110 protein-coding genes, 1 riboswitch and 1 other annotated feature (1 of these 112 running past the window's edge) are annotated in these 115,343 nt (G+C 48.9%); of the genes, 12 read left to right on the top strand and 98 right to left on the bottom strand.

Annotated features, from left to right (window positions below):
• From thrB to A4E54_RS15305, 6 genes are all read right to left on the bottom strand, one after another.
• Positions 1–356: the start of a homoserine kinase gene (gene thrB, locus A4E54_RS15330; RefSeq protein WP_240082917.1), read on the bottom strand. 547 nt of this gene lie to the left of the window's left edge; 356 of the gene's 903 nt are visible here — the first part of the coding sequence; the start codon lies at positions 354–356; its stop codon lies off the left edge, out of view.
• Between the two features lie 8 nt (positions 357–364).
• Complete coding sequence (locus tag A4E54_RS15325) at positions 365–1,657, bottom strand: homoserine dehydrogenase (protein WP_240082918.1); 1,293 nt, start codon at positions 1,655–1,657, stop codon at positions 365–367.
• Between the two features lie 283 nt (positions 1,658–1,940).
• A complete protein-coding gene (locus tag A4E54_RS15320) occupies positions 1,941–2,111 on the bottom strand; it encodes a hypothetical protein (protein WP_286726619.1) in 171 nt (56 codons plus the stop codon).
• Positions 2,112–2,113: 2 nt separating this feature from the next.
• Positions 2,114–3,385, bottom strand: a complete 1,272-nt coding sequence (locus A4E54_RS15315) for a Ger(x)C family spore germination protein (protein WP_286726618.1) — start codon at positions 3,383–3,385, stop codon at positions 2,114–2,116.
• Positions 3,372–4,481: a GerAB/ArcD/ProY family transporter gene (locus A4E54_RS15310; RefSeq protein ID WP_286726617.1), complete on the bottom strand. Its 1,110-nt coding sequence runs from the start codon at positions 4,479–4,481 to the stop codon at positions 3,372–3,374. Before A4E54_RS15310 ends, A4E54_RS15315 begins: the two co-directional genes overlap by 14 nt.
• Positions 4,465–6,291 carry a spore germination protein gene (locus A4E54_RS15305; RefSeq protein ID WP_240082922.1) on the bottom strand — a complete coding sequence of 609 codons (1,827 nt, stop codon included), beginning with the start codon at positions 6,289–6,291 and terminating at the stop codon, positions 4,465–4,467. Before A4E54_RS15305 ends, A4E54_RS15310 begins: the two co-directional genes overlap by 17 nt.
• Positions 6,292–6,495: 204 nt before the next feature.
• Here A4E54_RS15305 and A4E54_RS15300 point away from each other — a divergent pair, with 204 nt between their 5' ends.
• Together A4E54_RS15300 and A4E54_RS15295 are read left to right on the top strand one after the other, a co-directional pair.
• Positions 6,496–6,708 (top strand): hypothetical protein, encoded by a 213-nt coding sequence (locus A4E54_RS15300; RefSeq protein WP_240082923.1) that lies wholly within the window; start codon positions 6,496–6,498, stop codon positions 6,706–6,708.
• A gap of 17 nt (positions 6,709–6,725) precedes the next feature.
• Positions 6,726–6,950: a ferritin family protein gene (locus tag A4E54_RS15295; protein WP_240082924.1), complete on the top strand. Its 225-nt coding sequence runs from the start codon at positions 6,726–6,728 to the stop codon at positions 6,948–6,950.
• 60 nt (positions 6,951–7,010) lie between these two features.
• Here A4E54_RS15295 and A4E54_RS15290 read toward each other — a convergent pair whose 3' ends face one another.
• A complete protein-coding gene (locus A4E54_RS15290; RefSeq protein ID WP_240082925.1) occupies positions 7,011–7,394 on the bottom strand; it encodes a hypothetical protein in 384 nt (127 codons plus the stop codon).
• A 177-nt stretch (positions 7,395–7,571) separates the two neighbouring features.
• Positions 7,572–8,021, bottom strand: coding sequence for a hypothetical protein (locus tag A4E54_RS15285; protein ID WP_240082926.1), 450 nt, complete (start codon positions 8,019–8,021; stop codon positions 7,572–7,574).
• A 115-nt stretch (positions 8,022–8,136) separates the two neighbouring features.
• On the opposite strand from A4E54_RS15285, the gene A4E54_RS15280 reads away from it, so the two are divergent.
• Entirely contained in the window at positions 8,137–9,195 is a 1,059-nt protein-coding gene (locus tag A4E54_RS15280; protein ID WP_286726697.1) for an NAD(P)/FAD-dependent oxidoreductase, read from the top strand.
• 26 nt (positions 9,196–9,221) lie between these two features.
• Here A4E54_RS15280 and spoIVA read toward each other — a convergent pair whose 3' ends face one another.
• Complete coding sequence (spoIVA, locus tag A4E54_RS15275) at positions 9,222–10,700, bottom strand: stage IV sporulation protein A (protein ID WP_240082928.1); 1,479 nt, start codon at positions 10,698–10,700, stop codon at positions 9,222–9,224.
• Between the two features lie 455 nt (positions 10,701–11,155).
• Between spoIVA and A4E54_RS15270 the strand changes: the two genes are divergently transcribed.
• Positions 11,156–12,547, top strand: coding sequence for an ArsB/NhaD family transporter (locus tag A4E54_RS15270; protein WP_240082929.1), 1,392 nt, complete (start codon positions 11,156–11,158; stop codon positions 12,545–12,547).
• Between the two features lie 77 nt (positions 12,548–12,624).
• Here A4E54_RS15270 and A4E54_RS15265 read toward each other — a convergent pair whose 3' ends face one another.
• The 37 genes from A4E54_RS15265 to A4E54_RS15085 all read right to left on the bottom strand — a co-directional run bounded on the left by A4E54_RS15265 (position 12,625) and on the right by A4E54_RS15085 (position 54,870).
• A complete protein-coding gene (locus tag A4E54_RS15265) occupies positions 12,625–13,680 on the bottom strand; it encodes an NAD(P)H-dependent glycerol-3-phosphate dehydrogenase (RefSeq protein WP_286726615.1) in 1,056 nt (351 codons plus the stop codon).
• Between the two features lie 47 nt (positions 13,681–13,727).
• Positions 13,728–14,315 carry a glycerol-3-phosphate 1-O-acyltransferase PlsY gene (plsY, locus tag A4E54_RS15260; protein WP_240082931.1) on the bottom strand — a complete coding sequence of 196 codons (588 nt, stop codon included), beginning with the start codon at positions 14,313–14,315 and terminating at the stop codon, positions 13,728–13,730.
• A 43-nt stretch (positions 14,316–14,358) separates the two neighbouring features.
• On the bottom strand, positions 14,359–15,684 hold the full coding sequence (gene der, locus A4E54_RS15255) for a ribosome biogenesis GTPase Der (RefSeq protein WP_286726614.1): 1,326 nt from the start codon (positions 15,682–15,684) through the stop codon (positions 14,359–14,361).
• A gap of 31 nt (positions 15,685–15,715) precedes the next feature.
• Entirely contained in the window at positions 15,716–17,032 is a 1,317-nt protein-coding gene (locus tag A4E54_RS15250) for a DUF512 domain-containing protein (RefSeq protein ID WP_240082933.1), read from the bottom strand.
• Positions 17,033–17,088: 56 nt separating this feature from the next.
• Positions 17,089–17,553, bottom strand: a complete 465-nt coding sequence (locus tag A4E54_RS15245) for a DUF3189 family protein (protein WP_240082934.1) — start codon at positions 17,551–17,553, stop codon at positions 17,089–17,091.
• Positions 17,522–18,013: a DUF3189 family protein gene (locus tag A4E54_RS15240; RefSeq protein ID WP_240082935.1), complete on the bottom strand. Its 492-nt coding sequence runs from the start codon at positions 18,011–18,013 to the stop codon at positions 17,522–17,524. The genes A4E54_RS15245 and A4E54_RS15240 overlap by 32 nt, the downstream gene beginning before the upstream one ends.
• A 13-nt stretch (positions 18,014–18,026) precedes the next feature.
• Positions 18,027–18,218 (bottom strand): capping complex subunit for YIEGIA, encoded by a 192-nt coding sequence (locus A4E54_RS15235; RefSeq protein ID WP_240082936.1) that lies wholly within the window; start codon positions 18,216–18,218, stop codon positions 18,027–18,029.
• Between the two features lies 1 nt (position 18,219).
• Positions 18,220–19,134 carry a YIEGIA family protein gene (locus A4E54_RS15230; RefSeq protein ID WP_376741792.1) on the bottom strand — a complete coding sequence of 305 codons (915 nt, stop codon included), beginning with the start codon at positions 19,132–19,134 and terminating at the stop codon, positions 18,220–18,222.
• A 187-nt stretch (positions 19,135–19,321) separates the two neighbouring features.
• Positions 19,322–20,605 carry a stage II sporulation protein P gene (spoIIP, locus tag A4E54_RS15225; RefSeq protein WP_240082937.1) on the bottom strand — a complete coding sequence of 428 codons (1,284 nt, stop codon included), beginning with the start codon at positions 20,603–20,605 and terminating at the stop codon, positions 19,322–19,324.
• Positions 20,589–21,392, bottom strand: coding sequence for a DUF1614 domain-containing protein (locus A4E54_RS15220; RefSeq protein WP_240082938.1), 804 nt, complete (start codon positions 21,390–21,392; stop codon positions 20,589–20,591). The genes spoIIP and A4E54_RS15220 overlap by 17 nt, the downstream gene beginning before the upstream one ends.
• 167 nt (positions 21,393–21,559) lie before the next feature.
• Positions 21,560–23,566, bottom strand: a complete 2,007-nt coding sequence (locus tag A4E54_RS15215) for a bifunctional 4-hydroxy-3-methylbut-2-enyl diphosphate reductase/30S ribosomal protein S1 (RefSeq protein WP_240082939.1) — start codon at positions 23,564–23,566, stop codon at positions 21,560–21,562.
• Between the two features lie 87 nt (positions 23,567–23,653).
• Positions 23,654–24,187, bottom strand: a complete 534-nt coding sequence (locus tag A4E54_RS15210) for a lysophospholipid acyltransferase family protein (RefSeq protein ID WP_240082940.1) — start codon at positions 24,185–24,187, stop codon at positions 23,654–23,656.
• A 47-nt stretch (positions 24,188–24,234) separates the two neighbouring features.
• Positions 24,235–24,909 (bottom strand): (d)CMP kinase, encoded by a 675-nt coding sequence (gene cmk / locus A4E54_RS15205; protein ID WP_240082941.1) that lies wholly within the window; start codon positions 24,907–24,909, stop codon positions 24,235–24,237.
• A 311-nt stretch (positions 24,910–25,220) separates the two neighbouring features.
• Positions 25,221–25,451, bottom strand: a complete 231-nt coding sequence (locus A4E54_RS15200) for a hypothetical protein (RefSeq protein WP_240082942.1) — start codon at positions 25,449–25,451, stop codon at positions 25,221–25,223.
• A 210-nt stretch (positions 25,452–25,661) separates the two neighbouring features.
• On the bottom strand, positions 25,662–26,948 hold the full coding sequence (gene aroA, locus A4E54_RS15195; RefSeq protein ID WP_240082943.1) for a 3-phosphoshikimate 1-carboxyvinyltransferase: 1,287 nt from the start codon (positions 26,946–26,948) through the stop codon (positions 25,662–25,664).
• A 54-nt stretch (positions 26,949–27,002) separates the two neighbouring features.
• Complete coding sequence (locus A4E54_RS15190; protein WP_240082944.1) at positions 27,003–28,106, bottom strand: prephenate dehydrogenase; 1,104 nt, start codon at positions 28,104–28,106, stop codon at positions 27,003–27,005.
• The gene (gene aroF, locus A4E54_RS15185; RefSeq protein ID WP_286726613.1) at positions 28,103–29,119 is read right to left on the bottom strand and encodes a 3-deoxy-7-phosphoheptulonate synthase; all 1,017 of its coding nucleotides are present in this window, start codon (positions 29,117–29,119) and stop codon (positions 28,103–28,105) included. The genes A4E54_RS15190 and aroF overlap by 4 nt, the downstream gene beginning before the upstream one ends.
• 397 nt (positions 29,120–29,516) lie before the next feature.
• On the bottom strand, positions 29,517–30,332 hold the full coding sequence (gene trpA, locus A4E54_RS15180; protein WP_240083356.1) for a tryptophan synthase subunit alpha: 816 nt from the start codon (positions 30,330–30,332) through the stop codon (positions 29,517–29,519).
• Positions 30,329–31,552 (bottom strand): tryptophan synthase subunit beta, encoded by a 1,224-nt coding sequence (gene trpB, locus A4E54_RS15175; protein ID WP_240083357.1) that lies wholly within the window; start codon positions 31,550–31,552, stop codon positions 30,329–30,331. Before trpB ends, trpA begins: the two co-directional genes overlap by 4 nt.
• Before the next feature lie 17 nt (positions 31,553–31,569).
• Positions 31,570–32,367 (bottom strand): indole-3-glycerol phosphate synthase TrpC, encoded by a 798-nt coding sequence (gene trpC, locus A4E54_RS15170; protein ID WP_286726612.1) that lies wholly within the window; start codon positions 32,365–32,367, stop codon positions 31,570–31,572.
• A gap of 95 nt (positions 32,368–32,462) precedes the next feature.
• The gene (gene pabA / locus A4E54_RS15165; RefSeq protein WP_240083359.1) at positions 32,463–33,032 is read right to left on the bottom strand and encodes an aminodeoxychorismate/anthranilate synthase component II; all 570 of its coding nucleotides are present in this window, start codon (positions 33,030–33,032) and stop codon (positions 32,463–32,465) included.
• A complete protein-coding gene (trpE, locus tag A4E54_RS15160) occupies positions 33,033–34,490 on the bottom strand; it encodes an anthranilate synthase component I (protein WP_240083360.1) in 1,458 nt (485 codons plus the stop codon).
• Positions 34,491–34,702: 212 nt separating this feature from the next.
• Positions 34,703–35,767 carry a DMT family transporter gene (locus A4E54_RS15155; RefSeq protein ID WP_286726611.1) on the bottom strand — a complete coding sequence of 355 codons (1,065 nt, stop codon included), beginning with the start codon at positions 35,765–35,767 and terminating at the stop codon, positions 34,703–34,705.
• Positions 35,768–35,770: 3 nt separating this feature from the next.
• Positions 35,771–36,196 (bottom strand): HutP family protein, encoded by a 426-nt coding sequence (locus tag A4E54_RS15150; protein ID WP_240083362.1) that lies wholly within the window; start codon positions 36,194–36,196, stop codon positions 35,771–35,773.
• A 49-nt stretch (positions 36,197–36,245) separates the two neighbouring features.
• Positions 36,246–36,710, bottom strand: a complete 465-nt coding sequence (locus tag A4E54_RS15145; protein WP_240083363.1) for a hypothetical protein — start codon at positions 36,708–36,710, stop codon at positions 36,246–36,248.
• Positions 36,711–36,835: 125 nt separating this feature from the next.
• Complete coding sequence (locus tag A4E54_RS15140) at positions 36,836–37,576, bottom strand: pseudouridine synthase (RefSeq protein WP_282442327.1); 741 nt, start codon at positions 37,574–37,576, stop codon at positions 36,836–36,838.
• A 129-nt stretch (positions 37,577–37,705) separates the two neighbouring features.
• Positions 37,706–39,136, bottom strand: coding sequence for a VanW family protein (locus A4E54_RS15135; RefSeq protein ID WP_286726610.1), 1,431 nt, complete (start codon positions 39,134–39,136; stop codon positions 37,706–37,708).
• A gap of 212 nt (positions 39,137–39,348) precedes the next feature.
• Positions 39,349–39,879 carry a spore maturation protein gene (locus A4E54_RS15130; protein WP_240083366.1) on the bottom strand — a complete coding sequence of 177 codons (531 nt, stop codon included), beginning with the start codon at positions 39,877–39,879 and terminating at the stop codon, positions 39,349–39,351.
• Between the two features lie 4 nt (positions 39,880–39,883).
• Complete coding sequence (locus tag A4E54_RS15125; RefSeq protein WP_240083367.1) at positions 39,884–40,477, bottom strand: nucleoside recognition domain-containing protein; 594 nt, start codon at positions 40,475–40,477, stop codon at positions 39,884–39,886.
• Positions 40,478–40,582: 105 nt separating this feature from the next.
• Positions 40,583–41,875, bottom strand: coding sequence for a phosphomethylpyrimidine synthase ThiC (thiC, locus tag A4E54_RS15120; protein ID WP_286726609.1), 1,293 nt, complete (start codon positions 41,873–41,875; stop codon positions 40,583–40,585).
• 4 nt (positions 41,876–41,879) lie between these two features.
• A complete protein-coding gene (gene thiE, locus A4E54_RS15115; protein WP_502687947.1) occupies positions 41,880–42,566 on the bottom strand; it encodes a thiamine phosphate synthase in 687 nt (228 codons plus the stop codon).
• Between the two features lie 7 nt (positions 42,567–42,573).
• The gene (gene thiH, locus A4E54_RS15110; protein ID WP_240083370.1) at positions 42,574–43,674 is read right to left on the bottom strand and encodes a 2-iminoacetate synthase ThiH; all 1,101 of its coding nucleotides are present in this window, start codon (positions 43,672–43,674) and stop codon (positions 42,574–42,576) included.
• A 16-nt stretch (positions 43,675–43,690) separates the two neighbouring features.
• On the bottom strand, positions 43,691–44,461 hold the full coding sequence (locus A4E54_RS15105; RefSeq protein WP_240083371.1) for a thiazole synthase: 771 nt from the start codon (positions 44,459–44,461) through the stop codon (positions 43,691–43,693).
• Between the two features lie 6 nt (positions 44,462–44,467).
• The gene (thiS, locus tag A4E54_RS15100) at positions 44,468–44,668 is read right to left on the bottom strand and encodes a sulfur carrier protein ThiS (protein ID WP_240083372.1); all 201 of its coding nucleotides are present in this window, start codon (positions 44,666–44,668) and stop codon (positions 44,468–44,470) included.
• Positions 44,669–44,747: 79 nt separating this feature from the next.
• Positions 44,748–44,846, bottom strand: a riboswitch (TPP riboswitch).
• Positions 44,847–44,913: 67 nt separating this feature from the next.
• On the bottom strand, positions 44,914–45,915 hold the full coding sequence (thiL, locus tag A4E54_RS15095) for a thiamine-phosphate kinase (RefSeq protein ID WP_240083373.1): 1,002 nt from the start codon (positions 45,913–45,915) through the stop codon (positions 44,914–44,916).
• Positions 45,916–45,925: 10 nt separating this feature from the next.
• The gene (locus A4E54_RS15090; protein ID WP_240083374.1) at positions 45,926–46,339 is read right to left on the bottom strand and encodes a hypothetical protein; all 414 of its coding nucleotides are present in this window, start codon (positions 46,337–46,339) and stop codon (positions 45,926–45,928) included.
• 176 nt (positions 46,340–46,515) lie between these two features.
• Positions 46,516–54,870 (bottom strand): glycoside hydrolase family 94 protein, encoded by an 8,355-nt coding sequence (locus tag A4E54_RS15085; protein WP_286726608.1) that lies wholly within the window; start codon positions 54,868–54,870, stop codon positions 46,516–46,518.
• Positions 54,871–55,233: 363 nt separating this feature from the next.
• Between A4E54_RS15085 and A4E54_RS15080 the strand changes: the two genes are divergently transcribed.
• Complete coding sequence (locus tag A4E54_RS15080) at positions 55,234–55,707, top strand: hypothetical protein (protein WP_240083376.1); 474 nt, start codon at positions 55,234–55,236, stop codon at positions 55,705–55,707.
• A gap of 112 nt (positions 55,708–55,819) precedes the next feature.
• Here the strand turns inward: A4E54_RS15080 and A4E54_RS15075 are convergent, their stop codons facing one another.
• Positions 55,820–57,406 carry a class I adenylate-forming enzyme family protein gene (locus A4E54_RS15075; protein ID WP_286726607.1) on the bottom strand — a complete coding sequence of 529 codons (1,587 nt, stop codon included), beginning with the start codon at positions 57,404–57,406 and terminating at the stop codon, positions 55,820–55,822.
• Between the two features lie 656 nt (positions 57,407–58,062).
• Between A4E54_RS15075 and A4E54_RS15070 the strand changes: the two genes are divergently transcribed.
• The 5 genes from A4E54_RS15070 to A4E54_RS15050 all read left to right on the top strand — a co-directional run bounded on the left by A4E54_RS15070 (position 58,063) and on the right by A4E54_RS15050 (position 63,750).
• Positions 58,063–60,330 carry a transglycosylase domain-containing protein gene (locus A4E54_RS15070; RefSeq protein WP_286726606.1) on the top strand — a complete coding sequence of 756 codons (2,268 nt, stop codon included), beginning with the start codon at positions 58,063–58,065 and terminating at the stop codon, positions 60,328–60,330.
• A 10-nt stretch (positions 60,331–60,340) separates the two neighbouring features.
• A complete protein-coding gene (locus A4E54_RS15065) occupies positions 60,341–60,781 on the top strand; it encodes a type II toxin-antitoxin system HicB family antitoxin (protein ID WP_240083424.1) in 441 nt (146 codons plus the stop codon).
• Between the two features lie 363 nt (positions 60,782–61,144).
• Positions 61,145–61,432, top strand: a complete 288-nt coding sequence (locus tag A4E54_RS15060) for a phasin family protein (protein ID WP_240083379.1) — start codon at positions 61,145–61,147, stop codon at positions 61,430–61,432.
• A gap of 126 nt (positions 61,433–61,558) precedes the next feature.
• Positions 61,559–63,226, top strand: a complete 1,668-nt coding sequence (locus A4E54_RS15055) for an ABC1 kinase family protein (protein ID WP_240083380.1) — start codon at positions 61,559–61,561, stop codon at positions 63,224–63,226.
• Between the two features lie 212 nt (positions 63,227–63,438).
• On the top strand, positions 63,439–63,750 hold the full coding sequence (locus A4E54_RS15050) for a carbohydrate-binding protein (protein WP_240083381.1): 312 nt from the start codon (positions 63,439–63,441) through the stop codon (positions 63,748–63,750).
• 47 nt (positions 63,751–63,797) lie between these two features.
• Here the strand turns inward: A4E54_RS15050 and A4E54_RS15045 are convergent, their stop codons facing one another.
• From A4E54_RS15045 to A4E54_RS14880, 34 genes are all read right to left on the bottom strand, one after another.
• Positions 63,798–66,152, bottom strand: a complete 2,355-nt coding sequence (locus tag A4E54_RS15045; RefSeq protein ID WP_240083382.1) for an endonuclease MutS2 — start codon at positions 66,150–66,152, stop codon at positions 63,798–63,800.
• 303 nt (positions 66,153–66,455) lie between these two features.
• Positions 66,456–68,987: a U32 family peptidase gene (locus A4E54_RS15040; protein WP_240083383.1), complete on the bottom strand. Its 2,532-nt coding sequence runs from the start codon at positions 68,985–68,987 to the stop codon at positions 66,456–66,458.
• A gap of 7 nt (positions 68,988–68,994) precedes the next feature.
• Positions 68,995–69,951 (bottom strand): Nif3-like dinuclear metal center hexameric protein, encoded by a 957-nt coding sequence (locus tag A4E54_RS15035; protein ID WP_286726695.1) that lies wholly within the window; start codon positions 69,949–69,951, stop codon positions 68,995–68,997.
• A gap of 164 nt (positions 69,952–70,115) precedes the next feature.
• The gene (locus A4E54_RS15030; protein ID WP_240083426.1) at positions 70,116–70,718 is read right to left on the bottom strand and encodes a DNA-3-methyladenine glycosylase; all 603 of its coding nucleotides are present in this window, start codon (positions 70,716–70,718) and stop codon (positions 70,116–70,118) included.
• A 62-nt stretch (positions 70,719–70,780) separates the two neighbouring features.
• Positions 70,781–72,499 carry a DNA polymerase/3'-5' exonuclease PolX gene (polX, locus tag A4E54_RS15025; RefSeq protein WP_286726604.1) on the bottom strand — a complete coding sequence of 573 codons (1,719 nt, stop codon included), beginning with the start codon at positions 72,497–72,499 and terminating at the stop codon, positions 70,781–70,783.
• A 64-nt stretch (positions 72,500–72,563) separates the two neighbouring features.
• Positions 72,564–72,824 (bottom strand): cell division protein ZapA, encoded by a 261-nt coding sequence (locus A4E54_RS15020; protein WP_240083385.1) that lies wholly within the window; start codon positions 72,822–72,824, stop codon positions 72,564–72,566.
• A gap of 110 nt (positions 72,825–72,934) precedes the next feature.
• Positions 72,935–75,355, bottom strand: a complete 2,421-nt coding sequence (pheT, locus tag A4E54_RS15015) for a phenylalanine--tRNA ligase subunit beta (RefSeq protein ID WP_286726603.1) — start codon at positions 75,353–75,355, stop codon at positions 72,935–72,937.
• Positions 75,356–75,412: 57 nt separating this feature from the next.
• On the bottom strand, positions 75,413–76,435 hold the full coding sequence (gene pheS / locus A4E54_RS15010) for a phenylalanine--tRNA ligase subunit alpha (RefSeq protein WP_286726602.1): 1,023 nt from the start codon (positions 76,433–76,435) through the stop codon (positions 75,413–75,415).
• Between the two features lie 342 nt (positions 76,436–76,777).
• The gene (locus A4E54_RS15005; RefSeq protein ID WP_282442325.1) at positions 76,778–76,870 is read right to left on the bottom strand and encodes a YqzL family protein; all 93 of its coding nucleotides are present in this window, start codon (positions 76,868–76,870) and stop codon (positions 76,778–76,780) included.
• A gap of 129 nt (positions 76,871–76,999) precedes the next feature.
• Positions 77,000–77,803, bottom strand: coding sequence for a TrmH family RNA methyltransferase (locus A4E54_RS15000; RefSeq protein WP_240083388.1), 804 nt, complete (start codon positions 77,801–77,803; stop codon positions 77,000–77,002).
• Between the two features lie 11 nt (positions 77,804–77,814).
• On the bottom strand, positions 77,815–78,462 hold the full coding sequence (locus A4E54_RS14995; RefSeq protein WP_240083389.1) for a potassium channel family protein: 648 nt from the start codon (positions 78,460–78,462) through the stop codon (positions 77,815–77,817).
• 141 nt (positions 78,463–78,603) lie between these two features.
• Entirely contained in the window at positions 78,604–78,957 is a 354-nt protein-coding gene (rplT, locus tag A4E54_RS14990; protein WP_240083390.1) for a 50S ribosomal protein L20, read from the bottom strand.
• Positions 78,958–78,998: 41 nt separating this feature from the next.
• Entirely contained in the window at positions 78,999–79,190 is a 192-nt protein-coding gene (gene rpmI, locus A4E54_RS14985; RefSeq protein ID WP_240083391.1) for a 50S ribosomal protein L35, read from the bottom strand.
• Positions 79,191–79,206: 16 nt separating this feature from the next.
• Positions 79,207–79,722: a translation initiation factor IF-3 gene (gene infC, locus A4E54_RS14980; protein WP_240083428.1), complete on the bottom strand. Its 516-nt coding sequence runs from the start codon at positions 79,720–79,722 to the stop codon at positions 79,207–79,209.
• 15 nt (positions 79,723–79,737) lie between these two features.
• Positions 79,738–79,860, bottom strand: a sequence feature (ribosomal protein L20 leader region).
• Between the two features lie 138 nt (positions 79,861–79,998).
• Positions 79,999–80,223 (bottom strand): helix-turn-helix domain-containing protein, encoded by a 225-nt coding sequence (locus A4E54_RS14975; RefSeq protein ID WP_240083429.1) that lies wholly within the window; start codon positions 80,221–80,223, stop codon positions 79,999–80,001.
• A gap of 74 nt (positions 80,224–80,297) precedes the next feature.
• Positions 80,298–80,912: an alpha-ribazole phosphatase gene (cobC, locus tag A4E54_RS14970; protein WP_240083392.1), complete on the bottom strand. Its 615-nt coding sequence runs from the start codon at positions 80,910–80,912 to the stop codon at positions 80,298–80,300.
• 30 nt (positions 80,913–80,942) lie between these two features.
• Positions 80,943–81,689: an adenosylcobinamide-GDP ribazoletransferase gene (cobS, locus tag A4E54_RS14965; protein WP_240083393.1), complete on the bottom strand. Its 747-nt coding sequence runs from the start codon at positions 81,687–81,689 to the stop codon at positions 80,943–80,945.
• A gap of 50 nt (positions 81,690–81,739) precedes the next feature.
• Positions 81,740–82,318, bottom strand: a complete 579-nt coding sequence (gene cobU / locus A4E54_RS14960; RefSeq protein WP_240083430.1) for a bifunctional adenosylcobinamide kinase/adenosylcobinamide-phosphate guanylyltransferase — start codon at positions 82,316–82,318, stop codon at positions 81,740–81,742.
• An 80-nt stretch (positions 82,319–82,398) separates the two neighbouring features.
• Positions 82,399–82,815 (bottom strand): DUF3842 family protein, encoded by a 417-nt coding sequence (locus A4E54_RS14955; RefSeq protein ID WP_240083394.1) that lies wholly within the window; start codon positions 82,813–82,815, stop codon positions 82,399–82,401.
• Positions 82,816–82,965: 150 nt separating this feature from the next.
• The gene (locus A4E54_RS14950) at positions 82,966–83,250 is read right to left on the bottom strand and encodes a translation initiation factor 2 (protein ID WP_240083395.1); all 285 of its coding nucleotides are present in this window, start codon (positions 83,248–83,250) and stop codon (positions 82,966–82,968) included.
• An 83-nt stretch (positions 83,251–83,333) separates the two neighbouring features.
• Entirely contained in the window at positions 83,334–84,167 is an 834-nt protein-coding gene (locus A4E54_RS14945; RefSeq protein ID WP_240083396.1) for a PHP domain-containing protein, read from the bottom strand.
• A gap of 120 nt (positions 84,168–84,287) precedes the next feature.
• A complete protein-coding gene (locus A4E54_RS14940) occupies positions 84,288–85,271 on the bottom strand; it encodes a dipeptidase (protein ID WP_240083397.1) in 984 nt (327 codons plus the stop codon).
• A gap of 80 nt (positions 85,272–85,351) precedes the next feature.
• A complete protein-coding gene (locus A4E54_RS14935) occupies positions 85,352–85,612 on the bottom strand; it encodes a stage V sporulation protein S (RefSeq protein WP_134217659.1) in 261 nt (86 codons plus the stop codon).
• A gap of 143 nt (positions 85,613–85,755) precedes the next feature.
• Positions 85,756–86,535, bottom strand: coding sequence for a TIGR00282 family metallophosphoesterase (locus tag A4E54_RS14930; RefSeq protein ID WP_240083398.1), 780 nt, complete (start codon positions 86,533–86,535; stop codon positions 85,756–85,758).
• Positions 86,536–86,551: 16 nt separating this feature from the next.
• A complete protein-coding gene (locus tag A4E54_RS14925) occupies positions 86,552–87,082 on the bottom strand; it encodes a hypothetical protein (RefSeq protein WP_353681849.1) in 531 nt (176 codons plus the stop codon).
• Positions 87,083–87,246: 164 nt separating this feature from the next.
• On the bottom strand, positions 87,247–88,773 hold the full coding sequence (gene rny / locus A4E54_RS14920; protein WP_240083431.1) for a ribonuclease Y: 1,527 nt from the start codon (positions 88,771–88,773) through the stop codon (positions 87,247–87,249).
• Positions 88,774–89,104: 331 nt separating this feature from the next.
• Complete coding sequence (locus tag A4E54_RS14915; RefSeq protein WP_240083400.1) at positions 89,105–89,563, bottom strand: regulatory protein RecX; 459 nt, start codon at positions 89,561–89,563, stop codon at positions 89,105–89,107.
• Positions 89,563–90,612 carry a recombinase RecA gene (gene recA / locus A4E54_RS14910; RefSeq protein WP_286726588.1) on the bottom strand — a complete coding sequence of 350 codons (1,050 nt, stop codon included), beginning with the start codon at positions 90,610–90,612 and terminating at the stop codon, positions 89,563–89,565. Before recA ends, A4E54_RS14915 begins: the two co-directional genes overlap by 1 nt.
• A gap of 122 nt (positions 90,613–90,734) precedes the next feature.
• The gene (locus A4E54_RS14905; protein ID WP_240083402.1) at positions 90,735–91,973 is read right to left on the bottom strand and encodes a competence/damage-inducible protein A; all 1,239 of its coding nucleotides are present in this window, start codon (positions 91,971–91,973) and stop codon (positions 90,735–90,737) included.
• 160 nt (positions 91,974–92,133) lie between these two features.
• A complete protein-coding gene (locus A4E54_RS14900) occupies positions 92,134–93,624 on the bottom strand; it encodes an AAA family ATPase (RefSeq protein ID WP_240083403.1) in 1,491 nt (496 codons plus the stop codon).
• A complete protein-coding gene (locus A4E54_RS14895) occupies positions 93,608–94,183 on the bottom strand; it encodes a hypothetical protein (RefSeq protein ID WP_240083404.1) in 576 nt (191 codons plus the stop codon). The genes A4E54_RS14900 and A4E54_RS14895 overlap by 17 nt, the downstream gene beginning before the upstream one ends.
• A gap of 106 nt (positions 94,184–94,289) precedes the next feature.
• A complete protein-coding gene (gene pgsA / locus A4E54_RS14890; protein WP_240083405.1) occupies positions 94,290–94,835 on the bottom strand; it encodes a CDP-diacylglycerol--glycerol-3-phosphate 3-phosphatidyltransferase in 546 nt (181 codons plus the stop codon).
• Positions 94,835–96,166 carry a 30S ribosomal protein S12 methylthiotransferase RimO gene (rimO, locus tag A4E54_RS14885; RefSeq protein WP_240083406.1) on the bottom strand — a complete coding sequence of 444 codons (1,332 nt, stop codon included), beginning with the start codon at positions 96,164–96,166 and terminating at the stop codon, positions 94,835–94,837. Before rimO ends, pgsA begins: the two co-directional genes overlap by 1 nt.
• Positions 96,167–96,410: 244 nt before the next feature.
• On the bottom strand, positions 96,411–97,043 hold the full coding sequence (locus tag A4E54_RS14880) for an accessory gene regulator ArgB-like protein (protein ID WP_286726585.1): 633 nt from the start codon (positions 97,041–97,043) through the stop codon (positions 96,411–96,413).
• A gap of 266 nt (positions 97,044–97,309) precedes the next feature.
• On the opposite strand from A4E54_RS14880, the gene A4E54_RS14875 reads away from it, so the two are divergent.
• Entirely contained in the window at positions 97,310–98,869 is a 1,560-nt protein-coding gene (locus A4E54_RS14875; RefSeq protein ID WP_240083408.1) for a YifB family Mg chelatase-like AAA ATPase, read from the top strand.
• Between the two features lie 103 nt (positions 98,870–98,972).
• Here the strand turns inward: A4E54_RS14875 and A4E54_RS14870 are convergent, their stop codons facing one another.
• From A4E54_RS14870 to rnhB, 4 genes are all read right to left on the bottom strand, one after another.
• A complete protein-coding gene (locus A4E54_RS14870; protein ID WP_286726583.1) occupies positions 98,973–101,099 on the bottom strand; it encodes a DNA topoisomerase III in 2,127 nt (708 codons plus the stop codon).
• 47 nt (positions 101,100–101,146) lie between these two features.
• Positions 101,147–102,328: a MalY/PatB family protein gene (locus A4E54_RS14865; RefSeq protein ID WP_286726582.1), complete on the bottom strand. Its 1,182-nt coding sequence runs from the start codon at positions 102,326–102,328 to the stop codon at positions 101,147–101,149.
• Between the two features lie 113 nt (positions 102,329–102,441).
• The gene (locus A4E54_RS14860) at positions 102,442–102,804 is read right to left on the bottom strand and encodes a YraN family protein (RefSeq protein WP_240083411.1); all 363 of its coding nucleotides are present in this window, start codon (positions 102,802–102,804) and stop codon (positions 102,442–102,444) included.
• A gap of 6 nt (positions 102,805–102,810) precedes the next feature.
• Positions 102,811–103,620 carry a ribonuclease HII gene (rnhB, locus tag A4E54_RS14855; protein WP_240083432.1) on the bottom strand — a complete coding sequence of 270 codons (810 nt, stop codon included), beginning with the start codon at positions 103,618–103,620 and terminating at the stop codon, positions 102,811–102,813.
• Positions 103,621–103,977: 357 nt separating this feature from the next.
• Between rnhB and A4E54_RS14850 the strand changes: the two genes are divergently transcribed.
• A complete protein-coding gene (locus A4E54_RS14850; protein WP_240083412.1) occupies positions 103,978–104,907 on the top strand; it encodes a hypothetical protein in 930 nt (309 codons plus the stop codon).
• 446 nt (positions 104,908–105,353) lie between these two features.
• Here A4E54_RS14850 and ylqF read toward each other — a convergent pair whose 3' ends face one another.
• From ylqF to A4E54_RS14785, 13 genes are all read right to left on the bottom strand, one after another.
• The gene (ylqF, locus tag A4E54_RS14845) at positions 105,354–106,205 is read right to left on the bottom strand and encodes a ribosome biogenesis GTPase YlqF (protein WP_240083433.1); all 852 of its coding nucleotides are present in this window, start codon (positions 106,203–106,205) and stop codon (positions 105,354–105,356) included.
• Position 106,206: 1 nt separating this feature from the next.
• A complete protein-coding gene (gene lepB, locus A4E54_RS14840; RefSeq protein ID WP_240083434.1) occupies positions 106,207–106,761 on the bottom strand; it encodes a signal peptidase I in 555 nt (184 codons plus the stop codon).
• A 99-nt stretch (positions 106,762–106,860) separates the two neighbouring features.
• Positions 106,861–107,211, bottom strand: a complete 351-nt coding sequence (gene rplS / locus A4E54_RS14835) for a 50S ribosomal protein L19 (protein WP_240083414.1) — start codon at positions 107,209–107,211, stop codon at positions 106,861–106,863.
• Positions 107,212–107,307: 96 nt separating this feature from the next.
• Positions 107,308–108,063 (bottom strand): tRNA (guanosine(37)-N1)-methyltransferase TrmD, encoded by a 756-nt coding sequence (gene trmD / locus A4E54_RS14830; protein WP_286726580.1) that lies wholly within the window; start codon positions 108,061–108,063, stop codon positions 107,308–107,310.
• A 63-nt stretch (positions 108,064–108,126) separates the two neighbouring features.
• On the bottom strand, positions 108,127–108,639 hold the full coding sequence (gene rimM, locus A4E54_RS14825) for a ribosome maturation factor RimM (protein WP_240083416.1): 513 nt from the start codon (positions 108,637–108,639) through the stop codon (positions 108,127–108,129).
• A gap of 27 nt (positions 108,640–108,666) precedes the next feature.
• Entirely contained in the window at positions 108,667–109,071 is a 405-nt protein-coding gene (locus tag A4E54_RS14820) for a YlqD family protein (RefSeq protein ID WP_286726579.1), read from the bottom strand.
• A 28-nt stretch (positions 109,072–109,099) separates the two neighbouring features.
• Complete coding sequence (locus tag A4E54_RS14815; RefSeq protein ID WP_240083418.1) at positions 109,100–109,327, bottom strand: KH domain-containing protein; 228 nt, start codon at positions 109,325–109,327, stop codon at positions 109,100–109,102.
• 19 nt (positions 109,328–109,346) lie between these two features.
• A complete protein-coding gene (gene rpsP, locus A4E54_RS14810; RefSeq protein ID WP_240083419.1) occupies positions 109,347–109,610 on the bottom strand; it encodes a 30S ribosomal protein S16 in 264 nt (87 codons plus the stop codon).
• A gap of 24 nt (positions 109,611–109,634) precedes the next feature.
• The gene (gene ffh, locus A4E54_RS14805; RefSeq protein ID WP_286726578.1) at positions 109,635–110,987 is read right to left on the bottom strand and encodes a signal recognition particle protein; all 1,353 of its coding nucleotides are present in this window, start codon (positions 110,985–110,987) and stop codon (positions 109,635–109,637) included.
• Positions 110,988–111,033: 46 nt separating this feature from the next.
• The gene (gene ylxM / locus A4E54_RS14800; protein WP_240083435.1) at positions 111,034–111,390 is read right to left on the bottom strand and encodes a YlxM family DNA-binding protein; all 357 of its coding nucleotides are present in this window, start codon (positions 111,388–111,390) and stop codon (positions 111,034–111,036) included.
• A 364-nt stretch (positions 111,391–111,754) separates the two neighbouring features.
• Positions 111,755–113,029: a TRAP transporter large permease gene (locus A4E54_RS14795; RefSeq protein WP_240083421.1), complete on the bottom strand. Its 1,275-nt coding sequence runs from the start codon at positions 113,027–113,029 to the stop codon at positions 111,755–111,757.
• An 8-nt stretch (positions 113,030–113,037) separates the two neighbouring features.
• Positions 113,038–113,520: a TRAP transporter small permease gene (locus A4E54_RS14790; protein ID WP_240083422.1), complete on the bottom strand. Its 483-nt coding sequence runs from the start codon at positions 113,518–113,520 to the stop codon at positions 113,038–113,040.
• A 101-nt stretch (positions 113,521–113,621) separates the two neighbouring features.
• Positions 113,622–114,680, bottom strand: coding sequence for a TRAP transporter substrate-binding protein (locus A4E54_RS14785; protein WP_240083423.1), 1,059 nt, complete (start codon positions 114,678–114,680; stop codon positions 113,622–113,624).
• Between the last annotated feature and the right edge of the window lie 663 nt (positions 114,681–115,343).

Raw genomic sequence — 115,343 nt, 5'->3', positions numbered from 1 at the left:
ATTATTTCTTTTAAGGAAAGCCTCCCCCCAACAAGTAAATTAGCAGCTATTACCCCGCCAATAATGGCGGCGGTACTGCTTCCCAAACCACGGGCGACTGGTATCTGGTTAATCAGTCGAATTTTCAAGCCCGTGGGTTCGAAACCCACTTGCTTGAAAACTTGCTGCGCGGCCCGAAAAACAAGGTTGTCCACGTCCCTGGAAATATCGGCCGCACCTTCGCCTGTCACTTCGATGGTCAAGCCATGAGGAACTTGGATAATCTCCACTATATTGTATAATTCCAAGGCCATCCCCAGGCAGTCAAAACCGGGGCCGAGGTTGGCGGTGGTAGCGGGCACCTGCACACGAATCATTTGAGGTATTAATCCCCCTCGGTGCGAATCACACTTGTTATATCATAGACAGCGGGCAGTTCTTTTATTGATTTCAATGCCTCCTGGAAATTTCCTTCCAGTACTTCATGCGTTACCAGGACAATTTCCGCTGAATGACCGGAAGTGTGCCTTTGGATGACAGAAGCCAGACTCACTTCATTATTTCCAAAGACTAAGGCAATCCCGGCCAACACTCCGGGCTTGTCGGCAACATGCAAACGCACGTAATATTTGGTCGCGGTTAATCCCATAGGTTTAACCGGCTTTTCCTCAAAACAAGTACAGCTGATTATGCCCGGCACATTTCGCAGCAAATTACGGGCCGCGCTCATCACATCAGCCGTCACGGCGCTGGCGGTAGGCATTTCACCAGCGCCCCGCCCGTAAAACATTACGTCTCCGACTGCGTCGCCCCGGATAAAAATCGCATTGTAAACGTCATTCACCGAAGCCAGCGGGTGGTGTTTCGGAAGCAAGGCCGGGTGCACGCGCACTTCAATGCCTTCATCAGTTTCTTTAGCGATCCCAAGCAGCTTGATTACATAATTCAGTTCGTTGGCGTAAGTTATATCTTCAGCGGTAATCCTGGTAATACCTTCAACAAATACTTGATTTAAAGGCACTCTGGTATTGAAAGCAATTGAGCTCAGGATTGACAGCTTGCGCGCCGCGTCGTAGCCTTCCACGTCGGCGGACGGGTCGGCTTCGGCATAACCGAGTGCCTGCGCCTCCCTGAGCACCTGTTCAAAGTCCATGCTTTCATTGGTCATCCTGGTCAACATGTAGTTTGTTGTCCCATTGATAATACCGATAACCTGCTGGATCCGGTTAGCCGCCAAACATTCTTTCAACGGCCTGATTATGGGTATGCCCCCGGCGACACTTCCTTCAAAAAGGACATCCGCATTACTTGCCTCCGCGGCTTCGAAAAGCTCTTTGCCATGTAAAGCGATCATGTCTTTATTCGCGGTAACCAGGCTTTTGCCCTTTTTTAGCGCCGTCATTGAATATTCCAGGGCCGGGTTAATCCCGCCCATGACCTCTACCACCAGGTCAATCTCAGGGTTTTCAACAATCTCACTGACGTTGGCAGTAAGCAGACCATCACTCAGATCGACGCCCCGGTTTTTCGCCGGGTCCCGCACCAATATTTTTTTTATCTCAACCTTTGCGCCTACTTTTTGCTCTATTCCCTTACTATTATCTTTCAGAATGCGGTACACGCCCCGGCCTACGGTGCCAAGGCCCATCATGCCAACACGAATAACTTTATCAGACACTCTCACTCCCTCTTTCCTTAGACTAATTAACTGTATTGTCACAAACTAATTCGCCTGAAATAGTCCGGTTACCTGCTCTTAGTTAAACATATTCCCAAATTTCATCTTTATATAAACGTATCAAGGGTTAAATTCCTTAATATGCGCGTTCACAACAGTTTATGAGAATTCACCCCTGGTGACATTATACCGTCTCTTTTTTCCAGGTGTCAAACAATGCTTCAGCAAATTTCAGGACTGGCGATGCAAGAAGTTATCGCCAATCCGCACCGCACCCTGCCGGCTAAAATTCCTGCCTGACAAACAGGGCGTACACGGCCAGGGCCAGGACAAAGGCGGCCAGCACCAAGACCCCGATCCCGCCGCGCTTGTATCCGTTCTTTAGCGCCCATCGGCCGTAGGTATATGTATAATAAGTAATTGCCAGAGGGAAAAGCAGCAATAGCCACTTCATGTTCACTCACCAGATTTTACTTGAGTGGTTTTCAACTGGAGGCCGGTCCGCCTGATCCTGGTGTGCACCGTGACGTTAACCTGCGCCTCCGGGTACTTCTGCAGCCAATCAAAATTACGCCATGACTGCACAGTCCAAAAATGGCCCTTCACTTGTTCACCGAAACCGAAAATATCTGATTTGAACTCTTCCTGTGTGCGTTCGATTAGTTTCTGACACCCTTCCCGGATATTTTCTGAAAAAGCTTCTTCCAGGATTGGCTTGTTGTCCGGGCTTTCGTAATTGATGCCGCTTAACATCGCCGCCAGGTCAGCCTCCAAATAAATATCCACGTCAACCGTCACGCTGCCGTCTTCATTAAAGCGGGTAGCGTATTTGGGACTGCGCGCCTGGTGAACACTCAGGCCAATCCCCGAAGGCTCGGCAACAAGCGGGTCAAGGATAATTAAGAAACCATTTTCGAATTGACCACGCAGCATCAGGTAATACCTGGTTTCCTCACCGTTCAAAGTTCCTACCATCTTGTCTCCCCGGAAAACAGCGGTACCGTCAAACTGGGCCTTATTTTCCCCGGTAATCGGCACTTCCCCGGCAACATACCTGCCCAGAGTCTGTTCCCCCCCTTTGACCACACCCGGTTTGGCTGTCTCCAGTCCGCCCTCATGGATAGCCGCCAGCGGCAGGCTGGGTTCTATCGACCAACTCTTGTAATCCTGATAAAACTCTTTAAACATGCTGTTTTGGTATAGCCCGTGGGCTGCCGACAAACTCCCGATCAGTTCGTATTGTTTAGTAGGGCTCAACTCCAGGGGCGGCTGGTTTTTTTCCAGGAAATCTTTCGCTTTGCCGCGGCAGACGAAAACATAAGAGGTGGCCCGCAGTTCATGGTACCGGCTTAAGGTGCTGAACCAGCTTCCCAGACCTTCTCTAGCCATATCCTCTGAAAAAATGTACGCCTTGGTATGAAGCAACGATAAATGCCTGCTGGTTGACGTGCCTAACTGCTCGATCCCGGCAAGCGGGCCGTAGGTCTCCACGCTTTGCACGACAACGTTTTTCCCTTCCCCTTTAGCGCTCCCTCCCCCGCCCATTCCGGCAATAGCTTTGGGGTTGGCTATGCTGACGGTCACTACCATGTTGTCCTTCTCTCCTTTATCGAAGCCCATGGCCAGGACGTAAAACGTCTCGTCGGTCTCCCTGCTGCCAAAACAGCCGGTTAGGAAGAGCAAAGTGAGCGCTGCCAGAAAGAAAAAAAATATCTTAGCTGCCCGCACGCGCACCCCTCCCTTTAAACCAAAGCACCGCGAGAATAAGCAAGGGCAAAAGGTAGTCGGGTAAAAGCATGGCCGACCTTATATAAACCGCGTCCACCTCAATGACGCTGGGCATGTCCAGCGGCAGGAGACTCAAGATAAACATGGCCAGGCCAAGAGGCCAAATCAAGGGACGGTATTCGGGCAGTTTCAGCGACCTGGCCAGGGAAACCGCCGCGGCGTAAAGGAGCAGGGCGATCTTTATAGCCCCGACAATGCCCCAGATCAGGATAAAGATGGCTTCCGGCCGCTGAAAAAAACGGCCGAGATAAATAGTCCTGGCCAGTCTTAAAAAAGGAAGCGTAAATTCTTCGCTGACCGGCCAGCTATAGGTTAAAACAAGGGTTGTTAAAGATAAAAAGAGAATTCCAAAACCCATCAGCATGGCCCGGTATCCGATCCCGGCGAAAATTTTGGCTCCTCCCATAGCCTGGACAATCACTCCCGCTATGATTATCTCAGCTATTCCGGCAGTACTGTAGGTGCCCATTAGAAATACTTCTTTGGGCCCCTTACCGAAAAACGGCAACATATTGTGGAAATTCCAAAAAGGTATTAAAGAAAAAATTAGAATGGACAATCCACCCAGCACATACAGGTAAGTCAGCCGGGCTGTCCGCGCCAGCGCTTCCACGCCGAGATACGCCCCTAATAAACCCATTGCCAAAAACGCAGCATCTATTAGACTGATTGGCGCATAGCGCAAGGTGGTGGTCAGCATCGCCTCACTGAACTCCCTGATAAAAACAGCGCCTGTTACCACTAATATCTGGAACGTGACAAGAATGTTCACGGCCATTCCAATAAACGGACCGAAGGCCTGCTCGGTAATTTCGATAATCGTGCTGCCGGGGCTTTTTTTCAGGACCAGTGACATGAAATAAATCCCGGCTAGGGCAACGGCCAGACCGCCGAGCGGCATCATCCAAACGGCCGGACCGCCGGTATCGACGAGCAACCTGGGATACGACAAGAATATCCTTGCCATACTGGATATTCCCAGAAGAACAACCGCCTCACCCAGGCCAAATCTGCCTTCTTTAATTATCTTTACCACCGTCCTTTTGCTCGAGCCACCCTCTTGAAACGTCAGGCTGCCGGGCAATTTCCAGCGGGTTCAGGTAGTCCGGCCGCTTTTCGTGAAAGAACACCGGCAGCCGGGTCACCACGTCCGCGCCGGTGACCGTCCTGGGCCCGATTGGAGCAAGGTACGGCACACCGAAAGACTTCAGGTTGGCGGTTAAGATGATTTGAGCGAACAGGCCGATAGAGATCCCGAAAAAACCCAGCATCGCTCCCACGGCAATGTAAAAGAAGCGGTAGATCCGCAGAGAAAAAGCCAGGGAGTAATAAGGAATGGCAAAGGAGGACAGTCCGGTCACGGCTACCAGGATCACCAGGATCGGGCTGACAATATTGGCTTGGACGGCGGCCTGGCCTAAAATCAGCGCGCCGACTATGCCGATGGTCGTGCCCATAACGCCGGGTATGCGCAACCCCGCCTCCCGGATCAGTTCAAACGATATTTCCATTAACAGCACCTCGACCAGCGATGGAAACGGTACTCTTTCGCGGTTCCCGGCGATGGCGAGGAGCAGTTCCGTGGGGATCATTTCCTGGTGGAACAGCACAACAGACAGATATAACCCCGGCAGCAAGAAAGACAAGTAAAAGGCCAGGGCGCGCAGGTAGCGGATAAAGGTGCCGAATTGCCAGCGGGTGTATAGCTCCTCACCGGTATGCAGCATCTCGTACATGGTGGTGGGCACGATCAGGGCGAAGGGGCTGCCGTCGACGATAATGCCCACCCTTCCTTCAATAATGCTTGCGGCCACGCGGTCCGGCCGTTCCGTGGCCATCACCGTCGGGTTTAAATTATAAGGGTTGTCCTCGATTAATTCTTCGAGCGTCCCGCTGTCTATAATTAAATCCGTCTTAACGCTGTCAATCCGCCTTTTCACCTCCGCTACCAGGGCGGGGTTGGCCAAGTCGCGCAAATACATAACCGCCACGTTAACTTGGTTACGGGTGCCGACTTTTATAAACTCCGTGGTCAGGTTTTCATTTTTAATTAACTTCCTGATTAAGGCTGTGTTTGTACGCAAAGTTTCCCCGAAAGCTTCCTGCGGCCCGCGGACAACTTGCTCAATCGTTGGCCTATCTATTCCCCGGTGCTCCCAACCCTTGGTTTCGACTAGCAGCGCATCAGCGCATCCTTCTAAGAATAAGGCCGTATCGCCGTAGTTCACCGCGTCTAGAATATCACGAAACCGGGACTGCAGAGTAATCTGGTTGCCCGGCAGCAATCTTTCTTTCACGAATAAAGCCAGTTTGCCTTTCTCCGGCGGGGCGGTCCGGGCGGCAAAAAGCATTAAAGCTTGAAACAGCAAATCCTGGACAGACTTATCCACGAGACCGTCGATGAAAATGACAAAACCATTGATAACCGGTTCTGTTCCGATGACTATATCTCTCATAATGATATCCTTGTTTTCCGGCAGCCCGTATAATATTCCGACAGTATCCCGGTTTTCAGCAAGTGAGGCGCTAACCGACAACTTATCTACCACTGGTTTTTCATTCACTCGCCCGGCAGTTTGCCCTGTTTGAACAGCTCCCGCCTCACCGCTGTCTTTTATCTTTCGGGGTTTTTCCGTAACTTTACCGGCGGGACGAACAGGCTTTTTAAAAGAACCGCGACCGGCCTGTGCTTTTTTTTGTTCGTCCGGACTATTTTTGCCTATAGAGGGAGCTTCGTTCTTACCGGTAGCTTTTTGATCAGCGGAAGTTTCTTTCAGAACAAACCCTTCACGGTCGGGGTTTTCCTCATAGGTGATCAACTTGAGTAAATTTGCTAGAATACTCATACCACACCAGCCATTTTCGGTCATTTAGTGAATATATTGCCCTTAATGGAATGTACTATGCTGTTAAATATTACAAGCGATAAAGACCGCTCTGTTCTTCTTTTTGTGATGATTTTGCAGTTCCGGTTTTTTTATTTTATTAAGGGCAAAATATTTGTAAATCCCACCCGCTGCAAAATAACAGGAAGGGTTTGAGGTGATTCCATGCCAAAACTGACCCAGAGTGAATTTCTGAATTACGCTTTCAAAGAGGCCGTACACCGGGAGGAACTCCAGGGAGTATACTATACTCACTTAGCAAAAACGATCGCGGACACCAGGCTTAAAATAATTTTTCAAGACTTTGCCAGGACCAACTGCGAACATCTGGAACAACTAAAACTTGAAATGAATAATTTGAACATTAAAAATAGTTGATCGGAGTAGAATATTACTTGGATACGCTAGATTTTCTTTATCATGCTCTTGAAGAAAAAATTAACAGTCAGCTATTTTACAACGAACTGTCCGTTAAAGTAGTCAACCCGGTTGCCAGGGAAATTTTTAAACGGCTGCGCGATGAGGAAATGGCTAATGTTATGTTGCTTCAGAGGGAAATAACAACAATCGAAGCCAAGCAATTACCTGTCCATAAAATTATTCCAAGGCTTAAAGTGTGACCCGTGAAGACACATTCCCGGTCTAGCCGGGGGTAACCGGTAATCACCGATTTGACCGCGTTACTTAGAAGGACGGGGCACCATACTATAGAAAAAAGCGAGCAGAGTTAAGCCGCCAATTAATAGAAAATAACTGTACCCCAGTCTCCAGTTTGGGTAAGCAATGCCGCCAAAGCTATAAACCACGGCCTCTATAGTAAGATAAAATACGGAAATATATGCTGTATATGGAAATATATCGCGCCAACGGCCGGGCAACCAGTATAGATAAATTATTGACATCGCATATGTGCCGAAAAATTGAAATAAAGGTATCTCTCCGATATAAATAACGCCCCTGGGGTAGCTGTACAGGTTTAATTTAATCCCAACGTAATCAACTAAAGACATTATGGCAACGCCGATAATACCGGCCAGCCAAAGTTCTTGAACACGTTTTTTCACAAATATTAAACATATCGCCCAGGCGAACAATGCAAAAAGTATATGGGACATAACCTTACCTTTCTGTGTGACTAGCGCAATCCGTTTAAATACTTAAACCAGATAAAAACCAACAACCCGATTAATATTGAGTACAAAGTAAAATTTAGCAGGCTCAAAGTTTATTCTCGCCTCTCTTTACATGCAGCGGTTTAATTGAAGCGTATTCACAAGCCAAGTAAAGCTGGTGAATACAAGCAAATTAATAAAAATACTGGCCGAATGGCTCCAGTGGGTATACTCCAACACGCCAATTTTCAAATAAAGAAGTTCTTCAATGGAAAAAAGGGCTACTACAATCAAGATGTTCACGGTTTGCATCCAACGTGACACCGGCAAAGACTGGGCAAACAAAACACCAACGGTAAAAACTACCCCGAAGGTAAAAAAAACAGACGAACCCAGGATATGAACCAAATTTTTTACATGATACAAATCCAGCTTCATTGCCGCGGTGTCAACCAGTATTTGCAGGATTGAAGCGATAACTCCGCCCCATACCGAGTATTTTAACCGGGACCAGTCCACCAGCAGAAAAAAAATAATCCATGCTATGGCTGCGGTGATCGGCCAGGCGTATTCAGGCAAATTCACGACCTTCTTTCACGTAGAAACTATAAAATAAATCCCTTGCATGATTAATGTATCCCTCATGGGTAAAAAATATAAATTACAAATTATATTTAAGGTGATTTTATTGCGGGTGGCCATCATCGGCGCAGGCCCCAGCGGCCTGGCCTGCGCCCTGGAATTGGAGCGGCGGGGCATTAATCCGGATATTTTTGAGCGCAGCGGTAAAGTGGGCTACGCTGTTCCCAGGGTGGAAATTTTGCTGCAACTATTTCAACGCCCGCAGCGGGACCTGCTGCATTACCTCTTTAACAACTTTGGGATTAAACTTAAACCCCTTTCCAGAGTTCAGAGTTATATCATGTACTCTTCGCGTCATACCGTTCCAATCAAAGGGAAGCTTGGCTATCTGATAGAACGCGGTCAAAGCCGGAACGCGGTTGAAGTGCAGCTTGCCAAAAGTTTACGCTCGAAGATCAAATTCCACACCCATGCCGGTTACCGGGCGCTGGCCAGTGAGTATGACTACGTGGTGGTGGCTGAAGGAAACCATGCCGCTGCTAATGAATTGAAAACGTGGGAAACTACCGTCACCGCCTGGGCCAAAGGGGCAATAGTGTTAGGTAGGTTCGATCCCGGGACCGCCTTTGTTTATTTTAACACTGATTTTGCCAGGCACGGCTTTGGCAGTTTTAAGCCGTTCAATAGTGAGCGGGCATTACTGTCACTTCAAGTACCTTATATAGATCATAGTGAGTTGAACTATTACTGGAACAACTTTATGGAAATAGAAAAATTTCATCCGGAAATCATTGAAACTTATGAATTATTCTATACCGGCGGCGTCACCAGCCGGCAGCAGGTGGATAATATCCTGCTGACCGGCAATAGCGGCGGATTTACAGATAGCTTCCTCGGGCTGGGTCTTTTACCAGGAATGATTAGCGGAGCCATGGCGGGTAAAGCGATTGCCGAGGGGCTGAACTACGAGCGGCTGGTCAGCCCTCTAATCAGTCAAGTCAAGCGTCTGTCCGCATTCAGAAAGGCCTTTAACACTATGAATAATGATTCCCTCGACCATTTAATCGGCACAATCGGTCTGCCTGGGATCAAGCATATTATTTACAACACCAACGTAGATGTGCTCAATCTTTTATATCCCTTTATTGTCAAGTACTTCAGGAAAAATTAAACCGGCCTGGTGACCGGTTAACTTTCTTAGATTATTATACAAATCAGTCCGCCCGAGCCGTCGTTGACAATGCGCTGCAGAGTCTCTTGCAGTTTTAGCTGGGCGTTTTCCGGCATGCGCTGAATCTTGTTCTGAATTCCTTCCCTTACCAGATCATGCACGGATTTGCCGAAGATTTCCGACTTCCAAATTTTTTGCGGATTTTCCTCAAACTCATTCAACATATATCTGACCAGTTCTTCGCATTGTCTCTCCGTACCGATGATTGGCGTAATTTCAGTGGTAATGTCAGCCTTGATCATATGCAAAGATGGGGCGCTTGCCTTTAATCTCACCCCGAAGCGGTTGCCCTGGCGGATGAGTTCCGGTTCGTCCAGGATCAACTCATCCAAGGTTGGTGTTACCACACCGTATCCGGCGCCCCTGACTTCGCTCAAAGCGCTTGCCACCTTGTCATACTCCCGCTTCGCCACACTCAGGTCTGTAACCAGGCGGAACAGGTCTTTCTCCCCTTCCACATTAAATCCGGACTGCTCGCTCAGCACCTGGTAGAACAATTCCGCAGCGGACGTAACGTTTATTGAAGCAGAGCCGGTACCCATGTCCAAATTCCGCAGGGTGGCCTGATCGATGAAATCATAGTCCGCCAAAAACTCCACCGCCCCGTTGATATCCCTCAACCTGCGGATATTTTTGACAGTCTCCCGGATCGATTCCTCAAACTTCTGGCGAAGCCAGTGTTTGAAATCCAATACTTCAACCCAGGGGGGCAGGCTGATATTTACTTCGTTAACCGGAAATTCATACAGGAGCTTCTCCAGCACATATAATACATCAGCCTGGGACATTTGCGAACAGTCAATGGGAATTACCGGCACGTCGTACTTTTCGCTTAATTCCGCGGCCATTTTTCTGGTTTCATCCTCATCCGGCGCGGTTGAATTAAATAGAACAAGGAAAGGACGGTTGATATCCTTCATTTCTTCAATGACCTTTTCTTCAGCTTCGACATAGCTTTCCCTTGGAATATCTGTAATTGACCCGTCCGTAGTGACGACCAGCCCCATAGTCGAATGTTCGGAAATTACTTTTCTGGTCCCAACTTCAGCGGCTTCCTGAAAGGGAATCGGCTCTTCAAACCAAGGTGTCGACACCATCCGCGGCTCGTTTTCTTCTTCATACCCGAGTGCGCCCTCGACACGGTAGCCAACGCAATCAACCATTCTCATCTTAATATTCAAATTAGGGGTAATCTGGATTTCCACAGCCTCGTTTGGAATAAACTTCGGCTCGGTGGTCATCACTGTCCGTCCGGCCCCGCTTTGCGGTAATTCATCCTTGGCCCGCTCACGGTCATAAATATTTTTCATGTTGGGTAAAACCATTAATTCCATAAATCGCTTAATAAATGTGGATTTGCCGGTGCGGACGCCTCCAACCACACCGAGATACATATCCCCCCCGGTGCGTTCCGCAATATCGCGGAAAATATCGGTTTTTTCCATTTTTCACACTCCCTCCCGTAAAAGATTTAATAAGGATTTTCTCAAAAGGTGAATCCGTATGAAGCGCACGCATCCCTCCTCCACAAGAGAAAAAGTCATAATATTAAACTCATTCGTGAAACCTAGTCCACGGTTATTTTTTTCCAGTGGCATACAATAACAATATATATATATGGACTGTTTTAAGTGAATATAACCTGGGAAATGAAAAATCCAAAAAATATTTTCCATAATTAACCTGGCACAAATCAGGGCGCTCATAGCTGGTATCAATGTTTATTTCAACGGATATTATAATATTAAGAAACGGCTAGCTTAAGCTTGATAATTTCAGACTAAAAATGGATTTCAAAAATACCACCTTGATAACTAAATATTCTTAATGGAAAAATGAGTTTTTATATTAGGTAGATGAAAACAATGTCTACCTAACTTTTATGAGAGGAGAAATTTTCTTGTCGGAAAGCGCTCAAGTCATTTTTGCCACTGCGGTATTCTTAATTACATACGCAGTGATAGTATCAGAAATAGTTCATCGCACTGTGGTTGCATTGGTAGGAGCTAGTTTGATGGTCTCAACGAAAATATTAGGTCTGGACCAAGCTGTCGCAGCTATAGATTTCAATACCGTTGGCTTACTGGTGGGTATGATGATAATCGTTGGCATCACCAGGCGAACAGGCATTTTTGAATACCTGGCAATTAAGGCTGTAAAAAGTTCGAAAGGGGAGCCACTTAAAATTATCGCTGCTTTGTCTTTGATTACAGCTGTCTTGTCTGCGTTATTAGATAACGTTACGTCTGTGCTTTTAATTGTGCCGGTAACCTTTGCTATAGCCAAGCAACTAGAACTCAACCCGGTGCCGTTCCTGATAGCAGAAATTATATCCTCCAATATTGGCGGTGCAGCTACTTTAATAGGTGACCCGCCCAATATTATGATTGGTAGTGCCACTGAACTAGGCTTTATGGATTTCCTCATTAACCTGTTGCCTGTAATAATTATCATATATATTTTGACCATATTTTATATGCAAATTATATTTCGAAAACAACTAGTATCTAGACCGAAACTTCAAGATATTATTATGAAAATTGATGAAAAGGATCAGATAAAAGATGCCAAGTTATTAAATAAATGTCTGGTAGTTCTTTTTATTACCGTCCTGGGTTTTGTTTTACACCAATATATACACCTCGAATCATCAGTTATAGCCCTGTCGGGGGCCAGCTTGTTGCTTCTGGCTACCGGGGATGACACGGAACATTCCTTGCAAGCAGTTGAATGGCCCGTTATATTCTTCTTTATCGGCCTATTCGTGGTAGTGGGAGCTTTAGAAAAGGTAGGTGTGATTGAATTAATGGCTAAGTGGTCTCTGGCGGTGACTGGCGGCAGCATGGTTCCAACAGCCATGCTGATTCTTTGGTTATCTGCCATAGCTTCGGCCTTTGTTGACAATATTCCCTTTGTCGCCGCAATGATTCCATTAATCCAAGAGATGGGCCGTTTGGGAGGTATTGCGGACTTAAATTTTTTCTGGTGGTCGCTGTCGTTAGGTGCTTGTCTAGGTGGCAACGGGACTGTTATAGGTTCATCGGCTAATGTGGTCGTTATAGGTATGGCCGAAAAGCAGGAGTTAAATATCAGCTTTATAAATTATATGAAGGTGGCTTTCCCACTGATGTTATTGTCTATATCGGCATCCACTGTTTATCTTCTTTTCTGGTATTTGTTCAATACCATGACAAATATTGCGGTAACTTTGGGTATAGCAGTAATTCTTGCTTTAATTATAAAACCACTCACCAAGATGCTAATAAAACAAAAACGTGTTACAGATAAGTAAGCCGTTACCATCTAACGGCTGGTTTAAGTATAAAAATGCTCTAAATTTCAGGATTATATACTTATATTTGATAAAGGCTAATATGAGCAGTTATTATTCAGCAATTTTACGGTCATCCTGGCCACTTCTTCCATTTCCCGGGTGCGCCCCCTGCTCATTAGGTTGTTTACAGCAGTCCCCGGGGAAAGCTCCTCGAAGAGTACCTTGTAGATCTGAGCAGTTATAGGCATTTCCACGGCATAACGCGCGGAAAGCTGGTGGGCGGCGCGAGTGGTGCGGACACCTTCAACTACCATGCCAACCAGTTCCAAAGCTTCACTAACTGAACTTCCTTTGCCAATGGCGATACCTGCCCGCCGGTTGCGGCTGTGTCTACTGGTACAGGTTACGATTAAGTCGCCCACGCCGGCCAAACCGGCAAAAGTCAGCGGATTGGCGCCCATGATTACGCCCAGACGGGTAATCTCTGCTAAACCGCGTGTCATCAGGGCTGCTTTAGTGTTGTCGCCGAAGCTTAAGCCTTCAGCGATACCGGTACCCAGGGCGATAATATTTTTCAAGGCGCCGCCCAACTCCACACCAAGCAAATCCGGGTTGGTATAAACTCTGAAGCTCTCACTCATCAACAATTCCTGGACATATTCAGCGGTCTCCATCTGGTGTGACGCCGCTACTACCGCCGTTGGAAGATCCCGGCCGACTTCTTCAGCATGACTGGGGCCGGACAAACCTGCGTATTTTTGGAGCAATTCCGTGCCGGCTTCCTGGGCAAAAACATCCGACATGCTGATGAGACTTGTTTCTTCAATACCCTTTGCAGTATTTACATAGATCACGTCATTCGCCAGAAGGGGACGGCTTTGGCGCACAACCTCGCGAAAAGCGTGAGAAGGCACGCTAAAAAAAATTACCCCTGCTTTCCAGAAAGTCTGCTCCAGATCAGCTGTTACTTCTATATTTTGGTGAACCGCCACGCCGGGCAGGTAATGTCTGTTTTCTCCGGCGGCATTTATTTCTTCAGCCAATTCAGGCCGGCGGGCCCACATCTTAACCCGGCAACCCTTTTTGGCAAGAAGCACCGCCAGGGCTGTAGCCCAACTCCCGGCGCCGATAACTCCGACCAGTTCCCTCACCTGTTTTACCTCCTATTTTTTTCTGATTGTATACTATGTCGAAAATATTAGAATAACTTTCTCACTCTGGGTTCCGTCCCCGTAAACAACCTCTTAATATTGGGAATATGTTTAACCACCGCAAAGGCAGCGATAAAAACGCCCAGCGCAAGATAAGGCCGCTCCAGGTGAAAAGCCAGCATCAGGAAAGGTATTGAAGACACCGCCAGTAAGGAACCAATGGATACATATCTGGTAATGACCACGGCAACAACCCAAATTGCCGCGGCTAAAGCACCGACAGGAAGGGAAACGGCGGCCAGCACCCCAACCCCTGTGGCAACCAGCTTGCCGCCTTTAAAACCGAGAAAAACCGGCCAACTGTGCCCGGTCAGCACCGCCACGGCTGCTAGAGCCACTAGTGATGGTCCGCCGAAATGCTTGGCCAAAATGACGGCCAGCACTCCTTTCCCGAGATCCCCCGCCAGGGCGACAACCCCCGCCGCCGGCCCCGCGTTGCGCCACACATTGGTGGTGCCGACATTGCCGCTTCCCAAGCCGCGTATATCAATTCCCTTCCAGTAACGGGCAGTCAGATAACTGGCGGGAATAGAGCCAATTAAGTAGCTAGCCAATACGATCCAGATATAATGCAAGAATATTATCTCCCTTTCATTTGAACAAACAGGTATTCATATTCTACTGTTCTTCTTTAGAGCGCCTGCGCAAGCCAAACCAAATCGGTGTCCCTTCAAATCCATAAGCGTTTCTGAACTGGTTTTCCAGGTAACGCCGATAAGAAAAATGCATTAATTCCGGCTCATTCACAAACAAGATAAACTTAGGAGGTTTTACCCCGCCCTGAGTCGCATACATAATTTTCAACCGCCTGGACTTGTCTCCCGGCGGAGGATTATGCATTACAGCTTCTTTGATCAAGTTGTTTATGTTAGGGGTGCTCAGCCTTATCGCATGCTGTCCCGCGACAAAATCAACCAGTTCCAACACCCTGGGCACTCGCTGCCCGGTGAGAGCCGAAATATAAATAACCGGAGCATATTGCATAAAGCTTAATTCCTTGCGAATATTTTCGGTAAAGCGGTTCATTGTGCGGTCATCCTTATTAATCAGGTCCCATTTATTCACCACTATTACCGTAGCCTTTCCCGCTTCATGGGCATACCCGGCGATGCGCTTGTCCTGCTCTGTAACCCCTGCCACAGCGTCCAGCACAATCAATACAACATCACTCCGGTCTACAGCCTTTAATGCCCTTATCGCGCTGTATTTTTCCGTAAGTCCGCCGACCTTGCTCTTACGCCGCATGCCAGCCGTGTCAATGATTACATATGGCCTGCCGTCCCGTTCAAAAGGAGTGTCGATAGCGTCGCGGGTAGTACCGGATATTTTACTGACAATTACCCGCTCCTCGCCTAAAATGGTATTGACTAAAGAAGACTTGCCGACATTGGGGCGGCCGATCACAGCAATCTTGATTGTGTCTGCCGGATACTTTTCCTCTTCTTCATGGGGGAGCAATTCAACCAGCCTGTCCAGCAAGTCGCCGGTATTGAGACCCTCCGCCGCTGATACGGGAACCGGCTCTCCCAAGCCCAGGCGATAAAATTCATAAAGCTGGGTTTGGGAACCGTAATTTTCCACTTTATTGGCGGCAAGTACAGCCGGTTTATTTAAACGTCGAATGATTGCAGCTGCGTCTTCGTCGTCGGGATTTAACCCCGCCCTGGCGTCAACCACAAACAATACCACATTGGCCTCTTGTATGGCGAGCTCAATCTGCCGCCGGACCCCCCGGTTAATTTCCCCGTTTTCTTGGAAATCCAGCCCGCCTGTGTCCACCAGGGTAAAGCTGCGGCCGGCCCACTCGGCTTCCAGGTAAAGGCGGTCCCTGGTTACTCCGGGCTCATCTTCAACTATAGCCACCCGACCGCCGACAATCCGGTTAAAAAGAGTTGACTTGCCCACATTAGGCCGACCTACTATTGCTACTACCGGTTTGGGCACCGGTCTTCACCTCCAAAATAACTTTCAACAGTCAGCGGCCGGTGGATGGAATCAGGATTTCCACTAACTGCCGTGGACCGCCGGCCACGGCAACCGGCTTATGCAAATGCCTGGATATTTCCGGCAAGGTCAGTCCATCCAGGAAAATCTCCTCGTCTTTTTTTAACATCACTGCCGGGAGCACAAGAAGATCCCCTATCTCGCCGGGATTAAGCTGAGCAATCAAATCTTGACCGGTAACCAAACCGGCTACCGTAATCTGCTCACCGAAAAAATGATTTTTTATTACAGATATGGAAACATTCAGTCCCTTAACGTTATTAAGTCCGGCCGCCACCGGCCTGAGCGCTTTTTCCCCCAGCATACCTGTGGCTAAGGTAGCCTTGAGCTTTGGCGCCTTTCTGGGCAATCCGGCTTTAGCTATCTCCCACTCGTCCAGAAAAAGGCGGGTTAAACCAACTCCGTTTTCCACCTGAGGAAAACCGGCATATCTTTCCGCGTTAGGGATCTGTTCACCGGACAGCAGGTAAAATTCATCCGCAGCGTAAACAAACGGGTTATTCAGACGTTCAAGAAAATCGTCCTGCTTTTGAGTGACCCATTGTAACAATCGCGCCGCCTCGTCACGATGGAAAGTCCGCAGTTGACAGCAATCTTGTCTGAACCTGGTCAGTCCTACCGGCACCAAGGCCAGAGAGCCAACTGCCGGCCACAGGCCAACCAGGTCGGCTAAAGTCCGTTCAAGCTCTTTTTCATCATTTAATCCGGGACAAAGCACCACTTGGGTATGCATTTCTATACCCGCCCCGGCCAGGTATTTAAGCTGTTCGGAAATCAGGCCGGCTTGTTTGTTCCCCAGCATCCGCTCCCGCAGCTCCGGATTGGTTGTATGAACCGATATATACAGAGGACTAAGCCGCTGCCTGGCAATCCTCCTCAACTGCTCATCCTGCAGGTTGGTAAGGGTGATAAAATTACCGTTCCAAAAGGAAAGCCGGTAATCATCATCCTTTAGATAAAGTGTCTGCCGCATGTCAGGCGGCATTTGATCAACAAAACAAAAAAGGCATTTATTAGCGCAGTGGATGGTGTGTCCGAAGTTGCGCGGACCAAAATCAATGCCCAGAGGCTCGTCGTAATCTTTTTCAACATCCAGAAGCCAACGGCCGCCATCCCGCTTTGTTATGATCATATCCAAACTCTCGTCAGTTTCTAAAAAACGGAGGTCTATTAAATCCCGCACCGGTTCGCCGTTGATCCGCACTATCCGGTCACCCGGTTCCAGCCCAAGCTCGCCGGCGATACTGCCCGGCTCCACCCTGAATACTTCCAGGCCTAGTTGCCTCACGGGCGCCCCTCCCTGCCGCTGTTCTCAAACCATTATCTATAAATTCCATTATATAGTCAAGGGAGTTTTCCTTTCCCTTGTTTCTGCTCATGCACTAATTGGTTTAGAGAATCAAAGATCTTTTTGACACCGGCTAAGACAATTGTTCTCCCCAAAGGAGTTAATATTACAGAACGGCATAAGATTTGTCCCGCCCGCAATAAATAATTTTCTCTGAATTTAATATCCACCATGTATAGCTCTTCTGGCGCACGTTGATAAATGCTGATAAAGCTGTCAATCAGACGGTTGATCAAGGCACGGTCACCTTTAATTGAAAGGGCGAATATTTTATTGCCTTGTTCATCCTCTCCCAGGGATATTATTTCTCCTTCATTGTTTTTATTTAATTTCATAAAAGGAAGGCTCCACAATGCGCTGACGGCCGGCTCCTTACCCGCCGGCAGAGAGCCTGAATGAATTGCGCCGGCCAAACCGGCGAGGGGAAATTTACTGCCGCTGACGTATAGAATTTTCTTCACCGCAACACCTGATTGCTTTTTTTACTTGCCGAACTAAATTAATAACCTGTAAATAAGCCGCCTGAGTGCCCAGCGTGACTATCGGACGTCCGACTCTGATAAAACCGCACCGCCTGGAGAGATAACCGCCTAACTTCATTGTCCAGTTCACATTTTTCATTACATCAACCAGTAGATATTCTTCCGCCGGTATCTCAAAAATACCGGCCAAACCTTTGAAAATGTTTTGGAAAACAAGCGGTCTGCCCCGGCACGCCGAAAAATATATCTCATTACCGGCTTCGTCCAGGCCCATAAAAAAAATATGCCCGTGCTCATCTTTTTCTTGCCGGTCATAAAAAGGTATTTCCCAGAATGCCTTCAGGCCCGGCACACGGTCCGCGGGTAACATTCCCAGATGGATGGACGCGGCTGTGACCGAGGAATGGGCGCCGCCGTAACAGTGATAGATTATTTTCATCAAGCATGCTCCTCTAATGCCGGACAATTACCAATGTCCCGTTCTCTAAATCATGCACCGTCGCGTCCAGCATTTTTGACAAGTAACGGGCCATTTTTTCCTGTTTTTCTTCATCACCGGCAAAAAAAATAGGGGCACCCCCGCTCACTTCTTCCATATTAAGGGTGATAACAGCTAATATTGTGCCCGTTGTCGCATTAAACAATTCACATCACCTTATCTTCAACAGACTTGATGCTTGGTCCCGCATTCAACGGCTTGCTCCTGGCGCTCTCCAGCACTGGCGTGAGCTTTACCGCGGCAATCAACTTTTCAATGTCCTTATGTACAGGTACAATATAAAGTCCAACCTCACCGGTATCCGGGTTTTTCCTGGCCAGAGGGGTAAACTCAGGCAAGTCCACATCTTTCTTTGTTCCCAGGAAAACAGCGGCGGTAAAGGCAATCGCCGTCCGCTGGCCAATATCATGAATAGTGGCGCGGGCGTTGCTGTTCTTTGGCTTGATCATCACGGCCAATCCGTCTTGCAATATTTTATCCCGCATTGATTTGAGACCGATATTGATTAAGCCAATCTCGTCAATTTTTAAGATACTTCCGTCGAAGCTCAGCCTTGCGGGGACCACATCACAGATATCACCGATGATCTCACCCGACATAAAATAATAGCTGGCGTAAAGCATGAGAAAGGCTGCGAATACCGCTGCCGGGACCCCGCCAAACTGGGCTGCCAAAGCGGTAATCAGAGATGTCCCCATTACCAGGTAGTTCCTGGCTTCAAAAGTCCTCGCTATTCCTTCGATGTAATCCAGACCTCTTTTTACCAGTTCTGTTTTCTCCAGGCTTTCCAGCGTCTGCCGCTCCATATTGCGTATTTCCCGGAATTGCTGCGCAGCTAATGTTAAAAAAGTAACCGCGACAAAATCGGGCTTTAATAAAGCGGGAACAGCGACAGCGCCAAGCGCGGAGGCTATTAAGCCAAGGGCCGTATGGGTCAAGTAGCCGTGTGGGTACCCGGGATATTGACGGTAGTCAATCCGCAGCAAAATAATTCGGGCCGCGGTGCCGGCTAAAACACCAATCAATATCACAGCCAGGTAATCAGGATAATAATGAGACAGTCCCCTCACCCCCTGAAATATCACAAAACCCAAGATGCGGCTCTTATCCGTGCGAAGGGTGACATAACCGGACTGCAGCGCGAAAATTGGCGGCAGGGCCGCCAATTTGATGCCGCAAGTCCGGTCAGATTAGAGCGGTTCTAATAGCGGCGGGGAGTGTCGTCTTGTTGCCGGGACGACACTGTACCTAATCCTTAGTCAAGTCATCTTTCCGCTCTTTCAATGCTTCGTTCACCAGAGGATCGTCACCCGGAACATTTTCCCCGGTTGCTTTTTGGTCTGGCTTAGAGAGTTTACGCGCAGCCACGCGCGGACCAAGGAAGCTGTTAAATTCCCTGCCAAAACCGGTCAGTCTTTTTTTGGCGTTTTCCAGGCCGCCTGAACTGATCAATAAGAACGCCAACCCTCCAACTATCGTCAACCCCAGGATCCACCCCAACGCCTTCCAGGCTCCGGTCGTTGTCCCGGACGGTCTATTAGTGACGGGCGCGCCTGGAGCGGCGGGCGCAGCTGGCGAAAGACCGAGTACCACGGGAATAGCTTCTGAAAACATCGACATGCCCATCTCTGCTTCTTCCTTGGTATTTGTATGGGTGCCAGCTTCGATCAGCAAAGCTGTCGGCGTTAGATCTTGATTATAGTCACCTTTTCCGACAAAAATCTCTTTTACCACTTTGGGGTGCAGATTATTGGCGGAAGCCATCATCTGTTTTGCAAAGTCCATGTTGGCGGACATCCTCGGGTTTTCCCGGCCGATCACCAGACGAAGCTTGGCCACACTCTTGCCGTCTATAGTTGTCCGGTAATAATTAGGGTCCGGAACCCCGTCCCGGTGCACGTCAAATATGGCCGACGGATTTTTCTTCATTAAACTGGTCGCCGTCCGGCGGGAACGTGTATAGGCGTTATTATCGTGCGGGTCATGAGGCGTCTGGTCGTAATCGACTTGGTAACCCGACCCTTGAAGCCGGTTGGCCATAGTTTTGCCTACCTGATAGATGCCACCCTTAAAAGGGATTGCGTCTGTACCGTCCGAAGGGACATAAGATTCATCCGTGTGCGAGTGGTATACAGCAAAAGTGCTCTTGCTCTTTTCTGCCAGGTTTTTAACTACTACCGCGCTTTGATTGGCGTAATATTCATTATAGGCCAGTATTTGTGAATCCATGCCCAGGAATTTTGCTTCAGCTTTGTCCCCCTGAACACGTTCCACCCGGTAATGCCTGCCTTCCGAGGTGTATAATTCATCTCCCGACGCAGCTATTCTGGCCATTTCACTGATAGTGCTTCCCTCTTCATCAACGATAGTTGTATATCTGCCGATTAGATGATCAGGTGTTTCTTTATTAAAAAACCCCGCAGTGGTAAAAGCCGGCCATAACAAGAGATTATTTGAGTGACAATAAAATAAAGAGCATCCCAGCAGCACCAAAACGCTCAGCCCAATAATGAGTTTACTCTTGTCCTTCATGTTTATCTGCATCCACCTTTCTCCGGTTATCACTCGGCGCGCCTCTCTTCGCTTCCCCGTGTTTTTCGCCGTTATCTTCACCTGAAACCTCAAATTGCGGTTTTTGCAGTCCTTGCACTAATTTGCGCGACCTTCCTGCTACACCCGGTCCACCTGATAACCTCTCAAAAGATTCGCCAATCAGTTCAGCCAGAAGAATCGCCACAATACCGGCCAGAATAATTGTGTCGAAAGCGCCGCCGCCACCTATGGCAACATTATAATTACCCGGCGCGCCATTTCCTAACAGCCAGACATAGTGAATGATATCAACAAAAAGCACGCCTAATGTCGCGGAAACAAAGGCTGCCCGCCGGGACCTGCCGAAAATGTAAGCGACAATCCCACCTACCAGCGGGTAAAGATAAATTGCATCCAATACCGCATAACGACCGGCCGGCTCAATGGTGGAACCGGAGTTAACCAGTGATCCGATTATGTACACTGATATCGCCGTTACCACCGCGCCAATGAGGGCCCTGCTCCATTCTTTTGCCGTACCTGCCTTAGACAAGAGATATATGGCCAACCCTATCGGCACCAACGCGCCCCCAACGTTAATTGAAGTGTTGAATGGGGTAAAAGGTACGGGAATATTAATAAAACTGCCGATAATGATTGCGGCGATGACAAGCAGCGCTCCTCGGTCAGACAGTCTCATCCGGTCTAGAGCGCGTTGGGCCAGCCCAAGATAAACGACTACTGATCCGAGTAGCAGAAGGGTGATGCCAACTGGAAATCGCTCCAAAGTAATTCAGCCTCCTCATAATTGGGAAATAACATTGTTAGACTGTCCACTCATTTAAAAAATATGCAAATCGCTTTTTCTCCAAAAAGAAAAAGCGGTAATAGATTTGCCTCTATCACCGCTTTCCGACTTGTTAAAGTTGCTCTTTGAATGTACTTATTACAAGCTTAATCTTCTTTTTTCTCAAACACATCGCCAACCATGTCACCTATGGTGATAACCTCATTCCCGCTTTCCTGGCCCATGGCGCTGGAATAATCACGGGCTTCCCGGTCCTGTTTTTCCTTGTTGACCTCTCTTATTGACAGGCGGATGCGCTTATCAGTCTTATCCACGCTTAAAACTTTGACATTTACCTCCTCACCCTCAGTTACCACTTCGTCCGGTTTGGCCACGTGATGATCAGCCAGGTGAGATATATGCACGAGTCCTTCCACGCCGGGTTCAAGCTGAACAAAAGCGCCGAAAGGAGCAAGACGCACGACTTTTGCCACTATAATACTGCCCACGGGATATTTCTCTTCGACACTGTCCCATGGATTCGGCAATACTTGCTTTAGACCTAACGATATCTTTTCATTTTCACGGTCGACCTTCAGCACCATCACTTCCAGTTCATCGCCAACCTTGACCACTTCGGAAGGGTGGTTAATCCGGTACCAGGACATTTCAGAAATGTGCAGGAGTCCGTCCACGCCGCCGATGTCGACAAAAGCTCCAAATTGAGTCAGACGACGCACGGTGCCTTTGACAATTTGGTTTTCTTGCAGGTTTTCCAGCATTTCCTGGCGAATGCGGGCATAATCTTCTTCAAGTACTGCTTTGCGCGATAATATTACTTTTTTTCTGCCGCGGTTTATTTCTATCACCCGGGCAGTAATCTCCTGACCGAGATATTTCGAAAGGTCTTCAACATAGCCCCTTTCAACCAGCGAAGCCGGTAAAAACGCGCGCGCGCCGACATCCACCAGCAGGCCGCCCTTAACAACTTCACGGACTGTTCCTTGGACAGGTTCTTGTGTATTTAGCATATCCTCCAATTTACCCCAGGCTTTTTCAGCATCAGCCTTCTCTTTGGATAGAATTAGCTTCCCTTCGTTGTCCTCTGCCTTCAAAACGCATACCTCTATTTCATCCCCCACCTTGACAACTTCTTGGGGGGAAGTAACTTCACAGCATGACAGTTCCCTGATGGGAATAACTCCTTCGGATTTCGCGCCCACGTCAACCATAACTTCATCCTGGCCAACGTGAACTACCACTCCTTTAACAATTTCACCATGCCGTAGCGCCTTTACCTCTACAGCGTCCTTCATGCCTTCTTCAGCGCTGACCATCTCTTCGTTGTCACTCATTCGTCTTTTAACCTCCTCTATAATCCAGTCAGGTGTGGATGCACCCGCTGTTAACCCTGTAACTTTTACTCCCCGAAACCAGGCCGGATCCAGATCATCCGCTGTTTCGACGTGATATGTTGTCTTTCCCGATTTCCGACAGATATCAACCAACTTCCTGGTATTCGCACTGCTGATACCTCCTGCTACAACCATCACGTCTACCTGCCGGGTTAGTTCCAGGGCAGCTCGTTGCCGCTCTGCTGTAGCGTGGCAAATCGTATTAAATACTTTAATTTCCGCACCTGTCTTACTAATAGCCTCAACAGTTGATTCAAAGTTATCCAGGGATTGCGTGGTCTGAGCAATAACCCCTACTTTGCCGGTCATTGACAACAGGCTTGATTCATCCGCATTCTCTACCACCAAAGCCTGCTTGCCGGCCCAACCGATTATTCCGCGTACTTCCGGGTGATGCTTATCCCCAACTACCACCACTTGAAAACCTTCCGCGGTGAGGTCTCGCGCAAGAACATGTGCCCTACGCACAAAGGGACAAGTGGCATCCACAATATTTAAACCCCGCGCTTTGGCTGTTTCCAGAACGGCAGGCTCGACACCATGAGACCTGATTATAAGCGTTCCGGAATCTGCCTCCACCGGATCCGAGATTTCTCTAATACCCATTTCAGCTAATCGAGCCTGTACTTGCGGATTGTGAATTAACGGACCCAGGGAATAAACGGGGCCAGCCCCTTTTAATACTGTGGCCTGCGCCATTTCAATAGCCCTGTTCACGCCGAAACAAAACCCGGCTTTTTCAGCAACCCGCACTTCCATAACTAAACACCGCTTTTATCACAAGAACATTCGCTATGCAACCTTAAATTTCCTTCTAACTATTTTTACAATTTTTAATTAATTTATTTAGCAACTTTTAAGTAAATCAGCTATTTGTTCCATCATATTATTACTGGCCTTTTCCATATCCAGCCGCGAAACTTTTGAGCCTGCTTGATAAAATACCGGTTTGCCGATATTCACCCTTACTTTGCCCAAAACCCCTCTTGAACCTTTAATGGCTACCGGCAAAAATGGCACCCCCGCTTTTAAAGCCAGCATAGCCGCACCCAAATGCGGCTTTAACAATTGGCCGGTATGACTCCTGGTTCCTTCGGGGAAAACGCCTACAATTTGGCCCTCATCTAATAGTTTCATCGCCGTACGGATTGCTGCCCGGTCTAATTGATTCCGTCTAACCGGAAAAGTGCCCACGGCACGAATGAACGTGCTTAGCAAAGGGATATCAAACAGCTCTGATTTGGCCATGTAATTAACTCTCCGGTTAATGGCACAACCGACAACAACCGGGTCCCAGTAACTAGTATGGTTAGAAACCAGCACCAGTCCGCCTTCCGCCGGCAAATTAGACAATCCGCATATTTCCCAACGCCTTAACAATAATAGAACAACCCGGCAAATAGACCGGGCAAAACTATAAAACACTTTTATCTCACCGCCAAAACCCGGTCTATAATCATTTTTACAACCATATCGACAGTAAAAAAAGAACTGTCGATTATTTCCGCGTCCGGAGCTGGAACCAAGGGGTCGGTCTTTCTGGTAGTATCGATTCTATCCCTCTCACATATTTCCATCTCCATCTGCTCCTGATTGACATGGTAGCCTTTGCCAATTAGTTCCTCCCTGCGTCTCCTTGCCCTCTCTTCAGTTGAAGCGGTAAGATAAATTTTAATCCGCGCGTCCGGAAGAACGACTGTTCCGACATCCCGTCCCTCCATTACCACCCCGCCTCGTTTGGCCATAGCTTGCTGCAACTTTACCAAATGCTTTCTTACCGCTGGAATACTGGCGGTTAGAGAAACGTTTTGAGAAATGTACGGGCTGCGTATCTCTTCAGTGACGTCCTCACTGTCCAGCAATATTTTTAAATTGCGATCATCTCCGGCAACAAGCTCTACGTTGGCGGCTTCCGCCATTTCACCAACGGCAACAGGATCATGCAGATCAAGCCCTTCGCGAATGGCCTTCAATGTTATTGCCCGGTACATTGCACCCGTGTCTATATATAAATATCCAAGTTCTTCGGCAACCATCCTGGCCACAGTGCTCTTGCCGGCTCCGGCAGGCCCGTCTATGGCAATGTTAGGCTTCGAATCCATAACCCCTCCGGATTCATAATGTATTTTCAACTTAAGTTATTTCGACATAATTGATTTTTTACCTTTTTTTTAACAGGATGGATACAAAATAACCTAATTTATTATCCTAATATATCAGAATCATTTAAATTATAGGCAAAAAATATCTAGATTATATTATTCTACCTGAATATTTTTTAATACCCATTACAGCACAATCCATTAAAGAAAACATCCGCCAAAAAGCCAAGCAGATGTCATGTTTGTTTAAACTATTGTTTTAACAGTACCCTTTTCATTGAATCAAAGTGATAATTAAGGAATAAATGTAATCATTGCATCATTTCGCTAACTGCTTCCGAAATCATTTCTTTTGAAAAACCGCCATGGAAGCGGGGCTCACCATTAATAACAGTCAAAGGGAGCCTTACTCTATCCAGGATCGCACTGATATTAGGGTAATTCTCCATTTCAGCGCTTTGCACATCCACATAAGCATAACCTATGGCTTCGCCAAAATTCTTCACCAGAAATTCTTTTAAATCTTCAGCTTCTTCTTGCATCGTTTTTGCTGGGCCGCAACATGCGGCTTCAGGGGATGGGTTTCAGCAACTATCTAAAGGCACAGGCGCATTAGATCCGAATACAGTAATGCTGATTTTTTCCATTATGAAATTTCCTCCCAAGTTTTAATAAGGCTTTTCCATACTAATATCATTATTTTATCCCAAGCTTCACCTACGGTAAACATAATATTGACACACCATAAAATATTAATGCGCACTTTTTATAATAGAGGCAAAGCCCGGAAAGGACACATCAATACATTCCGCTCCGCGCACCAAGGTTTCTCCCTCTGCCGCCAGTCCGGTAACGGCCGCTGCCATGGCTATGCGGTGATCGCCGTGGCTCTCACAAACGGCGCCTTTAAGCTGACGTCCGCCCCGCACAAGGAGGCCGTCCGGCAGTTGTTCCACATCGGCCCCAAACATGCCCAGCATTGTCGCGACGGTGGCAATACGGTCACTTTCTTTTACCTTTAACTCAGCAGCGTCCTTAATTACTGTGACTCCCTCGGCCAGTGCCGCGGCTACCGCCAAAACCGGCACTTCATCAATCAGGCGGGGAATGGTTTCACCTCCGACAGTTACCCCGGATAGTGCTCCGGCATAGCGCGCCCTGATGTCCGCAACCGGCTCTCCGCCTTCATCCCGCCGTTCAAGTAATTCAATAGAAGCGCCCATCTCCCGCAGCACATCCAGTATCCCGCTCCTGGTGGTATTTATCCCAACTCCAGGCAGGGTGATGTCCGATCCGGGGATTATTGAAGCTGCGACAATGAGAAAGGATGCTGAAGAAATATCTCCTGGAACAACCACCTTTTGTCCTTTGAGACAAGGACGGCCGGTTAAACAAATCTTATTGCCGTTAATCTCCACCTTGGCGCCAAAGTATTCCAGCATTCTTTCCGTATGATCCCTGGAGCGGTACGGCTCACTCACCGTAGTCGCCCCTTCTGCATATAAGCCGGCCAAAAGCACTGACGACTTGACCTGGGCGCTGGCCACGGCGCTTTTCAAATAAAAAGGTTTCAGGTTACCGCCCCTTACAGCCAGGGGAGCCAGGTTCGCACCTTGCCTTCCTGCTATTCCAGCGCCCATTTGTCTCAGCGGTCCGGTAACCCGGGCCATAGGGCGACGCCTTAACGAAGCGTCGCCGGTAATTACGCTAAAAAACGGCTGCCCTGCCAAAATACCCAGGAGCAGTCGCATAGTGGTACCCGAATTGCCGGCGTCCAGGATATCTTCCGGTTCGGCAAGACCGTCCAGGCCCCGGCCGCGTACTCTAACCACGGCGTTATCCGGACCTTCTATCTCAACACCTAGCTTCCTCATGCAGTCAATTGTTGACAAACAGTCTTCTCCCGGGAGAAAATTCTCTATCAACGTCTCGCCTTCAGCAATTGACCCCAGCATTACCGCTCTGTGTGAGATTGACTTATCACCCGGCACCGCCGCTTTTCCCCTTAAAGCGCCTGCCGGTTTGATATGCAGGTCCATGCAATTCCCCCCCATCAAGGTGCTTTCAGTAAGATCATAATCAAGGAACAGTACCTACTTTTTCCTGACGGTATATCCTTTTTCCTTGAGCACACTGAAGGCGTTAGCCAGATCTTCTTGAGCGGCGAAACCCACTCTGATAGTGCCGCCTTCACCTTCACGCACCCGCATTATTTCAATATCGCTGATATTTATGCCCGCGTTTGCCAGGTGAGCGGCAAATGCGGCGATTGCGCCGGGCCGGTCCGGCACCGTAATTATAATCTCAAAAAGGCTGGAAAGATATCTGCTTGTCTTCGCGGGAAGGCCGGAACGAACATCTCTGGCGCTTTCAAGCTTTTTCTGGATATTCGTTCCGGCACCGGCGGCGACGGCGTTTTCATATGTGACGAGTTCTTCACGGAAACGCCTAATCATGTCAAGCACCTGCTCCCGGTTGGCCAGCAAAATATCCCGCCACATCTCCGGCTTGCTGGAGGCAACCCGGGTGGTATCCCGGAATCCGCCCGCGGCAAGGGGCAAAATACTGTCGCTGCCGGGCATTTGCGCCACGGTATTAACCAGCGATGAAGCAATAAGATAGGGCAGGTGGCTGACCGCCGCGACCGCCTGGTCATGCTGTTCCGGTTCCATCTTAATTACTTTGGCTCCCACTCCGGCAACCAGTTTCCCAACTTTGATTTCCGCAGCCGGAGGTGTTTCAGGAGTTGGAGTAAGAATATAAAAGGCGTTTTCAAAAAGATACGGGTCGGCTTCCCGCACTCCCGGCCGTTCAGCGCCGGCCATCGGATGGCCGCCGATAAAGCTTGCGCCGGGCGGTAAAAGCCGGGCGGCGTCACGGACAATAGCAGCCTTGGCGCTCCCGACATCCGTTACAACCGAAGACGGGGAAAGGTAGGGAATAATTTCTTTCAAAACCTTTATCGTCACACTTACAGGAGTGCCGATGATGATTAAGTCAGCCCCGTTCACGCTATCAGCAATTGAATCGGTAAAACGGTGGATGGCGCCGAGTTCAACGGCCAAGCGCAGGCTTTCGTTTGACGATCCCGCCCCGACCACTTCCCCGGCCAGGCCCCGCGCGCACAGCGCCATACCCAGGGAGCCCCCGATCAAGCCGACACCGATAATCGCCACCCGGTTAAAATCGGGGTTCACAGTATTCTCCTCCCCATTGCCGCTGCAACTTGTTTTAACTCTGACATCATTTTCATAAAGTTCGCCGGAGTGAGTGACTGAGGTCCGTCGCATAAAGCCTCGGGCGGGTTCGGGTGTACTTCAACCAGCAACCCGTCGGCGCCGGCGGCGACAGCCGCTTTGGCCATTGAAGGCACAAAGCGCCATTTGCCGATGGCATGGCTGGGATCTACTATCACCGGCAGGTGGGAAAGATATTTTACAATAGGGACAGCGGTCAGATCCAGAGTATTTCTGGTATAATTTTCAAAGCTTTTGATGCCCCGCTCGCACAGGATTACATTATAATTACCGCCGGACATAATATATTCGGCGGCCATCAGCCACTCCTCGACGGTAGCTGAAGGTCCTCTTTTCAATAACACTGGCTTGTCTACTTTGGCCACTTCCCGCAGCAATGAAAAATTCTGCATATTGCGGGCGCCTATTTGCAAAATATCTGCATAATCAGCGATCATCGGCACGGCGCGCACGTCCATCACTTCCGTTACAATCAAAAGACCGGTAAGGTCCCTTGCTTCGGCCAGAAATTTCAGTCCTTCCTCCTCCAGCCCTTGAAAGGAATAAGGTGACGACCGGGGCTTAAAAGCACCTCCTCTGAGTATGGTGGCGCCGGCTTTTTTGACAATTTCCGCCGTTTCCAGGACCTGTTTGCGGCTTTCCACAGCACAAGGGCCGGCCGCCACATGAACGGCATCGCCGCCTATTTGCAGACCGCCTATCTTAATGACAGTACCTTCTTCGTGAAATGTCCTGCTGGCCAGTTTATATGGTTGAAGAATGGGCACAACCCTTTCCACACCGGGCAAAGCCTCCAAACCGATGTCTCCAAGACGGGTCTTATCCCCGATTGCGCCGATAATGGCGCGTTCGACACCACGAGACAAATGAATCTGAAACCCCGCTTTTTTAAGCCTGATTATTACCGCTTCTATTTTATCATCATCGGCATGATGATCCATAATGATAATCAAAATTTATTCCTCCTCGAGCTTTAAAATAAATATCTACTATTCCGGTATTTATATACTCGGACGCCGATGAAGCTTTGCTTCACCATTAAGAATATATGAAAATGATATATAGCTTTTGTAGAGCGGTATATTACGAGTTATAGACCATTCTTATTCCGACTACTGATGTTAAAAAAAGCATCCCACGGAGGAATGCTTAACCAGACCATAAGAACATCTCTTATCGCCTCCCTACCGTCCTACCATGCTTCTTTGTTTTTAGAGCGCCTGCGGGAATTCCGCCGGGCAAGAAACTTACTGTATAACCCTAATAACCTGCCGTAATAACCCATACTACTACATTTATTTTATACTAACACAAAAAATCCAGTTATCGCAACTGGATTTTTGCCGCTGTTTATTTAACACTGTTCAGCAACGCGGTTTTAAATTCCCTGGTCAGGTTCTCCACCGCTATTCCGGCAGCTTGAGAACTTGCACTGTCGGCGATTAATTTAACAATGGCGCTTCCCACCACGATTGCGTCGCAATACCTGGACATCCGCGCTCCTTGTTCCGGGTCCGCGATGCCAAATCCTATGGCCAGGGGCAAGGAAGTATGGCTGCGCACCCTACCGGTAAAGCCGGATATGTCAGTCCCGATCTCCTTCCTGGCGCCGGTTACTCCTGTAACGGAGACGCAATATACAAATCCCATCGCCTTTGGAGCTATTCTGCTTAATCTCTGCTCGGTAGTGACCGGCGAAACAAGAGGAATAAGGTCCAGCCCTTCCTTTTCAGCCAGACGCAACAGCGGACCTGATTCCTCCAGCGGCAAATCAGGCACAATTAATCCGCTTACACCTGCCGAAGCCGCTTCAGCTATAAACCTGTCGAGTCCGAATCTATAGAAGGGGTTGCAATAACCCATTAAAACTACAGGCGCCCCGCAATTGCGTTTTATCGTTTTAACTGTCTCCAGGATTTTTGCCAATGTGGTCCCTGCGGCCAGAGCCCGGTTGGAAGCCTGCTGAATCACCGGACCATCCGCCAGGGGGTCGGAAAACGGCACTCCCAGTTCAATTATATCCGCTCCCGCCGCATCCATGCGCAGCGCCAAATCCACGGTGCTGAACAGGTCGGGGTCGCCGGCAGTGATAAAAGTAATCAAGCCTTTTTTCCCTGCCGACCGCAGCTTATTGAGACGCCCTTCAATGACGCTGTTGCTGTTCATATATTCACCCCCGGTTCACCCGCCACCGCGGGTATATCTTTGTCTCCACGCCCGGAGAGGTTTACCACGATGATCTTTTCAGATGAAAGAGACGGCGCCAGCTTGACCGCTTCGGCTATCGCGTGTGAGCTTTCAAGCGCCGGAATGATTCCGTCAGTGCGGCAAAGCAATTGGAAAGCCGCCAGTGCTTCCGAGTCGGTGGCCGTCGTATACTGCACCCGTCCGGAGTCTTTAAGATAAGCATGCTCCGGCCCGACACCCGGGTAATCAAGTCCCGCGGCGATGGAATGGGGTATTGTAATCTGGCCGTCATCATTTTGTAAAATGTAGCTGTACGAACCGTGCAGCACTCCGGGGCAACCCCGGCTGAGCGTGGCGGAGTGCTCTGCAGTGTCCAGCCCGCGCCCCGCGGCCTCAATGCCGATTAATTGCACCTCTTGATCGGCAAGGAATGAGTAAAACATGCCCATTGCGTTGCTGCCGCCGCCGACACAGGCCAGGATATAATCCGGCAGCCGCCCGGCTGTATCCAGCACCTGCCGCCTAGCCTCCTCGCCAATTACCGACTGGAAGTCCCTGACCATCCGCGGGTATGGGTGCGGGCCGGCGACTGAGCCAATCAGGTAGTAAGTGTCCCGCACATTGGTAACCCAGTCTCTGATGGTTTCGTTCATCGCGTCCTTCAAAGTCCTGCTGCCGCTTGTCACCGGGACAACCTCCGCGCCCAGCAGCCGCATGCGAAAAACATTGGGGCTTTGCCGCCTGATATCTTCTTCTCCCATATAAATAGCGCACTGCAAGCCAAACAGCGCGGCGGCGGTGGCCGTCGCCACCCCGTGCTGGCCGGCGCCCGTTTCCGCGATTATCCTGCCCTTGTCCATCCGGCGGGCCAGGAGAATCTGGCCGATTGCGTTATTGATTTTGTGCGCTCCGGTATGGTTCAGGTCTTCTCTTTTGAGAAATATTTTCGCTCCTCCGCAATGCCTGGTCAGACCTGCCGCAAAATACAAGGGTGAAGGCCTGCCGACATAATGTTTCAGGTAGCCCTCCAGTTCCTCATGGAATTCAGGGTCCTCCCCGGCATCCGCATAGGCTTTTTCCAGCTCTTCCAGCGCCGGCATTAACACTTCAGGAATAAAACGGCCGCCATAAAAGCCATAGTATCCACGATTATCCGGCAAAATAAAGCCATTATCCTTTATATCCGATGCACTCTTCATTATATGACGCCTCCTTATCACAGATCATCCGGACCTCGTCCGCCCTTCAGCTGATTCAGGCCGGCGCCGGGATCCTGGCAACGCACCAGCGCTTCACCCACCAGCACGGCGTGCACCCCATTTTTCTGCAGTTCCAGGATGTCCTGATGATTTTTGATGCCACTTTCAGAAACAACTGTAATTTGATCATTATTTATTAGATCTCTCAGGTTGAAAGTCACCCTGAGATCAGTTTCAAAAGTATTCAGGTTGCGGTTGTTGATGCCGATAACGGTTGCACCGGTCGACAAGACATCAGTCAATTCGGATTCCGTATGTACCTCCACCAGGCAAGACAGGCCTAACCCGGCAGCTGTTTCCTGAAACTCAACCAGTTGTTCCCGGTTGAGCGCCGCAGCAATCAACAGGATGGCATCAGCCCCAAGAACACGTGACTCATAAATTTGGTAAGAGTCAATAATAAAGTCTTTTCGTAAAACTGGTATGCTCGTAGCCTTTTTCACCAGCGTTAAATGGGTCGGGTGACCGAGGAAAAACTTTTCTTCGGTTAATACCGATATCGCGGACGCTCCTTCGCGTTCATAGGCCCGCGCCAGTTGCTCGGGTGCGTACTGGCGGCGGATAATGCCCTTTGAAGGCGAAGCTTTTTTAGCTTCGGCAATTATCGCCACTTGCCCGGGCAAACGCAGCGCCGGGCCAAACGGGCGTGGTGGAGGCAGCGTCGGTATTATCGCTTGTAAAGTCTCTATTGATGTTTCTTCCTTAATCGCAGTCAGTTCCAGTTTCTTGTTTGCAATAATTTTTGATAAGATCAATGAAAGGCCACCTTTATAATTCAGGCATTCAGAATTCGAATATTCCCGAACGATATACCATTCTTTTATTTATTCTGACTCCTGGCAATATCTCTTTAGTTGCGAGTTAAAAAGTTTTGTAAGATTTTATGCCCATGCTCCGTCAGAATTGATTCCGGGTGAAACTGAACACCTTCCACAGCGTACCGCCGGTGGCGAATACCCATCACTTCGCCTTCCTCGGTCCACGCGGTCAGTTCAAAACAATCCGGCAGGCTTTCCCTTTCAACGATTAGAGAATGGTATCTGGTCGCGGTAAAAGGAGAAGGTATTTCGTGAAAAAGCGATCCGCCGTCATGATGATGAATAGGCGAGGTTTTTCCGTGCATCAGCCGGTTCGCCCGCACCACTTTGCCGCCGAAGGCCTGCCCGATAGCCTGGTGGCCGAGGCAAACCCCCAAGATTGGCACAACACCCGCGAAATGCTCGATTACCGCCAGTGATATGCCGGCTTCGCCGGGAGAACAGGGCCCGGGAGAGATAATTATATGATCCGGGCCAATTCTTTCAATCTGACCACAGGTTATCTGATCGTTGCGGTAAACCCGGACATCTTCACCAAGTTCACCCAGATACTGCACTAAATTATAAGTGAATGAATCATAATTATCAATCATTAAAACCATTTATCCAACCTCCCCGATGGTATTCAACAGCGGGCGGGCTTTATTCATTGTTTCTTCATATTCTTTTTCCGGGTCTGAGTCCGCCACTATTCCCGCGCCGGCTTGAACATAAGCGCAGCCGTCATGGATAACCATAGTCCTGATGGCGATTGCCGCGTCCAGGTTCCCGGTGAAACCCAGATATCCGACCGCGCCGGCGTAGATCCCTCTCCCGTCGGGCTCTAATTCATCAATTATCTCCATGGCCCGCACCTTGGGCGCCCCCGTGACCGTACCCGCCGGGAAACAAGCACGCAAGGCGTCATAGCAGTTATTGCCGGATGACATCTTTCCTCTCACATTTGACACTATGTGCATAACATGAGAAAATTTTTCGATTTCCATAAAACGCGGCAATTCGATGCTTCCCGGCCTGCATACCTTGCCGATGTCGTTGCGTCCAAGGTCCACCAGCATCAAGTGCTCGGCTCTCTCCTTCTCGTCGCCCAGCAATTCCGCCGCCAGCGCCCCGTCCGCATCCTTGTCCCTGCCGCGAGGCCGGGTGCCGGCTATGGGGCATGTTTCCACAATACCGTCTTCCACTCTTACCAGCATCTCAGGCGAAGAGCCGATTACCTGGAACGCGCCGAAGTCAAGATAGTAAAGGTACGGCGAGGGGTTGACAGCCCTCAGTTTCCGGTAAACATCAAACGGCTCCCCCCGGAAAGGAATCCGGAAGCGCTGGGACAAAACCACCTGCAGGATATCCCCCGCCTTGATGTATTCCTTCGCCCGCGCCACCTGCTTGATAAAATCTTCCCTGGTCATGTTAGCTTCAAACGGGGCGGCAGTAATGTTTTTAAACCTGCTGTCCTCAAACGAAATATTACTTTTTACCGCGTTGATCACACTCTGGAGCTTGAATTCAACCTGGTCATATGTTTTTTCCGCTTCTGCACCCGGCATACTGTTGACGATTATTTTTAATGTGTGCTTGACATGGTCGAAAATTAACACCGTACCGGCAAAGATAAAGCCGCTCTCCGGAAGGTCAGGCATATTCTTTCGGGTTATATTTATCCTTTCAAAATACCGGACTATTCCATAACCCAGGTAGCCCACCGCGCCGCCGAAAAAGCGGGGCAAAGCTTCTCCCCCGTAGACACGATAACTTGAAACAAGCTGTTCCAGGCTTGCCAGAGGCGAGCCGGTTACTTCTTTAACATCGCAGCCGCTGGTTATCCGCGACTCGTCTCCGTCGGATGTAAAGATGAGGAAAGGATCAATACCGATAAATGAGTACCGGGCCAGATTCTCGCCGCCCTCAACACTTTCCAGCAGATAAGACGGACCTTTTGCTGATATTTTTTTAAAAATGCTGATTGGTGTGTCCATATCGGCGTTAATTTCCAAACAAACCGGAATCAGGTCATATTTTTTGCTCAATAGCAAGTAATCCTGTCTGCCCGGGACGTTCAAAAAATCTCCCCCCTTTAAAAAAGCAAAAACCGGCACTCCAATGAGTACCGGTTAATTTTAGAAATAATTGTACCCGCGACTCATCTCAGCTCAACTTATCCTTTTCTCAACTCACCTATCCTTGACTATAACCAAATTAGCACAGTGAAAACTAAGTGTCAAGCATTTTTTACAACAGGGCCAAGCATAATCTACAAAGAATATCCGCATTTTCAATGTAAATGTCTATGATGAATATCCGGTGTATGTGGATGCTCGTGCTCCAGTTCCTCATGTATATGCCAATGAGTATGTTCCTTATTTTTTTCCCCGTCATACTCATGAGCATGCTCATGAATATGATGGTTATCATCATGTGTATGTCTATGAGCATGCTCAAGCCTTTCATGCTTATGGACATGTACATGATCCTCCCAGAGAATAAAAACGGTACCGACTATCATGACCGGTAATGAAAGAATTAAATTCACTTCCGGCCGCTCTCTGAATAAAAGCAAGGAAATTATTGTACCAATAAAAGGGGCAGAGCCGAAAAAAGCACTTGTTCTGGCAGCTCCCAGACTGCGCATGGCAAATATAAACATGATAATGCTTATGCCGTAACTGAAAAAGCCAAGAATAAGTGATGCTAAAACAATTTTCAGGCCGGGAATGCTGTTACCTAAAAATAAAGCAATAATAAGTGAGACAGTACCTGCAGCTATGCCTTTTACTATAACAATTGCCACAGGGTCTTTAGCTGAAATATTCCTCGTAAAGTTATTATCCATTCCCCAGAAAGCGCATGCTGCAATAACTCCCACTGCACCAATAGAAAAACCCCAGGCTCCATTTATGTCCCACGTTAAGATAATACTGGCGCAAGTTATTAGCGCAACCGCAGCCCATACCCTTTTTCCGAGTGCTTCCTTGAAAGCTACTGCTGCAATAACAGTGGTGGCAGCCCCCTCAAAATTCAATAATAATGATGCTGTTGCTGCTGGAGTGTTATTAAGGCTTATCATCAATATAATTGGCGCCGCCACCCCACCGGCCAGTATTGCGCCTGTGAGCCATGGCAAATCCTTTAATGCGAGATTTGCTTCCTTGGCAATTTGCTTTATTGCAAACTTTTGTATCAATCTGAGAAATAATAAGCCAAAGCCGCACCCAAGGTATAAAAGTGCCGCTAACAAGACTGGTTCAATATTGCCTAAAAGAAATTTAGCCAAAGGAGCACTTATTCCGAATAAGACAGCAGCGATTATAGCTTGCAATTTGGGAAAAATATTTTTCATAGCTCATTTAGCGTTTGGAACGGCCCTGTGTCCAAGTCCGATGGCCACCTCGTCCAGATGCAGCAAGCCTACACCGAAGAACACCGCTACGCTGATATGGTCGTCTTTTCGCGCAATTCCGATTTTTCCGCCGACATTAAGCCCCATTGCCTTGGGTATCAGCTGGGACAACGCTTCCCTGGCCGCTCCCGCAACCGCTCCTTCGTCAGCATGCATCTCTTTGATCAAACCCTCGCGTTTGGAGGCCACCACCGCCCGTTCAATCATCTTATTTACAGACGAGACAAAATCTCCCCCGCAATCAACAGCCGCTGTTTTAATCCCTTCATTAGAAAAACGCGCCTTATATTCCTTCTCCTGTTCCCTGCTCTCGGTCATTGCCATCTCAATAGCTATCCGCGCTATTTTCCGGCTTCCGTGAAGGATCATGGCATACACCTCCTGTCCCATGAAAATAACAAGTGAATTCAATATAACATTATCTTAAATTATATTTCCTTTCCAACCACAAACGAAAATCCTTCATTTCCTCATAAATTTTAAAGAGAATTCTTTCGATATCATTGTGGCTCAGTGATATTGAGGCCGGATCGAGAACTTCTATTTTCCGGAAATCTTCCCTGGCGATAAAACGAATAATATTCTCCAGACTATCAGCTTTTATCGTAAGCACCAGAGGGGCATAAGCAACTTCAGAGTTGGCTATGTCATCGTAAACTGTGTAAACCTCTGTACTGACGTCAATATCAATAATATGAATTCCTTGCATCGGCACGTTGCGGAAAAGAGTAAGCTGTTGCTCCCTGGCCTCCTCCGCCGCTTTATCTGTAGTTTTTCCGCCAAATAAAAAGCGTCCAGTCCTGCCTGTGCCTTTAAAATCAAGACGAACCTTGACCAGAATCCCATTTCTATCAACGCCGTCCCCACTCTGGATATTTGACAAAAAAATCTCCTCCTAAGTCTTTAGGTGCGCGCATGGATTAGGTAATTCTACTCGAACAACTAAAATCCTGCTTAACGCAAGGTGATCTTTGTAACAATAACCCTTGCTGCAACAACCATGCCTTTTTATAATATCCGGGGTTCTTTGCCCAGACCGGCCGATTTTTTTAGTAAGGCCAATTCCTTGGCGCTCAGGCTGCGGTATTGTCCCGGGCGCAAGCCTGCCAGGCTGATGTTGCCCACGCGTGTGCGCAGAAGCCTTAACACCGGATGGCCGATGTTCTCGCACATGCGCCTGATTTGGCGGTTGCGGCCCTCGAAAATGGTGATTTCCAGGAGGGCATTTCCTTCCGAAACCTCAGCCAGGTTAATCTTTGCAGGCGCTGTCGGTCCGTCTGCCAGGATAAGACCGCTGGCCATTTGTTCCAAGTGATTATATGCGGGTATTCCGGCCACTCGGACCAGGTAAGTTTTTGGTATATGATGCTTGGGATGAGTCAAGGCATATGTCAAGTCACCGTCATTAGTAAGCAAAAGCAAACCTTCACTGTTATAATCAAGTCTGCCAACCGGGTAAACACGCCCGTCAAAACCATCAAGCAAATCTGTTACTTTTTTTCTGCCCTTCTCATCGTGCAGCGTGCTCACATATCCACGGGGTTTATACAGTGCCAAATAATATTTATCATCTGTGAGCGACAACGTCTCGCCGGCTACAACGACCTTATCTTTGCCCGGCTCTATCTTGGCGCCAAGTTTAGTGACAACTTCTCCGTTCACCTTAACCATGCCGGCAACGATCATCTCTTCGCACCGCCGCCTGGATGCGACCCCGGCCCGTGACATAACTTTTTGAAGGCGTTCCAGCTTAATTCACCATCCAGTATAAGCACCGGCAAAAAATAAGAACATCTTAGATTTGATGTCCTTTTAAAAGTTTATATAACAAACTAAATTTTGTCAAATAATTGAACATTCCATAACATTACCCGTTTCTCACAGCTTTCTCCCATCTAAGCCGGTACCGCTTAAATTGAACAGAATCGAAGGCGGCCCGCCGTTTATCCATACGACCTCCGCTCCGGTTAGATTCCCCCAATCCTCAAGCGGCAGCCAAAAATTACAGTTGCTGTTTGTCAGGCAAAAGGGAGCCTCGTTAAGTTGGTATTCGGCATTATCTATTGTTGCCATTTTATTTCCTTCGGCAAAACTAATCAACTGATTATTTATCCGCACGGCGGCAGCGCTTCTTCCTCCCTGCGCCACGTTTATCTCCGGGGAGAGGCGCAGCAAATCGCTCATTTGTTCTAGCGAGATGAAGGAAACATCATCTTTTTCCAACGCGACCAGGCGTGTTTGTTCAATGTTTTCCGGCCAACTTGAGCCCGGCTCTTTAACTAAAACAGCCACGTCGATCTTTTTCAAAGGTTTTCTTTCCCACAGTTCAGCCCAAAGACGGCGGCCGTTGTCTTCTTCTTCATGCAAACCGGAATAAATTATTACTGAATGCGGGAGATTGTTGATAAATCTTAAATCCATCCAACCCCAGCTCACACTGGCGTCAGTGCCGGCGGGAGTATATGCTACGGGCAGATAGTGCGGGTGCCTTTCCAATATTGTAAAGCCGGCATCCCTGGCCACCTGGAAGAGAACAGTGGACGTGCGGCAAACACCACCGCCAACCGTTAAATTTTCTAAAATGTCGTGGCCGACGATAAAACCTCTTTGCCTCGTTCTTTCCCCAACCACTTTGTTGAACGAAAACTCCTGATCAGGCTCTAGAACAAAACCGTTCACATAATCCGCCGCCACGCCGGCATTATAAACGTTTGCGTATTCACCGTAAAACAGAATTGAGCTGGATGATATCTTTTGGTTTAAAAATAAATCTGACTCTGAAAATTCACACTGCCTGACATTGACAGGAATTATCTTTAACGGAATTGATCCCGGGTCAGGCAAATTCCCCGGCGCGCCAATCAGCAACGCGTTAAGTCTATCGTCCCAGCCCACCGAGTATCCCAATTCTTCAGCCACCCACTTGGCGGGAAGATAAACACGATTATCTTTAAGAATTGGGGCAACATCCATCCTAAAGCTTTTTTCATTTACAAACATAGTACTGCTGTTTACAACAAGTTTTATTTTTTTATTCTCTGTTCGCAATTCCACAATTTCCCCGGCAGCGTCCCAAACAACATTTTTTTCGTCCAGCCCCAGAGCATATGCAAGGTAGCGCAAAGGTATCAAAACTCTCCCCTGCACGGTATAAGGCGCCGCATCCATCTGAAAAACCGCACCGTTTAACATGTAACTTTGACTGTTAACCACAAAAACGGCCTTGTTTGATGGTGCGGCAAATGCCGGACCTTTGCCGATAACAATTAAACAAAGACAAGTTAATAAAATTAAACCACATCTTTTCAACGACACACTCCCCTTTTTCACATTATTAAACAACATAAGTCCCACCATTACGGCAATAACATAGCTTTAAAGCAAACATAACAACTGAATAGTATTATAATGCTACTGGTAAATAATGTAAATAATTTTTTTTTTTGAATATCTCTTAATATTAGCAGCATAACCCTAATTATTGCTGTAAAGTAGCTAATTTAAGAAGTTAACAATGTGTCTTAAAAAAAGGTGCGCACTATAAATACTGATGCAACCAGGGTAGTCAAATCGGAAATTAAACCTAAAACTACCGAATATCGATACTTTCTTACTCCTACCGACCCGAAATATAGAGTCAGTACATAAAAAGTTGTATCGCAGCTGCCCTGCATGGTAGATACCAGACGTCCCAGAAAGCTGTCCGGGCCGTATGTTTTAATAATATCTGACGCGATGCCGAGCGCAGCTCCGCCTGAAAGAGGGCGCATGATGGCATGCGGCAGCACCTCAGTCGGCAGGCCGACAATATTAAGCACCGGGGAAAGCGTGGCAACCAGCACCTCCATCGCTCCCGAGGCGCGGAAAATACCTATTGCCACAAGCATTGCCACAAGATAGGGAATCGTCTTGATCGCTGTGGTAAAACCTGCTTCCGCTCCGTCCACGAAAGCTTCGTAGACTTTAACCCGGCGGAGGGCGGCAATCAGGGGCACTACCAGCAGGATCACCGGTATGGCCCAGCGGGACAACTCGGAGATAATATCCAGCATTCCGCTATCCCCTTCTGCCCGTGTAATAAAACCGCAGCAGGCGGTCGACGAATACTGCCGCCACCATGCTGAAGGCCGTTGCCATAATTGTCGGCCCGACGATATCTGTCGGGTCGGCCGAACCGTATAAAAGACGAATGCCGATGATTGTAGTGGGAATCAGTGTAACGCAGGAAGTATTCAGGGCCAGAAAAGTGCACATCGCTTCGGAAGCGGTGTCCTCCCGGCCGCGGTTTAATTTCTGAAGCTCACGCATGGCAATTAAACCCATGGGTGTTGCCGCGTTGCCCAAACCCAGGATGTTGGCGCTGAGATTCATGACGATAGCGCCCATAGCCGGGTGGTCTTTCGGCACGCTTGGAAAAAGAAAACGCATCACCGGCCGTACCAACCGGGCCAACAGGCGAATCAACCCGGCCTCTTCGGCCAGCTTCATAATACCCAGCCAAAAAGTCATGATGGCAATTAGACCAATCGATATTTTTACAGCGTCGTTGGCGCTGTCCAAGGCGGCCTTGGTTACTATTTCAATATTGCCCCTTGCTCCGGCCGCTAAAATTCCCAAGACGATCATTCCAAGCCAGACAAGATTTACCACGCCGCCACCTCCGCGCGAAAATAATATCTACAGTTACTTTATGACACGGAGTGGACAAATAGTACAAATGATGGAAGCCGGGTTATCGCATACTGCAAACCGACTTTAGCCAATTATCCCGTTAATCACTTTGTTCACATTCCTAACCGCGCACATCTTGCCGCACATGGTGCAAGTGTCCTTGTCTTCCGGCTGCGATTCAGCGCGGTACAGCCTGGCTTTTTCCGGATCAATGGCGAGTTTAAACATCCGCTCCCAATCAAGGTTGCGCCTGGCTTCGCTCATGTCGTCGTCCCACCGCCGCGCGTCCTGGATTCCTTTGGCTATATCGGCGGCGTGAGCGGCAATCCGGGAGGCGATAATACCCTCTTTCATATCACCAAGTGTAGGCAGCCGCAGGTGCTCCGCCGGGGTCACATAGCAAAGGAAGTCGGCGCCGCCGGCGGCGGCGATGGCTCCGCCAATGGCGCTGGTGATGTGGTCGTAGCCGGGGGCTATATCTGTCACCAGCGGCCCCAGCACATAAAAAGGCGCGCCGTGGCACAACTTCTTTTCAAGGAGCATGTTCGGCAGAATTTCGTTTAACGCCATATGGCCGGGTCCTTCGATCATTACCTGAACGTCTTTTTCCCAGGCCGCTTTAGTCAATTCACCGAGGACAATCAACTCCTGAATCTGGGCGGCGTCGGTCGCGTCCGTCAGACTGCCCGGCCGGCAGGCGTCACCAAGGCTGACCGTCACATCATATTTCCGGCATATGTCCAGCAAGTCGTCGTAACGCTCATAAAAGGGGTTTTCACGGCTGTTCAATTTCATCCAGGTATAGAGAAGCGCGCCTCCTCTGGAGACAATATTGGTGAGTCTCTTGTTTTTCTCGAACCTGACGGCTGTTTCTCTATTAATCCCGGCATGAATGGTCATAAAATCAACGCCGTCCTTGGCGTGCTGTTCAACCACCGCCAGGAATTCATCAGCAGTGATTTCTTCCAGTTCTTTGTCATAAAAATTAACCGCATCATATACCGGCACCGTACCGACGGCAGCCGGTGATATCCCAATCAGCCTGCGCCTGAATTCCGCCGTCTTTCCATAACAACTGAGGTCCATAATGGCATCGGCGCGCAGTTCCACAGCCCACTTTACTTTTTCCATTTCAGCTTCCATATCGCAACAGTCGTTTGACACGCCGAGATTAACGTTAATCTTGGTCTTAAGGCCCTGGCCGATACCGCACGGTTCGAGGCCAGCATGGTTCCTATTGGCCGGTATGACCACCTTGCCCGCGGCGACCAATTCGCGTAAAGCGGCAACCTCCACATGCTCCTTTTGGGCCACCGCCGTCATTTCATTGGTAATGATTCCTTGCCGGGCGGCGTCCATTTGGGTAGTATAATTCACTGATTTAAACCTCCTTCTGTTTGAAGACTGCCCTGAGAGCGCTTACTTTTTCGTAAATATTTTCAGCTCCCACTATTTCTGTTACCAGCGCGATGCATTTAGCGCCCCTATTGCTCACTTCAGCCGCGTTATGCTCCTTTATCCCGCCGATGGCTACAAAAGGCAGCTTGATGTTCTTTACCACGTAATCCAGGTATGACAAACCCACCGGCGCGCAGACATCCTTTTTGGTTTTTGTGGCGTAGAGCGGGCCCACACCGATATAATCGACCCCGGCATTGACGGCGGCTTCAGCCTGGGCCGGCGAATGGGTAGAAAGCCCGATGATTATTCTTCCGCCGGTCAATTCACGAACTTTATCAGGGGGTAAATCATCTTGCCCTAAATGCACGCCGTCCGCGCCCACCATCATGGCCAGGTCGACATGATCGTTGACAATAAAGGTAACTCCGGCATCCGCGGTCATCCTTCTGATTGCCAGACAATCCGCGTATTTCCGGCGCATTGTCTTTTCTTTCTCCCGGTACTGGATTACTTTAATCCCGGACTCGATCATCAGTGCGGCCACCTGGATATTGCTCCTGCCCAGGGAATACTCTTCAGCGGTGATCCCGTAAATATCCGCTTTCAGCAAGTTGGCCAGGCCGCGCTTAACGCCATCTCTTTCGCCCCTCTCAAAGCTATTGCTCACCGGCACGTTAAACCACCTGCCAATCCTTGTACACGGGCTGATAACCTTGGGAATACAACATATCCGCCATTTCGGCAACACCGCGACTGTCCCATATTTCAAACTGGCCGGTGGATTGGCTGTTGGAACGGCCGCCCACAGCCGTACAGGAACCGGCGGACATTTTCGTGGCGCCCAGCTTAACCAGACGTTCTCGCAATTCCGCGCTTTCCCTTGTGGATATTGTAATTCCGCTTCTAGGCATAAATAACCTGAAAGCCAGCACATACTGGACCAAGTTTTTATCAGTTACCGTGACGAAGGGCTGGTACTCCCCGGGGTATGGCCTGATGCGCGGCGGCGAAATACTCACTTCCACGGCAGGATACACACTTTGCAGATAGTCGGCGTGCAGGCCGGTAAAAAAAGCCTCTGCGCGCCATTCATGCAAGCCTAAGAGCGCCCCGACATTAACCGTCCTGCTCCCGGCCCGGCAAGCGCGCTCCGGGGCTTCCAGCCTGTAGCGGTAGTTTCGCTTAGGTCCGGCCGGATGGATTTCCGCGTAAACATTTTCATCATATACTTCCTGGTATATAGTCAACCCATCCACACCGGCGGAAATCAGCTCATGATATTCTTGTTCCTCCAGCGGATAAATTTCTATGCTGATAGAGGTAAAATATTTTTTCAGAACTTCAACACATTCCCTGATATACTTCACCGGAGACTTTTCCCTCGATTCACCGGTGAGGACAAGAATGTGCTTCAGCCCGGTCGCGGCAATCATTTTAGCCTCCGCGTCAACCTCACCAAGGGAAAGCTTTTTTCTATCCAGCCCGCTGTGCACCCGGAATCCACAGTAAACACAATGGTTGACACAATAGTTGGCCAGGTAAAGCGGAGTATAGAGCAAAACCACTTTCCCGAAGTGTTGGACAGTAAGGCTGTGAGCCTTTTGCGCCATTTTTTCCAAATGTCCTTCAGCCTTGGGTGATAATAACGCAAGGTAGTCTGTTTCAGTCAAACGATTCTTGGCAAGTACTCTTTCCACGTCCCTGTCAGTAACACTCGCGAAATAACCGTCAAAATCAAACGCATCATATTTTTTGCGCACCAAATAAAAACTCATAAGCTCATCTCTTTTCTCAATCAATCAAAAAACCGGTCAGGGGTGACGAAGCACTGGCGTATTGCCGTGTTGCTCCAGGTCCGGCAAGGTAGGCCATACGCCCTGCTCTAACAGCCAGGCCGAAAGCGCGGGCCATGGCCACCGGGTCGCCCGCGGTAGCCACGGCTGTGTTCACCAGCACCGCTGCCGCCCCCATTTCCATGGCTTCCGACGCTTCCGACGGGCGGCCGATTCCGGCGTCAACAATAACAGGTAATGGTATCTCTTCGATCATGATCCGCACCAGTTCTCTTGTTCTCAGCCCGCGGTTGCTGCCGATCGGAGCGCCCAGAGGCATGACCGCCGCCGCGCCCGCTTCCACCAGTCTCTTCGCCGCAGCCAAGTCCGGGCTCATGTAAGGAAGAACCACAAACCCTTCGGCAGCCAGGATTTCTGTTGCCTTAATAGTTTCCAAGTTGTCCGGCAGCAAATACCTGTTGTCAGTGACCACTTCGATCTTTACCCAGTCGCCGTACCCCGCCGCCCGGGCCAGCCTGGCGATGCGCACTGCCTCCCCGGCGTTCCTCGCGCCGGAGGTATTGGGCATCATGATACAATCGCCGGGCACAAACGAGGCGATGTTTTCTTCTTCATATCCCGGATCGACCCGCCTGAGCGCCACGGTAACCACCTGCGCGCCTGAAGAACGCACGACCTCAGGGATTAATTTATTGGGCGAAAACTTGCCGGTTCCGAGAAACAACCGGCTGGTTAATTCCCGCCCGCCGATTTTGAAAACGTCTGCCATTACGTGTCAACCTCCCCCCACCATTCTCAAGATTTCCAGCCTGTCATTTTCTTTTAATAAGACATTTGGCCAGGCTTCGCTTTTCACCAGTTCGCAGTTATATTCCACGATAATGGTTTCCGGGTTGATTTTTTTTAGAGAGATTAATGCTGCCACTGTAGTGCCCTCAGGTAAAATTTCATCCTTCCCGTTTAATATTATCCGCATAACTCTTCACCCCCATAAAAAACAATAAGACTGCTCACCACGCCAGGCAAGTAGTCTTTTACTGTGCTTAAACTAATCACAAGCACAATATCAGCTTCCCTACGACGGCATTATCCGCATCAGGTTCAAAGGGTTGAGACTGCTCTCTCTCAGCCTTGCGGCACCCCCAGCTACCATATTCAATTTATAAATCTAGAAAATTATAGATTAAACAATTGCTTTTGTCAACTAATGAGAGACAAGGGTTATTTAGAAAAATGGTCATAGCCGCCGCGCTGGAGCGGAACAACCGCACCACCGGCTTTTTCCAGAATGACATCAGGCGGACCGGTTATTACACCCACCTGATATACTTTAATTCCGGCCGCGCCGGCGGCACGTTTCATCTTTTCCTTAACGTCCGCGCTAACTGTAAAAACCAGCTCAAAATCTTCCCCGCCGAAAAGAGCCCAGTTAACCGGGTCAAGTCCCGCGCAAGCCGCTGCTTCCCTGACGCGCGAGTCAACCGGTATGCTTGTTTCCCTAATCAAACAACCGACACCGCTGGATTTGCAAATTTCATGCATTTCACTGGCAAGTCCGTCACTGATGTCATTCATTGCAGTAACACCGCAGCCGGCCAGAAAACTGCCCGCCTCTAATCTGGGCCTGGGAACGGCATGCGCCTGCCGGCAATAATCAGCCGACTGCGGAGAACAAGGCAGTTCGGGGTTCTGAAAGAGATAAAGGCCGGCCGCGGAAGCGCCCAGTGTGCCGGTAACATAGACAGAGTCACCCGGACGGGCGCCGTCGCGATACACCGCCCTACCCGCCTCGACCTCACCGAGCAAAGCTACGTTCAGCACCAGGCGCTCCTGACTGCTCACCGTATCGCCCCCCACTAGATTGACACCGTATTCCCCTGCCGCCCCCTTAAGACCCTGGTAAAGATCAATAATTTCCTCAGGCTTCAAACGGGCAGGTATGGCTGCTGAGATCACTGCGTGAGTCGGGCGCCCCCCCATGGCGGCAATATCGCTCACGTTCACGGCGAGCAGCTTCCAGCCGACTTGACTAAGCGTACAGTAATTCAAAGAAAAATGTATTTCTTCCACCATCATATCCGTGGTAAACAGGAGCCATTTATCCCCGTCCGCCTCAAGCACGGCGGTGTCGTCGCCCACTCCCTTGACAACTCCCGTTCCATAACTGAAATCGCGGGTTAATAAATCAATTAAGCCGAATTCACCCAACTGAGCTAAATTCATACAGATCCCCTCAAGGCATTTTTTTAAGCATGTCCTGTTCAAGGTCGTAAATTTCAAAGCGTATTTTCTTGAATTCTCTTGCCTCTTGCGCCGCGAATATTTTACAGAATTCCTCAAGCACGCGCGCGGCTTCTTGTACACGCTTAAAATTTGCCGCGGTAAGCGACATTAAATCACTCCTGGCTTTTTCACCCGGCGTCCAGGAGCTTGCTCCGACATCTCCCGCCGCGTCTCTAGCCCGGATCAATTCAAGTATTCCCCCGGGCAGCTCGCCAGTTACCGCAGCGACCCGGTGCCGCGTATCTTTTAATTGGGCCGTCATTTCGGAATCTTTGAGGATGAAGCGGGCTATCTCTTCCAAAACTCGCAGGCCTTCCCTGAGCCGGTTTAAATTAGCGTCTATCACCCGGTAGACATCCCGCATTTACACACCCCCGGTAAGCAAGATAACATAACCTTTATTCTATATTATTTTAATATATCTTAGTGTCTTTAAACAGTATCGATATCGTTTATTTTTAAACTAAGGTAACGGGGATGCAAGGGGACGTTCCATCTTCTTGCCTTTAAACAGTAACCGTCATTGCTTTAGTTTTTTAGCTACAACACCAGATCGACATGATGAATCCGCCCGTCGTCGCTCAATTCAAAGGAAGCGCCCTCCTTGACATCCTGCTCAGCGATGGGAACTTCACGCCCGTCAATATTTAAAGCAGTCGCTCCGCCGGACTTGCGCGAGGGATTTTCGACAGTAATAAGGTAATTTGTACAGCCGAAGCGGTAGTTGATGGAAAAACCCGGCCATTCGCCCGGAATGCACGGGCAAATGTACAGCCGTTTGCCGCGGCGGCGCAGGCCAAGGATCCACTCAATTCCGGCCTGATACATCCACCCCGCGGCGCCGGTGTACCAAGTCCAGCCGGCGCGTCTCTGACGCGGGTCCACCAGGTAAACGTCTCCCGCCATGACGTATGGCTCACCGGCATACTGGCGCGCTTCATTAGGCGTCTTCGTATGATTGATCGGATTCAATATCTGGAACAATTCAGAAGCCTTATCTCCTCTGCCAAGTTTGCACCAGGCGATAATGCTCCAGATGATGCCATGGGTGTATTGAGCTCCATTCTCCCGGATTCCGGGCGGATAACCCTGTATGTAGCCGGGACTGGGCTTCGTATGTTCAAAAGGCGGCGTCAAAAGACGTGCGGCGGAACGCTCCCGGTCCACAAGTTCGCGGTCAAATGAATCCATCGCCTGCAGTGCCCGATCAGGCGGGGCCGCTCCGGAGATCACCGCCCACGACTGGGCAATGGCATCGATCCGGCATTCTTCATTGTAAATAGAACCCAGCCATTGTCCGGCGTCAGTGAAAGCCCGCCGGTACCACTGCCCGTCCCAGGCTTGCTCGTTAAGAGAAAAAGCTAATTTTTCCCGCACGTTGCCATAGTGTTCCGCCCGCTGAGCATCACCGCGCTGCCGGCATAAATCCGCAAACATATCCAGCACAGCACAGAGAAACCAGCCGAGCCAGACACTCTCTCCGCGACCCCCGGCGCCTACGCGGTTCATACTGTCATTCCAGTCGCCGGTCCCGATCAGCGGCAGTCCGTGCTCCCCCAAGCGCCCCAAAGCCCTGTCTATGGCACGCAGGCAGTGTTCGAAAACGGTGCCGCTCCGGGGAGAGATTTGAGCCGGCTCGTATCTCTCATGTTCATCCTCCGCTAAAGGCTCGCTGTGCAGAAAGGGTACTGTCTCGTCCAATAAACTGCTGTCCCCCGTATGCTCCGTGTAACGCCCGGCTGCATAGGGCAGCCACAGCAAATCGTCTGAGAAATGTGTACGAATGCCGCGCTGCGTCTCTTCATGCCACCAGTGCTGCACATCGCCTTCCTCATATTGACGCGCGGTGTGCGTCAATATTTGAGCCCGTGCAAGATCCGGCCGAGTGTGCAGAAGCGCGAGCGAATCCTGCAGTTGATCGCGAAAACCGTACGCGCCTCCCGCCTGGTAAAAGGCAGCTCTGGCCCACATTCTGCAGCTGAGGGTTTGGTATACCAACCAACCGTTCAGAAGCACATCCATCTCCGGGCAGGGTGTGGACACCGAGACCTGGGTCAGAACCCCTTCCCAAAATTCCCGTACCTGTACCAAGGCCTGTTCACAAACATCATTTTTTCTGTATTTCTGCGCCAGTCGCACGGCGTCGTCACGGGAATATGCGCATCCGAATAGGATATAGACTGTCCGTTCAGCTCCGGGTTCTAAAACGAGCTTGGACTGCACCGCGCCGCATGGGTTATAAAGAGGGCCCGTCTTGCCTGACAGGCGCTCTGAAAAAAGAGCGGCGGGGCTTTCCAGGGTGCCGTTGCGGCCGAGAAATTCGTCGCGGTCCGCCGTCCAGGACAAATCATCCATTACGCCGCCTTCCCGCCACGCCGCCGGTTCGGCCGCACCCGGTGCAACCGCTGCTGTCTCTCCTGACGGAACGGGTTGCTGATACACGCCTAAAAAAGCCGTGGCATCGCGAAAATCCTCCTGATATGCGTTACGGGCAAGCATGATCCGGGCTGATTCATCCCATTCCGTGATGATGAAGGGAGCGTTCGCCTGGCGCTGCACACCCAGCACCCATTCCGCATAATAAGTGACGGAGAGACGCCGCCGCGCGGCGCTGTTGTTCCGCAAATGCAATTTAACCACTTTGACCGGATCATCGCGCGGTACAAAAACAGTCATTTCCTGCATGATACCGTTTTTCTCCTGGTGAAAACGCGTGAAGCCATGGCCGTGGGCAATGGTGCAGTGCTGCTCCGCCTGCGCGGCGGAGCACGCGGGAAACCAAAGTTCGCCGCTCTCTTCGTCCCGCAGGTAACATACTTCACCCGGCGGGTCCAGTACGGGGTCGTTTGACCACGGGGTCAATTTACATTCACGGCTGTTGCGCGACCAGGTGTAACCTGTGCCGAGTTCGGAGACAAGGCAGCCGAAGCGTGGATTAGCGATCACATTGATCCACGGCGCCGGCAGATGCTCGCCATTTTTCAGGATAATCCGGTACTCCCGGCCATCCGGCGCGAACCCCCCCCAGCCGTTGAAGAATCTTAATTGGCGCCCGTCATCCGGCGGAGGAGCGGCAAATCTGTTTAACGGCGCTGTCGGCGTTAAAGGCGCCAGGAAGGCAGTATCCCGGCGGGGCGGTTTAGTCTGCGCTCTGATGCCGGGACCGTTCGCCCGCAGCACCACCCGGGCGACAGCGTACAACATTGTCCTGTCCCCATCCGGCAGATGATTGGCATTAATAATGAAAACACTGCCGGCGCCGCCGCCCGGCCTGTGCATGACCTGTTCCACCGCCCGCCGCAGCGCATCCTGCAAATCCTGCTGGTATCCTCCCGCCGACTCGTTTAGCACAACCAGGTCAAAGAGCAGCCCCAGACGGCGCAAATACTCGTGTCCGTTCAAGAGCTTGACGACAAACGGAATATCAGCCCGGTCCGCGATTTGTACGAGGAGCACAGGCACATCTCCGGATAATCCGTACGCCCAGAGGCCGGACTGTCCTTTCGCGTTGGCAGTGATGCTTTGCCGCCGTTCCTGACGCAGCGGGGGATTATAGAGCACCCGGCCCGCTAAAGTTTGCATAATCATCGCCTTAGGTATAGTCATATGCAGATGCCTGAGTTCGATCTGACTGCGATTCCAGGCCATTTGGAATGTCCGCTCCACCACCAGCTCCCCTGTGAAACGGCCGATAATATCGACCGCCTCTTCCTTCGTGCCGGCCACCGCAGTGACAGCGAACAATTGCGCCTTTTCACCGGGATTAATGCTTAAACGCCGCCGCATGATCAATGCGGGGTCTGTCACAGAACCAACTGTACCACGCAGGCGGGAACGGATTCCCCGCGGTTGGGAGAGCGTATGTCCGTGGCCGATAAAGCAAGCCCGATCGGTTTCGTATTCCACCGGTCCGATGGCCTGCCCCGCGGTCATTAAAGCATGCGCCGCCCACAACGGTTTTTCATCCGCCTGGCGAGGCCTGCGCCAGGCCAGCAGACACTGGGCATTTTCCACATATTCCGTTTTGATAAACAATTTGCTGAAGACCGGGTGCGCATCGTCAGCCATGGGAGGAGCCAAAGCCAGTTCTAGATACGTCGTTACTTCCAGAATCCGCGCTTCAGTTCCGGTATTAGTAAGCGTCAACCTGCGGACTTCCGCGTTCCATTCCGGAGACACGCAAATTTCCAGGCCTGTGCGCATGTCTCCGTCAACACGCATAAAGGCAGCCCGGTCAAGGGAGAATTGCACCCGTTGTTCAGCAGACTGGACACGACAAGGCTGAAACGCCGGTGACCATAATGCGTCGTTATTAACGTCACGGATATATATGTAGCTCCCCCAATCATCCAGCACCGGATCTTCCCGCCAGCGGGTTACAGCCAGGCCTTCATACCTGCAGAACCCGCTGCCGCTGTTGGTTACCATGGTCATAAAACTCCCGTTGGCAAGCAGGCACACCTCCGGGGCGGGCGTGTCCGCGCTTAAGTATTCGCGCAGGGCGCCCGTAAACGCCGGCTTCGCACCTGGCACGCGCGCGTGTGCGAACGCGGGATGTTCAATGATCTGGGGCCGCGCGGGAATACGTTCCTGCAACAGCAGTTCTGTCGAACGCACGCGTTTGTCACGGTGAAATCGCTCGTATATTTTTTGGGGCGCCAGCAAGTTGGCGATGGTAAGCAGGCTCATTCCCTGATGATGGGCCATAAAACTCCGGATGACCATGCTGTTCTTGTCCTTCGGCAGACGCTCGGACGTAAAATCTATGGCCTCATAATAACCATATTTGCCATAGGCGCCCATTTCCTTTAATTTTCGCAAGTCAGCCAACCCCTGACGCCTGGCAAAAGGCAAGGCCAGAATGGTGGCGTACGGCGCCACAACCAGATCTTGTTCGAGGCCGCGCTTAAAGCCGAGGCCGGGAACACCAAACGCCCTGTACTGATAGTTCATTTGATAATCAAAAGCGTAGTAGCAGCACTCGGAGATGCCGAACGGCACTCCCCGCCGGTGCGCGTAATCGATCTGCCGTTCGACGACAGCGCGGTAGGTGCTGTCCCAGACGGTGTTCCAATAGGTGCGCATAAAAATCCAGGGCATTAAATATTCAAACATGGTCCCCGCCCACGACAGCAGCGCGATCCGCCGCCCGATCCTGGTCATTGTCCGCCCGAGCGCGTGCCAGTGCAGCACTGACACATGACCGAGAGCAATGGCAATAAAGCTTGACAGTCTCGATTCCGACGCCATCAGGTCATACAAGATCTGATCCGGTTCATCCAGCCCGGCGCGGTATCCGATGTTGAATAATTTATCCTTATGGTCGTAGAGTGCGCGGAAATCTGTCTTAATGATTAGTTCCTCCAGGCGCGTGACCAAATTCCACCCGCGGGCCAGCCAGTTTTCTCCGTCGTTTGCGGGCAATGTCAGGCGATGAACCACATTCTCATCTTGCCTGGCAGGCGTCAACTCCACGGCAAAGGCTACGCTCATCGCCTCCGCCGCTTTGCCGCGCGCCTGTTTAGAACCAGGCTCTTCGTCCCCTGCGCCAGCCGCCCGCAGCCACTCCGCCAGCCCCTCTTTAACCGTCATCAAACAGCCGACGAAGTTGCCGGAATCCACTGTCGACACGTATAACGGCGGCAGCGGTGCGAGCGTGACTGTGTCGTACCAGTTGTAAAGATGGCCTTTCCATTTTTTCATTTGCTCAATGGTATTAATCGTACGCTCCAATCGCTCAACCAACCCGGGCGTATCAATAAACTCGAAATCTCTCGCCGCCAGCACACTGGCAAGATAGAGGCCGGTGTTGGTGGGCGAGGTGTGGTGGACTACCCCGGTGGGCGGGTCGATTTGCACGTTGTCAGGCGGCAGCCAGTGGTCTTCTGCTGTGACGTAGTCTTCAAAAAACATCCAAATCTGTTCCGCCAGCTTGCGCAATTCCGCCTTCTCAGACGCTGCAAGCGGCCGCTCCGGCAGCTGCACGGGGCGGTCCAGCCATCTGACCGCCAGTGGGGCGAGCGCCCACATGGCGCAAAAAGCCAAACCCGTCCACCGCAGCGCCGGAATAACGCTGCTCCACGATGCCAGCGCGGATAGAAGCAACAGCGCGTAACCTCCATACATACCAGGCAGCGCATGGCGGCGTCCGCCCTTGTCGCGGCGCTCAACTTCAGCGGCGCTAACCCATTCGAGCAAATGGCGTTTTGACACGAATAAGCGGTACAGGGTTCTGGCGATCGCGTCAAGCAACAGCACACTTTGAAACGGCAGTGTGATAAAATTTACCATTACTTGACCGGCTGTTGCCAGGAAGCTTTGCGGACGCCAGAAAGTCCACCGGATCGCCGTGAATTGACGAAGCAGCGGCAGGGACAATGTAGCCAATACCAAAACAAGCCAGCGCCCGGGAGAACCTGGCAAGACGGTCGGACCAAGCAGCAAAACCGCAAACATCGCCGGCGGCAGCAAACTGCGGCGCATATTGTCGATGATCTGCCAGCGAGTGATGAGAGATAAGTCAACCGGCAAAGATATTCCCCGCCGGTCGCGCACCCGGTGAAACAGCCAGATCAGCAACTGCCAGTCGCCGCGCACCCAGCGGTGCATTCTCTTCTGGTAAGCGCTGAATGTGGAGGGGTGCTCATCTATCAATTCGATGTCCGATAACAAACCGGCGCGCAAAAAACCGCCTTCCAACAAGTCATGACTGAGCACCCGGTTTTCTGGAATGCGTTCACCCAACACTTTCGCGAATGTGTCAACGTCGAATATGCCCTTCCCCGTAAAAATACCTTGTCCCAACCCGTCCTGATATGGATCGGATGCGGCAAAAGCGTAAGGATCGATACCTGGATTTGATGACCATAAATAAGCGAATCGCGAACGTAAAGCCGCCCTGTGGCTAATGCCGATACGCGGCTGCAGTACGCCGTATCCCTCGATTACCCGAGTCTGTTCATGATTTAAACGCGGTCTGTTGTAAGGAAGATGCATGGTGCCGATCATCCGTTGCGCGCTTCCCACCGGCAGTTGCGTATCCGCGTCAAGGGTGATGATGTAACGAATCCGGGGCAGGATAGACGTGTCCCCGGCAACGCAGTCGTAAGTCGTATCACTCCGTCCTTTAAGCAGTTCCACAAACTCAACTAATTTGCCCCGTTTGCGCTCCCAACCCATCCATACCCCTTCGGACGGGTTCCACAACCGGCGTCGTTGAAAAAGGTGAAATGTACTCCCGCCCGGGCGGGAATAAGTTTGATTCAACTCCTCGATGCATTTGCGGGCAGCTGCAAGGATACCGGCATCCGCAGGCAGTTCAGCCTCTTTCGCGTCAACAAGATCGCCCAGGAGGGCAAAGTGAATATTCGGGTCACGGTTAGCCAAGTAATGCAGTTCCAAGCGCTCCGACAACTCTTGCACTTCTCTGACGGTGGACCAGATTACCGGGATGACAACCATGGTGGAAGCTTCGGGCGGTACGCCGCGCGAATAATCATACCGCAAAAGCGGCCGCGGCCGCCTGGCGCACTCAATAAGCCAGTGGGCCGCCATGACCGCCCAATCGCTGGCGGGTAATATCAACGCAAGCAAAATCACCGCCCGCTGGACAATTGTTAAATGCGCACCTCCCCCTATCCACATGGCGAAACCAAACAGGGCAACTGCGAACAGACCCGCGAGAACGCCGAAATAAACACCGTTTGCACGACGCAAAACACCTGTTTCAGGCAGGTAACGGGGTGTGCCGCACATTTTCAACGCGCGCCGCAGCTCCTTGACACCGTCCGGTTCGAGCAGGTAGTACGCGATAAATGCTTCGCGCGGCATTTTTTCTAAATCTGCCGGACTGACAGCGGTATTCTGATCCACCCGTTCTTTTTGCGCCTGCTCGTATTCCTTTGCCGCCAGGTCAACGGCCTGCTTTGCAACCAGATTCTCCGGCAAACGCAGGCGGCGGGCTAATTTCTCAACTCTTTCCCGCAGCTCGTCACGGCTGGAGTAATCAAGCAGCGGGTAAACACCCGTGCTTTCTGCGCGAAAATTATTTTCCACCATGGAAATCTGCTCGAACTGATCGCGCCAGTCCCAGCGTGATAATTTTCGCAAACTGCTGATGATGCTGCCTGCTTTCACTTGATAGGCGGCCTGTAATTGGTACTCGTAGGAAACAATACGGTCGAGGCTATCCGGGCCGTTTTCCAGCTTGCACATCAGCCATTCACGCACTGTTGCCAGATCGTCCGCCTTCTCGCGCAAGTGTCTGACCAGGTGGACAATCAGCGGCCCGGATAACGGTATGTCTTGACCCGCCTTTTCAAGGACAGTCTGCAGAACATCCGGATTTAACCTTGATGATTCTATTTGCTCCAGCAGCTTTTCCACTAATGTGCACACCTCCCGCCGTTCACGGACCATTTCCATGACCCCGGCAAGACACCTGAGCAAAGCGATGCGCAGGAAAAGCGGGAAAGCCCACGCCTCAGCGATGGTCAAAACTGATACTTCCTGGTAATAATTTATATATGAAACAAGTGATTTTTCGTCCAGATTTCCGTCAACGTGTTCGAGATAATCAGCACAGATTGAGAACACCCTCGTCTTGTGAGTCTGGCGCAAATGCGGCAGATTCCGTAAAAAAGCGCCGGACAGCTGGTGCCGGATAACCGACACCTGCTCTTCAATAAATTCAGCGTGATCGAGCAGCCATTCTTCCGCAGGCTGAGAACAACTCACATAACCATCTTTTAGAGAATCTATGAACGCGCGCAAATTATTAACGTCTGTGTAAAACTCCCGCCACAGTCGCTTAGATGGTTTGCGTCTAATATAAGGTTCGTGTGTCAGCGCCAGTTCATGAGCTTTCTGACAAAACTGTTCAGTGTCTAGAATCATTAGTCCTCCTGAAAAACATCAGAAGCTGCAAAGTGATTTAGGTTTATTGGCGATTCCGTGTCACGGAATCAGGAACAGTTAAAATATTCCCCTTTTGCCTGTAAATTATTAATCCTCAATGCCACCGGCAGGTACCGAACGTCACATGACAATAGTTTTAGCTATTTCTTTTTCATCTATTACGGCGATTTGTCAGTACTAAAAAGCCAAGGAACCTATGATAGCTCCTCGGCTGAAAAATAAGAAAATTTTTCAAAAAATATTGTTTTAACCAAAATTACAATCATGTTCGGCGGCATAAAAATACTAAACAGGGACAAACTAATGCAGAAAATAATTATCGGTTAAAAGGAGAGATTTTTAATGCATAAAAAAGATAGCGTAACAAGGAAATCAACGGACATGGAAATCGGGCAAGAGCCGAATAGTAATCATTCATACCAGTATGGACAGCCGAACAGATTTCAGTATCAGCCTATGGGAACTCAGCCGGCAGGAATACAATCCGTGGGGATTCAGACGATGGCTATGCAACCAGTGCAGCCGCAGATTACTCAGCTTTTTCAGCAAATACAACAATTTAGGGACCAAGCACTGCAAGAACAGCAATATACTCAGCAACAGCTGAAGCAAAATATTGAGCAGGCAATTACAATTTTAAATCAAGGAATGCAATACCTTCAGTCAACAGGCGCCCTTTCTAAAATGAATCAAGCAATAGACAGTGTACAGTATCAACTGAATCAAATGGTCGGACAGCAAGGCCAGAGCCAGTTAGGACAGCCGTCAATGGGTGGCCAAAGCAATCAAATGTACAGCTATCACAGTCAATTTTAAGTGAACTAGTTTAGTTTCCACTTAACTTCGGGGTTTCAGCGGGCGTCTGAATATAAAAATACTCCAGAAGCTGGGATGGCCTCTGGAGTATTTTGTTGCGGGAATGCCTGAATTATATTTTACCGTTAATAGTTATTTCCCTCTTCCCAATATATTTTTCGCGCAGTTTCGGCTTGTCGATTTTCCCTGTCGGGTTACGCAGCACCATATCAAAGACGACTTTTTCAGGCCATTTAAATTTTGCCAGGCCCGCGTTCTTGCAGTGTTCTATAACTTCCGACTCGGTCATGGTCTCCCCATCTTTTATGGTTACGATAGCCATGGCGATTTCTACCAGACGCTCGTGCGGATAACCAATAATCGCCACATCCTGAATTTTCGGGTGGCTGAACAACACCGCTTCGATTTCTACCGGAAAAATATTTTCGCCGCCCCTGATAATCAGATCTTTCTTCCTGTCGACAATATAAAAATAACCTTCCTCATCAATTCTTACCAGGTCGCCGGTATAAAGCCAGCCGTCTTTAATGGTTTTCGCGGTCATCTCAGGGTTGGAGTAATATTCCTTCATTATCCTGGAGCCTTTCAGAATCAGTTCCCCCACCTCGCCGAGCGGAACATCATTTCCGTTATCGTCAACCGCGCGGGCTTCCATGTAAAAAGTGGGTTTTCCAATCGACCCCGGTTTCCTCAAAACATCTTCGTCGTATAAATTAATGCTCCCTCCTCCGCCGCCTTCAGTAATGCCATAGATGTTTCCTGTTTTAAACGGGAATATCTTTTTAAGATCATGCAGCAAGGAAGGAGGAACAGGCTGCGCGCCAATTACCAAAGAGCCTGTAAAGTGTGAGAAATCATATTCCGCAATATTGATCTCACCTTTTTTTATCGCATTTACCGCGTCTGACATGGTCGGTACCGTAATCCAACTGTTATTAACCTTTTCTTCCACTATGCAATCAAGGAGCCATTTGGGCTGCAGGCCGTTCAAAATAACAATTTTTCCACCGGCAAGGTAGCAAGGGAAGGAAAGGAAGAAACTGCCGCTGTGATAAAAAGGTTGCGGCGCCAAATATACTGTTTCTTTACCTTCATCATAAGTAAGGGCGTTGCCGACACCTATTTCATATAAAGTCTTGTGCGCCTGGCACACAGGTTTTGGCGGTCCGGTTGTACCCGAGGTAAACATCAACTCCGCCGGGGCCGCATCGTCCACCTCGACAAGAATATCCTCAGCGCCGGCGCTTTGAATAATACTGTCATAAGCGATCATATCGGCGGGAGATTGTTTGCCGATACAGATATAATTCTTTATGGTTTTCATTTCTTCCTGTATCGGTTGAACCTTTGAGAGAAAACCGTCGGCCAGAATGAAAGCCACCGGCCCGCAAGCCTTGGCCGCGTGCATGATATCCTGGCTGGCAAAACGAAAACTTAGGGGAACGGCTGTGGCGCCTACTCGCAAAATGGCGTGAAATGTGACATACCACTCCAGGCTGTTCATTTGCAGGTGCAGGACAAAATCACCTTTTTTCACGCCCAAATTATTTTTCAAATAATTAGCTACTTTATTTGTTTGTTCATTAAATTCCCTCCAGGTAAGAGACCTTCTTTCGCCTTTCGCCGGATTACGCTCAATCAAAAATTCCTGCTCGGGATATTTTTTTGCGTTAATCAAGCCGAAATATGCAAAATTCATTTTTCCACCCCGTTTTTATTAAAAATGTTTATCTATATCATTTTTGCTTGCAATGCTTAATTTGCTATTTTCACCTCATTCGTTTAAATTAACTCTGACAGCGTTAAACATAAGCTATTTATTAGTTAATTTGAAATAAAAAAGCCCCTCGTCCCTATAGGGACGAGAAGCTAAAACTTTCCGTCTACCACCCTGGTTGGCCTATAAAACATAGTGCCCTTTAGTAAGGTACGGGAATTAATCCGATACCCCCTCCCCTGTAACGTTGGGATTACGTCCAAACCTACTGGCCGTTTGCGAACGGTTTCAGCCGGCATCTCCAGAGGGAACTTCGGCAGGCCTTTTCCTAAGAGTGCTTTCAGTCAACGACACTCTCTCCCTGCAGGAATACAACCAGCTTACTTTTCTCCTTCATAGACTTTTCAGTACATAATTAATATCATTTTAGCACCTGCCATTTCCAAACGCAAGACCTATTTTAATAATCATATCATTCGGTTTAAATAATTTCAGGAAAATTGTGTCATGTTAACGCCGACGGTGAAATATATTTTGGGAAAACAAGTTGACAAAAAAAAGAAAGCGTGTAATAATTCCATATTTAAGAGGTTATCATGACCTTTATTCAGTACCCGTGGCAAGGAGGTCTGGATCTTTTGGCAAAAAGAAGGACTCGCAGAAAGCTAAATAGCCGCCGCCTTTTTTCTCTTTTATTTTGTCTTGCTGTATTATCTGTGGGATGCGTTGGATGCGGATTGGTATATTCCAGCATCAGGGACGTGCCCAAACTAACTCCAGATTCTTTGGAGTCAGCGGCATCCACTTTGGTTTATGATAAAGACGATAAACTAATTACCCAGATAGGAATAAAGAACAGTGTTCCTATAGATTTGAAGGATGTCCCGGACAACGTGAAGAACGCTTTTCTGGCTATCGGAGACCCAGGTTTTTATAAGCACCATGGCTTCAGCTTCCGTGGAATCGCACGGGCGGCCTGGAATGACCTGAGTTCAGGCTCAATTAAGGAAGGCGGCAGCACGATAACCCAGCAACTGGTAAAAATTTCTTTTCTCAGTGACGAAAGAACTTTAAAAAGGAAATTACAGGAACTAATTCTGGCCCTGCAGGTTGAGCGACAATATACAAAAGACGAAATTTTAGAGATGTATCTTAACAATATTTACCTGGGTGAGGGTGCTTACGGAATCCAGGCGGCGGCTCAAACTTACTTTGGGAAAGAAATCAAGAGAGGTTTAAAGCTGGAGGAGGCAGCCATGCTTGGCGGCCTGCCCCAGGCTCCCAGCGCCTACTCTCCATATTTGGATCCCCAGGCGGCGTTGTCCAGGCGGAATACTGTGCTGGACAGTATGGCCAAGAATAACTTTATTAGTGAGAGTGAAGCTGCCAAAGCCAAAGCTGCAGAGTTGAAAATTGAAACCAAGGAGCCGGCTGAAAGGCAATACCCGTATCCATACTTCCTTGACTATCTGACGGACAAGCTGATTGAAAAATACGGAGAGACTGAAGTATTCAAGGGAGGTCTGAAAGTCTACACCTCCCTGGATCAGAATATCCAACAAATTGCCGAAGCGGCCATGGCCAGAAACAGCAATTTCCCGTCCTCCAAGACTGACGCTAATAATTTGCTGCAACCCCAGGGCGCGGTAGTGGTCCTGGATCCGCATACCGGTGAGATAAAAGCGCTGGTGGGCGGACGCGAGCACACCCAGAAGAGGCAGTGGAACCGGGCCAGCCAAACCACACGGCAGCCGGGTTCCGCTTTCAAGCCTATTGCCGTATACGGGCCGGCAATAGAATATAAAGGGATGGGGCCCGCATCGGTGGTTGACGATATTCCTGTCAATTACGGCTCTTATGAGCCGCATAATGTTGACGGGAGATACCGGGGTCTGATCACCTTGCGCACAGCCATGACTAACTCGGTTAATATCGCCGCGGTGAAAATATTGATGGATAAAGTCGGCATCAGCGATGCCATCAAATTCGCTTCCGGGTTGGGAATCCAGCTGGATCCGCAAAAACACGGCGCCGGCATGGCGCTGGGCGGTTTATACAACGGGGTGACCCCTTTGCAAATGGCCAGCGCTTACGGAGCTTTTGCCAATCAGGGAATTTACGTTGAGCCTACCGCCATAACCAGGGTTGAAAAAGCAGACGGAGTCATCCTGGAACAAAACGTTCCCAAGCAGCACCAGGCTATGAAAGCCACCACGGCATACCTTATTACCGATATGCTTAAATCTGTTGTGCAAAGCGGCACTGGAACCAACGCCCAAATAGGGCGGCCGGCGGCGGGTAAAACCGGCACAACCGACGACGGTAAAGATATCTGGTTTGTCGGATACACCCGGGAGCTCGTAGCGGCTGTGTGGATCGGGTACGACAAACCGACTTCCATGCAGGCATATGGCGGCACCTATCCGGCGGGAATCTGGCGGGAAATAATGAGCAAAGCGCTAAGCAACGTCACGGTTAAGGATTTCCAACGCCCAGATGGCTTGGTTTCATATACTGTGGACGGCAAATCAGGACTCTTGCCCGGACCGAACACTCCCAGCGACAGTCTTGTTACCGATCTTTTCAATGAAGGAACAGTCCCGACTGAAAGCGACAACATCCATGTATTTGTCGAAGTTTGCGCAGCCAGCGGGCAACTTCCCACTGAACGATGCCCGGACAAAGTTATTAAACCTTTAATCAAGCTCCCGTATTCTGTTCCTTCTTTTGTGGAAGATTATAACCTGCGTGTGCCCACCCAGCCATGCGCTGTCCATGAGCCGGGCTCATCCGCCAGCGCCGGCGGCGGCAATAAGCCGTCAAACCCGGCAATACCCGGCGAAATAAAAACACAAACGGGAAAACAAAACGGCCGGACTGTCCGGACCGATCGCGGAAACAATTGAACACAAGGTGATGAAAGGAGAAAGAACTGACGTGTTTCCAGACCGTTACATCTACCCTGCCATCTTTAATTACTACGATGATGGCATTTCAATCGAATTTCCTGATTTGCCCGGCTGCTTACTTTGCGCTGAAACTAACGAAGAAGCATTTAAAAACGCCAAAGAAGCTCTTGGCCTTCACTTATTGGACATGGAAAATGACGGTGAGCGCATTCCCGAGCCAACGGTCATAAACAGCTTAAACTTAAAGCCGAACCAGCTGGCAGTGCCTATTGAGGTTTGGATGCCTGTTTTCCGGGAAGATATTGATAATAAAATAGTGAAGAAAACTATAATATTACCTAAGTGGCTCGATGATATGGCTGAGAATGAAAAAATAAATTTGTCCCAGGTTCTTCAATCCGCGTTAAAAAATTATTTCGGTATCAGTGATTATAAAAAGCAGTCCTAAACGGACTGCTTTCACTATCTCAAAGACTTGCGAAAATCAATGATATGGAAATGCTGCCCGGGCAGGCTCCCGCCGGTATTGACCCCGGCTTTTTTCATTAGTCTTGTGCCCCTATCCGGGCGGTGCAGACGCAGGTTCCAGCGGCAGGCGAATCCGGCAAACCCTTGATTTTTGTTTGAAGGAAATTTATAATTTAAACCGTTTAGTACAATACATGTACTGAGTAGTCTATATTTTTTAAAGGCCAGGCAGTGGTTTAAGTATAAGAAATAAAATTTGTATGAATTGGATTGCAGTAGGCGTTAAAATGCATTAAGCAGGAAAAACTGTAGGTGCGAGGTTTATTGAAAGGGGGTGAGACAGGTGCAAATAGCGGAAAAAACCTTTCTAACCGGACTCGGGGCACTCTCACTTGGCAGGGAAAAGGTTAAAAAAGTTATTGACGAGCTGGCTAAGAAAGGCGAAACCACCAGGGATGAAGCCAGGGAACTGCTCCAGAAGTTAGAAGACAAGGGGAAGGCGGAGAAAGAATCCTTGCGGGCGGCAATCGAGCAGAAATGCTGTTCCCCGGGGCAGCTAAGGCCGGCCACCAGGCAGGACATCGAAAGATTGGAACAAAAACTGGATGAATTAATAAAGAAATTAAGTTAACCGATTACCGATTATGGAAGGGTACTGAGAACGTAGTAGTTTTCCGTACCCTTCATAATTTTTTACTCACCCCATAAAGAAAGGGTCGGCCAGGCAGAATTAAATAAGGCGAAGGATGATGCTGTTATGCAACTGCGCAGGCGGTACAAACATTTGCAGCGCTACCGGGAGATTGTAAATATTTTGCTAAAACACGGTTTCGGCCACATTCTACACCACCTGGGCTTGGCGGATTTTGTATCGATTCCCGGAAAAGTGTTTTTTAAAAAAGAGCCCCGGATAGAACAATTTTCCATGCCCCAAAGGGTACGATTGGCACTTGAGGAACTGGGGCCGACATTTATAAAAGTGGGCCAAATTCTAAGCAGCAGGGCCGACCTGCTGCCCCCGGATTATTTAATTGAATTGGGAAAACTTCAGGACAGGGTGCCGGCTTTTGCATTTGATACGGCCAAACAGCAGATTGAAAGGGAATTAGACCAGCCATTAGAGGAAATATATGCCGAGTTTGACCCCGCACCGCTGGCCGCCGCTTCCATAGGCCAGGTGTACCGGGCCGCGCTGCCCGACGGCCAGAAGGTAGTGGTTAAAGTCCAGCGCCCGGATATTGAGAAAATCATCAACATCGATCTCGAAATACTATATGATGTGGCGCGTTTTCTCGAGAGCCGTTCGAATTGGGCGGAGATGTACAGCTTTGTCGAGACGGTGGGCGAGTTTGACCGGACCCTCCACGAAGAGCTGGATTATAACGCCGAGGGCCGCAACGCTGATGCTTTCAGAAAGAATTTTGCCGGCGAGCCCGGTGTGTTCATTCCTATGGTCTACTGGGACTTTACTACCAAAAAAGTTTTAACCATGGAATATGTACATGGGATAAAGCTTAATAACCTACAGGAAATTAACCGCCTGGGTTTGGACCGGCCGGCATTGGCCAGGAAATTAGCCCAAGCTATATTTAAGCAGATTTTAATAGACGGTTTCTTTCATGGCGACCCGCACCCCGGAAACCTGGCGGCGCTCTCCGGAGGGGAAATTGCCTTCATGGACTTCGGCATGGTTGGGCTCCTTACGGAAGAAACCAAAAGTAAAGTGGTAAAACTGCTGACGGCACTGGTAAGTAAAAGCTCCGAAGCAATAACGAAGGCAGTTTTAGACCTGGGGGTTGTCCCCAAAAATGTTGACAAAAGGCTTCTGCGCCTGGATATCAACTTATTGCAGAGAAAGTATTATGAGGTCCCCTTAAGTCAGATTAGCCTGGCAGAATCTTTAAACGACATCGTGAGTGTCGCCTTAAAATATCACATCCGGCTGTCAACGGAATTCACCTTGCTGGCAAAGGCACTGTTGATCCTGGAAGGGATAGTGAAAGAGCTTGATCCGAAGTTGAGCATAATTAAAGTAGCCGAGCCGTTTGGGAAAAGTCTGCTTATGGAGAAGCTTTCACCTCAAGCATTGTCGAAAGCCGCGATTAAAAACCTCCGGGAATTTGGGGATGTTCTTTCCTTCTTGCCGAAACAGGTCAGTACGGTGCTGGACCTGGCTGCGGCAGGAGAGTTGAAATTAAAACACCAGCTTCCCCAGATTGATGAAGTTCTGAACAGGGTAAACAAAATGATCAACCGGCTGGCCTTTAGCATTGTGATAACCGGCCTGGTTATCGGATCTGCTTTTCTGGCCCGGAAGGAAGGTATTCTGTTCGGGCAGGTGCCGGTAGCGGAAGCGGGATTTTTAGTGGTTGCGGTGCTGGGTTTCTGGTTTCTGGTTTCAATCCTGCGCTCGGGTGGTTTTTAAGCCTGATTATTCTCCTTATAGCCGTCGACGAGATTGCATTTCGGGCCGGTGTTGCCAAAGGCACAATGACTATAAATGTAAATTGTTACGCCAGGCCTTGTTATTAGTGCATTCCTATACTTTAATTACAATTTTAGGTACTCATAGTAATATAAATTTTGCAAAAAATACTTATTGAATGAACGCAAACAATAAAAAAGGAGGTGTGGATATTGCATTACCACGACTGGTCAGACTCTTCCCGCGGTGTTCATGTTAAATCGCTTACACCGGACGGCAGCGATGTTACAATTATCTATAACGGGCTTCTAAATAAAAGTGGAGCAAATGAGGTTTATCTGCACGCGGGTTTTGGTGATCCGATGCACTGGAGAATTGTCGATGATTACCGGATGCAGCGCACGGCGGAGGGCTGGAAAAAAACGCTTAATATGGAGGACAGGCAGTTAACTTTCTGCTTCCACGATAGCGCAAACAACTGGGATAACAATAATGGCTACAACTGGTCCTATAATATCGGTTAATGAGAAACCGGGGTTAAACCCGGTTTCTTACTGGTAGTTCGCTTTTACTATGCCAGGTCGACTACTGTGACACCAAACCCGCCCTCGCCCTGTTCGCCCAGGCGGAAGGACTTCACCCGGCGGTGCCCGTTGAGGTGCTTGTGGATAGCCATCCGCAGCGCGCCTGTGCCTTTGCCGTGTATCAGCCGTACTTTGGCCAGCCCGGCTAAAAAAGCGTCGTCCAGATACTTTTCCACCTCAAACAAGGCGTCTTCAGCATAAAGTCCCCGCAAATCAAGTTCGAATGAAATCTCTTGCGCTTTGTTCAGCGCCACCCTGGCCGTTTCGCTTTGCCCGCCTGGTCTGTTTTTTTCAACCCGGCGCAGTTCATTTAAAGGCACATTTATTTTTATAATACCTACCTGCACCTGCACTTCGCCTTCAGGACCGGGCGGCGTCAGAACAACACCGTGCTGGTTGAACTTTGGCAAATACACTTCTTCCCCGCTGAGCAGAATCCCCGGGACCTTGCCGGCGATAACTTTTTCGGGCACAGCCTTGTTTACTTTTTTTTGCAGTGCCGATAACTTTTCCCTGGCTTCCTGAATAGCGTTCTCCCTAACATGAGCCGCTTCCCGGGCCAGTTTCACCCTCAGTTCTTTAATTGTTGATTCGGCTTCCAACCTGGCGGTTTTAACCAGAGATCTTGCTTCATCCCCTGCTTTTGCCAGAATGGACTCCCGCTTCTGGGCAAGGTCAAATTCCATCTTTTCATATTTTTCTTTCAATAACCGGGCTTTTTCAGCTGATTCAACAGCCTCAACGCGACTGGCCTCTACCTCCTGTTGTGCCTTCTCCAAATTCTGCATCAATTCTTCAACCTTTATTTGTTCAACAGTTAAAAATTCCCTTGCCCGCTCCACCAGTTGCTCCGGCAGCCCTAATTTCAACGCCGTTTCAAAAGCGTTGCTGCGGCCGGGCCGCCCGGTTAGAAGACGGTACGTGGGCCTTAAAGTGACAGCGTCAAACTCCACGCTGGCATTTTCCACCCGCTCCCGCGTATAGGCAAAATTCTTCAACTCGTTGTAGTGGGTAGTTGCGATAGTTTTAGCGCCCGCAGTGTGCAATTTTTCTAAAATCGACTGGGCTAGAGCCGCCCCCTCCGTCGGATCTGTTCCGGCCCCCAGCTCATCAAGCAGGACTAGACTGTCACGGCCGGCTTTACCGATGATTTCCACAATGTTAACCATGTGGGAGGAGAATGTGCTTAGAGACTGCTCGATGCTTTGTTCGTCACCGATGTCCGTGAATACTTGCCGGAACAACCCGATTTTTGAACCGTCCTCAGCCGGCAGGTGCAATCCGGATTGAGCCATCAATACCATAATGCCGGCGGTTTTTAAAGCTACCGTCTTGCCGCCGGTATTGGGACCGGTCACGACAAGCGTGTCAAAATCCTCACCCAGCCGCAGGTTTACCGGCACCGCCGCCCCTTGCAGCAGTGGATGCCTGCCCTGCCGGATATTCATGCACGCCTCGCCTGCAAAAGCCGGAGCCCAGGCATTCAACTTCTCACTGTACTTGGCCTTGGCCATAATAAAATCAAGCTCCCCCAAGGCATCCAGGGAGATGAGCAGGGCCTCGGCATTGCTGGCCACTTCCGCCGATAACTCGGTTAGGATTTTTAACACTTCCTGTTTTTCCAATACCGTCAAACGCCTTATCTCATTGTTCCTGTCGACTACCGCCATCGGTTCGATAAACAGAGTGGCGCCGCTGGCGGACTGGTCGTGCACGATTCCGGGCACCTGGCTGCGGTGTTCGATTTTAACGGGCACCACATAACGGCCCTCCCTGACTGTGACAATCGGGTCCTGCAAATACTTCTGGTATTCCGGAGAACGGATGACATGCTCCAGATGCTCCTTGATTTGGAACTGGGCGTTTAACAGCTTGCGACGCACTTGCGCCAAAGCGGAGGAAGCATGATCCGCGATCTCACCGCCGGGCAGGATGGCTCGTTTTATCTTTTTTTCAAGATCCGGCAAAGAGACCAAAGCAAATCCCAGTTCACTGAGAATGGGATAACGCTCCCGTTTTTCCTCAAGAAAATTTTTTACTATCCGGCAGGCTGCGAGGGTGTCGGTTATTGCTGTAAGCTCCTCCGGCTCGAGCAAGGCCCCGCGGCCGGCTCTTTGCAGCTGTGGCCTTATATCGCGCCAACCATTTATCTCAGCGGTCGGGTCCAGCCGGAGCATTTCACGTCCTTCGCTGGTTTCTGCCTGCCACCTGAGAATAGCTTCCAAGTCGTCAACAGGTTCCAGTTCCCATACCCGCTCTTTGCCAAGAGGTGATCCAGCGTAACCGGCCAGTTGTTCTTTGATCTTATTATATTCAAGTCTTAATAACGTTTTATGGTCCATAAGCCTGGCCTTCCTGCTTATTTATGTTAACTAAATTATAGCATATATTTTTTTTATGTTCTAGACAGCTTATCTTATAGTAGACAATTAACGAATTAGTCAATTTCACTATAATTCTGGTACCTTTTATCTGCCATAATTTTGGCTAATAAACTATTGATAATATCTCCTGTGTTCCAATATTGCTATTAGTCAAATAAGCTATTTATTTTATTCTACTTTAATATTTTATCTTATATTAATACTACTTTCACATATATCTCTGTTGTATTAGTGCAATCAATAATAGAACAGGCAGTTTATCTACAGCACTCCACGGTAATAATGCCCCCTGGTGAATCCACCCGGGCTGTACTTGACCAAAGCTTCTTTTGCACGCGATTCCACGCCATCCTCCAGTGCTTCGGGCAGCTTGCTCATAGCCAAACGGTAAGCCCGCACAACGTCGCGGACATATTCAGCCCCTTCGCGCCTTGCTTCGATGCGAAGCACCGTCACGCCTGTTCCGGCCAGCAACCCGATATCTTCGATAATGCAGAGATCCCGGGAATTAAATAATTGCATCCGGCAGAACTGATCCATCTCAAACGGAAATACAATCCCCTTGCGGTCCCTCAGCCCCCAGTGCCTGCCGGCGCATGGTCCGGCGCAATTGTTGCCGCAGCCCAGCAGACTGCCCGCAACACAATGTTCGGAGACCATCAAAGGCAAAGCCCCGTGCACAATCACTTCAGCGGGAACTGGCAGAGCAGGCGCCAGACGGCGGATTTGCTCCATGGTCAACTCAGGCGAAAGGGTGACGCGGGCCACCCCTGTTTCCATTAGAAAGATAGCCGCCTCGCGGTTGAACACGTTCAGTGAAAAATCTGCGTATACCGGTTTGCCGGTAATTTTTCCCACCTTTGTGATTAAGCCAAGGTTGCCTGCCTGAACCCCGTCCAAAAGAGTTGCGTCCACCTTTTCCAATAAACGGCAAAACCAGGCAAGTTCCTTATCCTGCAAAATACGCGGCGACGATAATATAAAACGAACGCCGGCTTTCCCGCATAGCTCGCCGGCGGGTTGAATAACTTCCGGAGTTACAGGCTCTTTGGAGCGGTACTGCTCACCGCCGAAATATACTATTCCGGCTCCCGCTTCCACCGCCGCCGCCAAGGAAGCCAAATCGGTCACGGCGACAGCCAGTTCAGGCAGCCCGACAGTTGCCGGCTTAGCCATTTTTTCATGAAAAAAAGCGGCGGACAAACGGCGGCGGAAATCTTGATCAGAAACCGGTTCTTGCCTGGCGGCGGCCATGCGGCGCTTTTCCAGTACGGCGAGCGCCCGGCGCCGCGCCTCATTGATTTCAGCTACCGGCACAATCACCGGCTCCGCCAGTTCGCAACGCAAGTCCGTCATGGCAAACGGGGTATTCCCCAACCTTCCAAGCTGGTTCGCTAAATATGCACGGGTCAAAGGGCGCTTCAGGGCTCTCTGGCACGGGGACTTTGTTTCCGCCTCCCCGGTCAGCCCGCCCTGGTCAGTCACTCTGATCAGCAAGGGCTCGTTGAGACGGGCAAAGACCTCAAATATCAGCGGTATTTTCTTCTGTTCCTTGGGAGAGGCAAATGTTGCTCTCGCCCGCTCAATCAGATCGGCGTCATGGGTTTTAAAGACACGGTCGCCGGGAAAAACCCGGCCGGGTATATCCAGGTACACTATATCCCCGGCGGCGGCCCGTTCAACACTTTTTCCGTCCTTGACGATCCGGCGCACTTCTCCGGCCGCCCGCCCTCCCTCGGTAACCCATACTTCAACGCCGTCGCCCAGCCGCAGCGGCTTCTCCAATGACAATTCGGCCATCTTTTGTTTCCTGTCGAAACCTTTTATCCTTCCCAGCCGGACCCCGCGGTTGTTCGGGCGTTTGTAGCTCATCAAATCCCGGCCGGGATGGCCGTAAAAATAGCCGGTGGTAAAATCACGGTTGAATATCTGGGCCAGCTCCCCAGCCTCCTCAGGGGTAACCTCATAACCTGCGCCTTCAGCGGCCCGGTCCAGCAGCTTGCGGTAAATTCTGACTACGGTCGCGACATATTCCGGCCTCTTCATCCGGCCTTCAATTTTTAAAGAGGTGATCCCGGCATTGAGCAAATCGGGCAGGTGACGGCTCATGTTGAGGTCGCGGGGACTCAAAAGGTGCTCGCCCGCCGCATCCGGCTCAGCCACCGGTCGATTTTTTTCATCGACCAGAACATAACTAAGACGGCAGGGCTGGGCACAGCGGCCCCGGTTGCCGCTCCGTCCGCCGATCAGGCTTGACAACAAGCACTGGCCGGAGTAGCAAATGCACAAAGCGCCGTGCACGAATGATTCCACCTCAACCCCGCCCCACCCGGTAATTTCCTTGATGTTTTCCAGGGAAAGCTCCCGGGCCAGTACGATTCTGCTGATGCCTTTTTCTTTCAACAGCCGCGCCGCCGGCAGGTTATGAACAGTCATTTGCGTGCTGGCATGCAGGGGCAGTTCAGGAATAACCCGCCGGGCAAGCCTGATTAAGCCCGCGTCCTGCACGATTACCGCGTCGGCGCCGGCACGCTGCAAGAAGTGCAAAAACTGCGCCGCGCCGGTTAGTTCATGATCCGCCAGAAGCGTGTTGACCGCAACATAAACCTTAACCCCGCGCACATGGGCAAATTCCACCGCTTTAATCAACTCGTCGTCATCAAAGTTGCCGGCAGATTCCCTGGCGTTGTAAGATTTGCCGCCCAGGTAAACGGCGTCCGCCCCGTTTTCCACCGCCGCCACCAGGGATTCCCAGGCGCCGGCGGGAGCGAGCAATTCCGGTTTAACCGGCATTTAAGTGTTACTCCTTCCGCACATATCTTAATAGCCCGGAGCAAGGGATTACTTCAATACCCCGCTGCGCCAGCTCATCGAGGAAAAGGTTCATCCCGAGCGAGTCGCTGGCCATGTGTCCCGCTATGATTACATTGATATGATTTTTCTCCGCTTCTTTGCGGTGTTTTTCACCGATATGCATCACTACCAGCGTACCAACGCCGGCCACGGCCAGCTTGGCGTACGCGTCTTCGGAACCGCTCGTGCCTCCGGTCATATCCACCATGATCCTGCCGGCACGCTTTTCCTTGCCGCCGACAACAATAACCGGACCCGCGTTATACTTCACCGCCTCGGCGTACTCAGGGATGCTTTTCATGAACTTAATCAGTTCTTCCAGGGTTTCCGGCTTTTCTTCGTTTATTATATTTTGCAGATAATATTGCACCAGATTGTCCGCGGCGGTGTGCACGCACATCAAAGGAATACCCAAAAGCCTGGCGGCATCCACCGCCCGGTTATGGTTCAGAGGCAACAACCCCCGCTTGACCTCACTGATACGCGAGGCCATAATCCCTTCAGCCACATTGATCGGCACGCCAAAACCGGCAAGCACGTCTTCCTGTATTTTCATCACCTGGTAAAGAGCCGACATTGCTTTTCCTTCCGGGTGGTGGGCGATGATCAGATCCACCGGTTGCCCCCGGGCGGTAAGCCGGTCGGCCAGGAGCACTTCGGCCGCTTCCATGTCGATACCGGTCAGCACACGATTAACCTCATGCTCAGGTTCGCCGAAGAGAACCCTGGTGTCACCGTACGGGTTAAACAACCGGTCCTGGTCGTACTCTTTCTTTTCGTCTTCTTTTAGCTCATTAAAATTTTTCTGTTCCTTTTCCAGCAATTTAAGCACTGCTTCCCTTGACCGCGGGTCGTTTTCAATACCCTTTTGCACGGCCAATTCGTAAATATCCCTGATTTTCAGCTTACCTTCCCCCTGTCCCCAAATAATAGATACTCAGAATTCAGTAGTCAGGAGTCGGAACATTTTAAGACAAAAACCATTCTCTCATTCTGCTCCTTACCCTTCTCCTTACCCCTGTCTTCCGTCTTCTGTTTCCTATCTTCTGACTCCTGACTTCTGACTCTTTATTTTTTAGAAATAAACCGGCTGCCTTTCAGGTAATATCTCAACGGCAGAGCAGTTCCTTCTCTAATGCCGATACGGGTTGTCGCGACGATTGGCTCACTTTTCTTTTGCCCCTGATAAATAACGAGCTTTCCTCCTGTCAAGTCTGTGCCGTTATGGCGGCGTGTTATACCCATGGCCTGCACCAGTTTTGCCGGGCCTCCGCATAGTTCCTCCAGCTTCTCCCGCTTCCTCCGCAAACGCATCAGCTGTATCCCTTCAACCGGCTCCAGCGCCCGGATCAAAACAGCTTCCCCTACGCCTTCCGGGGCGGAAACCACATTAAAGCAGTAATACATACCGTAAATAAAATATACATAAGCGTGACCCGGCGGTCCGAACATCACCCGGTTTCGGCGGGTAATGCCGCGAGAAGCATGGCAGGCCGGGTCATCTTGCAGATAAGCCTCTGTTTCCACAATCCTGCCGGCGGTGATTCCTTCCGGAGACATGTGCACGAGCAGGTTGCCCAGCAGTTCTCTGGCTACTGCGGTTGTATCACGGTTGTAAAAAGCGCGGGGCAGGATCTCCTTATTTATAAATATCCCGGAAGCATTTAACATTCTACGCACCCAATGTAGGTTTATCTTATTCTGACTCTTGACTCCTGAATTCTGAGCAGTTACTAATTTTTCTTGTCCAGGTATGCGAGGAGTTTATCCAAAGGCATCGTGTTGACAATATCACCCGCTCCCAGCCAAGCCCGGCGCGCCACCGCGATTCCATAAGGCATTTCATCCATCCTTTTCAAGTCATGGGCGTCCGTGTTGACGGCAATTTTAATACCTTTAGCTTTGGCCGAACGGGCATTTACGTCATTTAAATCCAGACGGTCCGGAGACGAGTTTATCTCCAATATCGTACCACAAGCGGCGGCGGCATCCAATACTCTCTCCATGTCAAGAGCGTATCCATCCCGCCTGCCCAGCAAGCGCCCGGTCGCATGACCGATGATGTCGACATTTTTATTTTTTATTGCTGAAATAATTCTGCCGGTCATTTTTTCCCGGTCCTGTTTAAAAGCGCGGTGGACCGATGCCACCACCAGGTCCGTTTTTTCAAGTATTTCATCAGGACAATCCAGCTCCCCCCCGGGCAGGATATCCGCTTCTATTCCGGTGAGTATTCTAAACTCTTCATTATTTTCATCAAATTTCTCATTTAGCAGGGCAATCTCACGGTGCTGTTCTTTAAGCTTTTCCAGAGATAGCCCTTTTGCTATTTTGAGAGACTGAGAGTGGTCGGTAATAGCCAAATACTTGTAACCTTTTTCTTTCGCCCGCTGCACAACTTGTTCTATGGAAGCGACACCGTCGCTCCAAGAGGTGTGAATATGCAAGTCGCCCACGATATCACCCTGTTTCACCAGTTGTGGCAGGCTGTCCTTGAGGGCGCATTCAATTTCACCCCGGTCTTCCCGGATTTCAGGAGGTATGTACGGCATGCCCAGAGCAGCGTATATATCTTCTTCACCATGCATTATGCCTGTCCGTTCCATTACCAAACGGGTAAAATCAACGCCTTTTACCCCAAATTTTTCTTGCAAGCGCGACAAATGCGCTTTACTTCCGGTGCTCTTATGCAGCGCCGGAAAGAACATCTCCTCCGGCACCACCTCCAATTCCACATAAATACCCCACCAGGAATAAAACCCGGCACGGTTTGCAGCCTTTTCCGACACTTCTTTGATGCGGGGATGGCTTGCCATGGCCTCAAAAACCTCATTTGCTTCTTCAGCCGCGACCACCAGGTCAATATCCCCTACCGTTTCCCGCCACCGGCGTATGCTGCCTCCAACTTCCACTTTTATCACACCGGGAATAATTTTTAAGTATTCCGTCAACTCCGCGGCCAGATCTCTCGCAGTAGCCAGTAAAACTTTGCCCGACCGTCTTTTGATCATTTCCACATTCCTGATAATATCCATCTCAAGCTTGACCCCCATCCCCGGCAGGCCGCGCACACGCTTGGCCCGGGCCGCCTCAGCAAGCTCTTCGGGGCTGGTGATGTTCAGTCTTTCCTGAAGCAGGTAGGCTCGCTTTGGCCCGATTCCGGGCAAAGACATTATTTCCATTACGCCCGGAGGCACTTCCCTCAGCAGCTCCTCGTGCTTTTGCAGCCGTCCGGTTAATAGAATTTCCTCTATCTTTTTTGCAATATTTTTGCCAATCCCGGGGATCTTTTGCAGCCCGCGGTTTTTTTTAATTTCTTCAACAGGTTCGCTTAGGCCGGCCAGCACTTTTGCCGCGTTGCGATAGGCGCGAATTTTGAAAAAATCATCCCCTTTAAACTCATGCAATTCAGCCAACTCATAAAATATTCGGGCTATTTCAGCATTTCGCAAGATAATCGCCCCACTTCAGCATAAGATAAAACTCATGAAGTCACTTCATGAGTTCAAGTGCGTTTTATTTTGATTCAGGTTCAAGCATTTTAACCATATTTTCATATTCTTCCCGGAGTTTAAGCAATTCATCCGCCATGTTTAAGGCAGCAAGCACAGCTGCTTGCGACTTGCTCAGTTTTGGGTTGCGTTCAGCCAGTTGCTTCATTTTATGGTTGACATACTGGGCTACTTTCATCATCTGTGCCGGGGAACTATCGCCTTTTAGCGTATAGAACTCGCCAAAGATTTCAACTTCAACCCGGAACTTCTGCTCTTCGGACATAAAACTCCTCCAGGTGTTAATCAAAATAAATAATAGTTATTTCGTCATGCTGCCACAATTTCCTTCACCTTAAAAATATTTTCACAGGCTCTTGCACATTATAGCGCTTTTCAACCTCGCAGCTGGGCTCCAAAACGGCTGGACAACTCGGCGGCAATGGCGGCAGTCACTTCACTAACTTCCGCGTCAGTGAGGGTACGGTCCGCGGCCTGAAACTTCAGCGCGAAAGCCATGCTCTGATAACCTGCGGGAACCTGCTCGCCATGGTAAATATCAAATAAGGATACAGATCTAAGCAGTTTTCCGCCGGTTTTTCGGATTGTTTCCATAATATCCCCGGCCTGGTTTTCCCTTTTCAGCACGATCGCCAAATCCCGTTCGACACCAGGAAACTTGGGCAGCGGATTGTATACCTTTGGCTTTCCTGAAACAGCATACAACCCTTCAAAATCAATTTCAAACGCCACAACCCGCTCAGGCAAATCATATTTCTCCAGAACACTGGGATGCAGTTCGCCAATAATGCCGATTTTGCGTTCCCCCGCGTCCAATGTGGCCGTCCTGCCCGGATGGAAAGACGGATTGGCTTTTTCCGGATAAAATTTAACATCCTCCGTCCCTAATTCTCTAAAAATACTTTCCAGCACACCCTTTAAGAAATAGAAGTCAAATTCCCGCGGCTGCATTTTCCAGTTCCCGGGCGCCCGTCCCATGGCCGCGGCAGCGAGTACGTGGCGTTCTTCATGAGGATGGCCTTCTTGCCCAGGCGTAAATATTGTGCCAAGTTCAAAAACAGCTCCCTCTTGCATCCTGCGGTTGAAGTTTTTGGCTAGTACCTCCAGCAGCCCGGGAAGCATCATCGTGCGCATTACCGAATGCTCCTCACTGAGCGGGTTCTGTATTTTCACCGTATTCCTGAACGGGCTGTCCGCAGGCAGGTTCATCAGATCAAAAACACGCGGGTTGGTGAAACTGTAGGTTACCACCTCATTAAATCCCGCACCGGCCATGGCATCGGCAATCATTGTCCGGAACGACTGTTCCTTTGTCTTAGCCCCGTGACTTGCGGAGCCGGACGGCAACGTGGCAGGCACCTCGTGATAACCATAAATCCTGGCTACTTCCTCAATCAGGTCTTCCTCAATGCTCACATCAACCCGGTAAGTCGGTACGGTGACCAGCAGGTCCGCACCCGCGTCCTGCACCTTAAACTGAAGCCGGGACAGAATATCAGACGCCTTTTCCTTGGGGATATCCAGCCCAAGAACGTATGTAGCGCGTTTTGGCCTGAACATGATTGTTTTTTCGCTTACCGGTGAGATATAGTTGTCAACAACACCATTCACCACATCACCCGCGTCCATGTCATAAATAAGCTGCGCGGCCCGGTTAATTGCCTGCAGACAGCCGCCGAGATCAATGCCTTTTTCAAAACGCAGGGACGCTTCGGAGCGCAAGCCGAGCGACTTAGAAGTCCGCCTGATGCTGACCGGGTTGAAGTAAGCCGACTCCAGCAAAATCGAAGTTGTGTTATCCGTTACTTCCGTGGACAATCCGCCCATAACCCCTGCCACCGCGACCGGTCCGGACGGGTCGGCGATTACCAGCATATCCTGGTTTAGTTCCCGCAAGACTTCGTCGAGAGAAACCATATTCTCACCATCTTTAGCCCTGCGGACGATAATATGATGGTCGACAAGCTTATCGTAGTCAAAAGCATGCAAGGGCTGGCCCATTTCCAGCATGACATAGTTGGTCACGTCGACAAGGTTGCTAATCGGCCTCATTCCGGCGGCACGCAGGCGTGACTGCATCCACAACGGCGAACGGCCGATCCGGACGTTCTTAATTAAACGCGCCACGTAACGCCGGCACAAATCGGGGGCGTCAATATCCACACGGACCTGTCCGCTGATATTTTCCCCTGTTTCCGGGAAAGAGGGTTCCGCCAGACGGAACGGCCGCCCGAGCAGCGCGGCCACCTCTCGCGCCACGCCGACTACCGACAGGCAGTCACCGCGGTTTGGCGTAAGATCAAGTTCAAGAATGAAGTCATTCAGACCCAATATTTCTTTCGCGTCACGGCCGAGAGGGGTTCCCGGCGGCAGGATCATAATCCCGTGGGCTTGCTCAGCCGACATAGTTTTTGCGTCAATGCCCAACTCTTGCCCGGAGCACATCATCCCGCGGGACTCCACCCCCCTGAGCTTAGCCCGCTTGATTACAAATCCGCCGGCCAGTTTGGCCCCTTCCAGGGCCACCGGTATGACGTCGCCTTCCTTGACGTTTGTAGCCGCTGTAATTATTTGCAGTTTTTCTTCACCAGTATTCACCCTGGTAATTACCAGCTTGTCGGCGTTGGGGTGCGGGTCAATTTTCTCGATCCGCCCGGTTACCACCCCGCTAATATCCTTGCCCAATTCGGTTACACTTTCCACGGCAATACCCGCGAGGGTAAGCCGGTCGGCAAGTTCTTGCGGCGCGAGATCAAAATCGACGAAATCCTTTAGCCAATTATAAGATATGTACACGGTCGCAAACCTCCTAAAATCGGTCTTATAAACGCTTCAGCCATTACGGCAATATTATTAAAACTGCTGCAAAAACCGCAAGTCATTTTCGAATAGAATCCGCAAGTCATCAATACCGTATTTCAGCATGGTAATCCGCTCCACGCCCAGTCCGAAGGCAAAACCGGTGACCTCTTCCGAATTGTAGCCGGATACTTCCAGCACCCGCGGATGAACCATGCCGCTGCCCAGGATCTCCAACCAGCCGGTGTGCGAGCAAACCCGGCAGCCTTTACCGCCGCACATGACGCAGGAAATATCCACTTCCGCGCTGGGTTCGGTAAAAGGGAAATAACTGGGGCGGAAACGCGTTTTTGTCTTGGGCCCAAATATGTCCCTCATGAAAAGGTCGAGCGTCCCTTTTAAATCACTGAAGGTAATCCGGCGGTCAATGGCCAGACCTTCCACCTGGTTGAACATGGGCGAATGGGTGGCGTCATCGTCGCGCCGGTAAACCTTGCCCGGTACAATTACTTTCACCGGCAAACCCGGCACTGTTTTTTCCATGGTGCGCACCTGAACCGGAGATGTGTGGGTGCGCAGCAAAGTGTCGTCACTGATGAAGAAAGTATCCTGCATGTCCCGCGCCGGATGATCCTTGGGCAGGTTAAGCGCCTCAAAGTTGTAGTAATCGGTCTCGATTTCCGGTCCTTCGGCAATGCTATATCCCAATCCCAAAAAGAACTTCTGGATTTCTTCAGTTACTATGGTCAGCGGATGTTTGCTGCCACGCAATAGTGGTGAACCGGGCAGGGTTACGTCAATACCCTCTTCCCGCAAACGCTGCTCCCTGGCTACTTCCTTCAGCGCCGCGGTCCTTGTTGTCAGCTCTTTTTCTATTAAAGACCTTACTTCATTGGCAATCTGGCCGATAAGCGGCCTTTCCTCCGCGCTCAGCGCTCCCATGCCCCGCATCACCTGGGTTAGCTCACCTTTTTTCCCCAGATATTTTACCCTCAGCTCATTTAAATCTTCCAGAGTGCCGGCATTCGACAGTTCCCGGAGAGCGTCCGCGCCAATTCGCCGCAACTTCTCTTCCATCAAATCAACCTCCTTTAGCGCATTATACAATAATCGCCTAAAAATAAAAAATCGCCTCTAGCGACTCCCATCAATAAAAAAACCGTCCTCCAGGGACGGATTGTTTTCCGAGATAACCACCCTATCAGGTACGGGGCAAAACAAAACCCGATACTATCTTCCATATAACGGTAGAAGTTCCGGCGGCACCTACTTATTGACACGTTCAGTTGCAGTTCCGGGGTGAATTTCAATGACCCTTATTCTAGGCGGGCTTTCAGTCCACTGACCCACCCTCCCTGCAGAACACCGGGCATCTACTTATCCCCTTCATCACCATTTATCTGTTGAATTTATTAAAAACTAATGAATTGCCAGCCTCCTGTAAAGCATATAAGCCCTTACCGAACCTGTCGCTTCGAACATCCTCCAAAAAAATTCGGCGGTTAAAAGCATTTAACCACAACCTTTCCTCAATTTTTTGGGGACCTTTCTACGTCATTATACCATACGCCAAAATTGATGACAAGAAAGTTTGTGACCAAATTGTTATGATCATGTGACCAAAAATATCTTAATTATTTATCAACTACTTGTTGAACTGCGCTGGCGCACAGCTTCGTATAGCATTATGGCTGTTGATATCGCCACGTTTAAAGATTCAGCGCGTCCCGGCATCGGAATATGCACGCGTTCAAACACCCCGGACATGACAGTTTCTCCGGGCCCCCGTGGTTCACTGCCGACTACCAAAGCGCAAGATTCAGTCAAATTGCTTTCAAAAATTGCTTTTTCACCACGTGGCATGCCGGCAACCAGTTTGACGCCGTGACGTTTAATAAATAATTCTACTTCCTCAAACGAACTGTTTTGAATAACTGGAATATGAAAAATAGAACCCATAGTGGCCCGCAGCGCTTTCGGGTTGAATATATCGGCTGTCCCTTTCAAAAGAATAACGCCGTCGGCGCCGGCAGCGTCAGACGAACGCACAATAGTACCCATATTCCCTGGATCAAGCACTCCGTCAACCAGCACCAGCAGCCAGGGGTTCACTCCCGCGCGCAAGTCCTCCAGCTTTAGCCGCCGCCACTTTACCACCGCCAAGATGCCCTGTGGCGTGACAGTTTCAGCCAACTCTTTAAAAAATGCCTCTTCCACCTCCAGGACCGGAATATCGTTAAAGGATGCCGCTTCCAGCAAGGCGCGCCCGCGGGAGTTTAACCCCGTATTCCGGCAATAAACCAGCATTTCCACGGTAAAAGATGATGCCAACGCCTCTTCCACAAAACGAACACCCTCGGCCATAAATTTACCTTCCATCTCCCTGAAGCGGCGGTTTGTAAGACGGCGCAAGTATTTTATCCGGGGGTTTTGTCTGCTCAGCAAACTAAAGTTACCTACCTCTCTTCCAGATCTTTGAGTTTATCTTCCCTGCCCACCACTACCAGGATATCTCCAGAATTAACAACTTGTTTGGCTCCGGGGGAGATGATTACTTCATTGCCGCGTCTGATAGCCAGCACAGTGACACCGTGTTTCATCCTTACATCCGCCCTTTCCAAGGTTTGTCCCGCAAATTCTTCCGGCGTGATCAGCTCGACGATGCTGTAGTCCGGGGAAAGATTTATCTGGTCGAGAATGTTCTTGGAAACCAGGGCGTGAGCCACCCTCACTCCCATATCGCGCTCAGGAAAGACCACATTATCAGCTCCGACTCTTTCCAGAACCTTTCCGTGCAGTTCCGTGACCGCTTTTGCCACCACTTTTTTCACACCCATGTCTTTCAGCATTACTGTTACCAGTATGTTTGACTGAATATCCTGCCCGATCGCCACGATCACCACATCAAAATTGCGTATGCCCAACGCTTTTAAAGCCTGCTCATCCATCGCGTCTACTTGGACGGCATAAGTTACACTGTCTTTAATATCATTTACTTTTTCTTCGTTAGTATCAACAGCCAGGACATCATACCCCATTTTGGCAAGGGTCAGCGCCACACTGCCGCCAAATCGCCCCAGTCCAATCACTGCTATCTGTTTCACAGCTTCCCTCCTCCTTCCATAATCATCAGAAATAATCCTCAAGTCTTAAAAAAAAGCATGATAATATTTATCATGCTTTTTGTCATCAGTCAAACCCCATACACATTTTCTCGAGCTCACCCGGTATCAAATTTTAATACCTTAGAGTTTTGCCTTGGCCATCTCAACCAGACGGCCAAAAGATTGGGCGTCGTTAATTGCCATTTCGGCCAGTAATTTTCTATTTATCTCAATGCCCGCCAGTTTGAGCCCGTTCATCAAGCGGCTGTATGAAATGCCGTTCATCCTGGCGGCAGCGTTGATTCTGGCTATCCAAAGCTTCCTGAAATCACGTTTTCTTGCCTTCCGGTCGCGATAGGCGTAAATCAACGACTTCATTACCTGCTGGTTGGCAACCCTGTAGAGTTTGCTTTTTGCACCCCGGTAACCTTTGGCTAATTTCAAGATCTTCTTATGTCTTTTATGTGAAACCACACTGCTTTTCGCCCGTGGCATGTAATATTCCTCCTTTATATGACGAATCTATACAAGTAACGTTAGGGTAACAGCCTCTTCAGGCGACCGGCGTCGACAGCGCTAACAACAGTGGCCTTGCGCAGGTTGCGTTTTCTCTTGGCGCTCTTTTTGCCAAGAATATGGCTGTGAAAAGCATGTGAACCTTTAAACTCCCCGGTAGCCGTCTTTTTAAATCGTTTTGCCGCTCCACGGTGTGTTTTTATTTTAGGCAAGTTAATACACTCCTTCCTAGTTATCCTGTTTTGGTGCTAAAATCATAATCATATTTTTACCTTCTAATTTTGGCTGCCTTTCAACCGTCGAGTATTCACCCAAACATTCCGCCAGCCGGGCCAGTAATTTTTGACCCAGCTGGGTATGGACAATTTCACGTCCGCGGAATATTATAGTTGCTTTGACTTTATCACCATCTTTTAAAAACCTGATAGCGTTTTTTGCTTTTACGTCAAAATCATGATTCTCAATATTGGGCCGGAGTTTTACTTCTTTAATACTGACAATCTTCTGCTTTTTCCTGGCTTCTTTCTCTCGCTTGCTCTGCTCGTACTTATACTTGCCGATGTCCATGATCCGGCAAACAGGCGGTTTCGCGGCAGGAGCAACTTCCACCAGATCAAGTTGCCTTTCCTCAGCCAGCCGTTGAGCCTCTCTAGCAGGCATAATACCGAGTTGGGTCCCTTCGCTGTCAATAACCCTAACTTCTCTAGCCCTGATCTCCTCATTAATACGGAAATCTTTTGTGATAACGTGTTCACCTCCCAAAAAATAAAAAAGCGGGCATACCCACCCGCTCAAAAGCTAATTACCTATCAAGAAACCTTATGGACTGCGTTTTTAAGGGCGCGTCGTAAGGTGAGAAGCGGATGGCTTCTACTTACTTAACATTTGTTATTTAATGGTTGTATTATAACATATCAAGCTTTACAAGTCAATAAAAAAGCTTATTCATAAAAAAGCTATTCATTCTGTGCTTATTCATTCATTATTTAACCGCCAATTACTGCACACAGTATTAAGCCGCTAGTCCTGACCTTCGATCGAGCCCAAACCGTGCGAATAAAAATGCTCCCGCAAGTGATAGATCAGCTTCTCGGACACGTTAAACTCCTCAGCCATCTCAACGTCTGTTTTATCCTCTTTAAGATCTTCAATAAACCGGTCAAAGTCTACTCCGACTTCACGGGTCATTTCCTTAAGACTGGGCTCACTGCTCCAGGGAACACGGCTTTGTGTGACAAAATCCATGTTATCCATTAATCCACCCCGTTTTTTCAGTATTATACCCAGTATCGGTCAGTCTAAATATAATATTGCGGCATTTATTTTTTTAAATGAGTGCAGTCATTAAACAGCTTTAATATGCCTCTTTCCCATCGCGGGAAATCAACCAGATTCAAGCAGGCATTATCCAAGTGGAGGCGCCATTGCTCGTTCAAATTAATCCCCAGCACACTGCAGATAATACTGCGAATGGCTCCTCCATGGGCTACCACTAAAACGGTTTCGTTGTCATGCTTATTAATAATATTTTTTACCTCGTGCACGCAGCGCTCCGTCATCTCCGACAGTTTTTCCCCCTGCAGAATACGTGTGTCTAGAGGGTTGGTCCACCAACTCTCTATTTGTCCGGGATAAACCTCCTCAATCTCCTTCGCGGTCATACCTTCCCAGACCCCGAAATTTAGTTCTCTTAAAGCCGGTGTTGCTATAACCTCAAGTTCATGTGGCCGGGCAACGATCCTTGCGGTTTCATAGGCCCTTGCTAAATCGCTGCTGTAAAAACAATGGATTTTTTCATTGGCCAGGCGCTGTGCCAACATCTCCGCCTGCTCGCGTCCCCGGTCTGATAAAAAGACATCTGAGTGACCTTGAACTTTCAACAAGGCATTCCACGATGTTTCTCCATGCCGCACAAAATAAATCCGGCAAGTCATTCAATTCCCTCCAGTATTTATAAATTATTATTAAACAAGATTTATGCGGAGTACCGGATATACTGCCAGCAACAGCGCCACTTCCAATATTTCGTTGATAAAACCGTATACGTCTCCCGTAAGTCCGCCTAACTTCTTGGTTATTAACAGGCCGGCCAGACAGGTAATCGCCGCACATATCAGAATAAGCCAGACACCTGTCAAGCCCATTAGAAAACCAGCTATTATCACCGCTAAAAAAGTGGACTCCGAGAGTTCTTTAGCACCTGTATTCAACGCATACACCTTTCCCAAACCATCATTTCTGGCATAGGGAAACATTGAAATGGCAATCGTCATTCCCCAACGGCTTAAAGCCGGTACAACCAGCAAAATCCTGGTCAGTTCATTGCCAATTAAATCAAGCCACAGGCAGTACTTCAACAACAACAGGCACACTACCCCGACCACTCCGAAAGCACCCGCCCGGCTGTCACGCATAATCTCTAATTTTCTTTCCCTGGACCGACCGCTGAATAATCCGTCAATGCTGTCCATAAAACCGTCCAGGTGCACACCGCCTGTCAGAACAACCATTCCTACAACAAGCAGCGCCGCCTCAACTTGGGCAGGGTAAATCAACCTTACCGCCCATGCCAAAGCAGTCATAACGGCGCCAAGGCTCAGTCCCACCAGTGGGAAAAACGCTGTCGACTTGCCGCAGGCGACTTCATCAAATGTTATGGCGGGCAAAGGCAACCTGGTAAGTTGATAAAAAGCAAACAAGATACTTTTCAAAAATAAAGCTCCCTTAGGCTTTTAAATGCTATTTTTTAATGCTCGGCTTTTCACAGATCAAGCTCAAACCCGGTACCGGCCGTTGCTTTTAGTTCCAGGGGAAGTCCCGCGATTACCAGATAGACACGGTCAGCTTTGCCGGCCAGAACCTGATTGACTTTGCCGGCCAGATCCCTAAAAGTTCTGCCTAAGGATGCATCCGGGACAATTCCCATGCCAACTTCATTTGACACGACAACCAGATGCGCTCCTGACTTGACACCTTCAGCGAGTCTGGCTGCCTGCGCCAGGATAAACATTTCTTTTTCAGACCTTGTTGCACCCGTCCCTGGTAATTGCTCATCCAGCAGCATGTTGGTCAGCCACAGAGTTATGCAGTCCAGCAGGAACACATCACCTTTACGGCCATTTAATATTACTTCGGCAACGTTTTTCTGCTCCTCAACTGTCTGCCAGTCTCCGGGCCGGGAAGCCTGATGCAGCCGGATCCGTTCGGCCATTTCCTTATCAAGCGGCGCCGCGGTTGCAATATAGGTTATCTTGCCGCCTAAACTAACGGCCACTTTCTCGGCAAACTTACTTTTGCCGCTGCGCGCGCCGCCCAGAATCAAGATCAGCTTACCTTTCATCGATTTACTCACCAATTAGTAATAATAAACCCCGCGCCACCTTGGCCGGGGGAGACTATCAGTCGCATGCCGTTGCAAATTTACCGGCGCTCAATGATCTCTTTCACCTTTATAGTTAGTTCTTCTATTAAATGCGGCAGTGGTTCAGCTTTTAGCCCCACTATATCGACACCCGCCCTGGTTAGCGGCAATAAGATTTTTCTTGCCGGGCTGGAGGCAATTGCCTCAGCCATTTTGGGCGTTAATTCACCCTGCATCGAATTGGCAAATAAAATACTAATTGAGCCGGCGATCAGATCAACTCTCCCGGCGTTAAATAATACGGCATTTTCACCTGTCGCGCCTTCATTCGCGCCTGCGCGCAGCATCATTGAAGTGGCCAGCGCATTGGTCCCTAACGCCAAAATTTCTATTTCTTCGGGTAAACCCCTGCGCAGCCTCTCGGTAATATGTTTACCAATACCACCGCCCTGTCCGTCAATCACCGCAATTCGCATAAACCCCACCGCCAAAAAAAATCATACTGCATTATACCACATTTAAACAGAAAATAAAGACCCTTCGGGTCTTCCTAATTAATTTCATTATATATTTACAAATATTAACAACTGTGTATAATCCTGTGGATATTTATTGTATATTTTAACTTAAACATGCGCCGGTGTAAGCTGTTTGGCGTTCATATCTCCTAATTTCGATTCCAATTCTATTATCTGTAAGTTTTTGTCAAGCAGCCGCTTGGCATAGCGGCGATTATCCCGGTGAAGTTTGTGGTTTTCTTTTTCCAACCTGACAAGAAAACCGGCTCTTTCCTTTTCAGTTCTTTCAATTAAATTCATCAATACTCTTCGGCTAAGCCGCAGTTGCTCAACTTTTTCCTCTAACTCCACGATCCTTCGCCTCAAGTAACAAACATCAATAGTATCTTCCAACGCAGCACCACCTTACCAGAGTCTTAACGCTAGTGCTAGTATATGCGCCGAAAGCAGTAAATAGACGTTGCGGCCATGTCACGCTACTTAGAGGGATTGAGGGCTATTCTCCAATCTTTCATTTCCTGAAGCACGGCATAAGATACCGTTACCATACCAAGGCTTCGACCCTCTTTGTGACCTAAACCATGGTAATCCGATCCGCCTGTTGCGATCAAATTGTATTTTTCAGCCAGCCTGTAATAGTACTCAGATAATTCCCGCGAGTGCGCAGGGTGGAATGCTTCAATTCCCGCCAGACCTTTTGGTACCAGTTCCGGTATAAGTTTACTGGAATTACCAAGTCCGGGATGGGCTAAAACGGGTACCCCGTTGGCTTTCCGGATTAGTTGAACCGCTTCAGCCGGCTCTATCTTATAACGCGGGACATAAGCGGAACATCCCCTGCCAATGTATTTGTCGAAAGCCTCTGTCAAATTAGCAGCAACACCTGCTTCAACCATTGCCGCAGCCAGGTGCGGACGCCCAACCGAACCAGTCCCTGAAATGGCCATTACTCTATCCATCACAACCGGGAAACCCATCATTTGCAGCTTTACAACCATTTGCTCAATACGTTTAATTCTATAGTTGCGAAACAACGAAATTGTCTCTAGAAATTCTTTGCTGGCAAGCTCTAACAAATAACCGAGAATATGTGTTTCCTCTCCATTGGCCTCAGTGCTTAACTCAATACCGGGAATAACTTCTATTTCATAGTCATGACCAGCTTTCAGCGCGGGTTCAACACCTTCTAATGTATCATGATCTGTAATCGCCAGCGCTTTAAGACCGAGCTTTTTCGCACTGGCTACCACTTCTACGGGGCTGTCCATACCATCCGAAGCAGTTGTATGCACGTGCATATCCACCTGCACAGTTGTCCACCTTCTTTCGGCAGTCCAAATGTAACTATAACAGTCAGTAGAAAGAATGAGAGAATGACTTATTGTCTTGAAATATTCTGAATTCTGACTCCTGACTTCTGGATACCCAAACTATTTTATCACCTGCCGCATTACCCTGATAAAGTTGCCGCCGAGTACTTTCTTTATGACATTTTCACTGTATCCCCGTTCTAATAAACCCATGGTTATAACCGGCAGGCGCGAGCAGTCAACCAACCCCAGCGGCAGCCTTTCCGTGCCGTCAAAATCTGAACCAAGCCCCACACAATCCGGCCCGCCGACTGCTATAACATGTTCAATATGAGCAAGAACATGATCTACTGAAGTATTCTCACCGCCGAGAAAGTCAGGCACGAAAGTGACCCCTATTACACCCCCGCGCTCTGCTAGCGCCTTAATCTGTTCGTCAGTTAAATTCCTGGGGTGATCGCAAAGCGCCCGGCAATTAGAGTGAGAAGCGATTATCGGCTGGCGTGATGTTCTCAAGACATCCCAGAAACCTTGTTCGGACAGGTGAGATACATCCACCAGCAATCCGAGGTCGTTCATTTCTCTTACAACCGCAATCCCAAACTCCGTCAAGCCTTCTCCGGGACAGTCTTCTCCAGCACCGGCGCCCAGCTCATTCCGCCCATTCCAGGTCAAGGTGATACTGCGAACCCCCAATCTATATAATACACGCAAAATACCAAGGCTTCCCGCCAGCGCCTCGCCGCCCTCAACGGAAAGAAAAGCGGCAATCTTGCCGGACGTTATTGCCTTATTAATATCATTCATACTTTTTGCGTGTAAAATCACATCATTATTGCTTTCTATCTCCCGATAAAATAAATCGACAAGCTCCAATACCCTTCTCACCGCCGTACTTTTAAATTCAGGAGCGATAAACGCAGCAAAGAACTGAACATTTATCTTCCCGGTTCTCAAACGGGGCAGATCCAGATGACCTAAGCCCGGGCATCCGGCAAGCGGCCTGCCCTCATCAAGCATGGCGGTAAGCGTGTCGCAATGGGTATCCAATACGATACTTTCACAATGTAATGCTTCAGCTTTCCTTTTAATAATATGCTCCAAAATGTTCCTCCAATAAAAAACCCTGTTTATCAAGATAAATAAACAGGACCTGCTAATTAAATACTAAAAGTATAATATTTTTATCTCGGTTCAACAATTAATTTAATGGCAGTTCTCTCTTCCCCGTCAATAATTATATCCGTAAAGGCAGGTATGCAAATCAAGTCTACCCCACTCGGCGCCACAAATCCTCTGGCGATCGCCACCGCTTTTACTGCCTGATTAAGCGCGCCTGCTCCGATTGCCTGCATTTCGGCACAACCTCGCTCCCGCAGTACACCAGCCAGGGCACCGGCAACAGAATTTGGATTGGACTTTGCTGAAACTTTTAAGACATCCATTTAAGCTACCTCCCTCATTACAAAAAATGTGAATATGCTGCAAGGTTTGTTACCCTGTACTTCCCGTATAAAAAATATATTCGCGAGCGGTCGGAAAATACCTCTTTACTAAATGAAAAATGTTCAACCCAAAAAAAGCTGCGCTACTCGTAATTTTGAATCCTGCTAATCGACACGGCTTCCCCGGTTATCTCATCAATGTCAATAATTACTCCATTGAACTGAAAAAGACCGGTTGCGACTTCAAATTTCAGGGGAAGTTGCGTTATGAAACGTTTAATGACAATTTCTTTCTTAGCGCCGATAACTGAATCACACGGACCGGTCATACCTAAATCAGTAATATAGGCAGTACCGCCGGGCAGGATACGTTCATCAGCAGTCTGTACATGTGTATGCGTACCGCACACTGCCGAAACCCGGCCGGCAAGATACCATCCCATGGCTATTTTTTCCGAGGTAGCCTCGGCATGAAAATCTACAACTACCACTCTTGCCTTCTCTGATAAAAACTTTAACATTTCATCCGCCTTGCGGAAAGGACAGTCTAGCGGTTGCATGAAGGCCCTTCCGGAGAGATTTATTACCGCAACTTTAACCTTTCCCTTGGTTTCATAGATATCAGCGCCGGTGCCTGGAGAGCCGGGCGGATAATTAGCCGGCCTGACTATTCGTTTCTCATGGGCAATATAGTTTAAAGCCTCTTTCTTATTCCAAACATGATTGCCCATCGTGAGGATATCCACTCCCGCGGCAAATAATTCCTGGGCAGTTTCCCTGGTTATGCCGTTGCCGCCGGCAGCGTTCTCACCGTTCGCGATAACCATATCCAACTCATGTTCATGTTTCAATTCTTTTAAGGTAACCTGCACGGCATTCCTGCCCGGGCGTCCGACAACATCACCGATCATCAACAAACGCATGTTTTTGACCTCCTTTTTATTTGTCGAACACCAATACCCTGCCCTCCTCGCGAAAAGCAAACAGGTACTTGTCTTGACTGGTGCCTTTTATTCTTTCAAGCATATGCCCGATCATCTCTTCCTGGGCCACTATTTCTTCTTCAATATATTGATCATATCCTTCGGTTACAAGATTATTATTAAAACATTGACGAAATAATTCCACAATCAATGTTATTTCTTCCTGGAACAGGGTATTTACATCGCGCTGTACTTCAATGATGGTAAGATTATCACATATTTGACTATTCAAAGAAATAATACTGTTTTTCCTGCCTTCCAGCTGGTTGTACACTTCTATGCTATTGAGCAATCTTGCTTTCAAATTATCTAATTCATTTTCTATCAATACTTTTGAATAGATAAAGGTAAACCTGATCAGCTGTTTCTCCGGGTCGAAATTTATTGCAGCCACTTCCGGGTAGCAGACCAAAATGGAAATTAACAGGCCCACACTGCCGTTAACATCGTTGCTTTTACCATCATAGTTAAATCCCAATAAATTCACCTTCCCCTAAGAAACCTAGTGAAACATGTATAGATTCTGTTTATCATAAAAGATTCCTGCTTTTTTTCACGTAATGGTTTTAAAAAAATATTTCCATGAATAATTTATCGTTGGCAGATCTCAAAGAATACAAAAAACGGCCCCTTATAGAGCCGTTTTTTTACTTATTTTGCGTACTCAACCACTCTGGTTTCCCGGATGCTCACAACTTTGATCTGCCCCGGATAGTCCAATTCGTTCTCTATTCTTTTAGCAATGTCCCGCACCAACCGAATAGCGCCTATGTCATCAATTTTATCAGGTTTTACCATGATGCGTACTTCACGCCCCGCTTGAATCGCGTATGATTTCTCCACTCCCTCAAAGGAGTTGGCAATCTCCTCCAGTTTAGTGAGGCGTTTGATATATGCTTCCAGCGTTTCCCGGCGCGCGCCGGGCCGAGCAGCGGAAATCGCGTCGGCAGCCTGCACCAGAACAGCAATAATGGTTTTAGGATCTTCGTCTCCGTGATGGGAAGCAATGGCATGAACAATATCATGCGATTCCTTGTATTTCTTAGCCAGGTCAACACCGATAGTGACATGCGGCCCTTCCACTTCGTGGTCAACCGACTTGCCGATATCGTGCAATAAACCGGCTCTTTTTGCCATTTGGATATCAATTCCCAGTTCAGAAGCCATCAGACCAGCCAGGTGGGCAACTTCAATTGAATGTTTTAATATATTCTGGCCATAACTTGTACGGAATTTTAAGCGCCCCAAAAGAATGACCAGTTCGGGGTGAATACCGTGCACACCTGTTTCAAAGGTCGCCTGTTCTCCAGCCTCCCTAATTTGGTTGTTGACCTCTTTTTTGGCTTTTTCAACCATTTCCTCAATGCGCGCCGGATGGATCCTGCCGTCAACGATCAGCTTTTCCAGAGCAATCCTTGCCACTTCTCTCCGGATCGGATCAAAACCTGACAAAATCACAGCTTCCGGTGTATCATCAATAATGAGATCTATTCCCGTTAGCGTTTCAAAAGCACGAATATTTCTACCCTCACGTCCGATAATACGTCCTTTCATTTCATCACTGGGCAACGGGATCACCGCTACTGTCGTCTCGGCGACATGATCCGCCGCGCACCTCTGAATAGCTAGAGAAATAACATCGCGAGCCCGTTTTTCCCCTTCTTCTTTAGCCTTGTTTTCCATGTCTTTGATCATTATTGCTACTTCATGCTGTATTTCTTTTTCAATATCAGTAAGCAGGATCTGCCTCGCTTCTTCAGATGTCATGCCTGATATCCGTTCCAATTCACCAAGCTGTTTTTTATAAACCTCTGCGATTTTATTTTTAACAGCTTCTATTTCCGTTTCTTTCCGGCTTAAAGCCACCTCTTTCTTTTCTATTGAGTCAGCTTTGCGGTCCAAGTTTTCTTCCTTCTGAACTAACCTGCGTTCCGCTCTTTGAAGCTCCCCCCTGCGCTCCCGGTTTTCTTTCTCAACTTCATTGCGCAGTTTCAGAACCTCTTCTTTGGTCTCCAGAATTGCTTCCCGCTTTTTAGCTTCAGCATTCTTTTCCGCTTCATCAATTATTTTCTTTGCTTCGCTCTCAGCGGAAGTAATCTTAGCTTCCGCCAAGTATTTTCTTAAAAAATACCCTACCACAAAAGATGCCAGTACAGATCCTATAATAATTATAATCATATTAAATTCCAATACCTTTTTTCACCCCCTTTTTTGATGAGTTTTATTCCAGCAACAAAAAAAAACCGAGTATAACTCGGTCGAAAATGAACAGACACTACTATTTATTCTTGTCCAGATCACGGAAAGAAAAAACCTCAAATGGGCACCTTCCTAAAGTCCGGTTCAACAAACCAAACCGAACTTCGACCTTAGGAACTATTGGATTTTATCTATAATAAAACCCGTACGTAGTAGTATCCAATTCTATTTTCTCCCATATTAGATTGTACAGGTTTTTTCAAAAAAAGTCAAGCTAAAACCCGGCAGGCACAAACCCGGGAGGATAAATTCAGTCTCTGTCGCCATCTTTAATCCCGCGTTGTATCTTACTAATTACTTCACATGTAAAACCACGCCGGTTAAGCGAACCTACCAGCCGCGGAAGATTACACTCCCCATTACTACGGATCATTTCCTTTTTCACTAATTTCATAGCAGTGATATATTCCCTGTCATCTCCCAATTCATCCAGAACCTCTTCAATGATCTTAACGCTGATTCCCTTGTCCCGCAGTTCTTGCCTTAACCCACTGAATCCTCTTTTACCCAGTCTCCGGTCCACCCAGCAACGGGCGAATTCTTTGTCGTTGATATAGCCATACTCCCCCAAAACATCTAAAACCGGGTGCGACACTTCGGGGGTAAAGCCTTTCCGCTCCAGATATTGTTCCAGCTCATGCCTGGAACGCCGGCGGAGTGCCAGCATCCTTAAAGCTAATGACCTGGCCTTTTTAAGTTCATTTTTCATTATTTATTTAAATCGCCCTCTGCCGCGCCCGCAGTCGAAGGAGCAACTTTAACACCGGCAAGATTATGCGCCAGTCGAACTTTTTGCTCAATTTCTTTCGCCATGTCAGGATGTTCTTTTAAGAATTCTTTGACATTTTCCCGGCCTTGACCCAGCCTGTCATCATTGTAGGAGTACCAGGCTCCGCTTTTGTTAATAATGTTTAAATCAGCGGCAATGTCCAGAATGCTGCCTTCTTTGGATATTCCCGTACCGTACATGATGTCGAAGTCGGCCTGTTTAAAAGGCGGCGCCATTTTATTTTTCACCACCTTGACTCTGGTGCGGCTCCCAATAATATCGGTACCTTGCTTGATATTTTCCTGTTTACGCACTTCCATGCGAATTGAAGCATAAAATTTCAAGGCGCGCCCGCCGGTGGTAGTTTCAGGCGAGCCGTACATGATACCGACTTTTTCCCGGATCTGGTTAATAAAGACTACTGTTGTATGCGACTTGCTGATCGACCCGGTGAGCTTGCGCAACGCCTGGGACATCAGCCGCGCCTGCAATCCAACGTGTGAGTCTCCCATCTCCCCCTCAATCTCAGCACGTGGCACCAGGGCGGCTACAGAATCGATAACGATGACATCTATAGCTCCGCTGCGCACCAATGCCTCGGCAATTTCCAGCGCCTGCTCACCGGTATCCGGCTGGGACACCAGCAGGTTCTCAATATCTACTCCCAGGTTCCTGGCATATGCTGGATCGAGGGCGTGCTCGGCATCGATAAAAGCCGCCGCCCCACCTGTCTTCTGGGCCTCGGCGATGATGTGGAGAGCCACGGTTGTCTTCCCGGAAGATTCCGGCCCAAATATCTCTATTACCCTGCCGCGCGGCACTCCCCCGATGCCAAGAGCGATATCCAGCGCCAGAGTGCCTGTTGGAATAACCTCAACATTTAAATTAGCGGAGGCTTCTCCAAGCTTCATAATCGAACCCTTGCCGAATTGCCGTTCTATCTGCGTCAGCGCCAGTTCCAAAGCTTTTTGTTTATCAGACAAAAGCATTACCTCCATGTTCAGAGAATCATTACAAAAAGAACGTTTGTTCGTCCCAGCTAATTATATGTCGCTTTTCAATTTATGTCAATAAAAATAATCAGAAAAGAATAAATTAGAATACTATTTTTCTATTTTTCTTGAAGGAATGCCCTGACTATATTTAGCGCGGCGTTTACCGTGCCCATCCTCACAGCCAGACGGTCGCCGGGAAAATGGTACTCATGGCAGGAGGTGCCCCTTTCGGACGCCAGGGCGATATAAACCAGTCCCCGTGGTTTAACCGGGGTGCCGCCGTCCGGCCCGGCAATACCTGTTACGGCCAGACCCAGGCTTGCATGAATCAGGTTCCGCACACCTTCGGCCATGGCCACCGCCGTCTCTTTACTGACAGCCCCGTGCCGGTCAATTGTCTCGGGAGCCACCCCGAGAATCGCTTTTTTTACCTCATTGCTGTACGCAACCACACCACCGGTAAAGTAGCCTGAACTACCGGGAACGTCAGTCAGCTTCGCGGCGATCAATCCGCCTGTGCAGGATTCCGCCAAACCAATCGACATCCCCTTATCGAGCAACTGTTTAGCAACAATGTGCTCTAACTTTTCACCACCGTAACTAAAGATGTACTCTTCAAGACGACAATTCACCTTTTCCGAGAGTTCCTCCACCATTTTTTCCGCTTGTTCGGCATTCGCCGCCCGCGCGGTTATCCGTACCTGCACCTGGCCCGGGCTGGCCAAATAGGTGATGCCCGGATTGCCTTGCCCGCCCAAGTCTTTCATCAGATCCTGCACAGCCGACTCGGAAATACCGGTAACTCTGACGACTTTAACCCTGGTGACGTCTCCGGAACCAGCTTTTTTTGACAATAGCGGCGCCAGTGTCTCTTCAAACATAGCAGTCAATTCGTGCGGCGGTCCGGGTAAAAGAGCAATAATTTTATTTCCCCGATCAATCAATATGCCGGGCGCGGTTCCCCGGTTGTTTGGCAGAATAGTTGCCCCTTGCGGAAAGTAGGCCTGTCTGGCATTGGATTCAGGCATGGACATGCCGCGGCGGTTAAAAAACTCCCTTATCCCGTCCAGCGATTTTTCATCAAGGATCATTGGCAGACCCAGCACGTGAGCGACAGTTTCCTTAGTAAGGTCATCCGTGGTCGGACCAAGTCCCCCGGTGATTAAAATCAGCTCAGACCGTTCCAGCGCCTGCCTGACAACCTGCTCCAGCCTTTCATAATTATCTCCCACCGTGACATGCCACGCGACGTCAAAATTAAGCTCGGACAACCTTCTTCCCAAATACTGGGCATGGCTGTTCACAATGCGGCCCTGCAGCAGTTCCGAACCGGTAAAAATAAGTTCTGTCTTCAAATTATCACATCCCGATATTAACTCTCCAGACAGATTATAGCATGAATCGCCCCAACACCGTAAGGCCATAAGGCTAATATATTTAAGAGGAAACGGACCGGCTAAAAAATTAATTCAGCCGGCCCGTTTCGTTTTCCTTAACAGATTATTTATTTCGCAATTAATTAACTCCCGCATTATATTCCTTGATAATTTTGCGAAACTGCTTCCCCGTGATTTTTTCCTTTTCCAGCAAGATCTCTGAAACATTTGTAAATACCTGCCGCGCCTCGGAAATGCGCTCCTTTACCCGCTTCTCCTGTTCCTGCACTATGCCGGCCAGAGTATGATGCTTTAGTTCCTGGGGAAGGCTGTCAAAGCATATGACGCCCAAATCCGACATGCCTGAACGCAGCATTGTCTCGGCCGTACGCATGGCCTGCTCAAAGTCACTGGCGGAACCGGTGCTGTGGTTCCCCAAAATGGTTTCCTCCGCAACCGCGCCTGCCAGCATAACAGAAATTTGATTCTCGAGGTAATCTTTAGTGTACAAGTAAGTATCATCTTCCGGAGTCTGCCGCATATACCCCAATGCATCACCGCGGGGGGTAATGGTCAGGGTGGAAACAGAACCCGCCCGGACGTGCTCACTGATTAAAGCATGGCCAATCTCATGAATAGCTATCCTTTTCATTTCGGCTTCTGAAGGACGTTTATCCAGCTTCCCGCCCATCATTACTTTATCAATTGACTCGTTAAAATGATGCTGTTTTATTACTGATGATTTTTCACGCATAGCCAGAATAGCCGCCTCATTTGCCAGGCTTTCCAAGTGCGCTCCTGAAAAACCGAAGGTTTCCCGGGCAATCACATTTAACTCCACATCTTCAGCCAGCGGCTTGTTCCTGGTATGAATTTTTAAGATCTCCAGCCGCCCGTCCTTATCAGGCAGGTCAACTTTAACAATCCGGTCAAAGCGCCCCGGCCGCATGAGCGCCGGATCAAGCATATCAGACCGGTTCGTGGCGGCGACAAGCAACACCTTTACATTGTCATCCACCTTCAGCCCGTCTATTTCCACAAGAAGCTGGTTTAAAGTCTGATCGTACTCCAAATGACTGGTAGTTTGCCCCCTCTTGCCACCCAGGATTTCAATCTCATCAATAAAAATCAAGGCATAATTCTTTTTCTGGCGCGGGGCGCAATCCCTTGCAGTTTGAAATAGTTTTCTAACCCGCTGAGCGCCTACTCCCGCATACATTTCAATAAATTCCGAACCGGAAGCGGCAATAAAGACAGCATCAGTATAACTGGCCGCGGCTTTAGCCATCAGCGTCTTGCCTGTTCCAGGCGGCCCCGTAAGCAGGATACCTTTAAGCGGCCGAATCCCCAGACTTTTTATGCTCTGATGGTTTTTAATAAAGTCCAAGGCCTCGCGCAGTTCATGGATGGCTGAAAATTGCCCGCCGATATCACTGAAGGAAATTTCGTAACGTCCCGCACCGACCGGACTGTTGAAATTTTTGGCGCCGACCATGCCTCTCATCCTGGCAATATAATAAAGTCCGCCGCCGGCCGCCAAAAAAAATAAAAACGGGGTTACATCATAGCCCATGATGATCATCGAAATTACCAGGGCGATGCTAAGCCCTATGCTAATTTCCTTGAGCATTTGTTCCACCTCCGACAAGTGGCGCCTTTATGTTGCCGTTAGATTGCCCGCCGTCCCTGGCAACCACTTCGTCAAGGGTCCGCCCGTCTTTTTTTAACCTTATATAAATATTTTTCTGATCAATATTAATTTTCGCCTCAACTCCCGCCGCAGCGGCCTCTTGTTTTATCTCTTCCGCCATACTCCGGTAACTTCCCTGGGCAATCGCCTGGTAAACAGCGAACTGACTGTTGTACCACACCTGCTGCAGGCTGTCGTCCCTGCTGTCTTTCAACAGAAGCTGGTAAGACCGCTGGCCCATTTTTGGGTCCAGTTCTTTCTGCAGTTCATTATATGACTGCATTAAATCCGCAGTGTCTTTAAATGTAAGAGTTATCTTAATCTGCTTGCCCTCGGTGCTGACATTATAAGATTCGACAGCCTCATTACCGGACAAAACCATATTTATCGGATTTTGAATACTATATTTTTGATAGATCCATTGGACGCCGAAGATAACAACCAGCCCGGCCAATAGCGAGAAAATAATTACCGGTATCTTTAAGCCCTGCCATTGCATGGCGATCCCCTCTCCGAATGACTGGTAATGCTATACCGCCAATTATTATAGCATAAATGGCTATTTTGTTTCCCTAGTGAATAAATGGATGGATTATATATATCAATCAGTAGCCATCTTTTTTTAACATCCTCCACGTATTGATAAAGTAGTCAAAACCAGACCAAACAGTGAATAAAACCGCGAACGCCATCGCCAGGCCGGCAACCGGGAAGTGAAACAGGCTGTATAAATGTTCCTGAACAAACATGGCGACAATAGCCACTACCTGCGTAACAGTTTTGATCTTGCCGAGGCTGCTGGCGGATAATATATCTCCTTCCGCGGCGGCAACAGCGCGCAAGCCGGTTACGGCAAATTCCCTGCTGATGATCACCACGGCAATCCAGCCGGACAGCCTGCCCATTTCCACAAGAATAATCAGCGCGGCTGAAACCAATATTTTATCAGCCAATGGGTCCATGAATTTTCCCAGCAGGGTTACCTGATTGTTTCTCCTCGCGAAATAACCGTCGAGACCATCAGTAACGGCCCCCAGAACAAAGACGAAGATAGCCAGGTAGTCGGCATAACGGAATTTGAGAGAAGCAATAAGTAAAAAAAGCGGGATCAAGAGAATACGGGCCATGGTCAAGCGGTTGGGCAAATTCATTAAACCAATTCTCCAGTCAGATCATACTCCGCCGCATCGACTACTGAAACTTGCACGATATCACCCGGGTTCAGCTTTACTTCCGACATAATGTAAACCTTCCCGTCGATGTCCGGTGCATCACCTTCACTGCGGCCGAAATATTTTAACCCGCCAATTGAATGAAATCCTTCAATCAGGACAGGAATTACGCTGCCGATTTTTTTCATGTTTCTCTCCAGGGAAATCTTTTGCTGAACAGCCATGGCACGGTCCCGCCGTTCCGATTTTACTTCTTCAGGTATCTGGTCCGGCATTTTGGCCGCGGCAGTATGCTCTTCCTGTGAATAAGTGAATACGCCGACCCGATCAAACTTGATTTCCCGCATAAAATCCAGCAACTCCAGGAAATCAGCTTCTGTTTCACCGGGAAATCCCGTAATAAAAGATGTGCGCAAAGTTATGCCGGGTAAAGCCGAACGCAGCTTTTCCACCAGCCGGATGATCTCTGCAGGGCTCCCACGCCTGTTCATCCGTTTCAATACTTCATTGCTGGCGTGCTGGAGCGGCAGGTCAAGATAACGGCACACTTTTTTCTCGGACATCATTAGTTCGATCAGTTCGTCTGTGAGAAGATCCGGGTAAGCGTAAAGAATCCTCAGCCAGACCGGCCCGTCAAGGGCTGCAAGTTGTTTCAGCAAATCCACCAGGGCAGGTTTGCCGTACAGGTCAACTCCGTAACGGGTCGTGTCCTGGGCTACCAGAACCAATTCCTTGACACCACCGGCGGCAAGGTGCGCGGCCTCACAAGCTATATCGTCAACCGGCCTGCTTCTCAAGGGTCCTCTAATCTGCGGGATAACACAATATGAACAGCAATTGTCGCACCCTTCCGCTATTTTCAAAAACGCGGTGTGCGGGGGTGTGGATGTCAGGCGCGGCAAATTCGCGTCACAAAGAAAGCCGGGCGCTCTTACCAGGGATACTTTTTTCCCGGTTAACACATCTTTTACCGCCCCGGCAATTTCCCGTATTGTGCCTGTACCAAGCAAGCCGTCTATTTCAGGCATTTCATCCGTTAGTTCTTTTGGATAGCGCTGGGCCATACACCCCGTTACCAAAATAGCCTTGCAGGAGCCTTCCTCCTTCAAACGGGCCAGTTCCAGAATTGTGTTGATGGATTCTTCCTTAGCGTCATTAATAAACGAACAGGTATTGATAATCAACACGTCAGCTTCTTTTTCCCGGTTCGTTACGGTAAATCCGTCTTTTTTTAATATTCCCAGCATGATTTCAGAATCAACCAGATTCTTAGGGCAACCCAAACTAACCAGACCAATTTTTACACTCATTTACCAAACCTCTCTTTAAAAACACAGTATAAGTATAATCTCGGTTTGGCTATTTGTCAAAACATGGAATATTCTGGTCGTATTAAATTAGAGTGTCTCGCAACCAGCGCAAATAAAAGGACATTTATATCGGGATAATATATTTGGAAGGACCAGCCTCGTTGGAATTAGTACTATAGAAAATAGTACAGGTTATCCCATACGGGGTATGTTCAGGATCATATTAAAACCCAGGATATATTGTTCATCCTATTTTTATATTGTCCACATATGAAAACATTTTATGTCCTTGCCTGGTGAGCATGAAACTTAACCATATTACACTTACAGCAATGCACAACTGTAATTGCCTGGCGTAAATCCACTGGTTTTGACTTAGAACAATCAACAACATTGACAATATCAGCATGATTATCAATGCTGATATTTTTAACCTCTTTCGCCTCGCGGGCGAAATAATCGGCGCCGCCGGCGAGTCCACAGGCGCCAAGAGGATAATTGCCGACAACCCCACTATGATGGCTAAAGCTGTCAGCACATCGGCATACGATTTATCCAGCATGGATAGTTTCATCGCCAGGAGTGCAATCGCCGGATAGACGGTAACGGTAATTATCCCGCAGCGCCAGGGGGAGTTGGAGTGGGCTCCGCCCGCAGAATGCCTGAACAAAAACGCTATGGCGATACCGGCGGCCGTACCCGGCAATACGCCCAACAACATTCCCAGGATTAACGCGACGGCAATACTAAGCAGATTAAGCGTCAACACCTCAATCACATAGGTAAGAACCAGTTCCTGCTCATGTGAAAGCCCTGTTTTTACCGTTAAATAATTAGCCCAGCGCTTGCTGAAAAAAAGGTAGCTCAAATCCTCCACACTCCTTTAGCCCCCAATAAGTTCATTACATGCAACGACTTGTTTGCAATTTCTAATATTACTGTTTATTTCCTCAAATACTCCCAAATTCCTGCCAAATAGCGGATAAATTTTATTCAATATACCAACATGCTTCGACAGATATCAACAATGTTATATTTCTTCACCAAGCATAAGCCGTGTCCAGATTAATTAATTTAAGAATAAGCAGGAATAACGGGATAATTTATGGAAATTACCATAAATAAATATTTATGGAGTTATTAATGATTACAATTGTTAAAAGCACTGCGTTGCATGGCCTTGATGGGCAGATTGTTGAGGTGGAGGTGGATGTTTCCAGAGGTTTGCCCAGTTTTGACCTGGTCGGGCTGCCCGACACCTCCGTCAGGGAGGCCAAGGACCGCGTCCGTTCCGCTATAAAAAATTCCGGCTTTGAATTTCCGGTCAGGCGAATAACAGTAAACCTGGCACCCGCTGATATCAAAAAAGAAGGGCCAATGTACGATTTGCCCATAGCGCTAGGAATACTCGCCGCCACCGGACAGATTGAGCCTTTACGCTGCAGCGATTATGTATATTTGGGCGAGCTGTCGTTAAACGGCTCTTTGAGAGGGGTTTCCGGTGTGCTTCCCAACACTTTGGCGGCCAGGGAAGCGTGCCTGAGTGAAATAATCGTTCCTGCGGAAAACGCGGGAGAAGCAGCGCTGGTCGAGGGGATAAAAGTTATCCCGGCTTCTTCCCTCGCAGAACTGGCCGGGTTTCTGCGCGGAGAAAAAGATATTAAGCCTTTCAAACTGGACCTTGACAGATTAATGGACTCAGCTTGTGATGAAGAGCTCGATTTCACGGACGTAAGGGGACAGCAGGCAGCCCGGCGGGCGCTGGAAGTGGCGGCGGCCGGAGGGCATAATATAATCATGCTGGGCAGTCCGGGCTCCGGAAAAACCATGCTGGCGAGGCGCTTGCCAGGGATTCTCCCGGATCTGACCTTCCCCGAAGCTATTGAAGCGACAAAAATTCACAGTCTGGCCGGCCTGCTGCCTCCCGGCCGGCCGATGGTCACCAGGCGTCCTTTCAGATCTCCCCACCACACCGCTTCCACAGCCAGCATCATCGGCGGCGGCAGGGTTCCTAAGCCCGGGGAGGTTTCTCTCGCTCATAATGGAGTTCTTTTCTTAGATGAGATGCCGGAGTTTCACAAGGACGCCCTGGAAGCCCTACGCCAGCCTTTGGAAGACGGGGTGGTGACAATATCCAGAGTAAACGCCAGCATCACCTACCCGGCCGGCTTGATGCTTGTCGCCGCCTGCAATCCCTGTCCTTGTGGCTACTACGGCGATGCCGCGCGGGAATGCAAGTGCACCCCTTATCAGGTTGAACGATATATTTCCCGGCTTTCCGGCCCTCTCCTGGACCGCGTGGATATTCACATTGAGGTGCCCAGACTTTCTTTCGAGGAAATCGCGGCAGGCAACAAGCCGGAAAGTTCCAAAACTATCAAAAGGAGAGTGGAAGCGGCCCGGGCGATACAGCGGGCGAGGTTCGGCGCGGCGGCACAAGAAGGTGATACCAAAAATAAATTTCCGGCAAACAATGCCCGGATGGGTCCTGGAGAAGTGCGCCGTTACTGCAAAATGACCAAGTCCGCGCGCAGCCTGCTAAAAGAAGCCTTTAAGCAATTGTCTTTAAGCGCCCGCAGCCATGACCGGATCTTAAAAGTAGCCCGCACTGCCGCCGATCTGGAAGGTTCCGAACTGATCGAAGAATCCCACGTGGCTGAAGCGATCCAATACCGTTCTCTAGACAGGCGCCGCTTAATTTAAGGATAGTCGCCCTCGCAAAAAGCAATTAACGAAAAAGAAAAACTATTGGAGGAGTATAAAAAGATCGACGGAGCAAGGGAATACTATTGATATCAATTATTTTTTATTTAGTTTTATTCTGAAATTCGAAATTCACTTTTCCGTCCCGTCCTAATATTAGGCTGGCCGCAAATTCCTTACCGGTTTTCGATTTGAACCCCTTGATTTCCCCGGTTTTCTTTTTTTGCAACAGTTTTCTGGCTTGGGTTATGCTGATCTTTTTTCCGGCAATTTCTTTCCAGATGGCAAATTTACAGCCGGCTTGATAACCACTGCAGGAATAGCTTTTGGGGAATTCCAGCACGTCGCTGGAACACAGCGGGCATTCGCCCAGTGCTTCACGGCCCCGGTTATCCTTGTTTACCAGTGGTTCTTGCTCCCTGGTCAAATCCACGACCTTTCTAGTGAAGTCTATTATACCGGTCATGAACTCTCCCGGCTCTACTCTGCCGTCCTCAATATCCGCCAGAGCCTTTTCCCACCGGCCGGTCATTTCCGGGCTTTTAATGATTTCGGGCGCTATGCGGACCAGGCTTGTGCCTTTTTCTGTAGGGTACAGTGTTTTCTGTTTCCTTGCGATATAGCCTACGTTAATCAGCCGTTCAATTATAGCAGCCCGGGTGGCCGGGGTGCCCAGGCCGTGCCCCTTCATGGCTTCTTTCAGTTCATTGTCCTCCAGCAGCCTGCCGGCGCCCTCCATGGTGGACAAGAGGGTGGCCTCGGTGTACCTCTTGGGCGGTTTTGTTTTCTTCTCCCTGATCTGCGCACCGTCGGTGAGCACCGCTTCCCCCCGGGTCAGTTCAGGCACGGGCGTATTCTCGTCATGCTCCTTCTCTTCTCCCTGGCCGTACCGATCCGGGGAAGCGGGAGCATAAACGGCTTTCCAGCCCGGCTCCAGTTCCACCCTGCCGGTGGTAAGGAATTTTTCCCCCTCTGTTTCAGTAACCACCCTGGTCTGCCTGTACCTGGCCGCCGGGAAAAAAATGGCCAGAAATCTACGCGCCACCAGGTCATATATTTTGCGCTCGTCAGGAGACAGCGCTCTCATATCGGGCTTTGTTTCCGTAGGCAGCAGGGCGGTATGATCGGTTACTCTCCCGTCATCCACATATCTTTTCCCGGGCGCGCCGGCTTTACTTGCCTTCTCTGCAAACGCGGCGTATTCTTCCACGGTGGCGACGGCGGCAAATCGCTTGCCTAAAGTACCGGCCAAACTCTTTGTTATGTGCCTGCTTTCCGTACGCGGGTAAGTAATGAGCTTTCTTTTCTCATAAAGCGCCTGCGCTATTTCCAAGGTTCCGGCCGCCGGCAGGCCGTACTTTTTGTTGGCTTCTTTCTGCAGGTCATTCAGGTTAAATAAAAGCGGCGGCGGCTCGCTCGCTTCTTTTTGTTCAACCTTGGCCACACACGCTGGTTTGCCGGCAACCTTCTCTTGAATCTGCCGGGCGGCGTCAGGGCTGTCAAACCTGTCCCGCTTTCCTTGAAACCATTTGCCTGTATAGCTTTGACTGTCTGCCTTGGTGAACACTGCATAAAGTTCCCAATAAGGAACCGGCGTGAATTTTAAAATTTCTTGTTCGCGATTAACGATCAGGGCAAGAGTGGGGGTCTGCACCCTGCCCACCGACAGCAAGTTGTTATGTCTTACGGTAAAAGCTCTGGTAGCGTTTAACCCGATGAGCCAGTCGGCCCGGCTGCGGGCCTGGGCCGACTGGGCCAGGAGGTCCAGTTCGGCGCCTGGACGGAGTTGCGCGAAAGCCCTTTTCACCGCGTCCGTGGTGGTTTCCGAGAGCCAGAGCCGTTTAAACGGCTTTTTGCAGTTGATGAAATGATATATATAGCGAAAAATCAATTCCCCTTCGCGGCCGGCGTCGCAAGCGTTGATTAATAGCCCCACATCTTGCCGTTTCACCAGGTTATTGATTATTTTCAGTTGTTTCACGGTTTTTTGTATTGGCTTCAGCAAAAATTTTTCCGGTACGATGGGCAATGCGTCCAGCCGCCATTTCTTTAATCTTGAATCATAGTCCTCCGGTTCAGCCAGGGTCACCAGGTGTCCTATGGCCCAGGTAACAATATACTCATTGTTCTCCAGGTATCCGTCCTTTTTGTTAAACTGCCCGATAACCGCCGCCAGGTCCCTGGCCACAGACGGCTTTTCGGCGATGATTATGGTTTTAATCTCCCGCACCCCTCGGTCATATTTTTTCGGAGTTCATCCGGACCAAACTCTCAATACTATTGTACTTTACAATACAATGCATTTTTAATCCGCTCCAACGCTCTTTCAATTTGCGCTCTGGGGCAGGCAAAATTAAGACGCATAAAGGTATTTCCCTCCACCCCGAACATTGCGCCGGCATTAAGCACAACCTTTGCCTGCCGCAAGATGCACTCCTGCAGTTTATCCCCCGCCAACCCGAAAGCACTAAAATCCAGCCAGGCTAAAAAAGTGCCTTCCGGTTTATAATAGCCTATTTGCGGCATTTCCCGCGCCAGATACCGAGCAATAAAATCCCGGTTTGCCTCCAGATAAACCAGTAGTTCATCAAGCCACGGCGCAGCCTGGCCGTATGCCGCCATACATGCCACCAGGGCGAATATATTCGGCCTGGCATAGCCTTCCCTGGTCAGCATCCGAACATAGGCATGGCGCAAATACTCATTGGGAATAATCAAATTGGATATGTGCAAACCGGCCATATTGAAGGTTTTATGCGGTGAAGTGCAAACGATCACACTTTCTTTCGCCTGCGCAGCCACATTTAAAAAATTAATATGCTTATTCCCGCTGTACACGATGTCAGCATGAGCTTCATCGGATATAATCAAGATATTATGCCTGGAACAAATTTCCCATAACCTTTCTAATTCCTCGATGCGCCATACCCTGCCCACCGGATTATGCGGGCTGCAAAAAATCAGGAGCTTACATTTATCATCAATCTTGGCGCTTAAATCATCATAATCCATTTCATAGCCGGCAGCTGTTTTTTTAAGCGGATTGTAAACCAGCTCTCTGTTATTATTGATTACCGCCCTATGAAAAGGTGGATATACCGGGGTTTGAATGATCACCTTATCGCCCTCTTGAGTAAAAGTTCTAATCATCCGGTTTATGCCGGCGACAATGGTATCACTCACTAAGAAAGCCCTTTTATCCACATGTAAATCCTGCCTGCCGGCAAACCAGGCGGACACTATATCCTTATATTGCGGCTGATAGCCTCCCACATAACCATAAGCACCCTGTTCAGCACGCTTGATAATGGCAGCTTGAACAACCGGGGGCGAAGGAAAATCCATATCAGCGACCCATAAAGGCAGCAAATCTTCCCCGGTCAAGCCGAATATTTCCTCCAAGCCATCATGTTTTATTGAATAACTACCTTTTCTGGAATATGGCGCGTCAAAATCCATGCTAGCATCAACTCTCCTGTTCGCAATATATTCGGCTATTCCGATTTCGCCAAAATGCGGCTCAATCATCAGGCTCTTGATGTTCCGTCTCTTGTTCGTCCGCCTGCCATTTATTAGAAAGCGTTTTCAATATGTTCTAATTTTTTCACCTGACTTTCGCGGTCAAATAAAATCGCCACAACGTCAAACCGGCATGCGGAACCGGCTTTTCCAAACGCTTTCAGGTAGTACCAGGCTAACTGGCGCAGCTTTTTTTGCTTCCGGACGGTAACACTTTCTTGCGCCAAGCCGAACAGGTCTCCGCTTCTCGTCCGCACTTCCACAAAAACAAGAACACCGCCATCCAGGGCTATTAGATCAAGTTCACCCAGCCGGCAGCGGTAATTCCTGCATAATATCCTATAGCCGTTTTTTTCAAGGTATTGTGCCGCGGCTTCCTCACCCTGCCGCCCCAATAATTTTCGCCGTATTGTCATTCAACCTCACCTGGCGCGAATTTGATTAACATTGATTAATGCTGAATCCACCACCGGGCGGAAGCCTGCCCGGTGAATCGGACATGGTCCCAAGCGGGCCAGCGCTTTCAGGTGCTCCGGCGTCGCGTAACCCTTGTGCCGGTTGAAACCATATTCGGGATATAATTCATGATAGGAATCCATGATATGGTCCCGCTCCACCTTGGCCAGTATTGAGCCGGCAGCGATAGAAGCGCTTAAGCCGTCACCCCCGACGATCGGCATTTGCGGTATCTCCAGCTTCTCAATGCGGAAACCGTCCACCAGAACGTAAGCAGGCTTCACCTTGAGCCCCGCAACAGCCCTGCGCATGGCAGTCAGACCCGCATGGTGAATATTTTGGGTGTATATTTCTTTTACCGTCGAGATCCCGACAGCCCAAGCCAAAGCTATTTTCTTAATCTGCCCGACCAGCAGTTCCCTTTTCTGCGGTGTGAGTCTTTTTGAGTCATTTAAATCAGGCAGGTGAACTTTCTCGGGCAATATCACCGCAGCGGCCACCACAGGACCGGCCAGCGGGCCGCGGCCCGCCTCGTCTACTCCGGCCACCGGGTGATAACCGTTGGCTCTTAGATCGTCCTCATAGACAAATAGCTTTGCCAGGCGTCGCGTCTCTGCAATTGCGGCGCTTTCAGCTTTTTTTAACTTACGGTAAATTTCTCGTACTCCAATTCGTTGATCTTTCGCCATCGCGAGAACAAACTCTTCGCCTGCTCCCATTGGGCCGTTAGCAAGCTCTTTTATCTCGGCGATAGATAAACTGGATATTTCCAATATGTTTACCCCCAAAATATTTGTAAAAGTGATATAAATATTAATGATTTCGATAGCTCACCTTAATATCCCTGCTCTGTTAATAATATTCTTCAAATGATTAAACGACTATTTACAATAGCATGTAATTAATTTAGGCCTGTCATTAGCGGCATATTCATAGCCTTGCTGATGAGCGCTATACTCGTAGGATTTGAAGGGGGACAATTTTATTTTTAATTCTTAATTTATTAATGCTATAATAACCTAAATTTAATTATTGCCTTTATATGCTGTAAGCTACCTCTACCGCAGTGAGTAGCTTATAACAAATTGACCAGCAACAGTGTCAAATCTAAAATCAGGGAGTTGCATAGCCGCATGAGATTTCGAAATGATATAGCAAAGGTGAAGAAATTCTTTTTGGCACTCTTAGCAATGGCGTTGTTATCCGGATTATTTCTGGTAAGAGTTGCGTACACAAGGGGTGATGTCAAATATTATTCTTTGAGCTCTCCTCAAGTAATTATTAATAATGGTCCTATCGGCTCATTCGACAATCTTAGGACACATACTCTTTCTATAGTGGAATTAAATAAAAACGGCTATAGATTTTGGGGATATTATACGGGCAGAGGCGGTAACAAAATAAACACTGACATGGGACTGGCTTACAGTAATGATTTAATTAACTGGGTAAAGGAAGATATCTCCCCCGTGGTGAAAAACTTACGTTGGGGTGCCGTGGTCGTGGTTGACGGAGTCATTAACATGTTTGGTACGAGAAATTATGGTGGTGATACCTATATCGTCCGTTCAACATCGGAAGACGGCAAAAACTTCAAAGAGCAAGGAATAGTGGTACCGTCAGTTAGTTTTTCCGACAACCCAATCAGGGGATTTGAGCCGGTTGACAATAACAGGATACTTGTAGATAATGACGCCTGCTTTTTCCCATATTTATTTGACAACCAGTTGAATGGTGTCTATTCGCACCGATACGAGAACAGCACATGGGAATTGTTCAGAATGACACATAATTTTGATTCAAAAAACCAAATAAAACTTGAGGAACCTGCTGCTGACTTAATGATTAATATGACAAAACAACTTACGGCAAATTTAATCCTCCCCGACGGTGCAGTGAAGAAAGTTACCACCGCTGCTACCCGGGCAACTTCGGATAACTCAATCGCCACGGTGCGAAAAGGTATAATCACCGCTAAAAAAGAAGGGACCGCCGTAATAACAGTTTCCTTCGGAGGTGTCAGCGCCACTGAATATATTAATGTCAAAAGCACTGAAACCTGACATCAATTATGTTTTTTATAAAAGGGGTACCGTCAGTATATGCTAAAACGTAATCTACCGGCTGATAAGCCGGTATTTTTACTCCAACCCATATGGATATAACAAAAGCTTTTATTTACCAAACTACATATTTTACGTTCTAGTATGATTATTTCAGGCATATCGTTAACACCTGCAATGCTATTGGGAAGTTGGTTGGGATATAAATTAATAAGTAAACTAAGTGGTAGTAAATACAGCTTACTTATGAACATTGTTGTGCTAATAAGTGGAGTATTGTTAATTATTGAGCCGGAAGATTTTCTGCCATGTTAAAATCATAAGCATATTGCTTAATTATAATAACACTACAACAATTATCCGGTTAGCGTGCGATTTTTCCGTATCGTGAGCAGACCCCAAGATTAAATAAAAAATCCAACCGCTGTTCAGTTGGACTGTAGTTGCTATATATTTTCCGGATAATCCAATGTTATCCTGCCAAATTTGCCTTCGCGAAATTCTTTCAAAACATTATGCGCGGATTTTTGCAAATCTACCACACCGCCAGACCCGATAAATCCCCTGCTCATACCGATCAATTCGAGCAATTCACCTGCATCTTCCGGTAGGTCCTGGAGTTTGTAACGCTTCTTGATGGCTTCCGGACAGTTTTTCGCCAGCCACTTGGCCAAGCGCCCGGCCACATCATAAATGTTAAAAACCTCTTCCCTGACAGCGCCGGTAACTGCCAGGCGGAAAGCGGCTTCCGGGTCCCCAAACTTCGGCCATAAAATGCCCGGGGTGTCCATTAGTTCGAGATTGCCGGCCATCCTGACCCATTGCTGCCCCCTGGTGACGCCCGGCTTGTATCCGGTCCTGGCGGCCCGCCGGTCTGCAAGTTTGTTGATCAGGAATGACTTCCCCACATTTGGGATACCCAGCACGATACAGCGCGCGGCTCTCGGCCGCCGGCCCGCTGATATCAGCGAATCCATCTTGGGCGCGGCCAACTGACCGACCAAAACCGGCACAGCCCGCACTCCCCTGCCGCTGCGCAAGTCGACCGCCGCTGCGGGAATACCTGAATTGATGAATTTTTTCAGCCAGATCCCGGTCAAATCCGGATCAGCCAGATCGCTTTTATTTAATATCACCAGCTTTGGCTTGCGGCCGGTTATTTCGTTAATGTCAGGATTGCGGCTGCTTGCCGGGATCCTGGCGTCCAATACCTCAATTACCACATCGACCAGCTTTAAGTTTTCCTTGACTTCCCTTTTGGCTTTGGCCATATGACCGGGGTACCATTGAATATCCATGCTACCGTACCACGCCGGCCCGGCCGGGCGGCCAGTAAAGAACCACCGCTTTACCCACAATCAATTCCTCCGGCAGAAATCCCCACTTGCGGCTGTCGTCGCTGTTGTTCCGGTTGTCACCCATCATGAAATAACTGCCTTCAGGCACTTCTACCGGTCCGTAATTCTCATTGATGCGCAATCCCTTAGGCAGATATTCTTCCGGTACAGGCTGACCGTTTATGTATAGAACACTATTTTTAACCGCCACTGTTTCCCCGCCCACCGCGATAAGCCGCTTAACAAAGTTTCTCTTTGGATCAAGCGGATATTTGAATACTACCACGTCTCCCCGCTTTGGTTCCTGAAAGTGGTAATTTAATTTACTTACTATAATACGGTCGTTCTCTTTCAAGGCAGGTTCCATGGAGCCGGAAGGAATATAAAACGGCTCCAGAATAAACAACCTGATCACTACAGCCAGCAGGACCGCTATTGCTACAGATTCTATAATTTCTCTATAAAACGGCCGGTTGCCCTTTTCAGGTGAAGATATCTCATTATTACTTTCAAACAGCACTTTACTGCCCCCTCGGAATGGAAGAGAAAAGACTCTTATCTTTTATCATCGTAAAGTAAAAAATAGGGACTGCTTTTATGCCCAGTCCCTTTTTCATCATCTTTTATCACGCTTATCCTGGATACGGGCAGCTTTGCCATGCAGCTTGCGCAGGTAATACAGCCTGGCCCGGCGAACCCGGCCTCTTCTCACAACGTCAATGCGTTCGATTTTTGGTGTGTGCATGGGGAATGTTCTTTCCACTCCCACCCCGTAAGAAACCCGTCTCACTGTAAATGTTTCGCTAAGTCCGCCGCCCCTGCGTCTGATTACGACACCTTCGAAGACCTGGACTCTTTCCCGGCCGCCTTCTACCACTTTAACATGCACCCGGACAGTGTCTCCCGGGCTGAAATGTACAATATCCTTCTTCACTTGTTCCTGTTCAATCATATTTATTAAATTCATTTCTGAGATTACCTCCTTCCATATACTACGCTCAACAAAAGCAATTATATCATAATATTTCAGAATACGGCAAGAATTTTACCGATAAACAGATAGTTAACTTAATTCAAGATTTTGCAGATCCTTAATCACTTTTTTTATTATTTCTTTGTCCTCGTTGTTTAATACCGCCTGCTCCATCATTTCGGGACGGCTGGCCAAGGTGCGCAGCAGGGACTGGCGTCTGCGCCAAAGTCTGATCCTCTCGTGATGTCCGCTCAAAAGCACATCGGGCACAACCATGCCACGGTATTCCCTCGGCCTGGTATAGTGAGGATATTCCAACAAACCGTCACTAAATGATTCTTCCTCGGCGGAAGCCGCCTCGCCCAATACGCCGGGAACCAGGCGGGCGATCACATCCACCACAACCATTGCCGGCAACTCGCCGCCGGTGAGAACATAATCTCCAATAGACACCTCGTCGGTTACCAGTCTTTCCCGCACACGCTCATCCACACCTTCATAATGGCCGCAGATCAAGACAAGATGCTCCTCTCCGGCAAGTTCCGCAGCCAGTTCATGGCCCAAAGGCCTGCCCTGCGGGCACATCAATACCACGCGGCGAGGCTTGCAGCCCCGCAGCGCGGTTATATGCTCGACCGCGCCGAACAAAGGCCCGGGGCAGATAACCATCCCCGCGCCGCCCCCATAAGGAGTATCGTCGACTGTACGGTGCTTGTTTGTGGAATAATCCCTGATGTCAACCAGATTAATTTTAATCAAGCCGCGCTCTTGCGCCCTTTTCAAAATGCTTGAGCTAAACGGCCCGGCAAACATTTCCGGGAAAAGAGTCAGAATATCAATAATCATAAAAAGCCACCATTATAATTTTGCCGCCAGCCAAACGGCGCCGTGCATCAAATCAGGTATTTTCTAGTCTCCCAGTCCCTCCGGCAGTTGAACCACCATACGCCGCCCCTTAAGATCAACTTTCTGCACCACTTGTTTTAAGGCAGGGACGAGCAATGGCCTGGCTGCCTCAGTTTCAACCACATAAACATCATTGGAGCCGGTCTGGATTATATCGGCAATTATACCCAGACGCTCACCATCTGAGTCAAAAACCTCTAAACCAATCAGGTCGAAGATATAAAAGCTTCCTTCCGGCAAAGGCACCAGTTCATCGCGGGTAACAACCAGAAACCCGCCCTTCAATTCACCGGCGGCGTTCATGTCTTGGATATCTTTAAATTTTATAATGATATACTTCTTATGAAAATGCGTGTCCTCAATACTTAGCTCCCTTAATGCATCATTGATCAGAACCTGTACTCGGGCCATCTTTTGAAAACGCTCGGGATAGTCCGTCAGCGGCAGTACCCGGAGGGCGCCGCGGCTGCCTTGGGTGTTCAGGATTTTACCTATGCGTATATATTCTTCAGCCATTGTTTTCCCTTCCACAGGAACTATCCTTTACCTGATGTCGGTTATGACTCCATCCTGTAATATGATTTCCACTCCAAGCACCCGCCGCCAATCGTCACCTACTTTTATTTCCACGGGACTTTCCATTTTCCCGTAAAACACTTCAGAACCCAGCGGCAACTCGCCCACTTCTTTAAGCCTGTCGATCAGTTTATGCCGGTTTTCCTCCATGCGCTGCCGCTCCTGCCCAAGATGCTGCCTCGCCGCTGCTACTCCCTGCGGATTTTTCTTTTCCAAATCGACAGTCAGCCGCTTCTCTTGATAATCCAGGCGCTGCAGGTCAACTTCCATCCGGCGTATAGCATCCTGAAGTTCTGCAATCGCATTTTTCTTATAATTATCGGTAACCTTAACCTTGACCAGAACCGGCCTGATCAGAGTCAGACTTTCCATCCCGGAAACCTCCCGCAAAATCCGCTACTTATACAATTTCAACCAAAACTCTTTTTTTATGCCTGGTTGCCGCGGCTTTGACTACAGTACGGATGGCCCTGGCAATGCGACCTTGTTTTCCAATTACTTTCCCCATATCCTCCGGAGCTACCTTAAGCTCTATCAAAATGGATTTTTCCTTTTCCACCAAATGCACATTAACTTTTTCAGGCTGGTCAACGAGGGCTTTGGCCAGAATTTCCACCAGTTCTTTCATAAGCGTAAAGCCTCCTAATCTACTGACCCTCACCCGGCGCACTTTTCAACACGCCGGCTTTATTAAACAAAGCCTTTGCTGTTTCGGACAGTTGAACCCCCTTTTTCAGCCAATCCAACGCCCTTTCCTCATTGATGTTGATTACCGCCGGATCCTTCAACGGATCGTAAAACCCGATTTCCTCAATGAACCGGCCGTCCCGCGGAGAGCGCGAATCAGTGACCACAATGCGGTAAAACGGTTTTTTCTTTGCCCCCATTCTCTTTAAACGGATCTTAACCATACAGTTCACCTCCTGTCTTTCTGTTTAGCTGTTAAAGAAAGGAATCTTCGGCATTTTACCGCCTTTCTTCAAAGTTTTTTCCATGTTGACAAACTGCTTCATTATTTTTTTTGTTTGTTCAAACTGCTTTAACAAGCGATTAACATCCTGAACTGAAGTACCGCTCCCTTTGGCAATCCTTCTTTTCCTGCTGCCGTTTAACAGCTTTTCCGGCTCCTGCCGCTCGGGGGGCGTCATTGACTGGATTATAGCCTCGATGAATACCAGTTCTTTCTCATCAACCTGCAAGTCTTTTATCTTCTTTGCCCCGCCCAGACCGGGGATCATGCCTAATACTTGTTCAATGGGACCCATTTTCTTTACCTGAGAGAGTTGCTCCAGAAAATCATCCAGCGTAAACTCCATGTTCCGGATTTTTTTCTGCATGCTCGCCATTTGCTCGGCGTCATAATTTTCCTGGGCCTTCTCAATTAATGTTAACATATCCCCCATGCCCAGGATCCGCTCGGACATCCGGTCCGGATGAAAGGGTTCCAGCGCGTCCAGCTTTTCACCGACACCGGCAAACTTAATCGGCTTTCCTGTGACTGCCCGGACAGAGAGAGCGGCTCCCCCCCTGGAGTCCCCGTCCAGCTTGGTCAGCACAATTCCATCGAGGTTAAGACGCTTGTTAAATTGCTCGGCAACGTTAACGGCCATTTGACCGGTCATGGCGTCGATGACTAAAAGAACTTCATCGGGTGCGAGAACCCGGTTCATGCTTTCCAGTTCACTCATCAGCTCATTGTTTACTTCCTGCCTGCCGGCCGTGTCAATGATCACCAGGTCGTATCCGTTTGCCGCCGCGTTTTTTACAGCAGCCTGGCTGATAGCCGCCGGATCCTGCTTTTCCCCCATGGTAAAAACAGGTATGTCCATCTGCTTGCTCAGCACCTGCAGTTGTTTGATCGCCGCCGGCCGGTAAACATCCGCTGCAACCAATAGCGGCCGCTTGCCTTGCTTGCGCAGCAGGTTGGCCAGCTTGGCGGATGTTGTGGTTTTACCGGCCCCGTTTAAACCAACCATCATTACCACGGTAGGCGGGTTCGGCGCGATTTTGATTTTACTGTTCGCGCCGCCCATCAGCGCGGTAAGTTCATTATGCACAATCTTAATCACATGCTGAGTCGGGTTGAGACTGGCGTGTAATTCCTGTCCCACCGCTCCTTCTTTGATACGGGCCACAAAATCCCTGACAACCTTGAAATTTACATCAGCCTCAAGCAGCGCGATGCGCACTTCCCGCAGCGCCTCATTTACATCTGTTTCGGTAAGCCGGCCTTTCCCTCTTAACTTTTTAAAGGTTTCCTGCAATCTTTCAGCCAGACTGGCAAACACCGGAACCCCTCCTAACAATACCGTGGATAAGGTTAAATCCCCGCTTTTAATCTGGGGATAAGGTCAACTCCAAGACTTCGTTTAATATTTCCCTGGCCCGCAATACCTTGCCGGCTTGCCCTGTGGACTTGTATTCGTCCAGCAGGGAACCCGCTTCGAGCAGCTTTTCTCTTTGCGCCAAGAACTTTTCCACCAGGCCCAATTTCACTTCGTATTCTTCCAGCAGCTGGCCCGCCCTTTTCAGCGTATCGTGAACAGCCTGGCGGGTAACTTCAAACTCCCCGGCTATCTCCCCAAGAGACAGGTTTTGACTGTAATAGAGCTCAATAAAATTTTTTTGACGGTCAGTCAAAAGTTGTCCGTAGAAATCATAAAGCAGATTCATCCAAGCAACTTTTTCCAACACCGGTCCGTCACCTGCTTGATCCCAAAAATTAAATTCAATAACCATGCCACAACACTATCAAGGCAATTCGCTTTACGGGTATATGATACTCAATGTCGGCCGCCGTGTCAAGTAAATGACTTGACATTTTCAAAACTGCCCAATAATCGAAATGGATGGTATTTTTTTACTATTTATTATCGATACGGGTGATATAAGATGGGGCTGTCGAAAGGTCAACGGCAAAACAACAAATCCCATAATAATCCAAAAAGAGATCCCATTCACTATCATAGTGTTACGGGATCTCTTTTTAGAGCATGATTTTGGGCCTATTGTGGGGGTAAGAATCAACTGCTAAAGTAGATTAGGGCTAAACGGATTATTGTCCGAGCAGCCTTGGCAGCCACAAACTAAGTTCTGGAATATAAGTGAGAATTAACAGACCTATAACATACAAAGCTACATAAGGCATAACCGAGGAAGAGATTCGGGCCATTGGTTTTTTTAAGATACTCTGAACTACAAATATATTTAACCCGAACGGCGGGGTAAACATACCTATTGATAAATTAACGGCAAAGACTATCCCTAAGTGCAGCGTATCAATCCCCAGAACGCGCGCCGTCGGCAACAAAAGCGGAGCCAGGATTAATATGGCTGCGCCAGGTTCGAAAAAGCAACCCACAATCAGCAGCAGTACGTTAAGAATCACTAAGAACATAATAGGCCCCAAACCGCTGAAGCCTTCGACAATCAACTGGGGAATCTGGGCCATCGTCGCAGCCTGGGCAAAAACAATACTGGCCGAAATCAAGAGAAAAATCTGCCCTGTGATACGGGACGCGTTCATTAAGATAGGTATGGTTTCGGACCATTTTATATCTTTTAAAACAAAAACCCCTATGACAAAAGAATACACTGCCGCTATCGCTCCGGCTTCCGTGGGAGTGAAGACTCCAGCATAAATCCCTCCCAGGATTAAAACCGGAAGTACAATCACCGGCAGGCCTCGAATAAAGGAGCGGCCAACTTCAGCAAAATCAGTTTTACCGCCAGCCAGATTACTCCTCTTATATCTGACAAACAGATAGACACTGATAATGGCTACAATGACCAGGCCGGGAATAAAACCTGCCTGAAAAAGCGTGGCTACGTTGGTATCCGTGGCCACCCCGTAAATGATCATAATAATACTGGGGGGGATAATTGTGCTGAGTGCCCCCGACGAAGTGATGAGTCCCAGGGAAAGTTTTTCCCCGTGAGCCTTTTCCAGCGGTTCGTTGATTACTTTCCCGAACGTGGCCGCCGCCGCCGGGGCCGAACCGGATATGGCTCCAAAAACAGCATTGGCCAACAGGCAAGATATCGGCAATCCCGCCCGTACGTTTTTCAGCAGAGAAATAAAAATATCAATCAGCCGTTTTCCCATCGTACTTGATTCGATCAGAGCCCCGGTTAAAATAAAAAAAGGAATTGCCAGCATACTTGGCTTCGTGAGGCTTTCATAGAGGCCGACGAAGACCGCCGACAGGGCGACATGGTTCACAAAAACCTGCAAGTAAATGGCTGCTGTCAAAATGGCTAGATAGATCGGAACATTTATGATCAGCAAAACAGCCAGGATTAGAACAAGCGGCAAAATGACAAAAGTCATCTATTCAATCAACTCCTTTTTCCTGGACTAAATTCCCGGGCTAAATTTACGATACAAGTTATGATCGTAAGTGTCATGCATGCTGCTACGATGGCAAAAAGCAAATACTGGGGCCATTCGAGGATAGGTGTGGCGCTTTTTAGCTCATAGTTTTGTTGAATGATGCCCAAACCCGCTTTCACGATCATAAAATATAACGTGATAGTCAACGCCCAACGGATCACGCCAAAGATTCTTTTGATAACGGGATGTTTTTTTAAAAATGAATCAATTACATCAATTGAAAGTTGATCATTTTTGGCTTCTAGCTGGATCTGAATAATAAAAATAAGCATTACAATTAATAATATGCTTAGTTCATCGATCCAAGGTAATGCATGGGAAAAACCGTATCTTAACACGGCATTAATGGCGACTATAAAAGTGCTTACGCCCAAAAAAATGCCGGCGATAAAGCCAGGTGTTTTCTGCAATATTCTAAAAATGCCCATATAGATCCTCCTCCCACTGTTAATTAATCAAATCAAGGGGCTGCTCATAGGTATTCACAAACCCCTTGATCGATTTTCACTGATTTATTTTTCCCTGCTTCCTATTTATAGTTATCGATGGCAACCTTTAGCGCATCATATATCTTTTGGTTTTCCGGCCCACCGCTTAAATATAACTCGTGAGCGGACTGGGTGGCCTGCTTGATCTGGGCATTGAATTCGGCTGAAGGCTCAACGATTTGTACCCCGGCGGCTCTAAATTCTTTATTCCAATCTTCGTAATATTGCTTGACATAGTCGTACATGTGCTCTGTTATTGTTTCCATGGCCGTTTCGCAGATTGTATCTCTAATATCTGCCGGCAGGCTGTCCAACCAGGTTTTGCTGCTCATAAAGGTGCTGAGAACACCCGCCTTTGGCGCCAACAGAAGATTCTGGTGTAACTGGTAAAGTTTCATGGCCCAGAAAAGCGAGGGATCAGCATAAACGCCGTCTATGGTGCCTTGCTGGACAGCCGCGGAAAGCTCAGCAGTATCGAGAGTTGTTGCGGACGCTCCTAAGGAATTAATTACTTCTTGGGAAATCGCATTGGGGAAAACACGAATCTTCTTACCTTGAATGTCTTCCATACGCGTAATCGGATCCTTACTTAAAATGGTTATGTCGCAAGACTCTACCCAACCCAGCGGCACCATGCCCTTTGTGGCAAGATAAGCCGCTAGTTCTTTATCCCCGCCGCTATTCATAATTCTGGCTGCCTGGGCGCCGTTGGCAAAGAAATACGGCAGGTCAAGAACACCTATGGCTGGCGCAACAGTCGCATAATAACCGCTTGGAATAATTACTCCCTGGACACTGCCGTTTTGCAGCCCCTGAATCATTTGTTGCATCGTGCCCAGTTGACTGGCCGGATACAGTTCAACCTTAACTTTGTCTCCCAATTTTGCTTCCAGACGTTGCTTAAATTGTTCCATCGTTTCATTTTGCATTTGGGGCTGAACCGTTACCGTACCAATCCGCATTACATATTGTTTTTGGGAATCACCGCCATTGTTCGTTTGGCCGGCTTGATTTGTACCGCCGCAACCAGCAAGCCCGATAACCAAGATTAAAGAAATTATTACGGCTATGATGCACTTTACTTGAAATTGCTTTTTCATTTCCGCATACTCCTTTTCAATTATGAATTTTCTTTCAATGTCATGCATGTTATAGAACATCTCACTAGTCACCGCTAAATCTTGGAAGTTTAGCTCTCGCAACTCCTATACCCAGTTTGAACCATTATAGATACAATAAGAGCACCTGATACTCGGATATCCTTAAATATTGGGGTAGCAACTAGTTAACCATATTCCATTGTTTAGCGGTAATATTTCCCAGTACAAATGACTAAATCTTATACCTAAATGGTTTTCCACCACCTTGTCGGCAAATAAAACCTTTTCTTATAATCAATTGCCACAATGCTGTCAGGTAAGGAGTCCAGGGTGGAATAAAAATCACGCTTTGCAAAATCATGTAGAGTAATAGATTTTTTGCATCCCTCCTTTCAAGCTATGGTAATTTAATACCACAATAGCACTTATATAGTTTCATAAATACAGTCTTTTCTCTTGCTTTAATTTATATAACCGCCGGGTTGTGGACAGTGTGGGTAACGCTGAACGTTATCCAAGTCCTGTGGTCAACTTGGCAAGGTGTCCACAGGACGGCGCTATCCACAGCCCATCGGCAACACAGGAACATCTATTATTGCTCTTCTCTATTTAGCTTATTTTTTAGCCCGTTTTTCAGCTACAATACATTCGACCGCTTCAAAC

Source organism: Pelotomaculum sp. PtaB.Bin117, from assembly GCF_002067195.1.
In the GTDB taxonomy this organism is placed as follows: domain Bacteria; phylum Bacillota; class Desulfotomaculia; order Desulfotomaculales; family Pelotomaculaceae; genus Pelotomaculum_D; species Pelotomaculum_D terephthalicicum.
This window is presented reverse-complemented; position numbering and strand designations above follow the sequence as displayed.

What these genes read in the sequence shown, in the direction of transcription:
- A4E54_RS15320 (WP_286726619.1), bottom strand. Translation starts at nt 2,111, where the DNA reads ATGAAGTGGCTATTGCTGCTTTTCCCTCTGGCAATTACTTATTATACA.
- A4E54_RS15305 (WP_240082922.1), bottom strand. Translation starts at nt 6,291, where the DNA reads ATGAGTATTCTAGCAAATTTACTCAAGTTGATCACCTATGAGGAAAAC.
- A4E54_RS15300 (WP_240082923.1), top strand. Translation starts at nt 6,496, where the DNA reads ATGCCAAAACTGACCCAGAGTGAATTTCTGAATTACGCTTTCAAAGAG.
- spoIVA (WP_240082928.1), bottom strand. Translation starts at nt 10,700, where the DNA reads ATGGAAAAAACCGATATTTTCCGCGATATTGCGGAACGCACCGGGGGG.
- A4E54_RS15240 (WP_240082935.1), bottom strand. Translation starts at nt 18,013, where the DNA reads ATGAAAATAATCTATCACTGTTACGGCGGCGCCCATTCCTCGGTCACA.
- spoIIP (WP_240082937.1), bottom strand. Translation starts at nt 20,605, where the DNA reads ATGAAGGACAAGAGTAAACTCATTATTGGGCTGAGCGTTTTGGTGCTG.
- A4E54_RS15215 (WP_240082939.1), bottom strand. Translation starts at nt 23,566, where the DNA reads ATGGAAGTGCGGGTTGCTGAAAAAGCCGGGTTTTGTTTCGGCGTGAAC.
- cmk (WP_240082941.1), bottom strand. Translation starts at nt 24,909, where the DNA reads ATGGATTCGAAGCCTAACATTGCCATAGACGGGCCTGCCGGAGCCGGC.
- A4E54_RS15200 (WP_240082942.1), bottom strand. Translation starts at nt 25,451, where the DNA reads ATGCAAGAAGAAGCTGAAGATTTAAAAGAATTTCTGGTGAAGAATTTT.
- aroA (WP_240082943.1), bottom strand. Translation starts at nt 26,948, where the DNA reads ATGGACCTGCATATCAAACCGGCAGGCGCTTTAAGGGGAAAAGCGGCG.
- trpA (WP_240083356.1), bottom strand. Translation starts at nt 30,332, where the DNA reads ATGAACAGCAACAGCGTCATTGAAGGGCGTCTCAATAAGCTGCGGTCG.
- trpB (WP_240083357.1), bottom strand. Translation starts at nt 31,552, where the DNA reads ATGAAGAGTGCATCGGATATAAAGGATAATGGCTTTATTTTGCCGGAT.
- pabA (WP_240083359.1), bottom strand. Translation starts at nt 33,032, where the DNA reads ATGGTTTTAATGATTGATAATTATGATTCATTCACTTATAATTTAGTG.
- A4E54_RS15155 (WP_286726611.1), bottom strand. Translation starts at nt 35,767, where the DNA reads ATGAAAAATATTTTTCCCAAATTGCAAGCTATAATCGCTGCTGTCTTA.
- A4E54_RS15150 (WP_240083362.1), bottom strand. Translation starts at nt 36,196, where the DNA reads ATGATCCTTCACGGAAGCCGGAAAATAGCGCGGATAGCTATTGAGATG.
- A4E54_RS15130 (WP_240083366.1), bottom strand. Translation starts at nt 39,879, where the DNA reads ATGCTGGATATTATCTCCGAGTTGTCCCGCTGGGCCATACCGGTGATC.
- thiH (WP_240083370.1), bottom strand. Translation starts at nt 43,674, where the DNA reads ATGAGTTTTTATTTGGTGCGCAAAAAATATGATGCGTTTGATTTTGAC.
- A4E54_RS15105 (WP_240083371.1), bottom strand. Translation starts at nt 44,461, where the DNA reads ATGGCAGACGTTTTCAAAATCGGCGGGCGGGAATTAACCAGCCGGTTG.
- thiS (WP_240083372.1), bottom strand. Translation starts at nt 44,668, where the DNA reads ATGCGGATAATATTAAACGGGAAGGATGAAATTTTACCTGAGGGCACT.
- thiL (WP_240083373.1), bottom strand. Translation starts at nt 45,915, where the DNA reads ATGAATTTAGCTCAGTTGGGTGAATTCGGCTTAATTGATTTATTAACC.
- A4E54_RS15090 (WP_240083374.1), bottom strand. Translation starts at nt 46,339, where the DNA reads ATGCGGGATGTCTACCGGGTGATAGACGCTAATTTAAACCGGCTCAGG.
- A4E54_RS15085 (WP_286726608.1), bottom strand. Translation starts at nt 54,870, where the DNA reads ATGATTCTAGACACTGAACAGTTTTGTCAGAAAGCTCATGAACTGGCG.
- A4E54_RS15080 (WP_240083376.1), top strand. Translation starts at nt 55,234, where the DNA reads ATGCATAAAAAAGATAGCGTAACAAGGAAATCAACGGACATGGAAATC.
- A4E54_RS15075 (WP_286726607.1), bottom strand. Translation starts at nt 57,406, where the DNA reads ATGAATTTTGCATATTTCGGCTTGATTAACGCAAAAAAATATCCCGAG.
- A4E54_RS15065 (WP_240083424.1), top strand. Translation starts at nt 60,341, where the DNA reads ATGAAAGGAGAAAGAACTGACGTGTTTCCAGACCGTTACATCTACCCT.
- A4E54_RS15055 (WP_240083380.1), top strand. Translation starts at nt 61,559, where the DNA reads ATGCAACTGCGCAGGCGGTACAAACATTTGCAGCGCTACCGGGAGATT.
- A4E54_RS15045 (WP_240083382.1), bottom strand. Translation starts at nt 66,152, where the DNA reads ATGGACCATAAAACGTTATTAAGACTTGAATATAATAAGATCAAAGAA.
- A4E54_RS15040 (WP_240083383.1), bottom strand. Translation starts at nt 68,987, where the DNA reads ATGCCGGTTAAACCGGAATTGCTCGCTCCCGCCGGCGCCTGGGAATCC.
- A4E54_RS15030 (WP_240083426.1), bottom strand. Translation starts at nt 70,718, where the DNA reads ATGTTAAATGCTTCCGGGATATTTATAAATAAGGAGATCCTGCCCCGC.
- A4E54_RS15020 (WP_240083385.1), bottom strand. Translation starts at nt 72,824, where the DNA reads ATGTCCGAAGAGCAGAAGTTCCGGGTTGAAGTTGAAATCTTTGGCGAG.
- pheS (WP_286726602.1), bottom strand. Translation starts at nt 76,435, where the DNA reads ATGGAAGAGAAGTTGCGGCGAATTGGCGCGGACGCTCTCCGGGAACTG.
- A4E54_RS15005 (WP_282442325.1), bottom strand. Translation starts at nt 76,870, where the DNA reads ATGCTTTTAACCGCCGAATTTTTTTGGAGGATGTTCGAAGCGACAGGT.
- rplT (WP_240083390.1), bottom strand. Translation starts at nt 78,957, where the DNA reads ATGCCACGGGCGAAAAGCAGTGTGGTTTCACATAAAAGACATAAGAAG.
- A4E54_RS14975 (WP_240083429.1), bottom strand. Translation starts at nt 80,223, where the DNA reads ATGGATTTTGTCACACAAAGCCGTGTTCCCTGGAGCAGTGAGCCCAGT.
- cobC (WP_240083392.1), bottom strand. Translation starts at nt 80,912, where the DNA reads ATGACTTGCCGGATTTATTTTGTGCGGCATGGAGAAACATCGTGGAAT.
- cobU (WP_240083430.1), bottom strand. Translation starts at nt 82,318, where the DNA reads ATGAAAGGTAAGCTGATCTTGATTCTGGGCGGCGCGCGCAGCGGCAAA.
- A4E54_RS14955 (WP_240083394.1), bottom strand. Translation starts at nt 82,815, where the DNA reads ATGCGAATTGCGGTGATTGACGGACAGGGCGGTGGTATTGGTAAACAT.
- A4E54_RS14935 (WP_134217659.1), bottom strand. Translation starts at nt 85,612, where the DNA reads ATGGATGTCTTAAAAGTTTCAGCAAAGTCCAATCCAAATTCTGTTGCC.
- A4E54_RS14930 (WP_240083398.1), bottom strand. Translation starts at nt 86,535, where the DNA reads ATGCGTTTGTTGATGATCGGTGATGTTGTCGGACGCCCGGGCAGGAAT.
- rny (WP_240083431.1), bottom strand. Translation starts at nt 88,773, where the DNA reads ATGATTATAATTATTATAGGATCTGTACTGGCATCTTTTGTGGTAGGG.
- A4E54_RS14915 (WP_240083400.1), bottom strand. Translation starts at nt 89,563, where the DNA reads ATGAAAAATGAACTTAAAAAGGCCAGGTCATTAGCTTTAAGGATGCTG.
- recA (WP_286726588.1), bottom strand. Translation starts at nt 90,612, where the DNA reads ATGCTTTTGTCTGATAAACAAAAAGCTTTGGAACTGGCGCTGACGCAG.
- A4E54_RS14900 (WP_240083403.1), bottom strand. Translation starts at nt 93,624, where the DNA reads ATGCTCAAGGAAATTAGCATAGGGCTTAGCATCGCCCTGGTAATTTCG.
- A4E54_RS14895 (WP_240083404.1), bottom strand. Translation starts at nt 94,183, where the DNA reads ATGCAATGGCAGGGCTTAAAGATACCGGTAATTATTTTCTCGCTATTG.
- pgsA (WP_240083405.1), bottom strand. Translation starts at nt 94,835, where the DNA reads ATGAATTTGCCCAACCGCTTGACCATGGCCCGTATTCTCTTGATCCCG.
- rimO (WP_240083406.1), bottom strand. Translation starts at nt 96,166, where the DNA reads ATGAGTGTAAAAATTGGTCTGGTTAGTTTGGGTTGCCCTAAGAATCTG.
- A4E54_RS14875 (WP_240083408.1), top strand. Translation starts at nt 97,310, where the DNA reads ATGATTACAATTGTTAAAAGCACTGCGTTGCATGGCCTTGATGGGCAG.
- A4E54_RS14865 (WP_286726582.1), bottom strand. Translation starts at nt 102,328, where the DNA reads ATGGATTTTGACGCGCCATATTCCAGAAAAGGTAGTTATTCAATAAAA.
- A4E54_RS14860 (WP_240083411.1), bottom strand. Translation starts at nt 102,804, where the DNA reads ATGACAATACGGCGAAAATTATTGGGGCGGCAGGGTGAGGAAGCCGCG.
- A4E54_RS14850 (WP_240083412.1), top strand. Translation starts at nt 103,978, where the DNA reads ATGAGATTTCGAAATGATATAGCAAAGGTGAAGAAATTCTTTTTGGCA.
- ylqF (WP_240083433.1), bottom strand. Translation starts at nt 106,205, where the DNA reads ATGGATATTCAATGGTACCCCGGTCATATGGCCAAAGCCAAAAGGGAA.
- rplS (WP_240083414.1), bottom strand. Translation starts at nt 107,211, where the DNA reads ATGAATTTAATAAATATGATTGAACAGGAACAAGTGAAGAAGGATATT.
- trmD (WP_286726580.1), bottom strand. Translation starts at nt 108,063, where the DNA reads ATGATTATTGATATTCTGACTCTTTTCCCGGAAATGTTTGCCGGGCCG.
- rimM (WP_240083416.1), bottom strand. Translation starts at nt 108,639, where the DNA reads ATGGCTGAAGAATATATACGCATAGGTAAAATCCTGAACACCCAAGGC.
- A4E54_RS14820 (WP_286726579.1), bottom strand. Translation starts at nt 109,071, where the DNA reads ATGGAAAGTCTGACTCTGATCAGGCCGGTTCTGGTCAAGGTTAAGGTT.
- A4E54_RS14815 (WP_240083418.1), bottom strand. Translation starts at nt 109,327, where the DNA reads ATGAAAGAACTGGTGGAAATTCTGGCCAAAGCCCTCGTTGACCAGCCT.
- rpsP (WP_240083419.1), bottom strand. Translation starts at nt 109,610, where the DNA reads ATGGTTAAGATCCGTTTAAAGAGAATGGGGGCAAAGAAAAAACCGTTT.
- A4E54_RS14795 (WP_240083421.1), bottom strand. Translation starts at nt 113,029, where the DNA reads ATGACTTTTGTCATTTTGCCGCTTGTTCTAATCCTGGCTGTTTTGCTG.
- A4E54_RS14790 (WP_240083422.1), bottom strand. Translation starts at nt 113,520, where the DNA reads ATGGGCATTTTTAGAATATTGCAGAAAACACCTGGCTTTATCGCCGGC.
- A4E54_RS14785 (WP_240083423.1), bottom strand. Translation starts at nt 114,680, where the DNA reads ATGAAAAAGCAATTTCAAGTAAAGTGCATCATAGCCGTAATAATTTCT.